This window comes from Megamonas sp., from assembly GCF_986095205.1.
In genome coordinates, this window is the sequence record NZ_CFQVBI010000018.1 from 1 (window position 1) to 97107 (window position 97107).

The 97107-nt window shown below is 32.3% G+C and carries 93 protein-coding genes, 1 tRNA gene and 1 other annotated feature; of the genes, 48 read left to right on the top strand and 46 right to left on the bottom strand.

Annotated elements, in window-relative coordinates; all coding sequences use genetic code 11:
• Positions 1-134 precede the first annotated feature (134 nt).
• The 28 genes from yqeK (at position 135) to AC5LAX_RS02975 (ending at position 24221) form a co-directional block, all read left to right on the top strand.
• Entirely contained in the window at positions 135-707 is a 573-nt protein-coding gene (yqeK, locus tag AC5LAX_RS02840; RefSeq protein ID WP_288909317.1) for a bis(5'-nucleosyl)-tetraphosphatase (symmetrical) YqeK, read from the top strand.
• A 1-nt stretch (position 708) separates the two neighbouring features.
• Complete coding sequence (locus tag AC5LAX_RS02845) at positions 709-1740, top strand: LCP family protein (RefSeq protein WP_117976144.1); 1032 nt, start codon at positions 709-711, stop codon at positions 1738-1740.
• A gap of 36 nt (positions 1741-1776) precedes the next feature.
• Positions 1777-2127, top strand: coding sequence for a ribosome silencing factor (gene rsfS, locus AC5LAX_RS02850; protein ID WP_015563262.1), 351 nt, complete (start codon positions 1777-1779; stop codon positions 2125-2127).
• 22 nt (positions 2128-2149) lie between these two features.
• The gene (locus tag AC5LAX_RS02855; RefSeq protein ID WP_008537366.1) at positions 2150-3025 is read left to right on the top strand and encodes a CvfB family protein; all 876 of its coding nucleotides are present in this window, start codon (positions 2150-2152) and stop codon (positions 3023-3025) included.
• Positions 3026-3089: 64 nt separating this feature from the next.
• Positions 3090-3881 carry an FAD binding domain-containing protein gene (locus AC5LAX_RS02860; protein ID WP_288909318.1) on the top strand — a complete coding sequence of 264 codons (792 nt, stop codon included), beginning with the start codon at positions 3090-3092 and terminating at the stop codon, positions 3879-3881.
• The gene (locus tag AC5LAX_RS02865; protein WP_008537364.1) at positions 3881-4354 is read left to right on the top strand and encodes a (2Fe-2S)-binding protein; all 474 of its coding nucleotides are present in this window, start codon (positions 3881-3883) and stop codon (positions 4352-4354) included. Before AC5LAX_RS02860 ends, AC5LAX_RS02865 begins: the two co-directional genes overlap by 1 nt.
• Positions 4351-6651, top strand: a complete 2301-nt coding sequence (locus tag AC5LAX_RS02870) for a xanthine dehydrogenase family protein molybdopterin-binding subunit (RefSeq protein WP_288909319.1) — start codon at positions 4351-4353, stop codon at positions 6649-6651. Before AC5LAX_RS02865 ends, AC5LAX_RS02870 begins: the two co-directional genes overlap by 4 nt.
• A 160-nt stretch (positions 6652-6811) precedes the next feature.
• On the top strand, positions 6812-7393 hold the full coding sequence (locus tag AC5LAX_RS02875; RefSeq protein WP_115151890.1) for a xanthine phosphoribosyltransferase: 582 nt from the start codon (positions 6812-6814) through the stop codon (positions 7391-7393).
• Positions 7394-7597: 204 nt separating this feature from the next.
• Positions 7598-8044: a CtsR family transcriptional regulator gene (locus AC5LAX_RS02880; RefSeq protein ID WP_008537359.1), complete on the top strand. Its 447-nt coding sequence runs from the start codon at positions 7598-7600 to the stop codon at positions 8042-8044.
• A gap of 36 nt (positions 8045-8080) precedes the next feature.
• Positions 8081-8635: a UvrB/UvrC motif-containing protein gene (locus tag AC5LAX_RS02885; protein WP_008537358.1), complete on the top strand. Its 555-nt coding sequence runs from the start codon at positions 8081-8083 to the stop codon at positions 8633-8635.
• Positions 8628-9698, top strand: coding sequence for a protein arginine kinase (locus tag AC5LAX_RS02890; RefSeq protein WP_018998721.1), 1071 nt, complete (start codon positions 8628-8630; stop codon positions 9696-9698). Before AC5LAX_RS02885 ends, AC5LAX_RS02890 begins: the two co-directional genes overlap by 8 nt.
• A gap of 25 nt (positions 9699-9723) precedes the next feature.
• Positions 9724-12270, top strand: coding sequence for an ATP-dependent Clp protease ATP-binding subunit (locus tag AC5LAX_RS02895; protein ID WP_288909320.1), 2547 nt, complete (start codon positions 9724-9726; stop codon positions 12268-12270).
• On the top strand, positions 12270-12419 hold the full coding sequence (locus tag AC5LAX_RS02900; protein ID WP_008537355.1) for a hypothetical protein: 150 nt from the start codon (positions 12270-12272) through the stop codon (positions 12417-12419). The genes AC5LAX_RS02895 and AC5LAX_RS02900 overlap by 1 nt, the downstream gene beginning before the upstream one ends.
• A 25-nt stretch (positions 12420-12444) precedes the next feature.
• Positions 12445-13818, top strand: a complete 1374-nt coding sequence (radA, locus tag AC5LAX_RS02905) for a DNA repair protein RadA (protein WP_008537354.1) — start codon at positions 12445-12447, stop codon at positions 13816-13818.
• A 10-nt stretch (positions 13819-13828) separates the two neighbouring features.
• Positions 13829-14296, top strand: a complete 468-nt coding sequence (locus tag AC5LAX_RS02910; protein WP_018998718.1) for a GNAT family N-acetyltransferase — start codon at positions 13829-13831, stop codon at positions 14294-14296.
• A 108-nt stretch (positions 14297-14404) separates the two neighbouring features.
• Complete coding sequence (locus AC5LAX_RS02915) at positions 14405-15538, top strand: PIN/TRAM domain-containing protein (protein WP_008537352.1); 1134 nt, start codon at positions 14405-14407, stop codon at positions 15536-15538.
• Between the two features lie 59 nt (positions 15539-15597).
• Positions 15598-16344: a 2-C-methyl-D-erythritol 4-phosphate cytidylyltransferase gene (gene ispD / locus AC5LAX_RS02920; protein ID WP_288909321.1), complete on the top strand. Its 747-nt coding sequence runs from the start codon at positions 15598-15600 to the stop codon at positions 16342-16344.
• Positions 16345-16377: 33 nt separating this feature from the next.
• Positions 16378-16860: a 2-C-methyl-D-erythritol 2,4-cyclodiphosphate synthase gene (ispF, locus tag AC5LAX_RS02925; protein WP_115151894.1), complete on the top strand. Its 483-nt coding sequence runs from the start codon at positions 16378-16380 to the stop codon at positions 16858-16860.
• Between the two features lie 111 nt (positions 16861-16971).
• A complete protein-coding gene (gene gltX, locus AC5LAX_RS02930; RefSeq protein ID WP_288909322.1) occupies positions 16972-18447 on the top strand; it encodes a glutamate--tRNA ligase in 1476 nt (491 codons plus the stop codon).
• Between the two features lie 81 nt (positions 18448-18528).
• The gene (gene cysE / locus AC5LAX_RS02935; RefSeq protein ID WP_204922100.1) at positions 18529-19254 is read left to right on the top strand and encodes a serine O-acetyltransferase; all 726 of its coding nucleotides are present in this window, start codon (positions 18529-18531) and stop codon (positions 19252-19254) included.
• A complete protein-coding gene (gene cysS / locus AC5LAX_RS02940; protein WP_117976136.1) occupies positions 19247-20671 on the top strand; it encodes a cysteine--tRNA ligase in 1425 nt (474 codons plus the stop codon). The genes cysE and cysS overlap by 8 nt, the downstream gene beginning before the upstream one ends.
• The gene (locus AC5LAX_RS02945) at positions 20671-21147 is read left to right on the top strand and encodes a Mini-ribonuclease 3 (protein WP_288909323.1); all 477 of its coding nucleotides are present in this window, start codon (positions 20671-20673) and stop codon (positions 21145-21147) included. Before cysS ends, AC5LAX_RS02945 begins: the two co-directional genes overlap by 1 nt.
• A gap of 113 nt (positions 21148-21260) precedes the next feature.
• Positions 21261-21335: transfer RNA gene (locus tag AC5LAX_RS02950), tRNA-Arg, on the top strand.
• A 70-nt stretch (positions 21336-21405) separates the two neighbouring features.
• A complete protein-coding gene (locus AC5LAX_RS02955) occupies positions 21406-21561 on the top strand; it encodes a hypothetical protein (protein ID WP_287762545.1) in 156 nt (51 codons plus the stop codon).
• A gap of 143 nt (positions 21562-21704) precedes the next feature.
• Entirely contained in the window at positions 21705-22112 is a 408-nt protein-coding gene (locus AC5LAX_RS02960) for an acyl-CoA thioesterase (protein ID WP_008537343.1), read from the top strand.
• Positions 22113-22133: 21 nt separating this feature from the next.
• Entirely contained in the window at positions 22134-22946 is an 813-nt protein-coding gene (murI, locus tag AC5LAX_RS02965) for a glutamate racemase (protein WP_288909324.1), read from the top strand.
• A gap of 19 nt (positions 22947-22965) precedes the next feature.
• A complete protein-coding gene (locus AC5LAX_RS02970) occupies positions 22966-23505 on the top strand; it encodes a hypothetical protein (protein ID WP_008537341.1) in 540 nt (179 codons plus the stop codon).
• 56 nt (positions 23506-23561) lie between these two features.
• Positions 23562-24221: a coenzyme F420-0:L-glutamate ligase gene (locus tag AC5LAX_RS02975; RefSeq protein WP_008537340.1), complete on the top strand. Its 660-nt coding sequence runs from the start codon at positions 23562-23564 to the stop codon at positions 24219-24221.
• Between the two features lie 53 nt (positions 24222-24274).
• Here AC5LAX_RS02975 and AC5LAX_RS02980 read toward each other — a convergent pair whose 3' ends face one another.
• From AC5LAX_RS02980 to AC5LAX_RS03005, 6 genes are all read right to left on the bottom strand, one after another.
• Positions 24275-24682: an RrF2 family transcriptional regulator gene (locus tag AC5LAX_RS02980; RefSeq protein ID WP_204921466.1), complete on the bottom strand. Its 408-nt coding sequence runs from the start codon at positions 24680-24682 to the stop codon at positions 24275-24277.
• 207 nt (positions 24683-24889) lie between these two features.
• The gene (locus tag AC5LAX_RS02985; RefSeq protein WP_018998707.1) at positions 24890-26353 is read right to left on the bottom strand and encodes a pyruvate carboxylase subunit B; all 1464 of its coding nucleotides are present in this window, start codon (positions 26351-26353) and stop codon (positions 24890-24892) included.
• 457 nt (positions 26354-26810) lie between these two features.
• Positions 26811-27392 (bottom strand): 3'-5' exonuclease family protein, encoded by a 582-nt coding sequence (locus AC5LAX_RS02990; RefSeq protein WP_008537336.1) that lies wholly within the window; start codon positions 27390-27392, stop codon positions 26811-26813.
• A 38-nt stretch (positions 27393-27430) separates the two neighbouring features.
• Entirely contained in the window at positions 27431-28615 is a 1185-nt protein-coding gene (locus AC5LAX_RS02995) for an MFS transporter (RefSeq protein ID WP_075555340.1), read from the bottom strand.
• A 38-nt stretch (positions 28616-28653) separates the two neighbouring features.
• On the bottom strand, positions 28654-29940 hold the full coding sequence (locus tag AC5LAX_RS03000) for an L-cysteine desulfidase family protein (RefSeq protein ID WP_288909325.1): 1287 nt from the start codon (positions 29938-29940) through the stop codon (positions 28654-28656).
• 123 nt (positions 29941-30063) lie between these two features.
• A complete protein-coding gene (locus AC5LAX_RS03005; RefSeq protein WP_288909326.1) occupies positions 30064-31455 on the bottom strand; it encodes a cation:dicarboxylate symporter family transporter in 1392 nt (463 codons plus the stop codon).
• 145 nt (positions 31456-31600) lie between these two features.
• Between AC5LAX_RS03005 and AC5LAX_RS03010 the strand changes: the two genes are divergently transcribed.
• The gene (locus AC5LAX_RS03010; RefSeq protein WP_039881294.1) at positions 31601-32626 is read left to right on the top strand and encodes a threonine aldolase family protein; all 1026 of its coding nucleotides are present in this window, start codon (positions 31601-31603) and stop codon (positions 32624-32626) included.
• Positions 32627-32678: 52 nt separating this feature from the next.
• Here the strand turns inward: AC5LAX_RS03010 and AC5LAX_RS03015 are convergent, their stop codons facing one another.
• From AC5LAX_RS03015 to hsdR, 7 genes are all read right to left on the bottom strand, one after another.
• Positions 32679-33701, bottom strand: a complete 1023-nt coding sequence (locus AC5LAX_RS03015) for a S66 peptidase family protein (RefSeq protein WP_288909327.1) — start codon at positions 33699-33701, stop codon at positions 32679-32681.
• Positions 33702-33722: 21 nt separating this feature from the next.
• Positions 33723-34583, bottom strand: a complete 861-nt coding sequence (locus tag AC5LAX_RS03020; protein WP_008537330.1) for an AraC family transcriptional regulator — start codon at positions 34581-34583, stop codon at positions 33723-33725.
• A 95-nt stretch (positions 34584-34678) separates the two neighbouring features.
• Positions 34679-35437 carry a DUF1829 domain-containing protein gene (locus AC5LAX_RS03025; RefSeq protein ID WP_288909328.1) on the bottom strand — a complete coding sequence of 253 codons (759 nt, stop codon included), beginning with the start codon at positions 35435-35437 and terminating at the stop codon, positions 34679-34681.
• A gap of 18 nt (positions 35438-35455) precedes the next feature.
• Positions 35456-35902 (bottom strand): DUF6978 family protein, encoded by a 447-nt coding sequence (locus AC5LAX_RS03030; protein WP_288909330.1) that lies wholly within the window; start codon positions 35900-35902, stop codon positions 35456-35458.
• A gap of 153 nt (positions 35903-36055) precedes the next feature.
• The gene (locus tag AC5LAX_RS03035) at positions 36056-37429 is read right to left on the bottom strand and encodes a restriction endonuclease subunit S (RefSeq protein WP_288909331.1); all 1374 of its coding nucleotides are present in this window, start codon (positions 37427-37429) and stop codon (positions 36056-36058) included.
• Position 37430: 1 nt separating this feature from the next.
• Positions 37431-38852 (bottom strand): class I SAM-dependent DNA methyltransferase, encoded by a 1422-nt coding sequence (locus AC5LAX_RS03040; RefSeq protein ID WP_288909332.1) that lies wholly within the window; start codon positions 38850-38852, stop codon positions 37431-37433.
• Positions 38849-42139 carry a type I restriction-modification system endonuclease gene (hsdR, locus tag AC5LAX_RS03045; RefSeq protein WP_288909333.1) on the bottom strand — a complete coding sequence of 1097 codons (3291 nt, stop codon included), beginning with the start codon at positions 42137-42139 and terminating at the stop codon, positions 38849-38851. The genes AC5LAX_RS03040 and hsdR overlap by 4 nt, the downstream gene beginning before the upstream one ends.
• 267 nt (positions 42140-42406) lie before the next feature.
• Here hsdR and AC5LAX_RS03050 point away from each other — a divergent pair, with 267 nt between their 5' ends.
• The 5 genes from AC5LAX_RS03050 to bioF all read left to right on the top strand — a co-directional run bounded on the left by AC5LAX_RS03050 (position 42407) and on the right by bioF (position 46333).
• Positions 42407-42613: a hypothetical protein gene (locus AC5LAX_RS03050; protein WP_018998695.1), complete on the top strand. Its 207-nt coding sequence runs from the start codon at positions 42407-42409 to the stop codon at positions 42611-42613.
• Between the two features lie 277 nt (positions 42614-42890).
• Positions 42891-43802, top strand: coding sequence for a DMT family transporter (locus tag AC5LAX_RS03055; RefSeq protein WP_288909334.1), 912 nt, complete (start codon positions 42891-42893; stop codon positions 43800-43802).
• A 114-nt stretch (positions 43803-43916) separates the two neighbouring features.
• Positions 43917-44396, top strand: a complete 480-nt coding sequence (locus AC5LAX_RS03060) for a hypothetical protein (RefSeq protein ID WP_008537322.1) — start codon at positions 43917-43919, stop codon at positions 44394-44396.
• 5 nt (positions 44397-44401) lie between these two features.
• Positions 44402-45160 carry a 6-carboxyhexanoate--CoA ligase gene (locus tag AC5LAX_RS03065; protein WP_288909335.1) on the top strand — a complete coding sequence of 253 codons (759 nt, stop codon included), beginning with the start codon at positions 44402-44404 and terminating at the stop codon, positions 45158-45160.
• A gap of 18 nt (positions 45161-45178) precedes the next feature.
• Positions 45179-46333 (top strand): 8-amino-7-oxononanoate synthase, encoded by a 1155-nt coding sequence (gene bioF / locus AC5LAX_RS03070; protein ID WP_288909336.1) that lies wholly within the window; start codon positions 45179-45181, stop codon positions 46331-46333.
• A 50-nt stretch (positions 46334-46383) separates the two neighbouring features.
• Here the strand turns inward: bioF and uvrA are convergent, their stop codons facing one another.
• Entirely contained in the window at positions 46384-49230 is a 2847-nt protein-coding gene (uvrA, locus tag AC5LAX_RS03075; RefSeq protein WP_075555331.1) for an excinuclease ABC subunit UvrA, read from the bottom strand.
• A gap of 222 nt (positions 49231-49452) precedes the next feature.
• The gene (gene gdhA / locus AC5LAX_RS03080) at positions 49453-50802 is read right to left on the bottom strand and encodes an NADP-specific glutamate dehydrogenase (protein WP_288909337.1); all 1350 of its coding nucleotides are present in this window, start codon (positions 50800-50802) and stop codon (positions 49453-49455) included.
• Between the two features lie 288 nt (positions 50803-51090).
• On the opposite strand from gdhA, the gene AC5LAX_RS03085 reads away from it, so the two are divergent.
• The 6 genes from AC5LAX_RS03085 (at position 51091) to AC5LAX_RS03110 (ending at position 58472) form a co-directional block, all read left to right on the top strand.
• Positions 51091-51858 carry a serine hydrolase gene (locus AC5LAX_RS03085; RefSeq protein ID WP_288909338.1) on the top strand — a complete coding sequence of 256 codons (768 nt, stop codon included), beginning with the start codon at positions 51091-51093 and terminating at the stop codon, positions 51856-51858.
• 33 nt (positions 51859-51891) lie between these two features.
• Positions 51892-53514, top strand: a complete 1623-nt coding sequence (locus AC5LAX_RS03090; protein ID WP_288909339.1) for a peptide ABC transporter substrate-binding protein — start codon at positions 51892-51894, stop codon at positions 53512-53514.
• Positions 53515-53669: 155 nt separating this feature from the next.
• Positions 53670-54623 (top strand): S66 peptidase family protein, encoded by a 954-nt coding sequence (locus AC5LAX_RS03095; protein ID WP_288909340.1) that lies wholly within the window; start codon positions 53670-53672, stop codon positions 54621-54623.
• Positions 54624-54670: 47 nt separating this feature from the next.
• Positions 54671-55801 carry an amidohydrolase gene (locus AC5LAX_RS03100; RefSeq protein ID WP_115151915.1) on the top strand — a complete coding sequence of 377 codons (1131 nt, stop codon included), beginning with the start codon at positions 54671-54673 and terminating at the stop codon, positions 55799-55801.
• A gap of 24 nt (positions 55802-55825) precedes the next feature.
• Entirely contained in the window at positions 55826-56926 is a 1101-nt protein-coding gene (locus AC5LAX_RS03105; protein ID WP_288909341.1) for a dipeptide epimerase, read from the top strand.
• Positions 56927-57056: 130 nt separating this feature from the next.
• Positions 57057-58472, top strand: a complete 1416-nt coding sequence (locus AC5LAX_RS03110; protein WP_117584674.1) for an aminopeptidase — start codon at positions 57057-57059, stop codon at positions 58470-58472.
• A 53-nt stretch (positions 58473-58525) separates the two neighbouring features.
• Here AC5LAX_RS03110 and AC5LAX_RS03115 read toward each other — a convergent pair whose 3' ends face one another.
• The 16 genes from AC5LAX_RS03115 to AC5LAX_RS03190 all read right to left on the bottom strand — a co-directional run bounded on the left by AC5LAX_RS03115 (position 58526) and on the right by AC5LAX_RS03190 (position 71434).
• Positions 58526-59794, bottom strand: coding sequence for a hypothetical protein (locus tag AC5LAX_RS03115; protein ID WP_115151919.1), 1269 nt, complete (start codon positions 59792-59794; stop codon positions 58526-58528).
• 29 nt (positions 59795-59823) lie between these two features.
• Positions 59824-60471 (bottom strand): hypothetical protein, encoded by a 648-nt coding sequence (locus AC5LAX_RS03120; RefSeq protein ID WP_018998668.1) that lies wholly within the window; start codon positions 60469-60471, stop codon positions 59824-59826.
• Between the two features lie 134 nt (positions 60472-60605).
• The gene (locus AC5LAX_RS03125; protein WP_115151920.1) at positions 60606-61151 is read right to left on the bottom strand and encodes a beta-class carbonic anhydrase; all 546 of its coding nucleotides are present in this window, start codon (positions 61149-61151) and stop codon (positions 60606-60608) included.
• A 44-nt stretch (positions 61152-61195) separates the two neighbouring features.
• Positions 61196-62080, bottom strand: coding sequence for an aldose 1-epimerase family protein (locus AC5LAX_RS03130; protein WP_288909342.1), 885 nt, complete (start codon positions 62078-62080; stop codon positions 61196-61198).
• 29 nt (positions 62081-62109) lie between these two features.
• Complete coding sequence (locus AC5LAX_RS03135) at positions 62110-62718, bottom strand: GerMN domain-containing protein (RefSeq protein ID WP_075555321.1); 609 nt, start codon at positions 62716-62718, stop codon at positions 62110-62112.
• A gap of 28 nt (positions 62719-62746) precedes the next feature.
• Positions 62747-63778: an N-acetylmuramoyl-L-alanine amidase family protein gene (locus AC5LAX_RS03140; protein WP_288909343.1), complete on the bottom strand. Its 1032-nt coding sequence runs from the start codon at positions 63776-63778 to the stop codon at positions 62747-62749.
• Positions 63779-63796: 18 nt separating this feature from the next.
• Positions 63797-64015: a DUF3006 domain-containing protein gene (locus AC5LAX_RS03145; protein ID WP_008537303.1), complete on the bottom strand. Its 219-nt coding sequence runs from the start codon at positions 64013-64015 to the stop codon at positions 63797-63799.
• A gap of 26 nt (positions 64016-64041) precedes the next feature.
• Complete coding sequence (locus AC5LAX_RS03150) at positions 64042-64908, bottom strand: ComEC/Rec2 family competence protein (protein WP_288909344.1); 867 nt, start codon at positions 64906-64908, stop codon at positions 64042-64044.
• A gap of 155 nt (positions 64909-65063) precedes the next feature.
• Entirely contained in the window at positions 65064-65438 is a 375-nt protein-coding gene (locus tag AC5LAX_RS03155) for a type II toxin-antitoxin system PemK/MazF family toxin (RefSeq protein WP_008537301.1), read from the bottom strand.
• A gap of 401 nt (positions 65439-65839) precedes the next feature.
• Positions 65840-67396 (bottom strand): NAD(P)H-hydrate dehydratase, encoded by a 1557-nt coding sequence (locus AC5LAX_RS03160; RefSeq protein ID WP_288909345.1) that lies wholly within the window; start codon positions 67394-67396, stop codon positions 65840-65842.
• Between the two features lie 7 nt (positions 67397-67403).
• A complete protein-coding gene (gene acpS, locus AC5LAX_RS03165) occupies positions 67404-67778 on the bottom strand; it encodes a holo-ACP synthase (RefSeq protein ID WP_022228383.1) in 375 nt (124 codons plus the stop codon).
• Positions 67779-67797: 19 nt separating this feature from the next.
• Positions 67798-68700 (bottom strand): metal ABC transporter substrate-binding protein, encoded by a 903-nt coding sequence (locus AC5LAX_RS03170; RefSeq protein ID WP_167624336.1) that lies wholly within the window; start codon positions 68698-68700, stop codon positions 67798-67800.
• Between the two features lie 126 nt (positions 68701-68826).
• A complete protein-coding gene (locus AC5LAX_RS03175; protein WP_288909346.1) occupies positions 68827-69774 on the bottom strand; it encodes a nitronate monooxygenase in 948 nt (315 codons plus the stop codon).
• Between the two features lie 84 nt (positions 69775-69858).
• Positions 69859-70104: a GIY-YIG nuclease family protein gene (locus tag AC5LAX_RS03180; RefSeq protein WP_022228385.1), complete on the bottom strand. Its 246-nt coding sequence runs from the start codon at positions 70102-70104 to the stop codon at positions 69859-69861.
• A complete protein-coding gene (locus AC5LAX_RS03185; RefSeq protein ID WP_015563179.1) occupies positions 70104-70703 on the bottom strand; it encodes a peptidylprolyl isomerase in 600 nt (199 codons plus the stop codon). The genes AC5LAX_RS03180 and AC5LAX_RS03185 overlap by 1 nt, the downstream gene beginning before the upstream one ends.
• 26 nt (positions 70704-70729) lie before the next feature.
• Positions 70730-71434, bottom strand: coding sequence for an MBL fold metallo-hydrolase (locus AC5LAX_RS03190; RefSeq protein ID WP_288909347.1), 705 nt, complete (start codon positions 71432-71434; stop codon positions 70730-70732).
• Positions 71435-71608: 174 nt separating this feature from the next.
• Here AC5LAX_RS03190 and aroC point away from each other — a divergent pair, with 174 nt between their 5' ends.
• From aroC to AC5LAX_RS03210, 4 genes are all read left to right on the top strand, one after another.
• Positions 71609-72754 carry a chorismate synthase gene (gene aroC / locus AC5LAX_RS03195; RefSeq protein WP_288909348.1) on the top strand — a complete coding sequence of 382 codons (1146 nt, stop codon included), beginning with the start codon at positions 71609-71611 and terminating at the stop codon, positions 72752-72754.
• Positions 72755-72761: 7 nt separating this feature from the next.
• Positions 72762-73280 carry a shikimate kinase gene (locus AC5LAX_RS03200; protein WP_115151930.1) on the top strand — a complete coding sequence of 173 codons (519 nt, stop codon included), beginning with the start codon at positions 72762-72764 and terminating at the stop codon, positions 73278-73280.
• Positions 73280-74362 (top strand): 3-dehydroquinate synthase, encoded by a 1083-nt coding sequence (gene aroB, locus AC5LAX_RS03205; protein ID WP_288909349.1) that lies wholly within the window; start codon positions 73280-73282, stop codon positions 74360-74362. The genes AC5LAX_RS03200 and aroB overlap by 1 nt, the downstream gene beginning before the upstream one ends.
• A gap of 285 nt (positions 74363-74647) precedes the next feature.
• The gene (locus tag AC5LAX_RS03210) at positions 74648-76054 is read left to right on the top strand and encodes a carbon starvation CstA family protein (protein WP_288909350.1); all 1407 of its coding nucleotides are present in this window, start codon (positions 74648-74650) and stop codon (positions 76052-76054) included.
• Between the two features lie 58 nt (positions 76055-76112).
• On the opposite strand, the gene ppk1 is transcribed toward AC5LAX_RS03210, so the two are convergent.
• The 15 genes from ppk1 to AC5LAX_RS03285 all read right to left on the bottom strand — a co-directional run bounded on the left by ppk1 (position 76113) and on the right by AC5LAX_RS03285 (position 92197).
• On the bottom strand, positions 76113-78194 hold the full coding sequence (gene ppk1 / locus AC5LAX_RS03215; RefSeq protein ID WP_278474750.1) for a polyphosphate kinase 1: 2082 nt from the start codon (positions 78192-78194) through the stop codon (positions 76113-76115).
• Positions 78187-79119, bottom strand: coding sequence for a Ppx/GppA phosphatase family protein (locus AC5LAX_RS03220; RefSeq protein WP_018998653.1), 933 nt, complete (start codon positions 79117-79119; stop codon positions 78187-78189). The genes ppk1 and AC5LAX_RS03220 overlap by 8 nt, the downstream gene beginning before the upstream one ends.
• Positions 79120-79401: 282 nt before the next feature.
• On the bottom strand, positions 79402-80634 hold the full coding sequence (locus tag AC5LAX_RS03225; RefSeq protein ID WP_278849447.1) for a tRNA nucleotidyltransferase/poly(A) polymerase-related protein: 1233 nt from the start codon (positions 80632-80634) through the stop codon (positions 79402-79404).
• 66 nt (positions 80635-80700) lie between these two features.
• Positions 80701-81615 (bottom strand): homoserine kinase, encoded by a 915-nt coding sequence (gene thrB, locus AC5LAX_RS03230; RefSeq protein ID WP_117976096.1) that lies wholly within the window; start codon positions 81613-81615, stop codon positions 80701-80703.
• 2 nt (positions 81616-81617) lie between these two features.
• Complete coding sequence (locus tag AC5LAX_RS03235; protein WP_288909351.1) at positions 81618-82913, bottom strand: homoserine dehydrogenase; 1296 nt, start codon at positions 82911-82913, stop codon at positions 81618-81620.
• 27 nt (positions 82914-82940) lie between these two features.
• Positions 82941-83387 (bottom strand): ACT domain-containing protein, encoded by a 447-nt coding sequence (locus AC5LAX_RS03240; protein WP_008537283.1) that lies wholly within the window; start codon positions 83385-83387, stop codon positions 82941-82943.
• A 105-nt stretch (positions 83388-83492) separates the two neighbouring features.
• Positions 83493-84092: a glycerol-3-phosphate 1-O-acyltransferase PlsY gene (gene plsY / locus AC5LAX_RS03245; RefSeq protein ID WP_117584691.1), complete on the bottom strand. Its 600-nt coding sequence runs from the start codon at positions 84090-84092 to the stop codon at positions 83493-83495.
• Positions 84092-85426 (bottom strand): ribosome biogenesis GTPase Der, encoded by a 1335-nt coding sequence (der, locus tag AC5LAX_RS03250; RefSeq protein ID WP_008537281.1) that lies wholly within the window; start codon positions 85424-85426, stop codon positions 84092-84094. The genes plsY and der overlap by 1 nt, the downstream gene beginning before the upstream one ends.
• Positions 85427-85485: 59 nt before the next feature.
• On the bottom strand, positions 85486-86859 hold the full coding sequence (locus AC5LAX_RS03255) for a DUF512 domain-containing protein (protein WP_115151939.1): 1374 nt from the start codon (positions 86857-86859) through the stop codon (positions 85486-85488).
• 107 nt (positions 86860-86966) lie between these two features.
• Positions 86967-88100 (bottom strand): 30S ribosomal protein S1, encoded by a 1134-nt coding sequence (gene rpsA, locus AC5LAX_RS03260; protein ID WP_204921885.1) that lies wholly within the window; start codon positions 88098-88100, stop codon positions 86967-86969.
• The gene (ispH, locus tag AC5LAX_RS03265; protein WP_117584694.1) at positions 88076-88912 is read right to left on the bottom strand and encodes a 4-hydroxy-3-methylbut-2-enyl diphosphate reductase; all 837 of its coding nucleotides are present in this window, start codon (positions 88910-88912) and stop codon (positions 88076-88078) included. The genes rpsA and ispH overlap by 25 nt, the downstream gene beginning before the upstream one ends.
• A gap of 69 nt (positions 88913-88981) precedes the next feature.
• Positions 88982-89563 (bottom strand): lysophospholipid acyltransferase family protein, encoded by a 582-nt coding sequence (locus AC5LAX_RS03270; RefSeq protein WP_008537275.1) that lies wholly within the window; start codon positions 89561-89563, stop codon positions 88982-88984.
• Positions 89564-89602: 39 nt separating this feature from the next.
• Entirely contained in the window at positions 89603-90268 is a 666-nt protein-coding gene (gene cmk, locus AC5LAX_RS03275; protein ID WP_117976092.1) for a (d)CMP kinase, read from the bottom strand.
• Positions 90269-90295: 27 nt separating this feature from the next.
• On the bottom strand, positions 90296-91597 hold the full coding sequence (gene aroA / locus AC5LAX_RS03280) for a 3-phosphoshikimate 1-carboxyvinyltransferase (protein WP_204965161.1): 1302 nt from the start codon (positions 91595-91597) through the stop codon (positions 90296-90298).
• 183 nt (positions 91598-91780) lie between these two features.
• Positions 91781-92197, bottom strand: coding sequence for a DUF6985 domain-containing protein (locus AC5LAX_RS03285; protein ID WP_288909352.1), 417 nt, complete (start codon positions 92195-92197; stop codon positions 91781-91783).
• A gap of 263 nt (positions 92198-92460) precedes the next feature.
• Positions 92461-92732: a binding site (T-box leader), on the top strand.
• A 115-nt stretch (positions 92733-92847) separates the two neighbouring features.
• Between AC5LAX_RS03285 and ilvC the strand changes: the two genes are divergently transcribed.
• From ilvC to AC5LAX_RS03305, 4 genes are all read left to right on the top strand, one after another.
• Positions 92848-93858 (top strand): ketol-acid reductoisomerase, encoded by a 1011-nt coding sequence (gene ilvC, locus AC5LAX_RS03290; RefSeq protein ID WP_008537271.1) that lies wholly within the window; start codon positions 92848-92850, stop codon positions 93856-93858.
• A 91-nt stretch (positions 93859-93949) separates the two neighbouring features.
• Positions 93950-95644 (top strand): biosynthetic-type acetolactate synthase large subunit, encoded by a 1695-nt coding sequence (ilvB, locus tag AC5LAX_RS03295; RefSeq protein ID WP_117584698.1) that lies wholly within the window; start codon positions 93950-93952, stop codon positions 95642-95644.
• A complete protein-coding gene (gene ilvN, locus AC5LAX_RS03300) occupies positions 95641-96138 on the top strand; it encodes an acetolactate synthase small subunit (RefSeq protein WP_018998641.1) in 498 nt (165 codons plus the stop codon). Before ilvB ends, ilvN begins: the two co-directional genes overlap by 4 nt.
• Before the next feature lie 100 nt (positions 96139-96238).
• On the top strand, positions 96239-97096 hold the full coding sequence (locus tag AC5LAX_RS03305; RefSeq protein WP_493263631.1) for an MBL fold metallo-hydrolase: 858 nt from the start codon (positions 96239-96241) through the stop codon (positions 97094-97096).
• Positions 97097-97107: the final 11 nt, after the last annotated feature.

The window sequence follows — 97107 nt, forward strand, 5'->3', positions numbered from 1 at the left end:
AAAGAACCGTGGGATGCACGGGGATAGCTTGCTTATGCTTACAACAAAAGTTGTATCGAACAAGAAGCCCCCACTTCTAAGCGATAGCGAAAGTGGTGGGAGTACATCACTCTAGGATAAAGAAGGAGTTTCTTGTGGATATTAATCAAATGCAAACTATTTTACAATCAAATTTGAAACCTAATCGTTATGCTCATTGTCTTGGGGTAATGGATACTGCCATTATTTTAGCAAAACGATTTGGCGTAGATGAAGAAAAAGCTGCTATTGCTGGCTTATTGCACGATTGTGCACGTGAGTTTGCAACCGAAGATTTAATTGCTGAATGTGAAAAACGTCATCTCTATATTACAGATATTGACCGTCAATTACCTATTTTAATGCATGCCCCACTTGGCACTGCTATTGCTAAAGAAAAATATGATGTTCATGATACTGCTATTTTAAAAGCTATCGCTTCTCATACTGTTGGCGGAGCTAATATGTCTAAACTCGACAAAATAGTTTATCTTGCCGATATGATAGAACCTCATCGTAAATTTGAAGGCTTAGATAAACTTCGCAAACAAGCCATGACACAAGACCTTGATACTGTTATGATAAGTGCTTTTGATCAATCCATATTATTTATTATGCGTAAAGGACATACTATTCACCCATATACAGTAGCTGCGCGTAATGAAATTCTCCTCCAACGAGAATTATAATATGCCCCCAAAAAAGATTAAAACTTCAACAAAAACTACGAATAGAAAAACGAAAAAGCCACTTATTAAACGTATACGATTTGGTCGTTTATTGCTTGTACTCATACTTTTATCTAGTATTGTATATGGCTCATATATTGTAATTTCTGAAATTTATTCTTGGGGTAGTTTTAAATATGCTCAATACCAAGAAGCACATCCTAGCAAACCACAAAAACCACCTATTCCACCGCAATTCACTGATAAACGCTTTGAAAATTACACTAATATTTTATTCATTGGTATAGATGATAAACCTGTTGAAGGTATTGCTGAATCTGGTCGTTATGCAGATGCTCTTATGCTTGTAAGTATGGATCATACTAATGGAGAGATACGTTTCTTATCTCTACCTAGAACAATCAAGACCTCTATAGATGGTCGCAAAGACCCAGAATATCTCAGCTTCACTTATTATTATGGTGGTGCACCTTTGACAGTTAATACTGTTTCCCAATTATTAAATATACCAATAACTCAATATGTAGCTTTAGACCGTAAAAGTATAGCTAAATTTGTAGATACTATTGGTGGAATTAATTTATATGTAGAAAATAATATGGATTATGAAGACCCTGTAAGTGGCACTTCTGTCCATCTCACTCAAGGATATCAACATTTAACTGGCGATATGTCTCAACAATATCTCATCTTCCGCAATGATGATTTAGGTGATATTGGTCGTATTCAACGTCAGCAAAAGTTTGCCAAAGCTTTATTTGAAAAAATGATGTCCTTGGAAACAATTCCTACATTGCCAACAATTCTTGATATTTGGGAAAATAATATTGATACTAATATTAACATTTTAGATATCTCTAATCTGATAAATTTATTAGATACTCTTAGCACTACAGAAATAAAAATTAAAATGCTTCCAGGTAATCTCACTCCAACTGGCGATTGGGTACCAGATAATGCCCGCGTGGAACAAGAAATAAATGATATGTTCCCTCCAGTTCCAGAAGATACCGCCAAGGACGCTGAAGAATAACCATAAATAAATTATTATAGAAAGGCAAGTGTTTATATGACCTTAACTTCTCAAGAAAAAAGCCAATTAATAGCAAAAGCTGCTAGCGATAAAAAAGCATTAGATATTATGATTATGAATATGCATGATTTAACTACTACTACTGATTATTTCATCGTATGTAGTGCTACTACAGCAACTCAAGTTCGTGCTATAGCTGACAATATTGAAGATGAAATGACTCAAGCTGGTGAAGAATTCTTGCATAAAGAAGGATATCAAAATGCTGAATGGATATTATTAGACTTTGGAAATTGCGTTGCTCATATCTTCACTGAAGAAGCTCGTCGTTTCTATGGTCTAGAAAGCTTATGGGGCGAAGCTCCTACTGTCGAATACGAAGATTAAATAACGAGGTTAAATAAATATATTGATAGAAAAACAACAAAAAAAATATCAACCAAGTACTGTAGTAACTATGAAAGTCGCACGTGTTGGTGAAATGGGCGCATTTTTAGATGCCCAAACAGGTAATACTAGTGATGATATTTTGTTGCATAAATTACAACAAACCTCTCCTGTAAAGCCTGGCGATAAAGTATCTGTGTTTTTATATAAAGACCCACATGGACGACTTACTGCCAGTATGAGAACTCCTAGAATGCGTGAAGGACAGATTGCTCGTTTAAAAGTAATCAATACTAGCCGTGATGGTGCATTTTTAGATGTCGGTGCTGAACGTGGTATCTTTATGCCATATGCTGGTATGCGAGGAAAATTACAAGTAGGCGAAGTCGTTTGGGCAAAATTATACACAGATAAATCTGGTCGATTAGCTATGACTATGAAAGTAGAAGATGAAATTCGTCGTGCTTCTCGTCCTGCTGACAATGTAAAAGTCGGCGATATGGTTTCTGGCTCTGTTTATAATTTTACAGAACAAGGTGCTTTTATCTTCACAGACGAACGCTTTATCGCTTTTTTAGATAAGCGTGAAATGACTACTAAACCACGTGTTGGACAGACTTTGACTACACGTATTACTTTTATTCGTGATGATGGTCGTATCAATGTTTCTATGCGACCAATCAAAGAAAAAGCTATTAATCTTGATGCTCAAATGCTTTATGATACACTTATGGCTCGAGGTGGCAAAATGCCTTATTGTGATGAAACCGCTTCTGAAGTTATTCGTGAACGCTTTGGTATCAGTAAATCTGCCTTTAAACGTGCATTAGGACATTTAATGAAGGAAGGCAAAGTAGAACAAAAAGATGGTTGGACTTGTTTAATATCACAAGAATAACCTACAAGCTATCTGACATATTTTGCCGGATAGCTTTTTTTGAGCAAGGAAAGGAGAGCATTTTGTGCTTACAATCAAAGAATTTCGCAAAGTATCCTCTATAGAAGAAGCTTATGAATTAAATCAAAAAAAGACTAATCGCATCATTGGCGGTATGTTATGGTTGAAAATGCAAACTGGTAATGTAAATATCGCTATCGATTTATCTGGTTTAAATTTAGATACTATCGAAGAAACTGATACAGAATTTAAAATCGGTGCTATGACAACATTACGCGATTTAGAACTTCATGCTGGTTTAAATCAATATACAAATAACAGCATGAAAGAAGCTATGCGTCATATTGTCGGTGTACAATTTAGAAATCTTGCTACTATTGGTGGTAGTATCTATGGTCGTTATGGATTTTCTGATGTATTGACTGTATTTATGGCTCTTGATGCTTATGTAGAACTTCATCATGCAGGTATCATTCCTATCAGTGAATTTGCTAAAATGCCTTATGATAATGATGTTTTAGTCAATATCATTGTGAAAAAAACTGCTTTAAATTGTGCATATTTATCACATAGACAGACAAAAACAGATTTTCCTGTATTAGCTGTTGCTGTATCTAAACTTCATGACAAATGGCAAGCTGTAATAGGTGCTACTCCTCATCGTGCAGTAATCATTGCTGATGAAGAAAATATCTTAGGTGAAAAAGTATCACCTGAAACTATTGAAGCATTTGCAAATTATGTAAAAGATAATGTAAAAACAGACTCTAATATTCGTGGTTCTGCACAATATCGCAAACATTTAGCATATGTTTTAGTCAAACGTGCTTTAGTATCTATAGGAGGAAATGCTTAATGATTTTAAATGTATGGCTCAATGGGAAAAAAATCAGTGAAGAAATTTCAGCTGATACATTATTGATAGATTTTGTCCGCAAACATGGCTGTAGTAGCGTAAAACGTGGTTGCGACACTTCAAACTGTGGGCTTTGTACTTTATTTGTTGAAGATAAACCTGTATTATCTTGCTCTATGCTCGCTGCTCGTGTTGATGGCAAGCATATAACTACACTTGAAGGACTCCAAGAAGAAGCTCGTGAATTTGGTGCTTTCATTGCCAATCAAGGTGCAGAACAATGCGGTTTTTGCAATCCAGGTTTCATCATGAATGCCATTGCTTTATTTAGAGAAAATCCTAATCCTTCCGATGAAGAAATTCTTGAATATTTAGCTGGTAATCTCTGCCGTTGTTCTGGTTATGAAGGTCAACTTCGTGGTATTCGTGCCTTTTTAGATTATAAAAATGGTAAAACGGAGGAACAAGCATGACTAATTTAGATAATTTAAAATATGTCAATCAACCTATTATGAAATCTGATGCTATGTCACTTGTTACAGGTAAACCTGTATATCTTGATGACGTTGCACCAAAAGATTGCTTGATTGTAAAAGTTTTACGCAGTCCTCATGCCAATGCTATCATTGAAAATATCAATACAACTATAGCTAATAAAGTTCCTGGTATCGAAGCTATTTTCACTTATCAAGATGTATCTCAAAAACGCTTCACTATGGCAGGTCAGACTTATCCTGAACCTAGCCCTTATGACCGTTTGATTTTAGATAAACATGTTCGCTATGTTGGTGACCCTGTAGCTATCGTTGCTGGGGAAAATGAACAAGCTGTAGATAAAGCTTTAAAATTAATCAAAGTTCAATATCAAGTTTTAGAACCATTATTAGATTTCCGTAAGTCTAAAGATAATAAAATTCTCGTTCATCCTGAAGATACATGGCGTTCTCTTGCTCCTGTCGGTGCAGATAATAAGCGCAATCTCTGTGCTTGTGGCTCTGAAGGTGAAGGCGATGTTGATGAAGTATTAAAAAATTGCGATATTGTAGTTGAAGGAACTTATCATACAAAAGCTTGTCAGCAAGCTATGATGGAACCATTCTGCACATACTGCTACATGGATACTTATAATCGCTTAAATATCATAAGCTCCACACAGATTGTATTCCATGTTCGCCGTATCGTAGCTCACGCTCTTGATATTTCTCAGTCAAAAATTCGTGTAACAAAGCCTCGTATCGGTGGCGGTTTTGGTGCAAAACAAACTGTAGTAGCTGAAGTTTTCCCTGCTTTTGTAACTTATAAAACAGGAAAACCTTCTAAAATGATTTTCACTCGTACAGAATGTCAAATAGCTTCTACACCTCGTCATGAAATGGAAGTTTCCGTGCGAATTGGTGCTACAAAAGAAGGTAAAATCCAAGCTATAGATGTATATACACTCTCTAATACTGGTGCTTATGGCGAACATGGTCCAACGACTGTTGGCTTATCTGGTCATAAATCCATTCCACTTTATCGTGGTTTAAAAGCATTTAAATTTGCTTATGATGTAGTATATACAAATGTAATGAGTGCTGGTGCTTATCGTGGCTATGGTGCAACTCAAGGTATCTTCGCTGTAGAAAGTGCTGTTAATGAACTTGCTAGCAAATTAAATATTGACCCTGTAAAACTTCGTGAAATGAACCTTGTCAAAGAAGGCGACGTTATGCCAGCTTATTATGGTGAAACTGCTACAAGCTGTACACTTGACCGCTGTGTAGCTCGCTGTAAAGAAATGATTGGCTGGGACGAAAAATATCCTGCTCGCGATATGGGCAATGGCAAAATCCGCAGTGTTGGTATGGCTATGGCAATGCAAGGCTCTGGTATCACATGTGTTGACGTTGGTTCTGCTACATTAAAATTAAATGATGAAGGAATTTACACTTTATCCATCAGTTCTGCTGATATGGGTACAGGCTGTGATACTATCTTAGCTCAAATAGCAGCAGAAGTATTGATGTGTCCATTAGAAAATATCTCTGTAATCGCAGCTGATACAGATGCAACACCTTATGATTCTGGTTCTTATGCATCTAGTACAACTTATGTAACTGGTAAAGCTGTAGAAAAAACTGCTCTTGGCTTAATCGCTAAAATCAAAGCATTTGGTGCTAATATGCTCAAATGTTCTATTGATGATGTTGATTTTGATGGTAAATCTGTAATCAATATGCATACAAATGAAAGCGTTTCTTTAAATGATATAGCTGTAAGTTCTATGTGCGGTGCAACTCAATCACTTCAACATACTGAATCAAATTCTATGCCATCATCTCCACCACCATTTATGGCTGGCATGGTAGAAATAGAACTTGATAAAGAAACAGGTCATGTAGAAATCCTTGATTACTGTGCTGTAGTTGACTGCGGTACTCCAATCAATCCAAATCTTGCACGTGTACAAACAGAAGGTGGTATCGTTCAAGGTATCGGCATGGCATTATATGAAGATGTAACTTACAATAAAAAAGGTGTTCTTGCTGAAAATTCCTTTATGCAATATAAAGTGCCATCTCGTCTTGATATGGGTAAACTTCGCGTGGAATTTGCTAACAGCTATGAACAATCTGGTCCATTTGGTGCAAAATCCATCGGTGAAATTGTTATCAATACACCTTCACCAGCATTAGCTCATGCGATTTACAATGCTACTGGTGTTTGGTTCAAAGAACTTCCTATCACTAGCGAAAAAATTGCTATGGCTTTATTAAATAAACAAAAATAAGTCATCCATATATAAAATTTTTGAGATTTAAATAGGTTAGATATAATCTAACCTATTTTTTCTTATATATCCATTAGAAAAATCTTGCAACAATCGCAAAAAATAGGTAAAATATAGTTTATATATTTATAGACGGAAAATTTTTAGGAGGAAAAGTCGCATGCGATTACTCGAAGAGAGAATACAAAAAGATGGTATCGTTAGAGAAGGAAATGTTTTAAAAGTTGATAGCTTTTTAAATCACCAAATGGATATCAAATTATTCCGTGAAATAGGTAAAGAATTTAAACGATTATTCGCTAATGAAGAAATTACAAAAATACTCACTATTGAAGCTTCTGGTATAGGTATTGCTTGCATTGTTGCTGAATTTTTTGATGTACCTGTAGTTTTCGCTAAAAAAAGTAAATCTAAAAATATTGCAGGTGCCGTATATACAAGTAAGGTAGAATCTTTCACTCATAATAAAGTTTATGATGTAATTGTTTCTAAAAAATTCTTAACTAAAGAAGATAAAGTATTATTAATTGATGACTTTTTAGCTAATGGAAATGCTTTAAAAGGTCTTATCGAAATCGTAAAATCCGCTGGTGCTGAACTTATTGGTGCTGGTATCGTCATTGAAAAAGGCTTCCAAAAAGGTGGCGCTGATTTACGCGCTCAAGGTGTTCATTTAGAATCTCTTGCTATTGTTGATTCTATGGACGATGTTACAGGTAAAATTAATTTTAGAGAACAATAATATATGTATTTATTATTAAAATAAAAGCATTTAATAATTAGATTTTTGCTCTAACTATTGAATGCTTTTATTTTATTATTAACGAAAATACTTTAAATCCCTTTATAGAGAAATTTTAGGCTAAAAATAAAAAACTTGCTTAAGTCAAAATGTCAAATTATAATATAATTAGTGATAAAAATTTTTAAAATAAAGGTGATTAATATGAGCAATATAGCTGACTTAATTGAAGATTATATCCTACGTCGTCTGGCGGCTGAGCATAATCGCAAAGTAGAATTAAAACGCTCAGATATTGCCGATGAAATATCTTGTGCTCCCTCACAGATAAGTTATGTACTAAGCACACGTTTTACTCAAGACAAAGGTTTCGTTGTCGAATCTCGTCGTGGTCTTGGTGGCTTTATTCGCATTGGTAGAGTTCCACTACAAGATTTAATTTACCAAGATATATTAGCTAAAATAGATGAAGATATCACTTTAGATGAAGTAAATAATATCATTCATTATTTATTTAAACGAGAATTAATCCAAAAACGTGAAGCAGCTTTGCTTTTGCAAACGCTCTCCACTGTATTTGACAAATTAGACGCCAAAGAACGCGTATCTTTTATCAAATCATTAATTATGACTTTGGCTAATTTTAGCTAGATTATTTATAAATAATTTACAAAGGAGGCATTTTTTATGTTATGTGATGAATGCCATAAACATGAAGCTAGTATTTATGTGACTGAAATTACCAGTCAAGGACAAATAGAACATCATCTTTGTGAATTTTGTGCTACAAAATTAGGCCTATTAGCTGAAAAACAAAATGTATTCTCTATAAATGATTTTTTATCTGGAATTTTCAATCATGAACCTAAAACCACTAAACATAGTGATACAAATAATTTAAAAAAACCTCTCATCTGCCCAAGTTGCCATATGAGTTATCAAGATTTTACTAGAACTGGCAAAATAGGTTGCAGTGATTGCTATAAAACTTTTGCCCTCGCTCTAGAACCTTTACTTCGTCGAATTCATGGCTCTAGTACCCATATCGGCAAAATTCCTAATCGCGCTGGTGGCACATTAAGTTTAAAACAAGAAATTTTAAATTTACGCAAACAGATAACTAAATATGTAGAAGCTGAAGAATATGAACAAGCTGCTGTTTTGCGCGACCGCATTAAAGTTTTAGAAAATCAATTACATGCTAAACAAAATTTAGATAAAGGAGTTGACCAAAATGCCTAAATTTACCACTCCTCAATTATCTTGGCTTACTACTTTAGGTAAAGAAGCAGATATTGTTTTAGCAAGCAGAGTTCGCCTCGCTCGTAATTTAAAAAATTTACCATTTCCTAATCGCGCTAATATCAATGATTTAGCTCAAATCAAAGAATTAATCATCCGCTTAATTCCAGCCATAGAAAGTGCTACAGGTCTAAAATTTGACTATTTGGAAATCGATAAATTAACTCATCTTGAACAACAAGTTTTAGTAGAAAAACATCTCATCAGTAAAAAGTTATTGACCAACCCAGAAAATAGATTATTGATTTTGAGCAATGATGCTTCTGTAGCTATCATGGTAAATGAAGATGACCATTTACGCATTCAATGTATGGCTTCAGGCTTAGATTTAAATACACCTTTAGCCAAAGCTTTTGCCATTGATGATGCCATTGAAGCTTATTTAAATATTGCCTTTGATGAAAAAATGGGCTATTTAACAGCTTGCCCTACTAACTTAGGCACAGGTCTTCGTGCTTCTGTCTTACTGCATTTACCTGCACTTGTGATGACTCAACAATTATCAAAAATTGTCAACATTTCACCACAATTAGGCTTGGCTATTCGCAATTTCTTTGGCGAAGATAATGCAGGTAATATTTTCCAAATAGATAATCAATTAACTCTAGGCTTTAAAGAACAAGAATTAATCGATAATCTCAATAGTACCGTAACTGAAATTATCTCTCATGAACGCGAAGCAAGAAAAGCTCTTTTAAATTATTCCCCTGATAAACTCGCTAATCGTGTATGGCGCTCTTTCGGTATTTTAAAATACGCTCGTTTTATCTCGGAAAATGAAATGCTTGATTTAGTAAGTAAAGTGCGCTTAGGCGTTGACCTTGATATCATTGATGAAACAAAACCAGAGCTTTTAAATATCTTATTGATTGCCAGTCAAAAAAATTATATTCAAAACTTACAACAAAATGAAAATATGACACCTCAAGAAATCGATAAACAACGTGCTCATATCATCAGAAAAATATTGCAAGAATTGGCCCCAGATATATCTATGAGCTGATTTTAATTAAAGAAAGGATTTATTTATGCAAGGACGTTTTACTCAATCTGCTATAAAAGTCTTAAAATTAGCTCAATATGAAGCAAAACATTTAAAACATGCTCATGTAGGCACTGAACATATCTTACTTGGTCTATTACATGAAGGTACTAATGTAGCTGCCAAAGCTCTTTCTTCTATAGGTATAGATTTATATACAGTAAGGCAAAGAGTTCATGAATTAGTGGAAAAAGAAGATTTTGACGATCTTGAAACTGAAGAAATAGGCTATTCTCCTGAAGCTAAAACTATCATGGAATATGCTGTCGAACAAGCACAAGCTTTAGGGCATGATTATATTGGCACTGAACACATTTTACTTGGTATCATCTATGATACTGAAAGTATAGCTTGTGAAATTCTCATCTCTTTAGGCGCTGATTTAGATATTATCCATGATGCTATCTTGGATTTATTAAATGAAGATACTTTAAACGATATGCCTAAATTAAATGTCTTTAATGAAAACAAAGCTCCTAAAAAAGATAATAATACCAAAGATAACAAGCTAAAAAATAATTCTGCTACACCTCTATTAGACAAATATGGTAGAGATTTGAATATATTGGCTCAAGAAGAAAAAATTGACCCTGTAATCGGTCGCAATCGTGAAATTGAACGTGTAATTCAAATTTTATCTCGCCGTACTAAAAACAATCCAATTCTCATTGGTGAGCCAGGTGTGGGGAAAACTGCTGTTACAGAAGGATTGGCTCAACGTTTAATCAATGGCAATATTCCTAAAGTCTTAGCTTCTAAACGCATTATTTCTTTAAATATGGCAAGCTTAGTTGCTGGCACTAAATATCGCGGTGATTTTGAAGACAGACTCAAAAAAATCATTGATGAAATCATTGAAAATAAAAATATTATTTTATTCATTGATGAAATGCATACTCTCGTAGGCGCAGGTGCTGCTGAAGGCTCTATGGACGCTGCTAATATTTTAAAACCAGCTCTATCTCGTGGAGAAATCCAGGTAATCGGTGCTACTACTTTAAAAGAGTACAAAAAATATATTGAGAAAGACTCTGCCCTTGAACGACGTTTTCAAACTATCATGGTGAATGAACCTAGCGCCGAAGATGCCATCAGCATTTTAAAAGGCATTCGCAATAAATATGAAGAATTTCACTGTGCCAAAATTACAGATGAAGCTATCAAAGCTGCTGTAAAAATATCTCAGCGCTATATCACAGATAGATTTTTACCAGATAAAGCCATTGATTTAATGGACGAAGCAGCTGCTAAGGTTCGCTTAAAAACAGTAAATATCCCTACAAATATTTCACAATTAGAACAAAAAATTCAAGATTTGAAAAAAGCTAAAGAAAAAGCTATTGATAATCAAGATTATGAATTAGCAGCTACTATCCGCGACCAAGAAATACAAATCAAAGAAGAATTAGCTACTGCTAAAGCAGCATGGGAAACACAAAATAATGCTCAAATAGCTGTAACTGAAGAAGATATTGCCGATGTCGCTACTCTTTGGACTGGTATCCCTGTAAAAAGATTAGTAGCTAAAGAAGCAGATAGACTTTTGCATATTGAAGATATAATTCATAAACGTGTAGTAGGTCAAAATGAAGGTGTAAACGCTGTAGCTAAAGCCATTCGCCGTGCTAGAGCAGGACTTAAAGACCCAAAACGTCCTATAGGTTCATTTTTATTTTTAGGCCCTACTGGTGTAGGTAAAACAGAATTAGCACGTTCATTGGCAGAAGCTATTTTCGGTGATGAATCCGCCATGATACGCTTTGATATGTCCGAATATATGGAAAAACATACAGTATCTCGTATGCTCGGTGCTCCTCCAGGTTATATCGGCTATGATGAAGGCGGTTTATTAACTGACGCTGTTCGTCGCAAACCGTATGCTGTTATTTTATTAGATGAAATCGAAAAAGCCCACCCAGATATTTTCAATATTCTTCTGCAAGTCTTAGATGATGGTCGCCTAACCGACAGCCAAGGCAGAACTGTTGATTTCAAAAACACAGTTATCATCATGACATCAAATGCAGGTGCTTTTAAACTGCAACCACAAAAGACAAATACCATGGGCTTTGCTGTCAATGAAGATAAACAGATTAAACAAAATGCCAAAAAAATCGTCATGGACGAAGTAAAAAGACAATTCAAGCCAGAATTTCTCAATCGTATTGATGAAATAATCATCTTTGAACCACTAACTGATAAAGAATTGACTCAAATCGTTACTTTATTATTAAATGATGTTCAAAAGCGATTAGCTGAAATGGATATTGAATTAATCATCAAAGATGAAGTAAAATCTTATCTCTTAAAACATGGCACTGATACAATCTATGGTGCTAGACCGCTAAAACGTGCAGTTCAACGCTATCTCCAAGACCCACTTGCTGAACAATTATTGCAAAAAAATATAAAATCCATGCAAAAAATAATTGTAGATTGTGTCGATGATAAATTGACTTTTAAAGTTGATGATGTATTGCCTACAGAAAATATCGAAAATCTAACAGATAATTTTGAGGTTACAAATAAATAATGAATAAAGTACAAAAAAATTTTTTAGCTGAAAAATCTTTGATAAAACGCATAAAAAATTTTACTTTAAATTTTTTAATCGCCATTGTTTGGCTAGTAAAATCCATGGCAAAATATCTCAAAAAATATTTACACATTAAATCCAAATAATAAAAAAATTACAAGGAAACTTATTATGGCTAAACGCAAAACCTTATATGTATGTCAAGAATGTGGCTATAGTGTTCCTAAATGGCTTGGCAAATGCCCAGGTTGTGGTCAGTGGAATACTTTAGTTGAAGAATTAGAAGAAGTTACTCCTTCTAATAATCGTGGTTTTAGCCTTAGTACAAATAAAACAAATAGTTCACCTAAACCCATAAAAGAAATTGCTACAGAAGATTTACCTAGATTTAGTGCTGGCTCTGTAGAAATGAACCGCGTTTTAGGTGGAGGTATAATTCCAGGGTCACTTGTCCTCATGGTCGGTGACCCTGGTGTTGGTAAATCCAGTTTGAATTTGCGTATTTGTGCTAATGTAGCTACTACCCATAAAGTTTTATATGTAACAGGTGAAGAAAGTGCTCGTCAAATTCGCATGCGAGCTGATAGATTAAATGCACTTCAAGATAATCTCTTTGTTCTAAGCGAAACAGATTTAGAACGCATTGAACGTCATGTACTTGAAACAAAGCCAGATTTATTAATCATCGATTCCATTCAAACTATTTTTCGCCCTGATGTCCAAAGTGCACCAGGTAGCGTCAGCCAAGTACGTGAATGTTCTGTAAGCTTACTTCGCATTGCCAAACAAAATAATATCTCCATCTTCATCATTGGTCATGTAACCAAAGACGGTACACTTGCAGGCCCTCGTGTACTTGAACATATCGTTGACACAGTACTTTATTTTGAAGGTGAACGCAATGCTGAATATCGCGTCTTACGTGCTGTAAAAAATCGCTTTGGTAATACTAATGAAATCGGTATTTTTGAAATGCGTGAAACTGGTCTTGTTGATGTTCCTGATGCTTCTAAAATGTTTTTATCTGAAGAAAATAGCAATGAATCTGGTACAGTAATCATACCTGCCCTTGAAGGAACTCGACCTCTTTTAGTAGAAATACAATCTCTAGTAGCTCCTACACCATACGTACCGCCACGCAGGACTTCTGACTCTATAGATATCAAAAAAATTCAATTATTATTAGCAGTCTTAGAAAAACGCGTGCATTTAAATATGGGTACTTGTGATGTATATGTAAAAGTAGCAGGTGGCATAAAAATAGATGACCCAGCTGTCGATTTAGCTCTTTGCTGTGCTATGGCTTCAAGTTTTCGCAATCAAAGTATCAAACCTCAAACTATTATCTTTGGTGAGGTCGGACTTTCTGGCGAAGTACGTTCTGTCAGTCAACCGGATATAAGAGTTCGCGAAGCTATTCGCATGGGCTTTACAAATATCATCTTACCTGCCAAAAACTTAGAACGCCTTGAACATTTTGCTTCAAATGTACAAATCCATGGTGTTCGTTATTTAAGTGAAGCCTTAAAAATTGCACTTAACTAGAGGTTTTATCATGAATATAATAATTCGTCCTATAAAAGAGAATGAAATTCCTTTATTAACCGATTTTTTATATGAAGCAATTTTTCTTGCAGATACTGACCAAATTCCACCTAGAACAATAATTCAAGAACCTAGTTTATGGCGTTATATAAATAATTTTGGTAAAGAAAAAGATGACTATTGTTTTATTGCTCAAGTTGATAATTATATAGTAGGTGCTGTATGGATACGCTGTATTCAAGGATTTGGTCATCTGAATGACAATATTCCTGAACTAGCTATGTCCATATACCCTCAATATCGAAATAAAGGTATTGGTACTTCTTTATTAAAAAACTTTTTAACTTTTTTACGGCAAAAAAATTATACTCAAATATCACTATCCGTGCAAAAGAATAATTATGCTGTAAATATGTACAAAAAATTAGGTTTTAAAATCGTTTCTCAAAATCAATCTGAATATATTATGAGTTTATGATTAAAAAATTATAATTTGATTATAATTTTGCAATCTTAATGGACTTTTGTTCATTATTTTAGTAGAATAAATTTATAACACATTCGTAAAGGGGGTTTAATTTCAACAGTGTTATTAAATAGAGTTTTAAAATTTTTTATAACAGTTTTTGCTGTTATCATTGGGGCAACCTTACTAGAGTTTGCTAGTCCTGTTTTAGCCTATATTATTAGTGCTGAATTTTTACAAATTAACCTCGATATTTTAGATATGACTATGATGAATGCTCTATCTATTCTCATCGGTGGTATTATTGGTGGTTCTATTGGATTTATTTCTTCTTCTTATTGTATAAACAAATTACGTATCTTCTCTATATGGGTAGAACGTCAGCTCAGTAAAATGCCAACACATGATGTTGTCGCTGGTGTTTTAGGTTTAGCTATCGGTCTTATTCTTGCTAATCTTTTAGGTGTCGCATTCTCTAGAATTCCTTTAATCGGTCCTTACATTCCAATCATTTTCAGTATTGTCTTTGGTTATTTAGGTTTATATATTACCATAAAGAAACGAAAAGATATTATTGCATTATTACCTTCTCGCATTAAAGAAGATGCTAATAAAAATGATAATAATTCATCTGTGGATAAAATAAAGACAGAATTAAACACTCCATCATATAAATTACTCGATACAAGTGTTATTATTGATGGTAGAATTGCTGATATCTGCAAAACAGGTTTTATTGAAGGTACTTTGTTAATCCCTGTTTTCGTATTGGAAGAATTACAATTCATCGCTGACTCTTCAGATTTACTCAAAAGAACACGCGGTAGACGCGGTCTGGATATCTTAAAACGCATTCAAACAGAATTTGATATGCTTGTAAAAATCGACCATCACGATTATGATGATGTTACAGGTGTTGATTCCAAATTAATCCGTTTAGGACAAGAAATCGGTGCTAAAATCATCACTAACGATTTTAATTTAAACAAAGTTGCTGATTTACAAGGCGTTCAAGTTCTCAATATTAACGAATTAGCTAATGCTATAAAACCAGTAGTTATTCCTGGTGAAACTATGGTAGTAACTGTAGTAAAAGATGGTAAAGAACAAGGGCAAGGTGTTGCTTATTTAGACGACGGTACAATGATTGTTGTTGAAGGTGGTCATAAACATCTCAATGAAACATTAGAAGTTGTTGTTACTTCTGTATTACAGACAGCAGCAGGACGCATGATTTTTGCCAAACCAAAATAAAAACTATGAAAAGACTATGGGGTTTATACTTCGTAGTCTTTTTTTAAGGAGGTATTCTTATGGTTTCTGTTATTTTTCCCGCAGCCGGTCAAGGAAAACGCATGGGACTTGGCTTCAACAAAATTTTCACTGAGCTTTCAGGTAAACCAATCTTAATTCAAACTCTACTTACTTTTTCTCGTTGTGATTGTGTTGATGAATTAATCATTGCTGTCGATATCAACGAGATGGAAATTATCCGCAAAGTCTTAAGTAAAATTCCTAAACTAAAACCTTACAAAATCGTAGCAGGTGGTTCTGAACGTCAATATTCTGTTTATAATGGCTTAATGGCAGTAGACCCTGCTTCTGATATCGTACTTGTTCATGATGCTGCTCGTCCTTTAATTTCTGAAACAGTAATCCAAAATGTAATCAATGAAGTCATGATATCTGGTTCAGCTGTTTGTGCCGTTCCTGTAAAAGATACTACATCTGAAATCAATGAAATGGGCTTTATCGAACGAGTACCAGATAGAAATAAATTATGGGCAATTCAAACACCACAAGGTTTTAAAAAAGAAATTTTAATTGAAGCTCATAAAAAAGCTCAAGAAGATAATTTCTTAGGTACTGATGAAGCTAGCCTTGTTCGTCGCACTAGCCATGCAGTAAAACTCGTTATGGGAGATTATAATAATATCAAAGTTACAACTCCTACAGATTTAGTCATTGCAGAAATGTTATTCGGACAAAAAGTAAAAAATCACGCTAAAATAAAAATCTCTTCATTATTTAATGAAGTCTTCACTAAGGTCTCAAAATAAAAATAATAAATAGAATAGAAAAGAGGTTTAATTATGTCTAGAGTTGGTATAGGCTATGATGTGCATAAATTAGTAACTGACCGCAAACTTATTTTAGGAGGCGTTGATATTCCTCATGAAAAAGGTCTACTTGGTCATTCTGATGCTGATGTATTACTTCATGCAATCTCTGATGCTCTACTTGGTGCTGCTGCTCTTGGTGATATCGGCAAACATTTTCCTGACACAGATGAAAGATTTAAAGGTATCTCCAGCTTAATATTATTAAAACATGTAGGAGAACTTTTACAAGCTAAAAATTATAAAATCAATAATATCGATGCTACGATTGTTGCTCAACGACCAAAATTATTGCCATTCATTCCTACTATGCAAAAAAATGTGGCTGAAACTTTGAATTTACCTATTGAAGATGTCAATATTAAAGCTACTACAGAAGAACGTTTGGGCTTTACAGGTAGTGAAGAAGGTATTTCATCTTATGCTGTTTGTAGCATTGATAAATTAAATTTATAAAAAATTAATTTATCCTTATTTCCCTGCTCAAGTGCTTGCCTTTGTATGGTATAATAGAATTTGCTAAATAAATTTCATAATTATCAATTCATATATTTGGAGGTATCACTAATGTCTGAACAAATCAGAGTTAGATTTGCACCAAGTCCTACTGGTCCATTCCATATTGGTGGGGCAAGAAGTGCATTATTCAACTGGTTATTAGCAAAAAAATACACTGATGGAAAATTTGTTTTACGTATTGAAGATACAGATAGAGTTCGCTCTACAAAAGAATCTGAAGAAAATATCAAAGCTGCTTTAAAATGGCTTGGTCTTGATTGGAATGAAGGTATTGATGTAGGTGGCGAATATGGTCCTTACCGCCAAACTGAACGTTTAGATATTTATAAAAAATTCACTGATAAATTATTAGCTGAAGGTAAAGCTTATTACTGCTATTGCACAGAAGAAGAAATCGAAGCTGAACGTCAAGCTCTTCGTGCACAAAATAAAATGCCTCTTTATGGTGGTCATTGCCGTAACCTTACACCTGAACAAATCGCAAAATACGAAGCTGAAGGTAGAAAACCTGTTATCCGTTTCCGCACTCCTTGCGACCAATCCGTAAATTTTGATGATATGGTTCGTGGAAAAATGAGCTTTGACTCCAACGGTATCGGTGATTTCGTTATCGTTAAAGCTGATGGTATCCCTGTATATAACTACGCAGTAGTAATCGATGATGCTCTAATGCATATCACTCATGTAATCCGTGCAGAAGAACATTTATCCAACACTCCTCGTCAAGTAGTTTTATATGAAGCACTTGGCTTCCCTGTACCAAAATTTGGTCACATTTCTCTTATCTTAGGTAAAGACCATACAAAAATGAGTAAACGTCACGGTGCAACTTCCGTTGAACAATATAAAAACCTTGGATATTTACCTGAAGCAATCGTTAACTTCTTAGCACTTTTAGGCTGGGCTCCTCAAAGTGAACAAGAAATCTTCTCCATTGATGAATTAATCAAAGAATTCTCTATGGACCATGTAGCTAAAAATCCAGCTGTATTCGATATCGACAAATTAAACTGGATCAATGCTCAATACATGAAAAAAATCCCTGCTTCTCAAATCACACAGATGGCTATTCCTCATCTCATCGAAAAAGGCTATATCTTTGATACTCCAGATGAACAAGAAATGGCTAGATTAAATCGCTTCACAGAAGTTATTCGCGATCATTTGAGTTTTGCTGCTCAATATGTAGATTTCGCTGACCTCTATTATAAAGATGATTTCACAGTAGAAGATGATGAATGCAAAGCTGTTCTTGAAGAAGAAACTGCAACTGAAGTTATCACTATGTTTAAAGATAAATTAGCTGAGCTTACAGAATTCACAGCTGAAAATATCCAACCAATTTTCAAACAAATCATGAAAGACTTCAAAGCTAATAAAGGTATAAAATTAGGCGGAAAATCCGTTTATATGCCTATTCGTATTGCTTTAACTGGTCAAATGCATGGCCCTGACCTTGCTGGTCTCGTAGAAGTTTTAGGCTATGAACGTGCAGCAAAACGCATTGAACGCACTTTAGCTTAAATCTAATTAAAATTTATAAAGAAATAATCCATATAACCCAGCTATTTTTTGGCTGGGTTATACGTTATAACGGTGAGCATTATGAACTTATTATCAACTTTAAAAAAAGATATTCGTGTTGTATTTGAGCGTGACCCTGCTGCCAAAAGTATATTTGAAGTTCTCTTATGTTATCCTGGTTTGCATGCTATTTGGCTTTACCGCTTAAGTCATTATTTCTACAAAAAAAATTGGGTAGTCATTCCTCGCTTAATCTCTCATTTAGGTAGATTTTTGACAGGAATTGAAATCCACCCTGGTGCCCAAATAGGTCCTGGTTTATTTATTGACCATGGTTCTGGCATTGTCATTGGCGAAACTACTATTATTGGTAAAAACGTTACCTTATACCAAGGAGTTACTTTAGGTGGTACAGGCAAAGAAAAAGGAAAACGCCACCCTACTATTGGTAACAATGTCGTAGTAGCTTGTGGTGCTAAAGTTTTAGGCTCATTTACTGTAGGCGACCATGCCAAAATTGGTGCTGGTTCTGTCGTTGTAAAACCAGTACCACCATATGCTACTGTTGTAGGTATCCCAGGTAGAGTCATTTTAATCAAAGGTGAAAAAACACAAGTTGAAGAAAAACCTATTTCTCCAAAAATGCGTGAATTAGCCGAAGAACTTGACGTCGATTTATCTCATGATAAATTACCAGATCCTGAATTAGATATGATTAAAACACTTTCTCATCGTATTTCTGATTTACAATTACAATTAGAAAAACTAAAAAAAGAATTGGAGGATTCCAAGAATAATCATGCTTAAAGTTTATAATACTCTAACTAAACAAAAAGAAGAATTTAAACCACTAAAAGAAGGACAAGTAAGCATTTACGTTTGTGGTGTTACACCATACAATCATCCTCATATTGGTAATGCTCGCCCTTTTGTTACTTGGGACGTAATCAAACGCTATTTCACTCATCTTGGCTACAAAGTAAAACATATCCAAAACTTTACTGATGTAGACGATAAAATCATTCGCACTGCTAACCAAGAAGGCGTAAAATGGAGCGATATTTCCACAAGATATATCAACTCTTATTTTGAAGTAATGGATAAACTTCATGTGAAACATGCTGATACTTATCCTAAAGTATCTCAAACTATTCCAGAAATCATTGACATGATATCTGTACTCATTGATAAAGGCTATGCTTATGAATTAAATGGCGATGTTTATTTCAGCGTAGAAAAATTCAAAGGTTATGGTAAATTAAGTGGCCGTAAACTCGAAGATATGATGGCTGGTGCTCGCATTGAAGTTAACGAAAGCAAACACAATCCTATGGACTTTGCTCTTTGGAAAGCAGCAAAACCAGGTGAACCTTTCTGGGAAAGTCCATGGGGCAACGGTCGTCCTGGTTGGCATATTGAATGTTCTACTATGTCTTTAAAATATCTTGGTAAAACATTTGATTTCCATGGTGGCGGCAGCGACTTAATCTTCCCTCATCATGAAAACGAAATTGCTCAATCTCAAGCTTATTGTGGTGATGACCATAGTTTTGCTCGCTATTGGCTACACAATGGATTTATCACAATCAATCAGGAAAAAATGAGTAAATCTCTCGGTAACTTCTTCACTGTAAAAGAAATCCTTGATAAATACCCAGCAGAAGTACTTCGTTTCTTCATCGTATCCACTCATTATCGTAGCCCACTTGATTTCAGTGATGCTCGTCTTGATGAAGCTACAACTAGCTTAAACCGTTTAAAAAATGCTCTTGATAATCTCAAAGAATTAGCTAAAAACACAACTGATGCTACATCTGGTGAAGAACTTATCGCTAAAGCAAAACAGTGCAAACAAAATTTCTTTGAAGCTATGGACGATGATTTCAACACAGCTCTTGCTATTGCAAATATGTTTGACCTTTCTAAAGAAATCAATATCTACTACAATGAAGTAACTTCCGGTAAAGTAGCTTGCAGTAAAGTAGCTGTTGATACTGCTCTTGATGTATTCAGTGAAATGGCTGATATCATTGGTATTTTAGAAGACGATGATAACTCCGCTGATGATGGACTTGTGGATAATCTCATGAATTTAATCATTGATATTCGTCAAAATGCTCGTAAAAATAAAGATTGGGCAACTGCTGATAAAATCCGTGACGAACTTAAAAATATCGGTATTACATTAGAAGATTCTCCTACTGGTGTTCGCTGGAAAAAATAATGAAATTCAAACAATATCAATATTTAAAACAACATCTTTTTGAATTTACAGCACCTGATGAATTAAAAAATCGTTATGAAGATATACCTACACGCAATCTATCTCCGCTTGTTTTAGCCTATGTAGGTGATGCTTATTATCATCTTTATATACGCACAAGATTACTCAATTTTGAACAATCTCGCGTACATCTTTTGAATGATTTCAGCATGAAATTAGTTTCAGCTACGCTTCAAGCACAAGCTTATAAAGCTATCAAAGATGATTTAACTGAAGATGAAACATATGTCTTCAAGCGTGGAAAAAATGCTAAATCACATGCTCCACGTGTAGCTTCAGTCCATGATTATCATATAAGTACAGGATTTGAAGCAGTTTTAGGTTATTTATATCTCAATAAAGATTTTATTCGCTTAGATGAACTTTGTGAAAAATCTTTTATTGCTGTAGCTCAAAATTTATCCCAACAGGAATAATAAATAAAAATAAAGGTACATTTCTTAATTGAAAGTACCTTTATTTTTTATAAATAGATATCATATCTTTATCATTGAAAAATTTTATTTTTTTAGTATAATATAGTTTATATGTGCCCATAGTCTAATGGATAGAACGTTGACCTCCGGAGTCAAAAATACAGGTTCGATTCCTGTTGGGCACACCAATTTCAAGTATCAGCACAGAAAAATCTGTGCTTTTTATTTTAATCTCATTAAATTAAGGAAGTGTTTCTGTTGGATATAAAATGCCCAGTCTGTCGTAGAAAACTTGGTCATGTAGTAAGACCAGAAGCCAAAGGTCGCTTTTTTTGCACTGCTTGTGATTTATGGGTTGCCTTCACTAAAAAAGATGCCAAAATTTCCTATCGCTTGCAACGACCTGGAAGATAAATTCCTCAAAATTAATCTTGAAAAGCACTTCAATTATTAGTATAATGAAGTTTGGCTATGAGGCATATACATATATTTATCTAACTCATAGTTTATTGTATCCGCCTTTTGGCGGTGTTTTATTTTATATTGGAGATGATTTTATGATTAGTACCTCTATCCATCGTGTTAATTTTTATGATACTGATGCTATGGCTGTCGTACATCATTCTAACTACATACGTTGGTTTGAAATTGGCCGTGTTAATTTCTTACGTGAAATCGGTATCACACTTGGCGAAATGATGGAAGATGGCTATGTTTTTCCTATCACCGAAGTGAAATGTAAATATATAGCTTCAGGTAAATTTGATGATGTTTTACGCATAGAAACTACACCTGTAGCTTTAACCAAAGTAAAAATGGAATTCAGCTATAAAATCTATCGCGATTGTGATAATACTTTATTAGTTGAAGGTTTCACTCAAAATGTATTCACAAGCAAAGCTACTGGTCATATAACTCGTTTGCCTGAAAAATACTATACAAAAATGCAAAATGCTTTAAAATAATAACAATAAGGAGCAACAGTAATGGATAGCAATTCACCTATAGGTGTTTTTGATTCTGGTCTTGGAGGCCTCACAGTATTAAAAGAACTAAGACGCCTTTTACCTCATGAAAATTTTATATTTGTCGGAGATTCAGCTCGTGCCCCATATGGTTCACGCACTCCTGAAGAAATCATTTCTTTTCTACAACAATTTATGGATTATTTCCAATCTCGTGGCGTAAAAATGGCAGTTTGTGCTTGCAATACTATGACATCTTATGGTTATCCTTTAATCAAAGACAAAACACCTTTTACTTTAGTTCCTATGAACCCAGCTATCATTCCTGCTGCAAAAGCTTCTGCAAATAAACATATCGGTGTTATCGCTACAGAAGCTACTATTAAAAAAGGTATGCACAGACAAGCTGCCGCGAACCTTGACTCACAAATAAAGGTTTTTGGTGTAGGTTGCCCAAAATTTGTACCATTGATTGAAACAGGTCATATTCATGATGATGCTATTGATGAAGCTGTACAAGAATATGTAGACAAATTTAAAACTAGCGATATTCATTCTTTGATTTTAGGTTGTACACATTATCCTATCATCAGTGAAGTTTTAACAAAACATTTTGGCAAAGATGTTGCTTTAATCAATCCAGCCTTAGAAACAGCTAAAGATGCTGCTACTATACTTACAAAAAATAATTTACTCAATACACAAGAACAATCTGGTTCTCTTGAATTACGCTTTTCTGCCAAACAGAATAATTCTGAAAAAATGGCTGAAATTATTTTAGGTAGTGATATTCCACCTATTACAGATGTAGATTTAACTACATTTGCAAAATAACACAATTGGGGGCATTGATGTGGATTTTATTATCACAATTATTCTATGGATTTTAATTATTTTATTCTTACTCAATGAAGTAATCATTCGTGTTGTTGGTGATGCTATTGTCAACATGAAAGCTAGCGAACATACACCATTTACTGTTGATGAAATCACTCAAGACAGTATTTCACTTAGCACTACTATCAATGTTGCCAATGAAGGTAAACAATGTGCTACAATCATGGACTGTTACGTTCGTCAACTTTTACCATATGAACAATTCGACGGTGTAAAAGTTGAAGCAAAAGCTGAATTAAAAGGCGTTCCTCGTGAAGATGATTATTTTGAAGCTGTATTAATTCAGAAAAAAGAAAGCATTGACATTGTTATTCGCGTTAAATTAATTGACCGCAAAAACAATGATATCAAACAAACACTTACTCATATGGTTGATTTACCACTTGATATCGTTTATCAGCATGCTGCACGTTACCCATGGAAAATCTCCAAAGAAACAATCGTGCTTACATCTGAAGAAATCGCTAAATTAGCAGATATCAAGCTTGCAGATTAATTTATAAGAACTTGCTAATATTTTAAATTTATAACTGTAAAAAAGGAAGGTAAATCATGTCTGAAGTTAAAATTATACCCATTCCGACTCGTATTCTAACAAAAAAAGATGATATTGTAGATACTATCGAAAAATATACAAAAGATAAAATTGGTCCTGATGATGTTATCACTGTAGCTGAAAGCGTTGTGGCTATCACTCAAGGATTATACATTCGTCCTGAAGACCTCAAAATCTCTCATATGGCTCAATTTTGTTGCCGTTTCATTCCAGATTATGGTAGTCTTGCAACTCCTCACGGCATGGAATCATTAATGATTAAAGAAGGTCATTTCCGTGTAGCTGCTGGCTTATTCATCGGCTTCTTAGCAAAATTAGTAGGTAAATCTGGTGTATTCTATCAAATCGCTGGCCGTCAAACAGCTCTTATTGATGATGTAACTGGCACAATGCCACCATTTGATAAATCTATCGTTTATGGCCCTGAAAACACAAAAGAAGTAGTTAATAATTTAAAATCTCGCCTTAACTGCTTTGGTGCTGTAATCGCTGATGTTAACGACTTAAAACGTTCTCGTATCGTAGATGTAACAGATGGCTGTAATGGTCAAATGGTTGCTAAATTACTTATCGATAATCCATTTGGTAACGCATCTCAAAAAACACCAATTGCTATAATTAAAAACTTTAAACAATACCAAGAACAAAATTCTTAATTCAATTATATATAGGCAAAATAAAAAGATGTTTTCAAAAGAAAACATCTTTTTTATTTATTGTCTATCAAAGTTTTTATAGTAATCTCTGAAAATTTTTCTTCAATTATATTTTGAAAATTAGTATAAAATTTTCTTATCGAACAATTATCAACAGCATCTCTACTGCAATAATTATCTTCTTCTAAACAACGATTTATATACATTGTTGGCTCCATCACTTTTACTATATCAAGTAAAGATATCTCTTCTGGCTTTCTCGCCAACAAAAAACCACCATATACACCCGAACGACGTTCTATCAACTCAGCAGCTACCAAGCTACGTGTTATTTTCAATACATATTTTTGAGGAATTTTCATCGTCATAGAGATATCTTTTGAAGATACTACTTCGCCATCTCTATTAGCTAATGCTAAAATAATTCTAATAGCATAGTCTGTTGTAATATTCAACTGCATCGCTTTCTATTTCTCCTTATATAACTCTATATAACTACTTCAAGTTAGTTTATCAGTAAAATATTTTATCTAAAAATTTAACTATAAATCAATATCTAAAAAGCTGTTTTTATTATATTTTAATTATATTTCAAGTCATTAAAAAAACTAATATAAAAAGACCCCACAAGAAGTGGAGCCTTTTCATATTTAAAATTAAAAGTAAAATTATTTAGCAGCAAAGAATTTTTTTGCAACTTCAGCATCGAGGTTGTAAAGTAAAACATCTTCGTCAGTTGGGTTAGCAATACCAAGTTCTTTAAGAGTTTTAACAGTACGTTTTTTGAAGAATTCTTCAGCAACAGCTGGGAAGAGAGCATAAGATAATACATCTTCTTCGCTAGCGTTAGGGAAGCCTTTAGCTGCAAGTTCTGCTTTGAATTTATCCATACCTGGTTCGAGAAGGTCTGCTGGACGGCAAGTAACCAAGTCTTCTTCTTTAATGCCGCATTTTTCAAGAACTTCTGGGTTAACAGGCTGTGGAGTACGACCGAATTCACCACGAGCAAGTTTTTTGAATTCGTCTGGAACCATTTTATAACGTTCGCCAGTCATAACGTTGAATGTAGCCATAGTACCTACAATCTGGCTAGAAGGAGTAACGAGTGGTGGGTAACCAAGGTCAGCACGAACGCGTGGCATTTCATCAAGAAGATCTTGATATTTATCAGCCATGCCCATTTCTTTTAACTGATTAACAAGGTTGGATAACATACCACCTGGAATCTGGAAGTCAAGAACGTTAGGGTTAACATCGAAGTAACCTTTTAAACCAAATTCGTCAATGATTTCTTTTTTAACACCGAGGAAGTGTTTAGCGATTGGAGTCATAGCCTGACGGTCAAGACCTGTATCATATTCAGTACCTTCAAGTGCAGCAACCATAGTTTCTGTACAAGGCTGAGAAGTATCCATAGCGAATGGAGAAAGTGCACAGTCAATTACATCTACACCAGCTTCGATAGCTTTCATGTAAGCCATGGAACCAAAACCGCTAGTATAGTGAGTGTGTAACTGAATAGGAAGTTTTGTGGATGCTTTTAATTCTTTAACGAGTTCATAAGCATCATATGGTTTTAATAAACCAGACATATCTTTAATGCAGATGGAATCAACGCCCATAGCATCAAGTTCTTTAGCTAATTTACCAAATTCAGCAATAGTGTGAGGACCGCCAACTGTGTAAACTAAGCAACCTTGAACTTCTACAGAATGTTCAACTTCAGCTTTAGCTTCTTTAGCAGCTTCTACAGCTGTTTTGAGGTTACGAGTATCATTGAGAGCATCAAAGATACGGAATACACCAATACCATGTTGAGCAGCTTTTTTAACGAAAGCACGAACAACATCATCTGGATATTGGTAGTAACCTAAAAGGTTCTGACCACGAAGCAACATCTGAATAGGAGTTTTAAGATGAGCTTTTAATGTGTCAAGACGTTCCCATGGATCTTCATCAAGGAAACGAAGGCAGCTATCAAATGTAGCTCCGCCCCAAGCTTCTAAAGATTTGTAGCCAATAGCATCGAGAGCTTCGAGCTGTGGAAGCATCTGGGAAAGACGCATACGTGTAGCAAGCAAGGACTGATGGCCATCGCGTAATACTGTTTCAGTAATTTTTACTTTTGCCATAATAAAATAAACACTCCTTCATATATATGCAATTGACAATTCACATATCTATGTGATTTTAAGACATAATGACACTACCTATATTAATTTATAACATAGGATTTAAATATCTATCTTAGAGGTTGTTGCCCCAACCTTTTATATTCATACGCTCTTAAATTAAGAGCATTATGTTATACCAAAGTCATACAACACATATAATATTAATTATATCTATTATATCATATTTTAAGTTTTTATAAAGTATTCTCACAAATAAATCTTTCATACTTATTACTTATGAAATACCCAAAAATTAACCTATGTACAATATAAAAAATAGAACATAACATTCTATTTACAGTATAGGTATTAATAAAACTATTGTCAATGACTTTATGTGATTTTTTTAACATATTTAATGTTATCATAAATTTTATTTATGATAATGAGATTTTATACAGCTTCTAATAAATAATTAATTACTTTTTTGCTTTTCTACTATATCTTTTAGCCACTTGGGCATATCTAATCCATAAATGCATACAAAACAATAAACGGTAATATATGTGTCAATCAAACTATCATGAGCTTTTCCTAAATTTGGACATCTATAATACTGCGCGCAAGATTTCAGGCTAGGCATATTATTATCATTGCTATAAACTCGTGAAAAAGATTTTTGTAAATCATAGATAATAGTATTTTTACCTACAAAAATTTTATCTTTTTTCATAAAGCGCAAATCATTTTCAATGCCATAGCCAATGACCATATCTGCATGTTTAAATAAATTTTTTATTGTTGCTTGATGAGCATTTATCGTAAAACAATCTTTTACCATTTCTGGTGTTATATGGTGTATAGCTTCTGTATCTTTCCACGATTTACATTTTCGTGGCTTTATATACTCATTGAATACCACACCTTTATATAAATCCACAATACTAAATTGCAAAATTTCATCATATCTAGTATTGCCACCAGTCATTTCTAAATCAAAAAATAATATAGAGGGATTTGTTTCTACTGATGCAATATATTCTTGTTTAAAAAACAAATTTTACACATCCTAAATCTCTAAAAATTATACTTTTACTATTCCTTCTTTTTATATAAGATTATTGCCAAAATTAAACCTATAGTCAAAATAACAGTTTCAAATACTACTATACCGCTCCAACCATAATTACTTAAAAAAGTACCACCAATTGTACCAAATGTACTAGCGCCAATATAGTAAAATAGCATATACATCGCAGAAACTTGCGCTTTATCATTTTGACAACTCTGCGGTGCCCACGCACAAGCATTTGAATGCACACCAAAAAAGCCATAAGTAAATATAGCAAGACCTATTATCTTCACGATTAAAGGCATAAATAAAGTCAATAAAATACCAACTAATTGAATAATAACAGAAATCACGATTATTATTCCATGACCATAATGGTCAGATAATGTTCCCATAACGGCTGAACTTACTGAACCTACTAAATAAAGCACAAAGATAAAACCAATTATAGTTTGGCTCAAATTATAAGGTTCTGCCATCAATACATAAGAAATAAAATTATACGTACATACAAAACAGCCCATTACACAAAAAGCTATTAAATATATCATAATTATTTTCTTATTTTGCAATAAACTCAAAAAATCTTTCCATTGTATTTTAATTTTACCATGTTCGATTTTTTTATTTAAAGATGGTGGCAAGAAAATCCACATCATGATTGCACTCAATAAATATAATATACCGGCAATCATCAAGCCCATTCTCCATGAAGCTACATCGGTTAAGGTACTGATTAAAATACGACCAACTAGACCGCCAAGAGGCGTTGCTGCTACATAAACACCAATAGCAGCACCGATTATTTTAGGATTGAATTCCTCATTTATATAAGCTACAGCTAAAGAAGGAAAACCTGCCAATAAAATTCCCTGTACAAAACGCAAAGCCAAAATCAATGCAAATTCTTCTGTAATTGACATCAACAATATCAATATAGAAGAAATCCCCAAAGCAATTACCATGACTTTTTTACGTTCCAAATGTTTGGAAATACTAGCTATCAACAACATTGAAAAAGCCATGCCGATTGTGCCAAAAGACATGGATAAGCTTGCTTGTGTCGGCGTCAAATTAAAATCTTGTGCCAAAATAGGTATAACTGGTTGCAAACAATACTCTGCCCCAAATGCTGCCAAACTACCAAAAAACATCATGATTAATGCACAGGTATATTCTCTAGTACCTTTATCTATTAATCTTGCCATCTTCAAGACCTCTTTTATTTATTTTTCATTAAATTAATTCACGGACAAACTTTATCAATCATGATATTCAACACTTCAATATCTGTTGATTTCATTCCTTCTCGACCAATATATCCTACCGCTCTAATAGTTTTTTCTAAATCATCTTTTATAATACCTTCATCAGCTTGAAATACATCATCATGCATACTCATTGTATGTGCTAAAAGTGCCGCATCTAAAGCTGAAGAAATTTTCGCTGCACAAGAAGGTTTTGCTCCATCACAGATAATACCACTTGTATTAGCTAAAGTATTAATGATAGTATTAGCAATCTGAGTGAAATTACCACCCAACATATAAGTGATAGCTGCACCACAAGCATAACCTGCACTTACTGCCCCACAAAAAGCAGATAATTTTCCTATATATTTCTTTTGATGAATAGCCAATAAATTACTTACAAGCAAAGCTCTATATAATTTTTCCTGAGAAATCTTATACTCATCTGCATACACTACTAAAGGAATTGCCACAGTCATTCCCTGATTGCCACTTCCTGAATTGATTACTACAGGTAATGAACAACCACTCATACGAGCATCAGAACCAGCTGCTGCCATAGCTCTTGCTCGAACAGGTAAACAATCGCCATATAAAGCTAATAAATTAAGCCCTACATTAGCACCAAAATTATTTTTTATACCTTCTCTCGCAATAGCCATATTACAATTTATCTGTCTTGATAATATATCTTGTACATCTTCTAAATTTACAGTATCAGCAAATTCAATAATATCTTTTACATTTAATAAAGCTCTATCCGCTTCGATTTTATCAGCTTGATTATCTATTTTTTTTACTTTATCATATAATACTTCATCATCTTTTACTATTCTTATGATATTAGTATGATAATCAGATACAATGACTTGAGCTTTATGTTCATCTGCTACTACTGTTATATCTATATATAGATTATCTGTATTTTCCACTAAATCGCAACTACAGATTTTAGCTTTTAATAACTGTCTTAATTTTACTCTATCTTCATCAGTTACAGACTCTAAAACTTCCAATTGCATATCAGCATTACCACCGATAATACCGAGTAATGCCGCAGTATCAATACCTTTTAAATCACCAGAATTAGGAACTGTTACACCTTTTACATTTTTAATAATATTACCACTGCATTTTACTATTATTTTTTGCGGAAAGGCTCCCAAAACTTCTCGAGCTTTAGCACCCGCATAAGCTATAGCAATAGGTTCAGTACATCCCAAAGCTGGCACTAATTCCTCTTTTAAAATATTTATATAATTATCGTATATTTTCTGCTCCATTGTATTACGCCAACCTTTCTAGTAAAATTTATATCCCATATAAAAAAAATATCGCAAAATAAACAAAAAGGCAATATATTACAAGAAATTTATAATATATCACCTCTTTGACAAATTCACATACTAATTTTTCTTTATTTCATTATATATATTTTCATCTAAATTACCTAATCTTTTATCAATAATCAAAGCATTCGTTACTGATCCAGATACATTCAACATAGTTCTAGCCATATCAATCAATGGGTCTATAGCCAAAATTGGACCAATCAAACTAAAAGAAGACGCCATGCCCACGCCAGATAAACCTACAGATGCTGCCATTGTCGCAGTTCCCGGAATACCTGCTATACCAAGTGAACCTAATGTTACTACGATTATCGTCATGACGATCATGCTAAAATCCATAACTGTTCCTGTCAAATGGCATACATAGACAATTAATAGTGAAGGAAAAATTCCTGCACAACCTTGCATACCTGCCGTTGTACCAAAACCAGCTACAAAACTTGCTGTCGCTTGATTTACGCCTAATTTTTGCGTCAAAGTTTCAATCGTAATAGGCAAGCACCCTACACTAGAACGAGAAGTAAAGGCTAAAATAAGCAGGGCTAATGATTTTTTCATGTATACAATAGGATTTATGCCATTTACACTCAATGCTATTAATTGAATAATAAACTGTGCAATAATCGCTAAATACAATACAAAAATAAAATGTACTACACTTAAAATACTATCTAAGCCTTTTTGCGCAATAGTATTAGCTAATAGTGCAATTACTGCCCATGGCATATAATCTAAAATCAAAAGCGCCATATTCATCAAAGCTTTATGCAAACCATTGACTAATTTACGCATAAATTCCTCAACTTTTGGCTCATCCGCTTTTATCCACCAAATAGCTCTACCTAAAAAAGCTCCAAAAATAACCATGCCAATGATATTATTTTTTACCATAGCATCAACTAAATTTCCTGGTATCACCCCTCTAAGTGTAGTCGCAACAGAAACAATCTCTTTCGCCTTTGCTTCTGTTGCCACATTTGTCAAAGCATCACCACCAACATTGAAGAAAATACCAAACGCTATACCTACTATAGAAGCTACAGCTACCATAGACATTGTAACTAAAATAGTTTTCTTCACTAAACGGCTCATTTTTTGCTCAGATTTCATATTCACAATGACATGAGCAATAGAAACTATTACAAGTGGTACTACTATCATTTTGATTAAATCAATATAACCATTGCCAAATAATTGTAACCAATTCGTTGTTTCTTTAATAAAAGTAATCTTCATTGGATCATTAGGAAAGCCTGCCATATACTGCATGAGTATACCTAAAATACAGCCAAGACCCATACCAATTAATACCACTAAAGAAAAATCCATTTTACGTTTGCGATAGAGATAATGAATAATACCAAAGAAAATACATAATAAAACCAAAAATCCTACCGTATATATATCACTTATCATCAAAAATGATTGCCAAAAATCGCCATTCATAACCATACCACCTTTCATACTATTTCTATATGATTTATTATAATAACATATAATATGGAAAATTGACAATAACTTTAAATATTCATTTTTTTATTTCTTTACGATATAATATAGATTATCTAATTTTATATAAAAGGGTGATATGATGTTATATTTTGACAGCGATTATTTAGAAGGAGCCCATTCCTCCATTTTAGAAAAACTTGTAACTACTAACTTTGAACAAACTCCTGGTTATGGCAATGATACATATTGCGAATCTGCTCGCGAAAAAATCCGTCAAGCTTGCAACTGTCCTGAAGCACAAGTTCATTTTCTCGTTGGCGGTACACAGACAAATGCTACTGTAATCGATGGTCTATTAAAATCATATGAAGGCGTCATTGGCGTAGATAGCGCTCATATAGAACTTCATGAAGCTGGTGCTATTGAATTTGGTGGACATAAAGTCATCACTTTACCACAAGAAGAAGGTAAACTCAAAGCTAGTGAAGTAGAAAAATATCTCACTAAATTTTATGGTGATGAAAGTTTTGAACATATGACTATTCCTGGAGCTGTATATATCTCCCACCCTACTGAATGGGGTACTTTATATACTAAACAAGAATTAGCCGATTTATCTGCTATCTGCCACAAATACAATCTACCATTATTTTTAGACGGTGCTAGACTCGGTTATGGTCTTGCTTCTTTAAACACTGATGTTACTATGCAAGATATAGCTAAATATTGTGATGTATTTTATATTGGTGGTACAAAAGTTGGTGCATTATTCGGCGAAGCAGTAGTAATCACAAAACCAAATTTAATACCTCATTTCTTCACTATCATCAAACAACATGGCGCATTACTTGCTAAAGGTAGACTACTCGGTATTCAATTTGATACATTATTTACTGATAATCTCTATCTAAAAATCGCTAAAAATGCCATTGAAAAAGCTGAACAATTAAAAGCTATCTTCAAAGAAAAAAATTATAAATTCTTCTTAGAAACAGATACTAATCAACAATTCATCATTTTAGAAGATACTAAATTAAAAGAACTCCGCCAAAAAATCAGCTGTAGCTTCTGGGAAAAATATGACGATACACATACAGTAGTGCGTTTTGCCACTAGCTGGGCAACACCACAATCATCTATTGATACATTAAAAGAAATTTTATAAAAATCTTCATAAAAAAGTAGTTTGATATTATATTTATCAAACTACTCTTTTTTTATTTTACATAACTTTCATTAAAAATTATTTGTGGATTAGCTGTATTTGCATCAAGTGTTATTTCTACATTCAAAGGCAAAAATCCATTTATCGCTCCATGACCTACTGGCATATCATAGACTACAGGAATATTGGCTTTATCCGCATATTGCTTGATTACCTGCATTACAGAATAATCAAATTGTGTCGGCTCTGTTGGTTCACATCTTCGCATATTACCAATGATTAATCCCTTCACTTGCTTTAACACTCCACTTTGCCATAATTGATGAAAACATCTATCTATTACATAGGAGTCCTCGCCGACTTCTTCAATGAATAAAATACAATTTTCACCATTTGGCTGATATTCACTGCCAGATAAGGAAGCTAATACAGATAGATTACCGCCAATGATTTTACCTTTAGCATAACCTTCTTTTAATACTTTCAAACTATGATTATTTGGCAAAACAAATTCATTATTCATACCCAAACTTTCATTTGCCAAACCCAATTTTAATTGATTATCTGTATAATTATAGCCATTGTCATTAATATCTATAACCATAGCCCCATGCACTGGCACTAAATCTGCTTTTTTTATCAATGCCATATGCAATGCCGTTATATCACTATAGCCAATCACCATTTTAGGGTGCTGTTTTATCATTTCATAATTCAATAAATCAAGTATTCGACCACTACCATAACCGCCACGAAGACAAAGTATCGCATCGACTTCATCATCAGCAAAAAAATTATTTAAATCATCAGCTCTCATTTGGTCGCTACCTGCTAAATATCCTGATTGCTGATATAAATTCGGTGATAATTTCACATTATAGCCCCAATTTTGCAATTTATTGATAGCGTCAGCTATATTCATATCTTCAATACCTGAAGCAGGTGCTACTATACCTATACAATCGCCTTGTTTTAGTGCATTTCCCTTCAAACTTTCAGCAAAAACAAATTCACTATGCAAACATAGACCGATGATAAAACATATACTCAAAAAATATTTAAAATAATTTTTCATCACTTCACCTCCAACCAACTATCAATCTTGCTCAACAATATGTTTACGCACCTTCATAGGTGTATCGCCAAAATGCTTTTTAAACAAAGTCCTAAATAATTTATAATTATTAAAACCATGTCTTGATAAAATCATAGACAAACTATCTTTTGTATTGATTAAATCTCGATAAACATAAGCTAATTTCACTTGATTTTGATACTCAATAAAAGTAACACCCATATGCTTTTTAAAAAATCTACAAAAATAATTCGTCTGAAAATGTACTAATTTTGCTATATCCTCTAAAGCTATATTTTGCTTATAATTCTCTTGCAAATATTTCAAAATTATATTCAATCTAGCTAAATCTTTTTTCCTTTGACCTACATTGACATTCATCATTTTCACACTAAAATGAGTCTTCAATTCAAATAACAACGAAAACAATAAACTATTAAACTTCAATAAAAATCCATCTTCCTTTGCGTCATAAACCCTTTTCATTTCCAATAATATAGATTTTACCTTATTTAAACATTCCTGTTTTCTTGGTGTATTTTTACTGTCATTGAGTACAAATATAATCTCTTGTATATCTGGTACAAACTGCTCTAAAAAATCTATAGGAATTTGCAACAAAATAATCGTATTTGTTTCCATCAATTTCATAGAATGAATAGCATTTGCATTGACTAAAACACAATCACCATCATGAAGCAAAAACGATTTATTTTCTATAGTCGCCAATCTCTCGCCCTTGATTAGATAAATAAACTCTATGGATTGATGCCAATGATTAGGTATATAATTACATTTTTCCACCAAAGTACAAAAACGCACCTTCGTTATCTCCGAAAAATCTATATGCTCATAGGCAATATTCTTATTCATATTCTCCATAATTACCTCTTATTATTTTATTTAGTACACTTATTTTAACATAAAAAGAGTTATCTACTAAATCTAGTAAATAACTCTTTAACAACTTATTAATATCAAGCAGATAGCAACTCTATATTGCTATTTTTATTTCTTTCACTCCAACGAATTACTTTTGTTTCATAATTAATAAAAGCTTCTTCAATTCCTTTACCTATAGAATTTTGATCATTTAAAATAACAATTAATTGACTATTATTTCCTCTAACTAATTTGGTATCATTCCACGCAAAAAGAATATTACTCATTGCTGTTTTATTAGGATTGTTAACAGCTTGACATAATCGTTCTGGTTTGGTTTTACTTCTCTGTATCAGAAAATCATAGTTATGTGAAAACCCTGATTTACCCATAAATTGAACATTATCTGTACAATAAATTTCTTTTTCCGCAAAAAATTCTTGCACATCATCTAAAAATAAAGATGAAACTCTTGTTTTAGATAACGAAAACATATCATCTATTCTAAGCATAGCCTGAATAAATAAATGCTTTTTTTGAGGAAAATTATTTATTGGTACTTTTGCTATTAATTCATCACCATCTAATTGAACACCATATTGATACAATATTCTTTGAAGTTGAATTTTACGATTTTTCGTCAACGTGATACCGTGCATTTTTAAATTATTAATAGTCATACTATCATCAGTAAATAAAATTTGATTATCTTCTTGTTTTACATAAAGTTGCAAATAATCATTTGCATTATCTAAATATGGAGTAGTAATCTCATAATACTCTCCTATTTTTTCAAAAGTAATTTCACTCTTTAACCAATCAGTATAATCATTTATTAATTTTTGAATATCCAAGATTACACCTCCCCATAATTATATTAACTCTACTTGATAAATTACATTAGGTTTTTCAATCACATTAAACTTTATCAAAAATGAAATTGTATTCTTTTCAAAATCCTCACTATTTATATCATCAGCAGGAAAAGCCCATTTTAATCCATATTTTTCACTATATATATGCCAATGATTTCCTGTTATTAATTCACCATCTGGATTAGGATGTCTATTTGATGGATTTATATGTAATTCTAACAATACAATCCCATTCTTCATAACACGAGCACCTATATTATATTTCAAACGATTTATTTTCCCTCTAAATATATTAATAACAAAAATATCTTCTTTTGTTTCTCCTTCAACATTAAATTCTATTGATTTTCCTGCTGAGGGAAATTGTACTTGTTCTACTAACGTATTTTTTAACATTTTCAATAATTTTTCTGCTTCTTCTTGAGTGATTTTTATAGAAGCCACATCTATTACCTTCTTTTATTATATAATAAAAATTTATTTTTCTCTAATATATAACCTATCATATCTAAAATAATTTTATTTTTAATTATAATTTTCATTATAACAGATAAATAAAAAAAGACTATCTCTTTTTTTGAGATAGTCTTTCTTAAATTATTTTTCAGCTAAAATCTCTTTTAATAGATTTTCAGCACTTTCTTCATCAGGGTTATTTGTGCCTAACTCACCACGAAAAGCTTTAGCTAGTATTGCTTTTTTCAGTAATTCTATTTTCTCTAATTGCTGTTCTAAATTTTTTATTTTATTATACTTAGCCAATAAATTATCTAAAATATTAACAATTTCCTGTTGTTCTTCAATAGTAGGCACTTTCATTTTATAATTTTCTAAAAAAGTTTTTGGTACACGTTGTTGACCTACAGCTCCTGTCATTTCTCCTTTGGCTTCATCCCTAAAAGTTTTTTGTCTTACAAAATAATGTAAATACTTGTTATTCAATTTATTTTCATCACATCTTAATACATAAAACTCAGTCGAACCAAAGCCTATATCATTTTCTAATTTATCTACTATTGCAGATTTTCCATTTTCCATACAAGGCGTTATTTTCGCAAAAAGTACATCACCTTCACAAAAATTTGTATATCCTTTTTTTACTTCGCCTAGCTTTCGCAATTCCTTTTTTACTATTTTCCCCCAAATATCCGATACACATGGCATAGGAATAAATGATACTATCATATCATCATCAAATTCTTTTGTATTAATCTTTTTAGGATTTATTTTACAAAAATCCATTAATATACCATTTTCCCAACTAGATAAATCAATATTATTTTCTTTTCTCCATTTTACTGTTAATTCACCAGTAAAAGCTTTATGCAGTATTGCCATTTTATTTTGTTCCCATTGAGCTAAAGTATTTTCTATTAATTCCTTTGCTCTATCCAATTTAGCAAATAAAGACTCTATTATATTTACTATTCTTTGCTGTTCATTTATTGGGGATAATGGTACTTCATATAATTGAACTAACTTAGGTTTTGCTCTTGTTAAAGAACCACCTACACCCGATACATTTTCACATAATCTATTTCTAAAATATTCTGATGTAAAATAATATCTTAAAAAACTTTTATTTAATATTTCATTTCTTATGACAATCCATTCTGATGAACATATTTGTCCAAAGTTCGTATGCTGATAAACTTGCCATACTCTATTTATTCTAGGATTTATTTTACATAATAAAATATCATTTTTTTTAACAATATATTTATTAGATCCTATATCCTTACCTATTAATATTTCTGGATATTTATTATCAAAACTTGGTACACTATACAACTCAAACATTTTTTCCATAGCATTTTTAGGATTTAATGTTTCTGATTTATATTTATTTATACTTTCTAATCTTACCCAACACCAATTATTTGGTATTTTATATGGTTGTTCTTCTTTTGGTACTAAGGCATTTTGCAATTTTTCTTCTATGGTTAACTCTATTTGTTTTTTCTTTGCCATTTTAAGCCTCACCATTTTCTAAGGATTTTAATTCATTTACAACTTCACTAAGCAAGGCTTGTGCTTCGGATAAGTCTGCAATCATTTCTTCTGTGCAATCAATAGGATTTGGCAAGTCTTCATAATCTAAGATACTATCATCTTTTATCAAGCCTAAATCAAGGCTATTGCCTTTTTCGGCAATTTGTTCTCTTGTAAATACAGAAAATCTTTCATCTTGTATTTTATGTCTATCTTCTGCTGTATAAGCTTTGATAAAATCGGCAAAATCACTTTTTTTGAGTGGATTTGTTTTACCAAAAGAAGGCATATTCGTTCTTAAATCATAGAACCACACTTCTTTTGTATTATCTTTATCAGTTTTGCCACGTGTGAAAAATAATACATTCGTTTTTACACCTTGAGCATAGAAAATCCCTGTAGGTAATCGCAAAATTGTATGCAGATTGCATTTATCCATTAAATCAGCACGGATTTTTTCGCCATCACCGTCAGCAAATAATACATTATCTGGAAGTACAACACCTGCTCTAGCTTTGCCATTGGCTTTTAAACTACGATAAATATGTTGCAAGAAATTCAACTGTTTATTACTCGTAGGATAAGTGAAGTCATCACGTGTTGCACGTTCACCACCTTTTTTCGTACCAAAAGGAGGATTGGCAAGCACTACATCAAAATCTTTTAATGCTTTTCCTTGATTGGATAATGTATCAGCAAGCATGATATCGCCATCAATATCGTGAAGCATTGCATTCATCAAAGCTAATCTATGTGTATCATGTACTAATTCGCAACCTGTAAAAGCTTCTTTGTATTGAAAATCACTTTGTTCTTCATCTAAATCATCATAATCATCAGTTTGAGATTTTACATAATTATTTGCAGAAATCATAAAGCCAAAAGTTCCGCAAGCTGGATCATTACAACGTTCGCCTGCCTGTGGTGCTACAAGCTCTACAATCACATCAATAAGTACACGAGGGGTAAAATATTGCCCTGCTCCAGATTTTTTCTCATTGGCATTTTTTTCGAGCAAACCTTCATAAAGATTGCCTAAGCCTTCTTCTTTAGCACTGTACCAATCAAGTTCATCTATAGTTTTAATTATTTTTTCTAAATTCTTTGGTTCTTCAATGTTGGTCGCTGAACCTTGATAAATCTCTCTAATTCTGCCTGTAGTATTAGTGCCTAATTTATCTAATAATTCTTTATAGAAATTTTTTAATTCAATACCGCTTTTATTTACTAAATTATCCCAGCGATATACTTCAGGAATATTTGCTTCTACACCTGTTTCTTTTGCCATTTTCAAAAATAAAATATAGGTGAGTTCTGTTACATATTGATGATAAGTTATACCGTCATCTCTTAGTACATTACATAAATTCCAAAGTTTTGCTACTATCTCTTGTGTGTTCAAGCTATTTTTCCTCCATCTTCATATAAATATTGGTTTAATTCTACTATAATTTCTGCTAAATGTCCGCCAAATTTTTTATCAATAGTTTTAAAACCACCTTTTTTTACAAATCTTGTATCTGTATCAAAGGTTTCTTTATTAATTACAGACTCATGCAATAAATATTTCTCTATGCTTTTCAAGAAAGTTTCTTCACTTACAGAAAAATAATGATTTGCTTTCAATTTTTCCATAGCCTTTTTTATACGTTCTTCATGACTAATTCTAGCACTGCCAAGCATACATTGACGAATTATGCTGATGATATCTGCTGTTATCTCTTGATTAGTCATTTGATTTAAAGCTGTATTTAAATGTGTTTGACTAAAACCTTTACTATCTAGTTTTAAGCATAATCTTTTTAAATCTTCACGTTTTAAATCGCTAGGTTTTGTACAGATTAATTTCAAAGCCATTATTTCATTCATATTATCTTTTAAATATTGAGTGAAGCTTTCTATATAATCTTGTGGTTTTTGCGTATTTCCATAATCTCTAGTATGAGATACTACTTCATCTTCACCCTCATAAATAATGCGAGTCTTGCCATGACAAGCATCTTTTTCTTGTAAAAAAGTAAAATAGCTTTCATGCTCTTGTATATAAGAGCTAATTTTTTCTACTGGCAAAGCTCTCAATTCGTCAATAAAATCAGTTGTTGATTTACCTGTCATTGTTTTGAAATCTTTTTTCTTTTTATCGCTCATAGATTGCTGTTTACGATTTAATTTACCGACTAATTGCTCTAATTGATTTTGTTTATACTTCAGTTCATCTGCTGTATATATGCCATTATCTTCTTTTATTTTATTGATGATATCTCCTATGCTGATATTAGGATTTACTACGACAGGTTTCATAGTATTTACACTGTCTAAAGCTTCATATACACCTACAGGATCATAAATCTCAAAACAAGTCTTATCAATTTGCGGACATAGACGAGTTGCCCTGCCTAACATCTGTTCAAATAAAATACGAGATTTCACTCTACGTAAAAATACTAGAGTATCTATCTTCGGCACATCAACACCTGTAGTCAATAAATCTACAGTAACAACAATGGAAGGATCTTTTTCATTTTTAAAACGACGTATATATTCTAAAATACGGTCTTTATTTCCTTGACCTGCACTAGCAGTGATTTTGATAATTGTATCACTAGGAATATTATAATCAGGGCAAATTTCTTTTAAGATTTTTACGATTAAATCTGCATGATTATCGTCAACAGCGAAAATTAATATTTTTCCCTGCTTATCTTCATCTTTTTGATTATTTTTTCGACTGATACTCTCTATGATTTCGATTAAGACTTTGCGGTTAAAATCTTCGGTGATTACTTCACGATTAAATTTATCCACTTCGATATGAACTTCATCTTCTAAGCAAGCTACATTTGTTACCTCTTTTGTAGCTGTATCATAAAGTAACATATTATCGCCTTTATGATAGACTATACCTTCATTGTATAATCTTGTACGAATATTGTGCGGTACATCATGGTCTACTAGAAATCTATCATTAACAGCTTCACGATAAGAATAAGTAAATACTGGTTCGCCGAAAATTTCTGTAGTATGCAGTGCTGGTGTAGCTGTAAGCCCTATTTTGACAGCATCAAAATATTCAATGACATAGCGATATTTACTGATATAATCCTGTTGATTATTATACAAAAGTTCTTCTTCGCTCATTTGTCTATCCAAGATATAACCTCTATGAGCTTCGTCTACAATGATTAAATCAAAATCGCTAACAGACGGCATTTTATTATATTTTTCACCATCTTCATCATTTTGATACAACAATCTTTTAACCATACTTTGTACAGTTGCTATCTGTATTTTAGTTTCTCTATCTATCTGTTTATTATTTAACCCTTTTATATTATAGATTTCATCTAAAGTCATCAATTCTTCAAGCTTTACTTCACGAAAAGTTTCATAAGCTTGCTCGCCTAGACTTGTTCTATCCACTAAAAATAATATGCGATGAAATCTCTTTGTTTTTAAAAATAGATATATCATGCCTAAAATAGTGCGAGTCTTTCCTGTACCTGTAGCCATAGCTAATAAAATATTTTTCTTGCCTGCTACTATAGCATCAACAGTTGCTTTTATCGCATTTACTTGGTAATATCTCAAATTCAAACCTTGCTTATCTACTAAAAAGCCTTGATTATAATTTGTTAATTCACTATTTACTTTTTCTATGTCTAATTGCAATAATTCTTGCAATCCTTCTGGAGATTTAAAACCTCTCAAAGCCACAGGATAATTTAAACTACTGCGTAAATCTCTAAACCAAATACCCGAAGCTGTTTCTATCTGTTTTAAATACGGTCTACCATTTGTCGCAAATACAAAAGGAACTTTATAATCACCATATTGACCAATTAAATATTTTTCATCAATTATAATTTGACTAGCATATTCTTTAGCTTGATAATCCATTACAGATAAAATATCTTTATCTATACTTTTAGCTTCTACTACTGCTACAAGTTTCAAACCAATAAATAACGCATAATCTACATGACCTGTAGTTTTTTTATCTGTCATTGTAGGCCATTCAGCTATTGCCATATTTACATTTTTCTGTGGTCTTGAGCCTTTACTATAGCGAATATTTCTTGTATCTACTTGCCACCCAGCTTCTCTTAGTTGTGCATCAATGATATATCTTGTCTGTTCTTCTGTTAATTTTAATCTATCTGTTGCTGATTTTATTAAATTCAAACGTTTATCTCTTTTAATAACTTTTGCTTTAGAAGCTGTTTGCAATGCAGATTGTGTTAATTGCTGTAATTCGTTTTCTTCAATATTTGTATAATAAATATCTTCTTTTTTAGGCAAAACAAATGGTTTATGTTCATATTTATAATCTCCATAAGTTTGCATAAACCACTCACTAAGCACATAGGCAAATTCTAATAAAAGAGCACAAGGCTTTTCATAATTTTCATGAACAGCTTTATTTCTTGCTTTACGCAAAGCATGTAAAATATTTTTAAGTTGTTCATCAATATAACCTTCACGAATTAAAATATTTATACGATTTACTGCTTTATCTTCTGTCGGTTTTTTTATATTATCATATTCAAAAATTAAATTTACAACAGTTTCCCCTATCATACCTAATTTAATTAGACAAGAATTAGGATCTGTATATAAATATTTTTCTGCTAAATCACCTAAATTTGCTAATACTGGAAATTTTTCTTTTAAAAAATCAAAATTACTCATAATCTATCACCATAAATTATTTTTTATACTTATAATATTTATTATAATATTAAATTCTATCTTTTTACGCAAATAATACACTTATTTTTACATATTAAAAAATTTTTTGAAAATAGCTATATTTAGCAACAATTTTAAGATATAAACTTTCTTCAAATTCATTGACTCTTGATTATAAAGCGTTATAATAATAACCGAAATAAATTTTCACGAAAAAAATTATACAACATTTTATATATATTTTTTAAAATCAGGAGGAATTTCATTATGAAAACTGTTCTTATTATTCGTGCTTTATTAGTAGCTATTGCAAGTTTCATTCTTTCCCTTTATATAAATAATCCAACAATTACTGCTTTAACTTTAGGCATTATTTATTTAGGCTTCTTAGCAAATCTCATCACTTATAGACTTATCACTAAAAGAGATGACGAAGAAGAAGCTTCTTATCACAGCGCACATAGTTTACAATAATATTAATAATATATTGTAGGCTATTATTATACCTCTGACATAAATACACTTATGTCTTCAAATCAAAACCTATATATTAATTTTAATTTGTTTTTTGTGTATAATTTTAATGGAGTTTATTATTGATTTAACTATCTTTAATAAGCTCTTTTTTTATTTCTCTATTTATTTTATTAATTTAATTCTTTAAAGCCAATCTATTGTTAGCCGATTATTGACATAGTATAATCTAAAAATATGAAAATTTATTTATTCTATTTTTAGGAGCGTTACTTTTATGACATTAAAACAATGGATTCAAATTTTTCCCATTTTGTCAGGCATAATGTGGGGTTCAGCTGGCATATTTGTTCGAAAACTAAGTGAATTAGGATTAAATAGCGTCTCTATAGTGGAAACTCGCATTGTTGTTGCTATTATTATTATCATTGCCGGTTTATTATATTTGGATAAATCTCTATTAAAAATAAAATTAAAAGATTTATGGATTTTCCTTTGTGCGGGCATTTTCAGTATGTTAGGTCTAAATCTTTGTTACAATTTTGCTATCAATGAATTAACTCTATCTTTATCCGCTGTTTTATTGAGCCTTGCCCCTATATTTGTACTTATTTTAGCTGATATTCTATTTAAAGAAAAACTCACTTCACAAAAAACTATCTGTGCAATCTTGGCTTTAATCGGCTGTATTTTTTCCAGCGGAGTCCTAGAAGAAGCCGGTGCTATGAAATGGACTACTATCGGAATTATCATTGGCACTTTAGGTGCATTTTTTTATGGCACTTATAGCATTTTTTCAAAAATCGCCATGCTCAAAGGTTATCATTCTTTTACCGTTACAGTTTATAGCTTAATGGCTGTTGGCATAGCTTTATTGCCTTTTACGGATTGGTTAAAAGTTTGGGAAATCATTCAAATTGACCCAGCGCCTATGAGCGGATTTTTATTATTACATTCTTTGCTTACTTCTGTATTGCCATATATTTGCTTTACTGTAGCTTTAAATTATGTCGAAGCTGGCAAAGTTGCCATTTTAGCCTCTGGTGAACCTATAGCTGCTATGCTCTTTGGTATCTTCTTTTATCAAGAAATACCTACTATCTTATCTTTAATCGGTCTATTCACTGTTTTATTTGCCCTAGGATTATTGACCATTCCTTTTACAAAACTAAAAAAAATCTTTAATTAAATAAAACTAATCTACAGATATATTTTTCTTATGAAATCTATATCTGTTTTTTTATTTGACAAATATCTCATCTTTCTTTAAAATGTTAACTAAAATTATAGAAAGGTTGACAATATGAGATATAAAACTTCTACACTTTGTGAAATTGCTATTTTAGTTGCCATGATTTCTATATTAGGCTCAATCAAAATTCCTAATATCATTCCTGGCATTGAATTCCAATTATCAGCTCCACTAGCTGTAGCTATTTGTAGTGTCTTTGGTTTTAAAAAATATATCATCAGTGGCATTTTATCTAGTGTAATCTGTTTAGCTTTAGGTACACAAAATATATTAAATGTAGCTATTGCCATGCAATTTCGTCTAATCGTTGGTCTACTTTTATATTTAGCTCAAAACCATCTTTATATGATAATTTTCGCTGGCCCTATCGCTTCACTCATCGCTAGATTTAGTCTATTTTTCTTTTTAGGCAATCTAGGAGCTTTGACATTTTCCATGATTTTATTTACTATTCCTGGACTTATCTTCACTGCTATAGCTTCCCCTATTTTAGTAAATATCTTAAAGAAAATAATTCATAAAAGGAGATAATATTTATGCTCTATAGTATTCGTATGCGTTCAGCTCAAGGTGGAGCCCATGAACATGGTGGTCATCATATTTCCGGTGCTGAACGTTTGATTACAACACAAGATTTGACTACAATCACAGAAAAATTAATTCAACGAGCTTTAACTCATGAAAAAGGCAGAGCAGATTTTATCCGCCTTACTATTGAAGAAGTCAAACCCAAAGATATCATAACTATTCCCATGCTTAAGATGGAAACGTATACAGCTATTGATGTAAATGATGGACATAAAAATGCTTGTGAATTTCTAGCAAATGCAGGAATTTCCAAAATAGCCATAGATAATGCTATGTCATCTTTATTATCACTACAAGAAAATATGATGCGTGGTGCTATTTTAATTGATGCCACTACTGGAAAACGCTTGGATAATACAGGCATGAGAGGAATTCGCGTCAGTCGCATGGATTTTAAAGATACATTACAAGCAAAAAAACATTTTGATGAATTAGGCTATACAGACAATCATGTACAAGAAGCTCTCGTTTTAGCTAGTAAAGTTTTATCCGCACCAAATGTCGTAGGAGAATTATGTTGGTCTGATGATCCTAATTATATTATCGGTTATGTATCTGCCAATAATATTTATCACCGCATTACTAAAATGAAACCACTACATAGCAGTCAAGGTGGTCGAGTATTTTTTGTAAAAACACCTGTAGATATCACAGCTTTGCAAAATTATCTTGAAAGACAACCCGTACTTGTAGATATTAATTTATAAATTGAAATGGAGTTTATCATGCAAGATAATTTAAATAAATATTTAACTGAAATAGAATTTTTACATCAACAGCAATTATATCGAAAACCTATAACTTATATTCCCATTTCTGCCACTAAAGTTCTAAAAGATAATGAAGAATTTTTGATGATGGCTTCTAATAATTATTTAGGGCTTACACATCACCCACAAGTGAAAAAAGCTGCTATTGATACTATCGAAAAATACGGTACAGGATCTGGTGGCTCACGCTTAATATCTGGCTCTCATATTTTATTTGCCAAATTAGAACAAGCACTTGCTGAGTTTAAATCTACAGAAAAAGCATTGGTCTTTAATACTGGCTATATGGCTAATGTTGGCACTATCAATGCATTGACTAATAATAATGATTACATCATCAGCGACGAATTAAATCACGCAAGTATAATTGATGGCTGTCGACTCAGCAAAGCTAAAACTTTAATTTATCGTCATAAAAATATGGCAGATTTAGAAAATATATTAAAAAATTTGCCATATTCTCATACGAAATTAATCGTTACTGATAGCGTATTTAGTATGGACGGCGATATCGCTCCTTTAGATGAAATAGCTTATTTAGCACATAAATACAATGCTTTAACTATGGTTGATGATGCTCATGCTACAGGAGTTTTGGGCAAAGGTCATGGCAGTGTAGAACATTTTCACCTACAAGGAAAAATTGATATTCAGTTAGGCACTTTAAGCAAAGCCCTCTCTTCTGAAGGTGGCTTTGTCGCTGGCAAAAAAATTCTTATTGAATATCTCATCAATAAGGCTCGCAGTTACATTTTTTCTACAGCATTGACACCAGCAGATATAGCAAGTAGCCTTGAAGCATTATCCCTAATCGCTAACGATAATAGATTAGTAGATAAATTATACGATAATATTTCCTATGTACAAGATTTATTCCGACAAAATAATATAGATATAAACTTAACGACTCCTATCGTGCCTATTATTGTGCATAGCAATGAAAAAGCTCTGCAAATAGCTCAAAAACTCTATGAAAAACATATTATTTTATCTGCTATCCGTCCACCGACAGTCCCACAAAATCAAAGTCGATTGCGTCTTGCTATATCAGCTAGTCATACACAAGAAGATTTAAATTTTGTTATCACTGAATTAATTAAATTACTTTAATATAAAAAGACCTTGATAATACATAAATTATATTATCAAGGTCTTTATTTTTATGCATCTCGTTTATTTAATCTTTTTCCTTCTTCAAGTAAAGGTTTTAAAAATTGCCCTGTGTATGAAGCTTTCACTTTCGTTATATCTTCTGGTGTTCCTTTAGCTACAATAGTACCACCGCGATTGCCACCTTCAGGACCTAAATCAATCAAATAATCTGCTGTTTTAATCACATCAAGATTATGTTCAATGACAACTACAGTATCTCCACCATCAACTAATCGCTGTAATACATCTAAAAGTTGATGAATATCTGCTGTATGCAGTCCTGTTGTCGGTTCATCTAAAATATAAAGAGTTTTGCCTGTACTTCTTCTAGCTAATTCAGAAGCTAATTTTACACGCTGTGCTTCACCGCCAGATAATGTCGTCGCTGGCTGTCCCAATTGAATATAACCAAGTCCTACATCTTGTAATACTTTCATATAGCGATAAATTTTAGGTATATTTTCAAAAAATACACAGCCTTCATCAACTGTCATATTGAGTACATCAGATATTGTTTTTCCTTTATATTTTACTTCTAAAGTTTCACGATTATATCTCGCTCCCTTACAAACTTCACATGGAACATATACATCTGGTAAAAAGTGCATTTCGATTTTTATAATGCCATCACCATGACAAGCTTCACAACGTCCACCTTTGACGTTGAAACTAAAACGACCAGGTTTATATCCTCTTATCTTCGCTTCATTAGTTTGACTGAATAATTCACGAATGCTATCAAATACACCTGTATATGTCGCAGGATTAGAGCGAGGTGTTCTACCTATTGGCGATTGGTCAATATTGATGATTTTGTCTATATTTTCAATGCCTTTTATCTCTTTATGTTTACCTGGTTTTCCTTTTATTGTATATAATTTACTTGCTAAACCTTTATACAATATTTCATTTACCAAAGTAGATTTTCCAGAACCAGAAACACCTGTTACTACAGTAAATACACCTAATGGAAATTTTACATTTATATTTTTTAAATTATTTTCTTTAGCGCCGACAACTTCGATAAAATTGCCATTGCCTTTTCTTCGCTCTTTTGGTACTGGTATATATTTTCTACGACTTAAATATTGCCCTGTTATTGAATTTAAATTTTGCTTGATTTCTTCAACAGTTCCTTGAGCTACTACTTCACCGCCACCAGCTCCTGCTTTTGGCCCTATATCAATAATACAATCTGCTGCATACATAGTATCTTCATCATGTTCTACCACAATCAAAGTATTTCCTAAATCACGAAGATGTTTTAATGTAGCTAATAATCTATTATTATCTCTTTGATGAAGTCCTATACTAGGTTCATCTAAAATATATAATACACCGACTAAACCTGAACCAATCTGTGTAGCTAAGCGAATACGCTGAGCTTCCCCACCAGATAAAGTGCCTGCTGCTCTAGATAATGTTAAATATTCTAACCCTACATCTAGTAAAAAGCCTAATCTAGCATGAAGTTCTTTCATGATCTGTTTAGCAATGATTTCTTCACGCTCAGTGAATTTTAGATTTTTGAAAAATTCACTAGCTTCAGCGATAGTCATATCTGTTACTTGTTTTATATTTTTATCGCCAATAGTGATGGACAATACTTCTGGTTTTAACCTTGCCCCTTTACATTTTGGACATGGTGTAGTGCTCATATATGCTTCATATGATTCTCGCATTATATCTGAATTAGTTTCTTTATAACGACGCTCAAGCATAGGCATTACACCTTCAAATGGTGAAAAATACTCTTTATATTCATCATACATATTCACATATGAATAATTAAATCTTTCTTCACCTGAACCATTTATCAAATACTCTTGAATGTTTTTATCGATTTCATTCCATGGAGTATTTAAAGTATAACCATATTTTTTTAATACAGCTTCAATCTGTACCATAGCATAAGAAGCTGGATTTTTAGATAATGGTGCAAATAAACCTTCTGCTGGGCTTAAATTTTTATTAGGCATTACTAAATCTATATCAAATTGTTGATGACTGCCAAGTCCACTACATTCAGGACAAGCCCCATATGGACTATTAAATGAAAACATACGCGGAGCAATCTCTGGCAGACTGATACCACAATCTATACAAGCAAAATTTTGACTAAACATCAATAATTCACCATCAACTACTTGTACATAGACAATTCCTTCACCTATATCTAAAGCAGTTTCAAGTGAATCTGCTAAACGTTGTTCAATGCCTTCACGCACAATCAAGCGGTCGATTACAACTTCAATCGTATGTTTTTTATTTTTTTCTAGATTGATTTCTTCATTAATATCTATAACTTCGCCATCAATGCGTACACGCACATAACCCTCTTTGCGAATTTGTTCCAATACTTTTTTATGTTCGCCTTTTTTCCCACGAATGATTTGTGCCATGATCAATAATTTACTGCGTTCTGGCAAACTCATGATATTATCTACCATTTGGTCTACTGTCTGCTGAGTGATAGGTTTACCACATTTTGGACAATGAGGTTTTCCCACTCTAGCAAATAATAAACGCAAATAATCGTAAATCTCGGTAACTGTTCCCACTGTAGAACGAGGATTATGACTTGTTGTCTTTTGGTCAATAGATATAGCTGGAGATAGTCCTTCTATATAATCGACATCTGGTTTATCCATCTGCCCCAAAAATTGTCTAGCATATGCAGATAAAGACTCTACATAACGACGTTGACCTTCGGCATATATCGTATCAAAAGCTAATGAAGATTTTCCACTGCCACTCAATCCTGTTACTACTACTAATTTATCACGAGGAATTTTTACATCTATATTTTTTAAATTATGAGCTCTTGCTCCTTTTACTGTTATAAAATCAGACAAAATATATCCTCCTTATTTATATTATTATCAAATTTAAAATCATTTATAAATCCTAGTTTTATACTATTAATTATATCATATTAATAATAATTATTAAATAAGAATTTATTTTTGATATTTGCAAACTTTTATTGATTAACGATAGCTTTATAAAATAAAAAAAGTGCAGAAAATAAATTTCTGCACTTTTATATTATTTTAATCTACATTTTAAATCACTTATTAATAAGCATAACCCTGAGCAAGCATAGCATCTGCTACTTTTAAGAAACCAGCAATGTTCGCACCTACTACGAGGTTACCTTCAAAGCCATATTCTTTTGCAGTTGTTGCTGCATTTTTATAGATATTTACCATGATTGCATGTAATTTTGCATCTACTTCTTCAAATGTCCAGCTTAAACGTTCGCTGTTCTGGCTCATTTCAAGACCGGAAGTAGCAACACCGCCAGCATTTGCAGCTTTTGCAGGAGCAAAGAGAACTTTATTATCTAAGAAATAGTTGATTGCATCAATAGTGGAAGGCATATTTGCACCTTCACCAACAACTTTACAGCCGTTAGCTACAAGAGCTTTTGCGGATTCAAGATCAATTTCATTTTGAGTTGCACAAGGAAGAGCAATATCGCATTTAACAGTCCAAATACCTTTGCATCCTTCATAATACTGTGCACCTTCAACAAGATTTGCATATTCTTTAATACGTTTGCGTTCAACTTCTTTAAGCTGTTTTACAACATCAAGTTTGATACCAGCTTCATCTACTACATAACCATTGGAATCGCTCATAGCAATAACTTTTGCCCCTAATTCCATAGCTTTTTCAGCAGCATAAATAGCAACGTTACCAGAACCAGATACTACAACTTCTTTACCAGCAAAAGATGTATTACTATCTTTTAACATTTCTTCAACGAAATAGCATAAACCATAACCAGTTGCTTCAGTTCTTACTAAAGAACCACCGAAGGATAAACCTTTACCAGTTAATACACCAGTGAATTCGTTGCGAAGACGTTTGTATTGACCAAATAAGTAACCAACTTCACGAGCACCAACGCCGATATCACCAGCAGGAACGTCAGTATCTGCACCGATATGTTTTGCAAGTTCAGTCATGAAGCTTTGGCAGAAACGCATGATTTCCATATCAGATTTACCTTTTGGATCGAAATCACTACCGCCTTTACCGCCACCCATAGGAAGAGTAGTCAAAGAATTTTTCAATACTTGTTCAAAACCTAAGAATTTAATTACAGAAGCGCATACGGAAGGATGTAAACGAAGACCACCTTTGTATGGTCCAATAGCAGAGTTAAATTGTACTCTATAGCCACGATTTACTTGTACGTTACCATTATCATCAACCCATGTTACACGGAAAGTAATCATACGTTCAGGCTCAACCATGCGTTCAATAATATTAGCTTTTTCATAAGCAGGATTTTTTTCAATTGCAGGTGTAATAGATTCTAAAACTTCATAAACTGCTTGTTGGAATTCTGCTTCGTTTGGATTTTTAGCTACTACTTTGTCGTAAACTTTCTGTAAATATGCGTTTTTTAAACTCATGATTAAACCACAACTCCTTGATAGAAATATCTTTATTCACAAATCATAAAAAAAAAAATAAAATAGGTATATAAATTTTACTTATATACCTTTTCTGTATTTAACGTAAATCATTATAGCACGTCATTTTTATTTTGCATAGATATTTTTTACAAATTTACAATTAAATACTGTATACAGTATTTCCAAACTCCATTATAGCAGGTATTTATCACGTATTTTGGCTCTTGTGTACAGTATGATATAATAGATAATAATTTAATTATTATACAGAAAAGATGTGTTATCATGAATAAATTACAAAATTATCTAAATGATTATGTACAAAAATTAGATGGAGATTGGTCTTATTTAATCTGCAATCTGAAAAATCCCCAAGAAACAATTGGCTTAAATGAAAATCACCTTCATAAATCAGCTAGTATGATTAAAGTTCTTATTTTAGCTACATTATGCGCTAGTGATTTAGATTTTAATGAAAAAATCTCTATTGATTATGTACCACATGTTGAAGGTGGTGGCGCATTACAAGAAATGGATAGCGATACAAAAGTCAGCATCAAAGCTCTTGCTAGTCTAATGATTGTCCTTAGTGATAATTTAGCTACAAATATTCTCATAAAAAAATTAGGTATGCATAATATTCAAGCTTATGCTGATAAATTAAATTTAAAAAAGACAAAAATTCAACGTTATATGATGGATTTTGAAGCAAGTAAGCAAGGTAGAGAAAATTATTTAACTGTAAATGATTACCATAAATTACTTTGTCATATCTATGATAATCGTCATTTAGCAAGATTTAATATCGCATGGCAAATCTTAGCTCGCCAACAATTTAGAGACCGCATTCCTTATTATTGGGATGAGGATATCATATTCCATCATAAAACAGGTATGCTTGATTTTGTCGAACATGATGGTGGTATTTTAGAAGCAGATTTTGGCACTTATAGTATTATTATTTTTGCTTCTAATTTAAAATCAAATGCTATCGGTGGTCGTGAAATGGGAAAACTAGGGCAATATATTTATAATTATCTAGCACAAAAATAAATTTGATTATTTAATTATTAAAGGACTGATTATATGTTTAAAATTATTTCACCTAAATTAATTTTAATTTCTATATTCATAGTATATAGTTTCCTCATCAGTGGTTGTAGTGATGAAGCTATGACTGATGATACTGTTCGCTATGCTTTAGAAAGCGAACCGTCTACTTTAGACCCTGCTAAAAGTACAGCTCTCGCTGAATCAAATGTAGAGCTCGCTTTATTTGAAGGTTTGACTCGTTTAGATGAACATGAACAACCTCAACCAGCAGCAGCTAAAAGTTGGGATATTTCCCCAGATGGCACAGAATACACATTCCATTTGCGTGATAATCTTCTCTGGAATGATGGTACACCTCTTACTGCTCATGATTTTGAATATGCATGGAAACGTGTACTTGACCCTCAAACAGCTTCTGAAAATGCTTATATGATGTATCCATTAAATAATGGTGAAGCCTTTTTCAAACAAGAAGTATCGGCTGACCAAGTAGGTGTAAAAGCTTTAGATGATAAAACTTTATATGTAAAATTAAAAGCACCTATCACATATTTTTTAAATTTAACTGCCTTTCATGCTTATTATCCCGTACCACGTCATATTGTTGAAAAAGACCCTGAAATCTGGGCAGCTAATGATAAAATTGTTTCTAATGGCCCTTTCATTTTAACTCATTGGATACATTCTAATCAATTACAATTTGTCAAAAATGATAAATATTGGGATAAAGATAAAGTTAAACTTGAAAATATGCAATGGCCTATCAGTGAATCTCAATCCACTCGTGTTTCTATGGTAGAAAGTGGTCAAGCTAATATCACTGTAGAACCGCCAATCTCTGAACAAGAACGCTTGACTAAAGAAGGCTTATTCAAAATGAGTCCTTATTTAGGTTCTTATTATTATAGTTTCAATACACAAAAAGCTCCATTTGATAATCCTCTAGTGCGTAAAGCTTTTTCTATGGCTGTAGATAGAGAAAAACTTGTCAACAATGTAATTAAAGGTGGCAAAGAACCAGCTTATGCTTGGGTTCCGCCAGGGCTTACTAATCCTATAACTAAACAAGATTTTCGCCGTGAAGGTGGCAATCTCGTAGAATACAATCCACAAAAAGCAAGAGAATTACTCAGTGAAGCCGGATATCCAAATGGCGAAGGTCTGCCTCCTATAACTATTTTATATAATACAAATGAAATGCATAAAGCTGTAGCTGAAGTAATCCAAGCTATGTGGAAAGAAAATTTAAACGTCAATGTAGAACTTTTAAATCAAGAATCAAAAGTGTATTTAGACGCTAGAAATACAGGAAATTTCCAAGTAGCTCGTGCTTCATGGATTGGAGATTATGCCGACCCTATGACTTTTATGGACGTATATCTTGATGAAAATAACGATGGTCAATATCACAATCCACTTTATAATGATTTAGTTCGTAAAGCTCAAAATACAAATAATCAAGAAATTCGCATGCAAGCAATGCATGAAGCTGAAAAAATCTTGATGGACGATGCTGTTGTATTACCGATTTATTACACTACTCAACCTTATATAGCTCAACCTTATGTAAAAAATTATCGCTGGTCAATATTAGGCACTATCGATTTTAAAGAAGCATATATCGAAAATTCCCATGAAAAAGCTTCCGAAAAATAAATCTTATAAGTAAAACCATTATATATTTAAATATAATGGTTTTTTCTTTTATATTTTCAATAAAGTCAAAACATTTAATTGACTCATACTTATTCAAATGCTATTCTAATAATTAGATTTATTAATAATATTTATGAATAAAGGAGGCTTCCTTTATGATGAAGACTCGCCACAAAGGCAAAATTCTTGGCATTGGTAGTTGTATTGGCATCATAGCGCCAGCTACTGCTTGTGCAGATTTTGATTATACTCCTGGCATTGAACTTTTACATCAATGGGGTTATAAAACAAAAATCTCCAAAACTTTAAAAACAAATGAAGGTTATCTCGCAGGTTCTGATAAATTGCGAGCAAGTGAACTCAATAAATTTTTTGCTGATGATGAAGTTGATGCTATCTTATGTTTTGGTGGTGGCTATGGTTGTACACGTATTCTTGATTTATTAGATTACGATTTAATCCGCAAACACCCAAAATTATTAATAGGTTTTAGCGATGTTACAGCTCTTCATACTGCTATTGGACAAAATAGCCGACTTGTTACTATTCATGGACCTATGCTCAAAACTTTATCACGAAAACCTACACAATATACGATTTCTTCTTTTTGTCGTGGTCTTCGCATGTCTGTTCCACTCGGTGCTTTTCCACTACCTAAAAAACATGATTTAGAATCATTTTATCCAGGTAGAGCATTTGGTAAGTTAATCGGTGGCAATCTAAGCGTTATCACTTCTCTTTGCGGTACTCCTTATGAATTAAAAGGGGAAAATAGTATTTTATTCTTAGAAGATATCGGTGAAGATGCTTATGCTATCGACCGCATGCTTCGTCAACTTTGGCAAAACGGTTTACTAAAAGACATCAAAGGTTTAATCTTCGGCAATTTTTCTCACTGCCAACCAAATAAACAAGAACCTTATGAATTTACTGTTAAAGAAGTTTTAGAGCAGTATGCTAATTTAACCAAAGTTCCTACTGTTTATAATTTCCCAGCAGGGCATGAACGCACAAATGCATTTTTGCCATTAGGTGTAAATGCTACTATTAATATTACTGAGGATAATATTAATTTCTTTATCAGTGAATCGCACTGCAAATTACGTTAATTCTATTAATTTCATCAATTAATTTTATTTTTAGAAAGATTTTATTTATGTACAAACAAGATTTAAAACAATTAGTCTGTCAAGAAATTGATAAACTCGAACCCGTCTTATCCAAACTTGCTGATTATCTTCATCAACATCCTGAAATCAGTATGCAAGAAATAAAAGCGGTAAATTATCTCAAAAAACTTTTAGAAGAATTTCAATTTATATTCACGCCTATTCTCAAAGACACATTTTCTACTGCTTTTATTGCTACTAAAGGAAATGGAGATAAAAAAATCGGCTTTTTAGCTGAATATGATGCCCTTCCTGATATTGGCCATGGCTGTGGTCATAATCTCATTTCTTTGATGAGTCTAGGGGCTGGATTAGCTTTCAATGCTGTAACAGATAAAATTGCTCAAACAGTAATCTTCGGCTGTCCTGCTGAAGAAACTATTGGTGCTAAATTAAACATTGCCGATAATGGTTATTTTAATGATTTACAAGCATGTTTAATCATTCACCCTGATGATAAAACAACTATCGGTGGCACATCATTTGCTACTCACCCTTTAGAAATAACATTTCTAGGCAAAGAAGCTCATGTAGCTGACCCTGTATATCACGGTATCAATGCTTTAGATGCACTTGTAGATTTTTATCAAGAATTTAAAAAGCTTAAGCAAAGCTTTACTAAACCTAATATCATTGGCACAATTATCACAGATGGTGGCATAGCTCCTAATATCATTCCAGCTAAAGCTACACTAAGAGCTACTATTCGCAGTCTTGATACAGATTATTTAGAAGAAGTCATGCTTCCACAAATAAAAAAATTAGCACAAAAAATAGCGCTAAAACATCAAACACAGTTAAAAATGTATCACTATGAGCCACTTTATAAAAACTTGCGCAGTGATAAACTATTAAATCAATATTATCAAGAAAATTTCTCTCTACTTGGCGAAAAATATACTCTACTTCCTAATGATTTTGCTGATGGCTCTACTGATGTAGGCAATGTCAGTCATGTTACTAGAACTTGTCAACCTACTATTTGCATTGGCAATAATTTATTTGTTCACACTTTAGAATTTGCTAATGCCAGTGGTTCTGAATATGCGAAAAAACAAGCATTAATCGGTGCTAAAGCTATGGCAATGACTGCTATTGATGTGCTATTTGAAAAATAATCATATTTTGAGGTCTTATTCATTATGAAAATCATAAAAATTCAAATCGGTAAAGTCAAAATTCCCTTAAAAAAACCTTTTATAACAGCCCTGCGCCGTGTTGACTTTGCCGAAGATATCATCATAAAAATAATCACTGATACAGGCAATATAGGTTTTGGCAATGCTCCGCCAACTGCTGTCATCACAGGAGATAGTCAAGCGTCTGTAGTCTCTGCCATTCATGATATCATTGCACCTAAATTAATTGGCTTAGATATTTGCGAATTAGAAACTATCTGCAATCAAATTGATAAAGCAATGCTTCATAATTCTTCTGCTAAAGCTGCTATAGATATTGCCATTTATGATTTATTCGCTCAAATGTGCAATTTGCCATTATATAAATTATTAGGTGGCTATCGTACAGATATAAAATCTGATTTAACAATTAGCTTACGCGAACCTGAAATCATGGCTCAAGATGCGCTTGAAGCCGTAAATAATGGTTATACTGACTTAAAAATCAAAGTTGGCAACGACTCAGCTTTAGATTTTAAACGCATTGTTGCTATTAGAAATGCTGTAGGCAATGAAATAAACATTCGCCTAGATGCTAATCAAGGTTGGAAACCTAAAGAAGCTGTTCGCCTAATTCGCCAATTTGAAGATAAAAATTTAAATATTGAACTCATTGAACAACCTGTAATCGCTCATGATACTGTAGGTCTAAAATTTGTAACAGATAATGTAGACACTCCTATCATGGCTGATGAATCAGCTTTTGGCACATATGAAGTATTTGAACTTCTCGCTAAAAGAGCTTGCGATTTAATCAATATCAAACTCATGAAAGCTGGCGGTATCCACAATGCTTTAAAAATCGCTGACATGGCAAAAATTTGTGGCGTTGAATGTATGATGGGCTGTATGCTTGAGTCCAAAGTAGGCATTACAGCATCTGCTAGTCTAGCTGGTGGTAAATCCATCATCACTAAAGCAGATTTAGATGCAGCTGATTTACTTGCCACAGACCCTATAGTTGGTGGTATATCCTATAAACAAAATCATATCATTTTAAATGAAAACAATGGTCTTGGCATAACAGATATCAAAGATTGGGAATTTATCACTGAAATAAAATAAAGGCTAGAAAATTCTAGCCTTTTTTTGTATCTTCATAAAAAATCTCAATTAATAATTAAATTTTAATTTAATCTTTGCTATAATAAAATTATTATGCATATAATAATTATCATTTAAGAGGTGTTTATATATGGCTAAAGAAAAAAAAGATAAAAAAGCATTAAAAAATGCTAAAAAAGATATTTGGAATAATTATTCCGCTTCTGAAAAAAAAGCATTAGAAAAACTTTGCTTAAACTATCGTCATTTTTTAAGTAAATGCAAAACAGAACGTGAATGTGTAAAAGAAATCATTTTCCAAGCTCAAAGAGCTGGTTATAGAGATTTAAAAGATATCATCACTAATAAAGAAACACTTCAAGCTGGTGATAAAGTTTATTCCGTATGTATGAATAAATCTGTTGTATTATTCAATATCGGTTCTGAACCTATGGAAAATGGTATGAATATTCTAGGTGCTCATATCGATAGTCCTCGCCTTGATATCAAACAAAATCCACTTTATGAAGATGGTGGACTTGCTTATATGGATACACATTATTATGGTGGTATCAAAAAATATCAATGGGTTACTGTTCCACTTGCTATCCATGGCGTTGTAGCCAAAAAAGATGGAACTATTGTTGATATCAATATCGGTGAAGATGATAATGACCCTGTATTTTGCGTAACAGATTTATTAATTCATTTAGCACAAGAACAAATGCAAAAAAATGCTGCTAAAGTCATTGAAGGTGAAAACCTCGATATCTTAGTTGGCTCTATTCCTCTTGATGGCGCTGAAAAAGATGCTGTAAAAGCAAATGTTTTAAAAATCGTTGGCAAAAAATACGGTATCGAAGAAGAAGATTTCCTCTCTGCTGAACTTGAAGTAGTTCCTGCTGGTCGCGCTAGAGAAGCTGGTTTTGACCGTAGTATGATCATCTCTTATGGTCAAGATGATAGAGTTTGCGCTTATACTTCTTTAGTAGCTATGCTTGAAACTAAAAATATGACTCGCACAGCTTGTTGTCTTCTCGTAGATAAAGAAGAAATCGGTTCTGTAGGTGCTACTGGTATGCAATCTCGCTTCTTTGAAAACGCTGTAGCTGAAGTTTTGAATTTACTCGGTCAATATAGCGATTTAACATTAAGACGTTGTCTTGCTAATTGCAAAATGTTATCTTCTGATGTAACTTCTGCATATGATGCTTTGTATAAAGGTTCTTTTGATATGAAAAATATCGCTTACCTTGGTCATGGCATGGCATTTAATAAATTCACAGGAGCTCGTGGAAAATCTGGCTCTAATGATGCTAATGCTGAATATCTCGGCAATATCCGTGCCATCATGGAAAAAAATAATGTAGCTATTCAATTTTCTGAACTTGGTCGTGTAGACTTAGGCGGTGGCGGAACAATCGCTTATATCATGGCTCTTTATGGTATGCAAGTAATAGATAGCGGTGTTGCTGTATTGAATATGCACTCCCCATGGGAAATCACTAGCAAAATCGATGTTTATGAAACTAAAAAAGGATATAGCGCTTTCTTAAAAGACGCTTAAAATAAAAATGCCTTCTAAAGCTAAAAACTTTAAGAAGGCATTTTTTATTATTTTTATACAACAGCTACTAAGGCATAAAACAACATAATATAATTTATACTCAAAGCATAAGGCAAAATTTTCTTGATAACTAAATTAGTATCCACATCTACATATTGCATCAAAGCTATATTTTGCACATCTAAAGGGTCCATCATTTTTCTCAAATTGTTCAACGATAATAATGCCATACCTAATACCATAGGGTTCATAGATGTTGAAGATATTATCACAGCACTTAGACCTGCCCCCATACCTTGCAAGTTGAAAGGCCCTTTGTATAAAACAAGTGGTGATAATATCGTGAAAAATAATAGACATTGCGTTGGCGATTTTGGCATTAAATGCAATAATAACGGTGCCATTAAATCTACAACTTCTGGAGTCTTCACAGCATGCATAAAAATTCCCACACTTGATAATAAAATAATAACTCTCGTAGATTTATAAATACTAACTTTCAATAATTCCAACATATCCATAAATGGCTGTTTGGAGCCCATAGCTAAAAAGCCATAAGATAAAGCTAAAATTAAACCTGTTTCAATATTTAATTTAAAACCAAAAACAGCTATAAACGGTATGAAAATAGTACATAGTCCCTGCCAATTTACTTTTATATTTTTCTGCTCATAATCTATGCTTTCAATATCTTTAACATATTTACTGTTCAAGAAAATATAAAAAACTAAAGCTATAACACCAACAACTGCCATGATATAATAAAAATCTTTTACTTTATCAATATTCCATGACAATAAATTAGCGTACAAAATATGATATCCAGGATTTAAACAACTACCTATCGCACTAGATAATAACAACAACACGACTGAACCTTGCTTATTAAATCCTATTTTTAACAAAATAGGCATAAATATAATCGCAATCAAAATTATCGAACTAAAATTTGTTATTATACTAGAAACGATTATTGTCAAAATAGCTACTACCCATAAGATACCTTTTAAATTATTTTGCAAATACTTTAAACATAAATGATTTATACTCTCATCTAATTTAAATTCTACAATAAATATTGCTAGCATCACACTTAAAATATAAATAAACATCGGCTCAGCTAAAGTCGTAGCTCCTTTTACAATAACATAATCAGCAATGCTATATTCACTGCCTGTTATGGGAGTGCCAGCTAATATCGCTGTAACTATACCAAAAGCTGGCAAAGCACGTACAAATTCTACTTTTTTTGTTATTATTAAACCTACTGTCAACAAAAATATTAAAAAAACTAAAATGGCTAATAATCCATAATCTTCCATGACACTATCACCCACTTTATATTTTATTTTTATTCATTAGCTTTATTTAGTTCATTTACTTTGGCAATAGTTTCTGGTGATACTACAATCTTGCAAGCACCAGCTTCCACTTCCATCAAATCGCCAGCTTGATACAATAAACCTATTGAACCATCATGACAAATAAAATAATTATGACTTACATATGGTATTCTTTTTGATAAATTAACACCATTATCCAAACCATCAACTGCATAAGCTTGGCTGTTATTCAAAGCATCTTGCAATTGTTCTAAATTGATATTTAGATATCTACTCATAGGTACACGTTCACCAGTATGTTTATCATATGTGATAGTATAACCTTCTAATTCCATACTATTAGAGAATTTCTTTTTCTTATTCACATAAAACATCAAAGAAATAATATTATCATCTTCATATTTTTCATAATAAGTCATATCAACTTTGCTATATACATGTTTTTCTATCTTTTCTTTTAAATCTTCAAGTTGTGCTTCAATATCTTCATTTATTTTGTCTTCAATTTTTTTATCCTCTATATCTACTACTGGATAAGCTAAACTATATGTTTGTTTTTTATCTCCCATATATTCACTAGACACTTGAGCTGTAGATATCGAGGGCAAAAAACTAAGTAACGTACAAATTATACATATTTTGATTATATTATTCATAAAAAAACCTCCATTAGCTATTAATATCCACAAATTATTATTAATTATATCATAAATATTTAAGACTATCACAAAATAAAAACAGAGTATAACTTTTCTTTCGATAAGCTATACTCTGTTTTATTTATCTATCCTTAATAACCATTTACTACCACATCAACTTTTCCTGTATCTGGATTAATGATTAAACCATGTACGGGGATATCATTAGGAATTAATGGATTTTCATGTATACTTGCTACGCTTTTTTCCACATTATCCTTAGGATTATGAAATGTATCAATCCATTGGGATAATTCATCTTTTATTTTATCAATAGCTTTTCCATCAATACCACGTTTTATCATAGTATCAATCAATTCTTCTGAAGTAGCTGTTGCCATACCACAACCATAATGACCAATAACCATAATTTCCTTGATATCAAATTGATAAATGCAAACTAACAAACTACGAATTACATCATCAAATTTACTAGTTATTGTATTGCCTGCTGTTTTTATCATTTTGACTTCACCGCGACAAATACCAAGTGCTGGCTCTAACAATTCAACCAAGCGCGTATCCATACAACTAACAATAGCTAGATGTTTTTGTGGATATTTACTCCAAGTATTCACTTCTTGTGTATGTTCAAGATAAGCTTGATTTGCCTGTAAAACTTCATCTAAAAGCGTCATATATCTTCTTATCCAAGCTCCTTTTTTATTTATTAATCTATAAATTATCCAATAGTAATAGTATAAGAAGCATCAAATTGCTTACTTGGTGCTAAATGCAATATACCTTTTTTATTGGAAAAATCTGTTTTTTGAGTGCTATCAGCTAAACCATACCATGGTTCAATGCATAAAAATGGTGCTTTCACTGGTTTTGTCCAAATACCGAGATATGGAAAACCTTTGAAATTAACTTTTACAAAATGATTATTTGCTGTATTAGTTAATTTCACTTCTTCAGAAAATAATTTTTTTAATACTAAAGCATCTTCAATAAATAAATCATGGTTTAAACGCAATACTTTGCCATAAACAAGTTTTACTGGAGCTACTCCGCCATCAAATACTCCTGCAGAATTTATATGATAAGAAGTCAATGGATTAGCTTCTGTCTGTTCAAACTCGAGTTCATGTTCATCAAAAGAGCCTTCAACGCCGATTGGACAATTAAATGCAGGGTGAGCACCAATGGAAAAATACATATCTTCTTTTGTATCAAGATTTTCTACTTTCCATGAAACTTTTACTTCTGCAAAATTAATAGTATAGGTAACTGTCAATTTAAACTTAAATGGATACATTCTCAATGTATCTTCATCATAAGTCAATGTGTATTCCAAAGAATTTTCTGTTTGTCCGCTAAACTCAAATTCTTTATCACGAGCAAAACCATGACCTGGCATACGATAAACAGTTCCATCATATTCATATTGACCATTTTTTAATTTACCAACAATAGGAAATAAGATTGGCGCATGTCTTTGCCAGTAATTAGGGTCAGCCTGCCAAATATATTCAATACCTGTATCTTTAGCTACAAGGCTATGAATTTCAGCACCATGAGTATCTACAGTGAGGCGTAAAATATCATTTTCTAACGTTTTTAACATGAAAAAAACACCTTCTTATGTTTTATTTTTTATAACAAATCTCCCATGCGTTCTTGAGGTACTGTTAAATCTAAATGATTATCTAATGCTTCTAATACTTTTCCTTCAACAGTAAAGCGAACAGCTTTTATATCTTTGAATTCTGTTAAAGAATTTACAATAGAGCCAATCAACATTAATTCCCCAGTAGAACCACCTGTGAAATTTGTTTTAAATGCTTTATTAAAATCAACAGTGGCAATATTATTATTTACTTTAACTGATAAAACTTGTGTATCTTTTGGCATGATATAGATACCTTCTTTATCAGAAATAGGTCCATCTATTAATGCTTGTACAACAGCTTTGTATTTATCTTCACGATTTAAATTTATCTGTCTTTGTGTTGGAATTAATTTTTCACCATTAGCATCAGGGAAATAAATTGTAACACCAGATACTTTCTTTTCGTTTGCCTGTTCCATATCACTTGCACTAGTGCTAGAAGAACTTACTTCTTTATTTACATTTTCCTGTACAGAGCTAGAAGAACTTTTTTCTAAATTTGTACCTTGTTCTGTACAACCAGAAGTAATTGTTAAAATAGATATTGCTAAAACTGCTAATAAACCTTTTATAGATTTTATTTTTACTCTCATTATTTTTTCGCCTCTCAAATTATATTAATTAATTGCTAAAATATTCGTTGATACCTTCTGCTATAGCTTTTGCCATTGTTGTTTGCCATTCATCATCACTTAATAAAGCTTCTTCATCATAATTAGTGATAAAAGCTGTTTCAATGAGTACAGCTGGCATATAAGAATGTTTTACTACATAAAAATTACAAGTGGAAATGCCTCTATCACGCAAGCCATTAGCTTCAATCATTTTTTCTTGAATATTTTGTGCTAATCTTTGTCCTTGATAGCTAGAACCATAATAAAATGTCTGTGTGCCATTTGCAGCAGGATTTACAAAAGCATTGCAATGAATACTAACAAATATATCTGAATTTACTCTATTTCCTACATCAACACGTGCTTGTAATTCATTTCTTGCAGAAGCATTTGGACCATAAACATCAACATCACTATCTCTAGTCATAACCACTTTAGCTCCTGATTGATTTAAAATAGAAGCTACTTTTTGAGATATAGCAAAAGCTCCCTCTTTTTCTGTATATCCATTAGGTCCTACAGCTCCAGAATCAGAACCGCCATGACCTGGATCAATAGTAATTATTTTATTTTTTACATTACTCAAAGCTACATCACTAGCTACAGGAGTATTTACTACACTATTAAAAATGTCGATTGCTATACCTTTTTTGCCTAAACTATATATTTTATAATTATTATTTACTTCTTCTTGTAAATATATTTTTCCTTGAACTGTATCCTTTTTTTCTTGTAAAAATACTTTTTTAGCGATATTTCCATCTAACTTTTCTTGTCTAGATATATGATCTATTCGAGCATCTTCTATATTAAAAATCAATTGATATTTATTATTAGGATTTTCCTGAATAGAAAAGTTTTTTACTTCTCTATTAGTATTTATTTCTATATGAAGATACGTATCTCCTTGCTCTGAAGTCATAAGATTATGAGAAATTTTTTCTACACTTATATTACTTTTAGCCAAAGAAACATTTGGTATAACCATGAGCAATAAAACAACTGAACATAAAATTACCTTTTTTAATAAATTATACACTCTTACTACCTCTTTAATTTATTTATTATCATTTTTTAAGGACTTTAATAAATCTTCTATTTCTGCTACAGCTTTTTTTGTAGCTACTTCATCATATTTAATATCTATAGATAAATAATCTCCTTCCTTTAAATTTTCATCTAATAAATTCTTAGGGAAAACAACTTTTTGTTCATCTTCCCCTACTAATAATACAACTTTATCTTCTTCAAATCTATCAATAACAGCACTTATCATATCTTTGCCTCTATTTTATTTATATTTTATTTTTCTGTAGTAATTTTATAATCTTTACTACCATCACTTGTTATAGTAATAGAACCATCTTTATCTGTTTCATATACTTTCATGCCTAATTTTTTATAACGCTCCATAGTTTGTTTATGCGGATGCCCATATTCATTACCAGCACCTAAAGAAATCAATACAGTTTTAGCACCTACTTGTTTTAGAAAAGCTTCACTTGAAGATGTTCTACTGCCATGATGAGGAGATTTTAATACTAATGAAGCAAGCTCACTACCATATGTTTTCACCATATTTTCCTCAGCTTCTTTTTCAGCATCTCCTGTGAACATCATTGTAAAATCATTGTATTTTAATTGACCAACTAAAGAATTATTATTTAAATCATCTCCAGATTTTAACATTTGTTTTGTAGGGCTAAAAACTTTGAATTTTACGCCACTACCAAAATCTAATTCATCATTTGCTGATAATTGTTGATATTTTATTTTTTTCTCTTTTATATTTTTTAAATAAGTCTTATAAGTTTGTGTTGTCGTAGGATCTCCATTATCATAAACCTCTTTGACTTCAAAATTCTTAAATACTGCATAAGCTCCACCCAAATGGTCTGCATGCGGGTGAGTTATGATTAATTTATCAATAGTTGTAATATTTCTTTCCTTTAATAATTTAACTAAATTATCACGCTCATCAATATCACCTGTATCAATCATGATAGTTTGTTCTTTTGTCTGTATAAGCGTTGCATCACCTTGACCGATATCTAACATCTCTACTTTTAAAGCTTCGTCTTTATTTGCTGACTGTGTAGCATTATCTTTTCCACAACCCCATAAAAATAAACTGCACAAAATCATCAATAAGGCAACAATCTTTTTCATCCTATCAACCTTTCACTAATTAAAAATTTAATTTGATATTAAGTTATATAGCAAAAGTGCTCCCTAAAATCATCAGGAGCACTCCGCATACATCAACTATTATATAAAATTTTTTATGTATAGACAATTCGTTTTACTTTTTTAATCAATTTGTTTTAGAACTTAACTAGCCCTAAACTAATCATCAATGCCTTGTTTACTTCCTGCATAAAATTTTTATCCAGCGTGGTAACTTTCTTACTCAATCGAGATTTATCAATAGTACGCAATTGTTCTAACAATACCATAGAATCTCGTTCTAAATTGCAGTATTTTGCAGGCAAATCAACATGTGTAGGCATATGTGTCTTACCTAATTTGGCAGTAATTGCAGCTACTATAATAGTTGGACTATATTTATTACCAATATCATTTTGTACAATGAGTACTGGTCGTAGTCCACCTTGCTCTGAACCAATTACTGGGCTTAAATTAGCATAATATATATCGCCACGCTTTACAATCTCATTTCTTCTCAGCGGATACACCATTACAAGAAATTTATTAAATAATAAATTGCGCTCTTGCCTCAGGCTTTCAACTCCTTTTCTAAATAAAATATGACTAACGCGACTTTGTAGCCATTTATATTTAATATGTCTCCTCCAACATATTAAGAAATTGCTAATATCATTGATTTTTATAAAAATTACTTCTAGTATAACAAACTGTCTTGACTTAAGCTTCTTGCTTATTTAAAAATCCTATATTTTCCTATCAACTAAGCTCATTATAACATATTTTTAATAAGCATACATCTTTTTTACTATTTGTTTGCAAAATAGTTTTACAAAATTAAGCTAAATTTTTGTTATAAGGGCAATAAATTTTACTATATGTCCAAAATAGTGAACTATTGCCCTTTATTACAAATATTATCTCAATTAATACCTTATTTATTGTCTATTTGTTTACGAGCTTTAGACAGATTTAATAAAATATCTCCTGCTATTAAACCAGCTTGTCCATTTTCTCCAGCTAAATCACCAGCAAGTCCATGTAAATAAACGCCTACTGGAGCTGACATTTTTCCAGCTAATTTTTCAGCTACAATACCTGCTATTGTACCAGCTAAAACATCACCACTACCAGCTGTTGCCATACCTGCATTGCCAACTGTAGTTACAAATATATTTCCGTCTGGATAAACAACAAGTGTTTTTTCACTTTTCAACACAAATATTGCATTAAAATATTCTGCTGCTTTTCTAGCTATTTCCCAAAGATTATCTTTTAAATCTGAAATAGTGATATGCAATAGGTTTGCCATTTCTCCCAAATGAGGTGTGAGTATTGGCATTTGTTTTATTTTCTTTAATTCATCAGGTGCTTGGCTAAAAGCAAAAATAGCATCAGCATCTAATACTAAAGGTTTATCTAAATCAATAGCTAATTTTCTTACCATTTGACATGTTTCATCATTTCTACCAAGTCCAGGGCCCATTAAAACTACATCAAAATCTTTAGCTATATCTTTTATATTTTCCATAGCACTATCGCCTAACACGCCAGGCAATATTTCTGGCAATGGTTTTACCATGACTTCTGTATTTTTCATGGATAAAATATCATATAAACTTTCAGCAGAAATAAGTGTAGATATGCCAGCACCTATTTTTAATACAGCTTGGCTAGATAAACAAGCAGCGCCTGTATAACCTGTTGAACCTGCCAAAGTTAAAACTTTTCCACAAGAACCTTTATATACATCATCTGCTCTTGAAGCTAAATGTGCTTTTACAAAAGCTTCATCTATAGCTTCTTGTTTTATATCTTCTTTAGTCAATAAATCATTTGGTATGCCAATGGTTTTTACGATTATATTACCCGTATGTTTGCAACCAGGATACATAATCAAACCAATTTTTGGTAAACCAAAAGTAATTGTAGTAGTGGCAAAAATAGCATCACTTTCCACTACTCCTGTATTAGCATTAACACCACTTGGCATATCTATTGATAAAACAGGTCTATTCGAAGTATTTACTATTTGGATACATTTTTTAATGTTTTCTCGTAATTGTCCATGAATACCTGTACCTAGCAAAGCATCAATAATACAATCAGAAAAAGTTATTGATATTTGCAAACGATTCCAATCACGTTCAGAAACAATATGGTATATTTCAGCTTTCATATTCACTAAAACATTGTAATTAATTTTAGCAGATGGTGTAAAATGTTCTGTATTTCCTAAAATAAAAATCTTAACTTTTGCACCATTATTCATTAAATGTCTAGCTGCTACAAAGCCATCTCCGCCATTATTACCACAACCAGCTAAAATGCAATAGCTCTGTCTAGCTACAGCTATATCTTTGCATAAATTCATAGCTTCTTTTGCTATTTCATGCCCTGCATTTTCCATTAAAGCTATTTCTGGTATACCAAACTGATTAATAGCTTCATTATCAATTTGTCTCATTTGTTCAGCAGATGCAATTTTCATATTATCATTATCCCTCCAAAATAGCTTGAGCTACCGCATATTCTTTGCAATGACTCAAGGAGATAAAAATATTATATATCTTTCTTTTTGTAGCTATATATGCAAAATATCCATAAAGTTTTACATGTGGTGCTCCATCATCATCTGGTAATATCTCAATATCAGTCCATAATCCTCCACCAGATATACCTGTACCCAACGCTTTTACTACAGCTTCTTTAGCTGCAAATCTAGCTGCATAAGAAGAAACTGCCATTTGTTTTCTAGAATTACAATATTCCTGTTCTTTTTTTGTAAAAATGCGCTCGATAAATTTTTCATTGGTTAAGGATTTTTCTATTCTTGATATTTCTATGATATCAACACCTGTACCCTTTATCATTCATACTTCACCCTTTATTTTATTTTAATGCCTCTTGTAATGTAAGTGCATTTTGTTTCATAGCCTTGATATAAGCATCAAGATCATTTTCTCCTGTTACTACAGGATCTAAGGTATAAACTTTAGCTCCTGTTTCATTGGCAATCGTTTTGGCTGCTGTTGATGAATATTGTGGTTCTGCAAATAAAGCCTTTGCCTGTAAATCATTTACTTGTGCAATAATTTCATCTAATTCACTAGGTGTTGGCGCTGTTCCTGGTTCACGTTCAATTACACCAACAATATTTAAATTAAATTCTTTAGCAAAATAAGGAAATGCTTCATGGAATGTAACAATATCTTTATGTGGTAAATTATCAATCTGATTATGCATATCTTGCTTTAAATCTTCCAATTTAGCAATATATTCTTTAGCATTTTTTTGATAAGCATCTGCATGTTCAGGATCCAATTTACTCAATTCATCAGCAATTGTCTGTACTTGTGTCATGCAATTAGATACACTAACCCAAACATGTGGATTTTCTCCATGTTCATCTGCTAATAATTCGATGCCTTTAGCAGCTTCAACAACTTTTAAATTTTTCTGATTATCAATTACATCTTGTAAAAAAGATTCCATACCAGCTCCATTAGCTATGAACACATCTGCATTTTCTAACTTTTTCATATCAGCTGGTGTCATTTGATAATCATGTAAACAACCTGTTTGTGGTTTAGTCATATTTTCTACAACTACCCCATCAATTCCTTTTGTAACATTCAAAGTTTCTATATAAATTGGATAAAAAGATGTAACAATTTTTATTTTATCCTCTGAATTTGCTTTATCCTCTTGACTTGTAGTTGTCTTTTCACTACCACAAGCTGTAAACACCATCATTGTCATCAAACTCAAAACCACTAATAATAATTTTTTCAAAATAAAAACTCCTTTAAGATTTTATTTTTCCTCAATCATCACCAATATATATACAAAATTATATAAAATGTGGCGATACTACCAAGGATAAAATCCTTGATATACTCGCCACTAAATTAATTTATATCAAAGTTTAATAGTTGCTGCAGCAGATAATGTTTCGCGAGCTTGTTTCATGATATCTTCAATAATTGTAGCTACAGGTTCTACTTTTTGTAAAACAGTCAAAGATTGACCAGCCTGCATCATACCATTTACTACATCACCTTCAACAGCTGCTAATTTATTTGTACCTGTTGCCATGCGAATAAGTTCTTCTTTAGAAGTTTTACCTTCATTTTCTTTTTGTACAAATTCTGTAGAGAATTTATTTTTTATACCACGTACAGCACCACCAAGAGTAAAACCTGTAACAATAGTATCTGTATCTACAGCTTCAATTAATTTTTGTTTCATATTTTCATGAACAGAACATTCTTCTGCTACTAAGAAACGAGTACCCATCTGTACACCGCCAGCACCCATGAGCATAGCTGCTGCTAAGCCACGACCATCGCCGAAGCCACCAGCCATAACAACTGGAATATCTTTTATCTCTGGAATTACTTGTGTCATAAGAGCCATTGTAGTCAATACGCCAATATGACCGCCAGCTTCCATACCTTCTGCTACCATAGCATCAGCACCAGCAGCTGCTACACGTTTTGCAAGTTTTACATTTGGAATTACAGGAATTACTTTTATACCTGCTTCTTTTAATTTTGCAAAATATGGAACTGGATTTCCTGCACCTAAAGTAACAAAAGCAGGTTTTTCTTCGCAGATAACATCTACGATTTCATCTTTATTTGGTGCCATGAGCATTACATTTACACCAAATGGTTTATCTGTTAATTGTTTTGCTTTGCGGATTTCTTCGCGAACATATTCTGTAGTTCTACCACCACAAGAAATAATACCTGCACCACCAGCATTAGAAACAGCTGCTGCAAGTTTTGCATCAGAAATCCAAGCCATACCGCCTTGAATAATTGGATATTTTATACCTAAAACTTCAGTAATAGACTTTGCCATTATAATCCTCCTAAATGAAAAATCTTTTTGCTCAATTTTAATTCAAATCTTATTTTAGTATATCATAAAATCCATACTAAATCATTAGGGATTAATTATAAATAATAATTTTTGCTTGCGTGATAATTTTTTTATTTGAGCTTCACGCTTCATAGCTTCACTTTTTGTGGCAAAAACTTCATAATAAACTAATTTAACCGGCAAACGCCCACGTGTATAGCGAGCACCTTTGCCGGCATTGTGTTTTTCTAGACGCTTTTTTAAATCATTTGTCCAACCTGTATATAAAGTACCATCACTGCATTGTACCATATACGTATAACAATTCATTATTCAGCATCTTTGATTTCTATTTTATTAATAACTACATCTTCGATAGGTTTATCCATAAAATCAGTCTGTACATGACCAATAGCTTCCACTACGTCCATGCCTTTTATTACTTTACCAAAAACAGCATGATGACCATCAAGCCATGGAGTTTTATCTAAAGTGATGAAGAACTGTGAGCCACCTGTATTAGGGCCAGCATTTGCCATGGATAATACGCCAGGGCCGTCATGTCTTAAATCTTTGTGGAATTCATCTTTAATTGTGTAACCAGGGCCACCTGTACCATTGCCATTAGGGTCTCCACCTTGAATCATGAAACCATCAATTACACGATGGAAAATTAAACCATCATAAAAATTATGTTCTGCTAAATCGATAAAATTACCTGTTGTGATTGGTGCTTTATCTTCGAATAATTCAATTTCAAAAGTACCCATATTTGTTTCAAATACTGCAATACGATTTTTACTCATTGATTGAACTTCCTTTCCTATTTGTTCATTAGAATTTATTTGTTGCTCTGCAATACCATTACTTGTAAATAAAGATAAAGTAAATACAGATGCTAATAAACATAAAAATATAAATTTTTTCATCTCGTCTATTCTCCATCATACTTATTTTATTTAGTGATAAAATGACTCTCTCCAGGAGCTTTAGGGCACCAAATAGAGTTCATTTTCTCTTTATTAGGAAAATCTTCTGGTATTATCCAATCTTTTTCACCTACATTGTGCATAGTAATTAAATTTTTAACTTCTGTAACTTTACAAAACTCAGTTACACCTAAATCTAAAAATTCTTCTAATCTACTATCTACAGGGAAAAATGCTATATCCATTTTTAAACCAGATAAACGCATAATTTGCTTTACAAATCCATTTTTAGCAAATGCATTATTTTCTTTTGTATCACCTTTCCAATGCCACCAATTAAAATCACCTGCATGGAAAATCTTCCAATCATTTTTTTCTACAAAAAAAGAAATACCTTCATCAGTAGAACTAAATGAGCGTACATGTATATTTTTATCATCATAAGTCATATATTCATCTAAAATAATAGTCTTCTCTTTAGGCAATACATCAGTTACTACATCATAGCTGATAAAATATTTCGTTACCTTATCTTTAAACTCACTTATTTTAGGATTAAAATGGTCATAATGAACATGAGATACAAAAAAATAAACTTCTTTTTTTTCTTGAATAATTTTGTCCACTATATTTTTTTCATCTTGATAATAATCAAAAATTATTGCGCAATCGCCTATTTCTAAAATGAAACCGCTATTTAATAAATAAGTTACTTTTACTTTGTCATACATCAGACTCACCTCAAAAAGGCATAATATACATTCATTTTCACAAATTTTAGCAATAGTGTCAAGACCTGTTTATTTTTGTCAACAAAATAATATTTTTCTAGCATGATTTTCTATTTTTAGTTATAATATCTATTGATAACTTGTAAACATGAAAAATATAAGGGGTTGAACATAATGTTTAGATTTTTAACTGCTGGCGAATCTCATGGACAATGCTTAACAGCATTAGTTGAAGGAATTCCCGCTGGTCTTAAAATAAATCTTGATGAAATAAATAGACAAATGGCACGCCGTCAAAAAGGCTATGGTCGTGGTGGTCGTATGTCTATAGAAACAGATAAAGTAGATATCTTATCTGGTGTACGTTTTGGCGAAACAATGGGCGACCCTATTACTTTGCGTGTAGTGAATAAAGACTGGGAAAACTGGACTGACCGCATGTCTGTGATGGGTACACCTACATGGACTAAAGTTACAGCTGCTCGCCCAGGTCATGCAGATTATGTTGGTATCAAAAAATATAATCGTGAAGATATCCGCGACATTTTAGAACGCTCTAGTGCTAGGGAAACAGCTGCACGCGTAGCTGCTGGAGCTGTTGCTCGTCAATTTTTAGAAGCTTGTAGTATAAAAATCGTATCTCATGTAATCAATATCGGTGGTGTAAAAGCTAATACAGATAATATTGATTATGCTAATTTACAACCTAATGATAGCGATTTAAACTGCAACGATGCTCAAGCAGAAGCTAAAATGCGCGAAGCAATTCGCGATGCTGGTCAAGCAGGTGATACTTTAGGCGGAACTTTTGAAGTTGTAGTCCAAAATATGCCAATCGGCGTAGGCAGTCATATTCAATGGGATAAACGCCTCGATATGCAACTTGCTGGAGCTATGATGTCCATTCAAGCTATCAAAGGCGTTGAAATCGGCGATGGTTTTGATTATGCAAATCACCCAGGCAGTCAATTACATGATGAAATGTTCTACAATGAAGATAAAACAGTTTATCGTAAAACAAATCATGCAGGTGGTATTGAAGGTGGTATGAGTAATGGCGAGCCTATTATTGTTCGTGCTTGTATGAAACCTATTCCTACACTTATGACACCACTTCACTCCATTGATATTGAAAGTAAACAAGAAGTTTTAGCTTGTAAAGAACGCAGTGATGTTTGTGCTGTTCAAGCAGCTTCCGTAGTTGGCGAAGCTATGGTTGCACTTGCTATCACTAAAGCTATGATTGACAAATTCGGCAGTGATTGCATGGTTGATGTCCTTCAAAATTTACAAGCTTATAACGAAAGAATAAAAGGATAGGATTAAAATGAAATCTAATATTGTACTTATAGGATTTATGGGCAGTGGAAAATCTATTACAGGTAAATTATTAGCTTATCGTTTAGGTTATAGTTTTGTAGATACAGATACAGCTATCGAACAAGAATACAAAACAAAAATAAAAGATATGTTTGCTAAAGAAGGCGAAGCAGTATTTCGCCAACGTGAAACAGCTACTATCCAAAAATTAGCACAAAAAAGTCATCAAGTAATTTCTACAGGCGGTGGCGTTGCTACTAAAGAAACTGATATGCAAGAGCTTCGCAAAAATGGTATCGTTATAGCGCTGACAGCTATGCCACATACTATTTTAAAACGCACTGGAAATGATAAACGTCCTCTACTTGCCAAAAAAAGTAATGAAGAACGTTTAAAAACTATTATTGAACTTATGGCTAAACGTGCTCCATTTTACAAAAAAGCTGATTTAATCATAAAAACAGATGATACAACACCACTGCAAAATGTCGAAATCATTATGAAATACTTAAAGGGTGTGAAATAATGCGCATTGTTTCCGTAAATCTCAATGAAAAATCTTATAATATCTATATTGGTCATAATCTAGAAACAACTATCATTGATTTTTTTAAAGCACAAAAATATTCTCAAAAAGCTTTAATCATCACTGATACAAATATTGCTCCACTATACGCAGACAGTGTCAAAGATTTACTCACTAAAGCTGGTTTTAATGCCAAAATTGCCATCATTCCAGCTGGTGAACAATCTAAATCTTTACCTGTTGCAGAAACACTGTATACACAAGCAATTGAACATGGTCTTGACCGCAAATCTCCTATCATTGCTCTAGGTGGTGGTGTCGTTGGTGATTTAGCTGGTTTTATTGCCGCTACCTTCATGCGTGGTGTGCCTTTCATCCAAATGCCAACTAGCTTACTTGCACAAGTTGACTCTAGTGTTGGTGGCAAAGTCGCTGTAAATCATGCTCTAGGCAAAAATCTCATTGGTGCTTTTTATCAGCCACAAGCCGTTTTCATGGATTTAGAAATGATGAAAACTTTACCTACTAGGGAGATTTCCACAGGCTTAGGCGAAGTCATTAAATATGGCTTTATCTATGACCATGATTTTTATACTTATTTAACCGAGCACCAACAAGAAATTCTTCAATTGAAGCCAGAAGCCTTAATTCATATCATTGCACGCTCTTGTGAAATAAAAGCAGATGTAGTATCTAAAGATGAATGTGAAGCTGGTCTTCGTGCCATCTTAAACTTTGGTCATACTTTAGGTCATGCTATTGAAAAAGAAACTAATTATGCCGTTTATAATCATGGAGAAGCAGTAGCTATCGGCATGGTTGGCGCTAGTAAATTAAGTTTTAAATTAGGCTTAATATCTCAAGATGTAGTTGATAAAATGTGTCAATTACTTGCAAATATGAACTTGCCACTTAAAGCTAAAAATTGTAATGCTCAAAAAATTTATCAAGATATTTTCCATGACAAAAAAACTGTTAACGGTAAAGTTAATTGGGTTTTATTAGAAGATATCGGCAAAGTATGTATAAAAAAAGATGTTCCTGAAAAATTAGTCAAGGAAACTATTTTAGAAATACTGTAAAAACTTTATAAATAATGCTTTAACAAAACGAGTATTTTTTTCAAATTTGAATGAAATACTCGTTTTAATTTTAAATTCTAATTTAAATTTTTAAAAAATTGTAAAAATACTTGACAAAGTTACACAAAAGTATTATAAATTTATTTGTACAATAAATAATATTAATATTTTAATAAATGAATGCAAGTTATTTTTTTAACAAAGTATTGATTTATTTAGTTTATTAAGCATAGTTCCGGAGCTATCTTAAAATTTTATAAATTCCTAAAGAAGGTGTATTCTCATATGATTACTTTTTTTATTAGTTTAATCGCTCTTATTGTAGGTTTCATGATTTATGGTCGTTTTGTAGAAAAAGTTTTTGCTCCTTCACAAAAACCTACTCCTGCCATAACCCATAACGACGGTGTAGATTACATACCACTTCCAACATGGAAAGTTTTTATGATTCAATTATTAAACATTGCAGGTCTTGGTCCAATTTTTGGTGCCATTGCAGGTGCTCTCTGGGGTCCAGTTGTTTATTTTTGGATTGTAATTGGGACTATTTTCTCTGGTGCCGTTCACGATTATCTCTCTGGTATGATTTCCCTTCGTCATAATGGTGAAAGTATTTCAGAAATCGTAGGTATCTATCTTGGCGATACTATGAAAACTGTAATGCGTATTTTCTCCGTTATCCTTTTAGTCTTAGTAGGTACTGTATTTATGACAGGTCCTGCATTACTTCTTGCCAAACTCACTCCTGATTCTTTAGATGTTACTTTTTGGTTAGTAGTTGTACTCATTTATTATTTCTTAGCTACTTTATTACCTATCGATAAAATCATTGGTAAAATTTATCCACTTTTTGGTGCTTGCCTAATTATCATGGCAGTTGGTGTTTCTAGTGGTATTATCCTCGGTGGCTGGCAAATGCCAGAAATGACACTTCAAAATCTTCATCCAAAAGATTTACCTATTTGGCCATTAATGTTTATCACTGTTGCTTGCGGTGCTACATCTGGTTTCCATGCTACACAATCTCCACTTATGGCTCGTTGCATGAAAGAAGAAAAAAATGGTCGCGTTGTTTTCTATGGTGCTATGGTAGCTGAAGGTATTATCGCTCTTATCTGGGCATCTGCTGGTATCGCTTTCTATGAAACAACTGGTGGATTAGCTGCTGCTATCGCTAGTGCAGGTCCTGGTGGCGTTGTTTATGATGTATCCTTTGGTACATTAGGTACTGTCGGTGGTATTTTAGCTATGATTGGTGTTATCGCTTGTCCTATCACTTCTGGTGATACTGCATTCAGAAGCGCTCGTTATACACTTTCTGATTGGTTCAAAATCGATCAAGTTTCTTATACAAAACGTTTAGCTTTATCTATTCCACTTCTTGGTATCGGTGGCATCTTATCTCAAATGAATTTTGATATCATTTGGCGTTATTTCTCTTGGGCAAACCAAACATTAGCTATGATTGCTCTTTGGGCAGGTGCAATGTATCTTTGGAAACAAAATAAAGGTGGTTGGCAACATTATATCGCTGTAATTCCTGCCATTTTTATGACTATGGTTACTTTCACTTATATCCTCCAAGCTCCTGAAGGTTTTGGTTTACCAACTAGCATTACTTATCCTGCTGGTGTCATCATCACTATCTTTTGGGCTATAGTTTATTTCAAATCTACTATTTTCAAAAAATAAAATTGAAATATAAAAAACCTCCACTATTGTTTTTCAATAGTGGAGGTTTTATTTTAGCTTAAAGTTTTATTTTTCGTCCAACTTTATATTCATGACGCAAATAATTTTGGCAATCGATCAATTCATCGCCTTCTTTTATTTCAGGCTTTTTATATGTTCCATCGCTACATAAAATTCTAGCTTTAAGATTATCTTTCCACATTATGCGTAAAGTATCATAAATGCTATTTTTTATTTTTTGGTCATAAATTGGTGCAGCTATTTCTACACGATTTTCTGTATTTCTAGTCATCCAGTCAGCAGAAGCTATATACATTTTCATATTTTCGCCTGTACCGAAGCAGAAAATACGAGAATGCTCTAAAAATCTACCTACTACACTTATAACTTCAATATTATCTGTTTTTCCTTCTATTCCTGGTAAAATACAGCAAATACCACGAATAATCATTTTTATCTTAACGCCAGCTTGAGAAGCTTCTTTTAATGCATCTATTAACTGTCTATCTGTCAAAGAATTCATTTTTAAGAAAATGCTTGTTTCTTCTCCAGCTTTAGCTTTTTCAATTTCTTCTTTAATTAAATCTAATAAAGTATTTTTTAGACTAACAGGTGCTACTAATAGATTTTTATATTCTCCATAGAGATTATCAATACCCATATTCTGGAAAAATTCTACAGCATCTTTACCTATGTCTTCATTGCTAGTTATCAAAGAAATATCTGTATATAAAGAAGATGTAGAAGCATTATAGTTACCTGTACCTATTTGTGTAAAGTATTTTATGCCTGTTTTATCTTGTTTCATAACTAAGCAAATTTTGGAATGAACTTTATAACCTTCCATACCATAAATAACTTTACAGCCAGCATCTTGTAAAAATTCTGCCCAGTTTATATTATTTTCTTCATCAAAACGAGCTCTAAGTTCCATCAAAACAGTTACATCTTTACCCATTTTAGCTGCCATTGATAAATAATTCATCAATTGAGCTCTATGACTTCCTACACGGTATAAAGTAATCTTTATAGCAAATACTTTTTCGTCTGTTACAGCTTCTTTAATGAATTTCAAGAAAATATCAAAGCTTTGATATGGATATTGTAACATTACATCATTATTTGCCACATAATCCATCACACTAGCATTTTCAGGAACACAACAAATATGAGATGGTTCAAATGGTGGATACATCAAGCTATTTTTCTGTTCTTCATTAAATTTACTACCTAAGCTGAAAATATAAGATTTATTGATAGGAGATTTATAGATAAAAATTTGTTTTGATGTGATTTTAAATTGTTCTGTGGCATATTTCATCATTGTTGAATCTATATTGCCTTCTATCTCTAAACGAACAGGCGCAAGTCTTTGTCTTTTCAATAAAACTTCACGTGCATGTTCTAAGAAATCCTCTCCTAAATCTAATCGCTCATCATCTAAACTAATATCTGCACTTCTAGTAACAGATAAAATTGCTGTATTTTCTACTTCATAGCCATCAAAAATTTTATCAGCATATGTAGCTATGATATCTTCTGTCATCACATAGCGAATTTTAGATTTATTTGGTATATATACGATTTTAGGTAAATTGCTAGGTACTGGAATAATTCCAAAAACCTTTTTCTTTTTGCGTGTTAAAATTATACCTACATATAACGCTTTATTTAATAAATGAGGAAATGGATGTCTTACATTTATAATTTGTGGAGATAAGAATGGGCTAATTTGATTGTCAAAATATGCTTTAACATAAGATTTATCTTTTTGATTTAAAGATTTTACTTTTTTACGTTCGATGCCGTATGTTTTAAGCTGTTTTTCTACAGTTGCAAAAATTTTATCAGCTTTTTGATTTAATTGTTTTGTAGCTACAAAGATTTTATCTAACTGCTGACTTGGTGTCATAAAACTTTTATTATCAAAACCATTTGTATCCACAGAAGCCATTTCACATAGACTGCCCACGCGTACTCGATAAAATTCATCTAAGTTACTAGCATAAATTGCTATAAATTTTAGTCTTTCATATAGAGGCACATTTTCATCTATAGCTTCTTCTAATACTCTATCATCAAAACGAAGCCATGATAATTCTCTATTTTGTGTATATGATGTATCTATCTTTTTATGCATTCTGTTCTCCCTCTTTAGTTAATACTTGCTTATATAAATATCCTTCACGTACACCTGCACGACTTACATAAATGCTTTGTACATTAAAATATTTAACAATAGTATTTAAGATTATCATACCTGGCATAATTGTACGCACACGTTCAGGTACGACTTTTAATAATATTTCTAAAGTTTCACGAGGTACTAATTTTTTATTTTCACGATTTTCTAGTTTTTTAACCATCCAATTTAAATTGTCAGCAATGACAAAACGATTATTTTTACTTAAATCATAAAAATAACTATTTAATCTATCTACATTACGAATAGTTCCACCTACACCGCAAACATATGGACAATCGCCCCATTGGTCTACATCGTAACGAACTATCATTTCTCTTACGCATTCTTCAATTTTTTTGCGTTCTTTTTTTGTTGGGAATAAATGTTTTACAAATTTTGTATACATGCTTAAAGAACCGATTGGTAAGCTTATAGAATTTTGTATTTGCATATTATTATACATAACTAATTCTGTACTACCGCCACCAATATCTACTAATAAACCACTTTTTAAATCAATAGTTCTAGCTGCACCAACAAAATCATATTCAGCTTCTTGAGCACCACTTAATAAATTAATAGCTAATCCTGTTCTATCTTCAATTTCACTAACTGCTGCTTGGCTATTAGAAATATTTCTTAAAGATGCAGTAGCAAAAACATGTAAATTATTTACACCTAAATCTTTAGCTAATAAATTAAAACTATCCAAGATATAGCAAGCTCTATTGATACCGTCTGCTACCATCATACCATCTTGAATAAATGATGCTAATTCTGCCATTTCTTTTTTATTTAAAAGTACTCTTGGTTTACCACCTTCTACTTTATAAATAACAAGACGCATTGTATTTGAACCAATATCTACAATACCATACATCTAAATCCCTCCTACTCTGTTTTAAGTATAATATTTTTTTATGCTAAATTCTATATATCCCCTCGTTTTTCCTTCACTATTTTACAAAAATATTACAAAATACAATCTTTTTACTAAAATAGACAAAAATAATAGCATTCTTCGTTTCACAACTTAGAATGCTGTATTTATAAATTTTATTTATTATCTACTTCAATAATAGATTAATTTCACCTTTAATAATATTATAGTATAAAAATAAGAAAATTAAATATGAGAAATGTTAAATCTTTGTAAAATTTTCTAAGCTTCTACTTCTATATTCTGCTTAAATAATTTAATTTGCTCATTTCTTATCCAATCACCAATAGCTTTGCCTTTTAAATTCGCTGGACAATTTTTCATAGATACACTATGAATTTTTTGGAGATAACTATGATAATCTGCTAAATAATAGGGTAATGATTTACTATCTGCCAAAATCACACAATTAAAACCAGCAAAACCTAAAGGATTTTTCTCTACCGTCAATAAAAAATCGACAATTTTTCCTACTTTTCCTAGTCTAGCTGCTCGCATATGTTCTTTGATGACAAATAATCCACCTTGCAACCATTTTTTAGGAAGCGTCATGCGTTTATTCCATGCTTTTAATACTGCTAAACCTTTTTCTTCATGTCCATAATGATGAGGTAACATTTCTTTTGGCGTTACACCTTTGCCCAAATCATGCACAAGACCTGCAAAACGCACTGCGACATCATCAGTCATATCAGCAACTAAATCCACAATCTCCATAGTATGCTCAAACGCATCACCTTCTGGATGAAATGCTACAGGTTGAGTTTTCCCTATCAATGCATAAATTTCAGGAAATAAGATTTCCAATAAATCCGCTTTCACTAGACTGCGGAAAAATATTGATGGTTTCTTTGTTTTTAATGCACGTTGTAATTCATTAAAAATGCGTTCTTGTGGCTCTGATTTTATTTCCTCTCTACATGCTCGCATCAAATTTACAGTATCTTCATTGATTTTAAAATTCAATTCACAAGCCTGACGCGCAGCTCGAAGCGCTCTTACAGGGTCCTCTTTAAAATGATGTGATACTGCTTTGATATATCTTTTTTCAATATCTTCTCGTCCTTTATATGGATCAATTATTTTTCCATCACGTACACGGTAAGCTATGCTATTCATAGTCGTATCTCTACGATATAAATCTTCTTCAATCGTTACTTTTTCATCATAATTTACAATAAAGCCTGTATATCCTATACCTGTTTTTCTCTCTTTACGGGCAAAAGCTACTTCACATTCTTTGTCTTCAATTTTTACTAAATACACAGGAAAAGATTTTCCTACTTTTTTTGCCTTTGAAAAATTTTGCTTAAAATCATCTTCTTTTACATGACAAATGACAAAATCTTTGTCCTTAGGAATAACACCTCGTATTTTATCACGTACCCATCCACCTACAATATATAAAGTGCCACCTAAATCATCTATCTTCTGTGAAAATTCTATTTCATTCATAATTTTAAATCACCTACTTATAAAAAAACCCAGTTAGATATAATATCTACTGGGTTTTATTTTAATTTATGCTATTACCATAGCACCTTTATTATCAATATCTAATACTAAGTATTTAGAGCTAATATTATGTTTTGCAAAAGCCTCAACCATTGCTTTACCGATTTCTTCACCATTTTCTATCGTATAAGCAATAAGTGTTGGGCCTGCTCCACTTATAGTTGTACCAAGTGCACCTTTAGAATTTGCTGCTGCAAATACATCATACATACCAGGAATTAAATCTGCTCTATATGGTTGATGTAATTTATCTGCAAAAGCACCTTTTAAAGCTTCTATTTTTCCTTGACAAATAGCTGCAATAATCATAGCTGTATGACCAATGTTAAAAATAGCATCTTTTAATGGCACTTCTTGTTTTAAAGCTGCTCTAGCTTTTTTAGTTGGTAAATAAAAGTCAGGTATAGCCACTACCATTTTTAAATCAAAATTTGGCATAAAAGATACATATTCTAATTTATAATCAGTTTTTGTGCTGACTGTTATTCCGCCAAATAAAGCAGGTGCTACATTATCAGGGTGTCCTTCAATCTCAGTAGCTAACTCAAATATATCCTGTATAGAAAATCTATTATTCAAAAATACATTAGCTGCAAATAATCCCGCTACTATAGCAGTTGCACTACTGCCAAGACCACGTGATAGTGGCACATTATTTGTCATTTTTATATGTGCCCCTTGATATTTTTTCTCCAAGTGAGCTTTAACTAATAACTTTTCTATAGAGCGCCATACCATATTTCTTTCATCACATGGTATATTTGTTGCTCCATCTCCATAAATTTCTATACATAAATTTTTTTCTTCTAAGAGTTTTAATTCCAATTCATTATAAATACTACAGGCAATACCCATAACATCAAAACCAGGACCACAATTTGCTGTAGTTCCTGGAACTCTTACCTTGACAAAATCACTCATAATTAAGCCTCCTGAGACATTACTACTCGGATAATATTAGAAATTTCATGTACTACATCTAAATTATTTAAACGAACTTTGAGGTCTTCAATTTGATTATTATTTACATTATGAGTAATTGCTACTATTTCAGAAAATTCCCCTACTCTGCGTTTTTGAATTACAGAATATAAACTTACATTGCTTTCACCAAAAGCTGTAGCAATCGCACCTAATACACCAGGTTTATCTTCAACTAATAAGCGAATATAATATCCTGATAAAACTTTATCTGGTGGGCATAATTTCTTTTCTTCATAACAAGTACAACGTATTTTACCAAAACGGTCTTTACCCATATCACGTGCTACATCAATAATATCTGCTAAAACGGCTGAAGCAGTTGGTCTTTCACCTGCTCCTTTACCATAAAACATAGTATCGCCAACAGCGTTACCATGAATAAATATAGCATTAAACACATTGCGAACAGAAGCCAATGGATGATCCTTATCAATAAATGTCGGATGAACGCGAACATCTATACCATCTTCTGTATGTTTAGCTATAGCCAATAATTTTATAATATAGCCTAATTCTTTAGCGTAAGTTATATCTTCTGGTGTAATGTTAGTAATACCTTCTACTTTTACATCTTCTAAACTTACGCGTGTATTAAATGCAATAGAAGATAAAATTGCTGCTTTTCTAGCGGCATCTAAACCAGCGACATCTGCCGTAGGATCTGCTTCTGCATAGCCTTTAGCTTGAGCTCTTGCTAATGCAGTATCATAATCCATACCTTGCTCTGTCATCTTAGTTAACATGTAATTAGTTGTACCATTTACAATACCAATTAATTCTATGATTTTATTCGCAGTTAAACATTGTTTTAATGGAGTGATAATCGGTATGCCACCTGCTACACTTGCTTCAAACATAAAATCTACATCATGTTTTTCAGCTGCATCAAACATATCTTTACCAAACTGTGCTAAAACATCTTTATTTGCTGTAACTACATGTTTGCCATTTTCCATAGCTTTTAACATATATTCACGTGCTGGATGTATACCACCTAATAATTCTACAACAATATCAATGCTTTCATCGTTTAAGATATCATCAATATTATCTGTAAAAACAACATCTCCATTAAAATCACGTTTTTTGTTTAAATTGCGAACTAAAACTTTGCTCACTTCGATATCATTGCCAATTTTTGCTCTGATATCATGATAATTTTCTTGTAAAACTTTTAAAACACCTGTACCTACTGTGCCACAACCTAATAAACCTAATTTTATCTTCTTTGCCATAAATATCCCTCTCTCAAGACTAGACTTTTAAACTTGACCAATAACCTCTAAACGTCTTACGCCGTTCACAAGACGCAATTTATCGAGCAATGCTTCAAGGTCAATATTCATATTTTTAGTTTCAATAGAAATTGTTGCTACTGCTACTCCTTGAAGAGGAATACCTTGGTTAATAGTCAATACGTTTCCTTTATCTTCAGAAATCATATTTAACACATTAGAAAGTACTCCCTGTTTATTATCAAGAACAAAAGAAACAGAAACAATTTTATTGATACTTGCTTCATAAAATGGTAAAACAAAGTCTTTATATTTATAATAAGCACTACGGCTTAAACCCATTTTAGAAACGGCATCATTTATAGTCATATTATCATGACGACGTAACATTTCTTTTACCTTGATTGTTTTTTTGATTGCAGAAGGTAAAATATCTTCTTTTACTAAATAGTATCCTGAATCTTTTTTTGTCATTATTAAGTCCTCCGTACTTTTACAATGGATAATATTCTTTTTATAGCAGACATTATATCATTTTATCACCATAATAGCAAAGGGTATTATTAAGTTTTAGATAAATTATCTATGACCTGCTTTTATTTTATTTTCATTTCCATTTAAAAGACGTACTATATTTGTTTTATGGCGGTAAATAACAAATATAGCTGCTACTATACCGAAAATGACAAACTCCATAGGCATATCAAAAACATAGGCTAAGATTGGTACAAAAGCTGCTGCAACGATTGAAGCAAGTGATACATATTTACTAATCATTACAATTATAAGCCAAATAAAAAAGACACAAACAGATACTTTTGGCATCAACATAATCAATACACCAAGTCCTGTTGCTACACCTTTTCCACCTTTTAATTTTAAAAATATGGAGGCAGAATGACCTACTATTGCTAATATACCACCTAAAATCATAGCCATAGAGCTACCAACTAAAGTCATACCTAGATACACGCCTAATAAGCCTTTTATTAAATCAGCTAAAAATATGACAAATCCAGGAAATTTTCCTAAAGTACGCCAAGCATTAGTAGCACCAATATTTTTACTACCATGTTCACGTAAATCTACATGCCAAATTCCTTTTCCTAAAACCAAGCCACTTGGAATAGAACCAATGACATAACTACAGATTATTACTATAAGAAAATTAAATTCCATTATTCATCATCTTCCTCTTTTCTTCCACGAACTACTAATTTAAGAGGAGTTCCTTCAAAACCAAAACTTTCTCTTAGTTTGTTTTCTAAGAAACGCAAATAGGAAAAATGCATCAATTCTGGGTCATTAACAAATACCAAGAATTTTGGTGGTTTAATATCAGCTTGAGTCATAAAGTAAATTTTTAATTGTTTACCTTTATGAGATGGTGGTGGATTGATAGAAACAGCATCCATTACTAATTGATTTAATACGCTTGTCTGTACACGCATAGCTTGTTGTTCAGCTACATATTTTACAAGGTCAACTACGCGATGTACACGCTGTTTTGTAAGTGCAGAAGTGTATAAAACTGGTGCATATTGTAAAAATCCAAGTTCATCACGAATATCTTCAGTAAAACGCAAAGAAGTTTTATCATCTTTTTCAATTAAATCCCATTTATTGACAACAATTATACAGCCTTTACCAGATTCATGAGCATAACCTGCAATTTTTTTGTCTTGTTCTGTTACACCTTCAGGAGCAGAAATTACCATTAAAACTACATCTGCTCTATCTACAGCACGAAGAGAACGCATTACGCTATAACGCTCGATAGGCATATCAATTTTACCTTTACGTCTCATACCAGCAGTATCAATCAAAGTAAAATGTGTATTGCCATCATCAAATTTTGTATCGATAGCATCACGAGTAGTTCCTGCTACATCACTTACGATTACACGTTCTTGACCTAATAGGGCATTTACTAAAGAAGATTTACCTACATTTGGTCTACCAATAACGGCAATGCGAATTTCATCATGTTCGATATCATCTTCTAAATCTTTAGGGAAATTAGCTACTATTTCATCTAATAAATCGCCTACATTCAAAGCATTTGCAGCAGAAATACCGATTGGCTCGCCAAGTCCTAAATTATAAAATTCATATACATCTAAATGCTGTTTTGGACTGTCAATTTTATTTACAGCGACAATAACAGGTTTTCTTGTATTTCTTAAGATATGACCTATTTCTTCATCATCATGAGTCATTCCTGTACGACCATCAACCATAAATACAATTACATCAGCTTCTTCAATTGCTAGACGTGCTTGTTGACGCATGGAAGCTAAAATTTTACCTTCACCGTCATTTTCAAGTTCAATCCCGCCAGTATCAATCATTGTGAATTGATGATTTAACCATTCAGCGTCCATATAAATTCTATCTCTAGTAACACCTGGAAAATCTTCAACAATGGATACTCTCTTTTTACCTATTTGATTAAAAAACGTAGATTTACCTACATTAGGGCGTCCTACAATAGCTACTATTGGTTTACTCAAATTCTTCACCTCATCAATAATATTATTTTGCAAAACTCATTTATTATATACTGTCATCATTATTTTGTATAGCTAGCATTTGATTGCCATGTATAAATAGCTTTGCTTCGTTCACATTTTATATTATGCCAATCAGCTAACAAATTCTTTAACATAATAGCATCGCTGGCAACTTTAACTTCTTCATCAGGAAAAGCTTTTTTGATATCCTCTAAAGTATAATCATCTAAGAAAATATCTTCACCTTCACGAAGTGCACAGCTTGGAATAATAATACCATCTCTATTAGCTTTATTCTGCTTTAGATTTTTTATAATATCTTGACCTGTCAATAATCCTGTAACAGTTACCTCATGACCAAAAAATTCATTTTCTAAAGCTAATACATTAGCATTTAAATTATCTATATTCAATTCATCAACTAAATTTTTAATCACTTTTCCTGCTGATTTTCCACAGATAATATCTAAATTTAAAGGTTTTTGATAATTATTGGAATTAATCTCTGTTTCTTTCCATTGTTCAATGAAATTACGTGTAAGACCTATACCATTATCAAGCTGTGGAAAACCATCATATTCTTCAGCTTTTGGCAATGGTTCACCAGCTAACAGATAAAATTCATCACTTAAATAAATAAAATTTTTACCTGTTTGTTTGCGCATTTTTTCTTGCCAATGACGTACTTGTTCGATGACTTTTTTAGCGCCTTGTGCATCAAATGTTTTAAGTGGATAACAATTTTCTCTAAATTTAGTAAGACCTACTGGTACAATACCTAAAGTTTTTGCATATGGCTGCATACTGATGATATCTTGAATTGTTCTATCTAATTCCGCGCCATCATTTAACCCTGGACATAATACCACTTGTGTATGATATTCCACATCAGCCTCATTTAATTTAGCCAATTGTTCCATAATTAATTCACCACGTTTTGTTCTGAGCATTTCTCCACGAAGTTTTGGATTAGTTGTATGCACAGAAATATACAATGGTGATAAATGTAATCTGTGTATTCTCTCTAAATCACGAGGTCCCATATTCGTCATGGTAACAAAATTCCCATAAAGGAAAGATAAACGATAATCGTCATCTTTTATATATAAGGAATCGCGCATATTAGGAGCTACTTGATCCACAAAACAAAAATAACAATTATTAGCACATTGGCGAATTTTACCGAATACAGCTGATTCAAATTCTGCCCCAAGCTCTTCATCTATATCTTTTTCAAAAGCAATTATTTCTTGCTCTCCATTTTCATGTTCTATTAACATTTCAATTTCTTCATCTGCTAAAGCAAAACTTAAATCAATAATATCTGTCAATTCTTGTTCATTTATAGATATTATTTTATCACCAGGTACTAATTCTAATTCTTCAGCTAAACTTCCTTGATGTATAGCTGATATGATACCGCCTTTAGCCAATCAAATCACCTCTTTTATCTTATTTTTATGTTAATTATACAATTTATCAAGTCAGAAAAAAAGAGTGATGATTTCCACCACTCTTTTTGCATTTAAATATTAAATAATTATTCGTTTACTTCGTCGCCGATTGTAACAGCTGTGTTATCTTGTTTTGCTAAGAAATCTTGATATTCAGCTTTTTCAGCGTCTTGTTGCACTTTTGTAATGCTAAGAGCAACTTTTTTATTATCCATATCTACATGAATAACTTTTACAGTAACTTCATCGCCAACATTTACAGCTTCAGAAGCTTTTGTAATGTGTTTTGGAGAAAGTTCACGCATACGAATTAAACCATCAAAACCAGGTTCAATTTCCATAAATGCACCAAAATCTGTTAATTTTACGATTTTGCCTTTTACATAAGAACCTACTGGATATTTTTCTGCTTTATCGAACCAAGGATCACGAACAGTATCTTTAATGCTTAAAGAAATACGTTTTGTTTCTGGGTCAAAAGCTTTTACTAAAACTTCTACTTCTTGACCAACGGATAATACGTCTGCTGGATTTTTGATATGATCCCAAGAAAGATCAGAGATATGTGCAAGTCCATCAACACCACCGATATCAATAAATGCACCATAATCTACTAAACGTTTTACAACACCTGTACGTTTTTCACCTTCAACAATGCTTGCTAAAGCTTCTTCACGTTTTTGTTCACGTTGTGCTTCAAGAACGCTACGACGAGAAAGAACGAGGCGTTGTTTTTTAGGGTCTGCTTCCATAATTTCAACTTCAACTTTTTGACCTACAAATTCATTTAAATCTTTGACAAAATGAAGTGCAATCTGAGAAGCAGGAATAAATCCACGAAGACCAAAAGCAGTAGTGAGTAAACCACCTTTTACAACCTGAAGAATTTCTACTTCAATGATTTGTTTTTCTTCTTTAACTTTTTCTACTTTTTCCCATGCAACTAAACGGTCTGCACGAGTTTTGGAAAGAATTAATCCATTTTCTCCGCCTAAAGCAACTACATATACGTTAATTTTGTCGCCAACTTTAACTACATCTGTAGCAGCTTCTGGTTCTGGATAAGCCAATTCTTTTTTGGCGATAGGAATTTCTGTTTTATAACCGATATCAACATACGCTTCATCACGGTTAACTAAAACCACAGTACCTTCTATAACTTCATGTGGATTAAATTCCTTCATAGATTCTTCTGCTAATAAGCTTGCCATGTCTTGCACTTTTCATATACCTCCTTGATAATCCAGTCAGGTGTAGATGCACCTGCTGTAATACCAATTTTTTTAATATTATTGAACCAATCATCATGTAATTCATCAACCGTTTCTATATGATGTGTTACACAATGCTCGGTGCATAATTGCGCTAATCGAGTTGTATTAGCACTATTGCGACCACCAACAACAATCATCATATCTACTTCTTTAGATAATTTTATCGCAGCAGACTGACGTTTATCTGTGGCTGTGCAAATTGTTCTTAAAATCCTGATATCATAAGATTTAGTTAATAAAATATTAACAATCTCACTAAAGGCTTTTGCTGAAAATGTTGTTTGCGCTACAATACCCAATTTAGATACAAAAGCTATATTTTCAGCTTCTTCTTGTGAACCAATAACTAATGAATTTTTACCAGCCCACTCTTTAATACTTTTTACCTCAGGATGATTTTTTTCGCCTATAATAATAACTTTGAAGCCTTCATCAGCTAGCGCTTTGGCTGACATTTGAGCTTTCTTAACATGTGGACAAGTAGCATCTGCAAGCTCTAGCCCTTTTGCTTTTATCGCATCATATATGCTTGGACCTACACCATGAGAGCGAATTATTATTTTCCCATTCTCCATTTCATCAACTGATTCTACTATTCCGATACCTTCATCAGCTAATGATTTTACCATTTGCGGATTATGAATTATTGGTCCTAAAGTGCAAACTTTTTTTGATAAATCAATATTATCTTTAGCAGTTTTTATTGCTCTTTTTACACCATAACAAAATCCATAATCGTCAGCTAAAATTACTTCCAAAATTTATCACCATCAAAAATTATATTACTAAGCTTACCATATAGTATACCATACTATGCTATCTTTATTCTACTTTATTTTTAGCATTGACGCAATTTCTTGCATTATTTTTTCAGTAAATTCTTGTAAATTTTCTTTATCCACTTTTTCTGCTTCAAAAGTCATAGGTTTTCCATAAATTAAAGTTATTTTTCTAAACGGTCTTAATTTAAATGTTCCTTGTATTGCTACAGGAATAACTGTTGCTTTTGATTTTGCAGCAATGAGTGCTACCCCTGGTGCCCCCTTGTGTAATTTTCCATCTTTACTTCTAGTACCTTCAGGAAACATACATATACACTCTTTTGCTTCTAACATCTGCAATGCTGTTTTTATTGCAGCTCTATCTGAAGCACCTCTTTTTACAGGAAAAGTATGCACATTTTCTAAAATATTTTTCAATATCGGCACTTTAAACAACTCTTCTTTAGCCATATAAGCCAAATGACGAGGTATGAATGTTCCTACCAGTGGAGGATCCCAGTTGCTTAAATGATTAGCAGCTAAAATTACAGCTCCTTCTTTAGGTATATTTTCTTTTCCTTTGACTGTTGTAGGAAAAATAACAGAATAAATAAATGTAAATATTATTCTAAGTAATCCATATAACATAATTAAAAATCCTCAAACTATAAATTCACAAAAATAGCCTTAAGCATTAGCTAGTCTTATAATCTCTTGTAAAACTTCATCAATAGTCATTTTTGTTGTATCTAATAAAATAGCATCGTCTGCTTTTTTTAATGGAGAAACTTCTCTTTGCATATCAGCTTCATCTCTAGCTATAATATCTTTTTTTATTTCTTCTACATCTACATCATAGCCTTTTTCTTTCATTTCTTTAGCTCTGCGATTTGCTCTTTCATCAGCAGAAGCTGTTAAATAAATTTTTAAATCAGCATTAGGAAGTACACATGTTCCAATATCTCTACCATCCATCAATACAGAACCATCTTGTGCCATTTTACGTTGAAGCTCTACCATTTTTTGACGAACTTCACTAATTGCTGCTACTTGTGATACTAAAGCTGTTACTTCTGGTGTTCTAATCGCTGTACTTACATCTTGTTCATTTACAAAAATGAGCATATTTCCATTATCATTATACGCCAATCGTATATTAATATCTTCAATTACAGATAAAACTTGTGCTGTATTTACAGGCACTTGATATTTTTGCAATACAAGCCAAGCTACACCTCTATACATCGCACCAGTATCAATATAAATATAATTTAATTTTTTAGCTGCCATTTTCGCTATGGTAGATTTACCTGCTCCCGCTGGACCATCAATAGCAATTACAGATTTCTTCATCATTCTCACCTATATAAAATTTGTAAATTATTCAAAACGAGTTAATATCTCATAAAAAGTTGGATAGGAAATATTTACACATTCGCTATTTTCAATTTCAATACCTACACCGCTAGCTCCTAATATTGCAAGTGCCATGGCAATTCTATGATCATCATGAGAATTACATACAGCTTTTTGTAAATTATTTCTTTGACCGCCAGTGATTATTAAGCCATCTTGAGTTCCTTTTATGCATGGACAAACTTTGTTAAATTCATCGGTGATAACTTGCAATCTATCTGTTTCTTTTACACGTAATTCGCCAGCACCTGTGATAATAGTTTCACCTTCTGCAAACATACTAGCTACAGTAATAATAGGAATTTCATCAATGAGTCTAGGCATGATATCTGCACCAAAGCTTGTACCATGTAATTTAGCATAACGCACACGAATATCAGCAATAGGTTCTACTTCATCGCGAACATTTAAAAGTTCAATATTAGCTCCCATAGCTTTTAATACATCAATAATTCCTGTACGTGTTTCATTTATACCTACATCTTTTAAAACAATATCGCTATCTTCGATAATTGAACCAGCTACAAGCCAAAAAGCAGCTGAAGAAATATCACCTGGTACATGAATTTCTTTTGGAGCTGTCATTTTTTCCACTTTACTAATTGTTATGCTTGTACCAGATTTTTCTAATTTTACACCAAAACCTTCAAGCATACGTTCTGTATGATCTCTAGAAGTATATGGCTCAGTTACTGTAGTTTTGCCTTCAGCATTCATGCCAGCGAGTAAAATAGCAGATTTCACCTGCGCACTAGCCATTGGCATTTGATAATCAATACCTTGTAAACTTTCTTTTGCAGGGATTACAGTTATAGGCAATAATTTATTTTCTTTTCTTCCTACAATATTAGCCCCCATTTGGCTCAATGGGTTAATTACCCTTCCCATAGGACGACGACTAAGTGAAGCATCACCTGTAAAAGTAGTTAAAAATTTTTGACCTGCCAATATTCCCATCATTAAACGAAGTGTTGTGCCTGAATTTCCAGCATCAATTATACTTTGCGGTTCTTGAAGTCCATGAAAACCATTACCTTTTACAATCAAAGTATTTTCATCTAATTCTTTAACTTTTACACCTAAAGCTCTCATACAATTTACAGTAGACATACAATCTGCTGCATGTAAAAAATTAGTGATTTTTACTTCACTATCACAAAGACCAGCAAACATTACACTACGATGTGATACTGATTTATCTCCAGGTATTAAAATTTCTCCTTTTAATCCTGTTTTTATCGGTTGAATTTCTTTTAAAGCCCCCATAACTTCAAACCTTTCTTTAACAAATTTAATTATTTTAAGCATAATTATAACACTATAGCACGATAATTGTAAAAATTTTTATATTTACATCTTTATTACTAAAATTATTACTTAGATAAAATATTTATCATAAAAATTTTAAAATCTATAGTTAAATTTATGCTTTTAATCATTAAATTTTTCTCATACATTTTTTATATAATCTAAATAATCAACACCTGCATAAATTACTTTATTATCTCTTATAACAAAACCAACTTCTGTACCCCAATCGCCTTCACCTTCGACAGCATAAGCTATTTCTTCATCATCATTTATCATATCCACATATAAAGCCTCAAACCAACAATAATTCAAGATTTCACGAACATCACTTATCTTTGGTAATGTAAATTCATCTTTTACATTTTCCCAAAGTTGTGTGCAAATTTCATCTATCATACCATCTGTGAGATTATTAAAAGACTCTACACATTTTTCAGCACATTCTTTTAACTTATCGTCATTTATATAAATACTTAATTTATGCTTATGTTCATCATCTTGAAAAAATTTACTTTGAAAACTGCCTTCACCATTTTCATTTGACCAATAAATCATAAAATAATTTCTCCTCAAATTTTTAAATTAATAAATTTACATATTGCTTTATTAATTTCATTCTACCATATTTAAAATACCTTAATATAAATAACTACTAAAATTCATTCAATATTAATTACAATTTTACAATTTACAAACAACCTTAATAATCATGCTTTTAGTTAAATAGAAAAAGTTAATAAATAAAAAACACTTGACAAATTTAACAGAATAGTTTAATGTATACATATCGTAAAGTTGTAAACATGAAATCAAATATAATAAATCCTATGAACAGACAAGTAACTTATAGCAAAAAGCTACAGAGAGCTGATGGTTGGTGCAAATCAGTGTGATGTTATAGTGAACATCATCTGGGAGGATTTTGACTGAAAAGTAATTATACTTAGTAAGTCAAAACGGCTTTTCCTCGTTATTGGAAAATACATTTGTATATTCTAGTTATCAATTAATTATTATAAATGTATTCTGAGTGTTGCTATTATTAGCAAAATTTGGGTGGTACCACGGATTTAAAAAGTTCGTCCCTTAGAAATATATTTCATATATATTTTTAAGAGATGAACTTTTTTATTATATTAATGCATGTTTGCATAAATTTATAAAGTATTTTTTAATACAAAAGATACAAAAGGAGATTTTTTATTATGGCAAAAATTTATTATCAAGAAGATTGTAATCTTAACTTATTAAAAGGTAAAAAAATTGCTGTCATCGGCTATGGTAGTCAGGGTCATGCACATGCGTTAAATTTAAAAGAATCTGGTTTAGATGTTGTTGTAGGTCTTTACAAAGGAAGTAAATCCTGGGCTAAAGCAGAAGCTCAAGGTTTTGATGTTTTCACAGCTGCTGAAGCTGCTGCTCAAGCAGATGTTATCATGGTTCTTATCAATGATGAAAAACAAGCAAAAATGTATAAAGAATCTATCGAACCTAATTTAACAGCTGGTAAAATGCTCATGTTCGCTCATGGTTTTGCTATTCATTTCAATCAAATCGTTCCACCAAAAGATGTTGACGTTACTATGATTGCACCAAAAGCTCCTGGTCATACAGTTAGAAGCGAATATTTAAGAGGTCGTGGAACTCCATGTCTTGTTGCTGTATATCAAGATGCTACAGGCAACGCTTTAGATTTAGCTCTTGCTTATGCAAATGGACTTGGTTGCTCTAGAGCAGGTGTTCTTGAAACAACTTTCAAAACTGAAACAGAAACTGACCTCTTTGGTGAACAAGCTGTTCTTTGCGGCGGTGTTTGCGCTTTAATGCAAGCTGGTTTTGAAACATTAGTTGAAGCAGGTTATGACCCACGTAATGCATATTTTGAATGTATTCATGAAATGAAACTTATCGTTGACCTTATCTATGAAAGCGGTTTTGCTGGTATGCGTTATTCTATCTCCAACACTGCTGAATATGGTGATTATATCACTGGTCCAAAAATCATTACAGAAGATACTAAAAAAGCTATGAAGAAAATTCTTTCCGATATTCAAGATGGTACTTTTGCTAAAGATTGGCTCATGGATAACCAAACTGGTTGTGCTCATTTCCTTGCTATGCGTAAACGTGCAGCTGAACATGAATGCGAAAAAGTTGGTGCTGAACTTCGTAAACTTTATAGCTGGAATGATTCCGATAAACTTATCAACAATTAATAGCGGCGATATATAAAGCAAAAAGAGATGCTGCAAAGCATCTCTTTTTTTATCAAAATATTTGATTACATATATAAAGGAGGAAAAATTCATGCGAATAAACGGCGCTCAAGCAATTATTGAATGTTTGAAAAAAGAAAATGTAAATCTTGTTTTTGGTTACCCTGGCGGTGCTGTTTTGACATTATATGATGCTTTATATCAAAATAAATTTCCTCATATTCTAACCAAACATGAACAAGGTGCTATTCATGCTGCTGACGGTTATGCTCGTTCTAGTGGAAAAGTTGGAGTATGTTTTGCTACATCTGGTCCAGGTGCTGCCAATTTAATCACAGGTATTGCGACAGCTAATATAGACTCTATTCCTATCGTTTGTATTACAGGACAGGTTGCTACTCATTTAATTGGTAAAGATTCTTTCCAAGAAGCCGATGTATGTGGTATTACAGCACCTGTAACTAAACATAATTACTTAATAAAAAAAGTTAGCGATTTACCACGAGTATTTAAAGAAGCATTCCATATTGCTTCTACTGGTAGACCTGGCCCTGTTGTCATTGATATTGCTAAAGATGTATTTGAAGCTGAAATAGATTTTGAATATCCTACAGAAGTTAATCTTCGTGGATATAAATTACAAAAAGATGGCAATACAGACGATATTGATACTTTAATCGAAGCTGTAAAAACTGCTGAAAAACCTGTTTTATTTGTCGGCGGTGGCGTTATTTCTTCAAATACTTCTGCGTATATCAAACAATTAACTGAAATAACTGGCATTCCTGTTGTTGAAAGCCTTATGGGTAGAGGCTCTATTCCATGCGACCAATTAGAATCCTTAGGCATGGTAGGTATGCATGGTACTTATACAGCAAATATGGCAGTAATGGAATGTGATTTATTAATTGCTTTAGGCGCTCGTTTTGATGACCGTGTTACTGGTAAAGTTTCTGAATTTGCCCCTAATGCCAAAATCGCTCATTTTGATATTGATAGTGCGGAAATAAACAAAAATGTACATGTAGATTATCCTGTTGTCGGTGATTTACGTTGGTCTTTACCTTTGTTCACAGCTAAACTTTCTATCATTGGCGCACAATTAAAAGATCAATATAAACCTTGGCGTGATTACATCTTTGAAATGAAACATTTCAATCCTTTATTATATCGTGATGATGAAAATTTAATCATGCCTGAAAATATTATCACTAATATCAGTAAAATTTGTGATGAAAACACTATTGTAGTAACAGATGTTGGTCAACATCAAATGTGGGCAGCACAATATTACAATTTACAAAAATCTCGCAAATTTATCACTTCTGGTGGACTTGGTACTATGGGATTTGGTCTTCCTGCTGCAATTGGCGCTAAACTTGCAAATCCTGATAAAAAAGTAGTTTTATTTACTGGTGATGGTAGTATCATGATGAATTGTCAAGAATTTGCTACTGTTGCTGATTATAATTTAGATATAAAAGTAGTAGTACTCAATAACCATATGCTTGGCATGGTTGCTCAATGGCAACGTATGTTCTACAATCATCATTATTCCCATTCCGTATTGAGAGGTAAAACTGATTTAGTAAAATTAGCTCAAGCTATGGGTGTAAATGGTTATCGCATTGATAATAAAACTACATTCAATGAACAATTAGCTAATTACATCAATAGTGATGGTGCTTGTCTTATTGATATATTAATTCCTGATGAAGAAAATGTATTCCCTATGGTTCCCGCTGGTGGACGACTTGATCAAATGGTATTGGAGGCAGAACAATGAAATATCAATTAACACTATTAGCTGAAGATACTCCTGGAGTATTGAGCCATATTGTTTCCCTTATCAGCAGACGTTCATTTAATATCAATACCTTATCTGTAGGCTATACAGAAGAAGAACATGTTACTAGAATGAGCTTTGTCTTGACTGCTGATAGTGAAAATGAAGTAGAACAAGTTATGAAGCAAATCAATAAACTCATTAATGTAATCAAAATCGTTAATTTGACTCATATTGATTCTATCAACCGCGAACTTGTGATGATAAAAGTAAAAGCTGACCCTATAACTAGAAATGATATTGTAAATATAGTAAATATCTTCCGTGCAAAAATAGTTGATATCAATCGCGAAACACTCGTTATTGAATTAACTGGCGACCATACAAAAATTGATGCCCTTTGTGAAATGCTTGCAGATTATGAAGTAATCGAAGTAGCTAGAACTGGTACACTCACTATGTCACGTGGTCCTATTCCTGTAAAAAATATGTAATATATAAAATAAAGACATTCTTTTTTATAAATTTTAATTTAAAATTTGATATAGAAGAGAATGTCTTTTTATTTTCATTAAATTTAAAGAGGTGATTTCTGTGATATTAAATGTTTTAGTAGATAATAATACTTTTATTGATAAATATTTTTTAGGTGAACCTGCACTTAGTTATTTCATTGAATTAAATAATAAAAAAATTCTTTTTGATACAGGATATTCAGACATTTTTTTAACTAACGCAAATAAAATGAATATTTCTTTAGCTAACTTAGATTATATTGTTTTATCTCATGGCCATAGCGACCATACTGGTGGGCTAAAAAGTCTTTTACATAAATATAATCTAGAAAAGACAAAATTAATAGCCCATCCTCAAATTCTTTATCCTAAACGAAAAAATAATATAGATATTGGAATATCTATGTCTTTTGATGAATTATCACATAAATTAGAACCTATACTTACAAAAGAGCCGTATTGGATTGATGATAGTCTTGTATTTTTAAGTGAAATTCCCACTAAATTTCCATTCGAACGCATAAAAGTAGGCGAAGTTTTTAAAGATAATCAATGGCAAGATGATTTAAATTTTGATGATAGTGCTATGGTTTATAAAGGCAAAGACGGATTAGTTATCATAACAGCTTGTTCTCATAGTGGAATTTGTAATATCATCGAATATAGTAAATCTTTATTTCCTAATACAAAAATTCACAGTATTATTGGCGGTTTTCATCTATTAAAAGTCGATGATAAATTAAGAAAAACTATTGATTATTTAAAAGAGCAAGCTATCGATATTATTTATCCTGCCCATTGTACTTGCCTTCAAGCAAAAATTCAAATGGCTAAGTATATGAATATTCAAGAAGTTGGCGTTAATGTGATGTACTCCCACCACTTTCGCTATCGCTTAGAAGTGGGGGCTTCTTGTTCGATACAACTTTTGTTGTAAGCATAAGCAAG

What these genes read in the sequence shown, in the direction of transcription:
- AC5LAX_RS02960 (WP_008537343.1), top strand. Translation starts at nt 21,705, where the DNA reads ATGATTAGTACCTCTATCCATCGTGTTAATTTTTATGATACTGATGCT.
- AC5LAX_RS03190 (WP_288909347.1), bottom strand. Translation starts at nt 71,434, where the DNA reads ATGTATGACAAAGTAAAAGTAACTTATTTATTAAATAGCGGTTTCATT.
- AC5LAX_RS02985 (WP_018998707.1), bottom strand. Translation starts at nt 26,353, where the DNA reads ATGGCAAAAGTAAAAATTACTGAAACAGTATTACGCGATGGCCATCAG.
- AC5LAX_RS03175 (WP_288909346.1), bottom strand. Translation starts at nt 69,774, where the DNA reads ATGGCAAAGTCTATTACTGAAGTTTTAGGTATAAAATATCCAATTATT.
- ilvN (WP_018998641.1), top strand. Translation starts at nt 95,641, where the DNA reads ATGAAATATCAATTAACACTATTAGCTGAAGATACTCCTGGAGTATTG.
- AC5LAX_RS02875 (WP_115151890.1), top strand. Translation starts at nt 6,812, where the DNA reads ATGCGATTACTCGAAGAGAGAATACAAAAAGATGGTATCGTTAGAGAA.
- AC5LAX_RS02890 (WP_018998721.1), top strand. Translation starts at nt 8,628, where the DNA reads ATGCCTAAATTTACCACTCCTCAATTATCTTGGCTTACTACTTTAGGT.
- aroB (WP_288909349.1), top strand. Translation starts at nt 73,280, where the DNA reads ATGCGCATTGTTTCCGTAAATCTCAATGAAAAATCTTATAATATCTAT.
- AC5LAX_RS03115 (WP_115151919.1), bottom strand. Translation starts at nt 59,794, where the DNA reads ATGGAAGATTATGGATTATTAGCCATTTTAGTTTTTTTAATATTTTTG.
- AC5LAX_RS02870 (WP_288909319.1), top strand. Translation starts at nt 4,351, where the DNA reads ATGACTAATTTAGATAATTTAAAATATGTCAATCAACCTATTATGAAA.
- AC5LAX_RS03055 (WP_288909334.1), top strand. Translation starts at nt 42,891, where the DNA reads ATGACATTAAAACAATGGATTCAAATTTTTCCCATTTTGTCAGGCATA.
- AC5LAX_RS02975 (WP_008537340.1), top strand. Translation starts at nt 23,562, where the DNA reads ATGTCTGAAGTTAAAATTATACCCATTCCGACTCGTATTCTAACAAAA.
- AC5LAX_RS03095 (WP_288909340.1), top strand. Translation starts at nt 53,670, where the DNA reads ATGATGAAGACTCGCCACAAAGGCAAAATTCTTGGCATTGGTAGTTGT.
- gltX (WP_288909322.1), top strand. Translation starts at nt 16,972, where the DNA reads ATGTCTGAACAAATCAGAGTTAGATTTGCACCAAGTCCTACTGGTCCA.
- thrB (WP_117976096.1), bottom strand. Translation starts at nt 81,615, where the DNA reads ATGAGTGATTTTGTCAAGGTAAGAGTTCCAGGAACTACAGCAAATTGT.
- bioF (WP_288909336.1), top strand. Translation starts at nt 45,179, where the DNA reads ATGCAAGATAATTTAAATAAATATTTAACTGAAATAGAATTTTTACAT.
- AC5LAX_RS03235 (WP_288909351.1), bottom strand. Translation starts at nt 82,913, where the DNA reads ATGGCAAAGAAGATAAAATTAGGTTTATTAGGTTGTGGCACAGTAGGT.
- AC5LAX_RS03085 (WP_288909338.1), top strand. Translation starts at nt 51,091, where the DNA reads ATGAATAAATTACAAAATTATCTAAATGATTATGTACAAAAATTAGAT.
- AC5LAX_RS03090 (WP_288909339.1), top strand. Translation starts at nt 51,892, where the DNA reads ATGTTTAAAATTATTTCACCTAAATTAATTTTAATTTCTATATTCATA.
- AC5LAX_RS02980 (WP_204921466.1), bottom strand. Translation starts at nt 24,682, where the DNA reads ATGCAGTTGAATATTACAACAGACTATGCTATTAGAATTATTTTAGCA.
- AC5LAX_RS03100 (WP_115151915.1), top strand. Translation starts at nt 54,671, where the DNA reads ATGTACAAACAAGATTTAAAACAATTAGTCTGTCAAGAAATTGATAAA.
- AC5LAX_RS03180 (WP_022228385.1), bottom strand. Translation starts at nt 70,104, where the DNA reads ATGAATTGTTATACGTATATGGTACAATGCAGTGATGGTACTTTATAT.
- AC5LAX_RS02885 (WP_008537358.1), top strand. Translation starts at nt 8,081, where the DNA reads ATGTTATGTGATGAATGCCATAAACATGAAGCTAGTATTTATGTGACT.
- AC5LAX_RS02865 (WP_008537364.1), top strand. Translation starts at nt 3,881, where the DNA reads ATGATTTTAAATGTATGGCTCAATGGGAAAAAAATCAGTGAAGAAATT.
- AC5LAX_RS03000 (WP_288909325.1), bottom strand. Translation starts at nt 29,940, where the DNA reads ATGGAGCAGAAAATATACGATAATTATATAAATATTTTAAAAGAGGAA.
- AC5LAX_RS02895 (WP_288909320.1), top strand. Translation starts at nt 9,724, where the DNA reads ATGCAAGGACGTTTTACTCAATCTGCTATAAAAGTCTTAAAATTAGCT.
- AC5LAX_RS03285 (WP_288909352.1), bottom strand. Translation starts at nt 92,197, where the DNA reads ATGATTTATTGGTCAAATGAAAATGGTGAAGGCAGTTTTCAAAGTAAA.
- murI (WP_288909324.1), top strand. Translation starts at nt 22,134, where the DNA reads ATGGATAGCAATTCACCTATAGGTGTTTTTGATTCTGGTCTTGGAGGC.
- ilvB (WP_117584698.1), top strand. Translation starts at nt 93,950, where the DNA reads ATGCGAATAAACGGCGCTCAAGCAATTATTGAATGTTTGAAAAAAGAA.
- AC5LAX_RS03035 (WP_288909331.1), bottom strand. Translation starts at nt 37,429, where the DNA reads ATGGCAAAGAAAAAACAAATAGAGTTAACCATAGAAGAAAAATTGCAA.
- AC5LAX_RS03005 (WP_288909326.1), bottom strand. Translation starts at nt 31,455, where the DNA reads ATGAATGGCGATTTTTGGCAATCATTTTTGATGATAAGTGATATATAT.
- AC5LAX_RS03060 (WP_008537322.1), top strand. Translation starts at nt 43,917, where the DNA reads ATGAGATATAAAACTTCTACACTTTGTGAAATTGCTATTTTAGTTGCC.
- ppk1 (WP_278474750.1), bottom strand. Translation starts at nt 78,194, where the DNA reads ATGCATAAAAAGATAGATACATCATATACACAAAATAGAGAATTATCA.
- AC5LAX_RS02880 (WP_008537359.1), top strand. Translation starts at nt 7,598, where the DNA reads ATGAGCAATATAGCTGACTTAATTGAAGATTATATCCTACGTCGTCTG.
- AC5LAX_RS03010 (WP_039881294.1), top strand. Translation starts at nt 31,601, where the DNA reads ATGTTATATTTTGACAGCGATTATTTAGAAGGAGCCCATTCCTCCATT.
- AC5LAX_RS03015 (WP_288909327.1), bottom strand. Translation starts at nt 33,701, where the DNA reads ATGAAAAATTATTTTAAATATTTTTTGAGTATATGTTTTATCATCGGT.
- AC5LAX_RS03270 (WP_008537275.1), bottom strand. Translation starts at nt 89,563, where the DNA reads ATGTTATATGGATTACTTAGAATAATATTTACATTTATTTATTCTGTT.
- AC5LAX_RS03200 (WP_115151930.1), top strand. Translation starts at nt 72,762, where the DNA reads ATGAAATCTAATATTGTACTTATAGGATTTATGGGCAGTGGAAAATCT.
- plsY (WP_117584691.1), bottom strand. Translation starts at nt 84,092, where the DNA reads ATGGAATTTAATTTTCTTATAGTAATAATCTGTAGTTATGTCATTGGT.
- AC5LAX_RS03120 (WP_018998668.1), bottom strand. Translation starts at nt 60,471, where the DNA reads ATGAATAATATAATCAAAATATGTATAATTTGTACGTTACTTAGTTTT.
- AC5LAX_RS02995 (WP_075555340.1), bottom strand. Translation starts at nt 28,615, where the DNA reads ATGGCAAGATTAATAGATAAAGGTACTAGAGAATATACCTGTGCATTA.
- AC5LAX_RS02910 (WP_018998718.1), top strand. Translation starts at nt 13,829, where the DNA reads ATGAATATAATAATTCGTCCTATAAAAGAGAATGAAATTCCTTTATTA.
- AC5LAX_RS03185 (WP_015563179.1), bottom strand. Translation starts at nt 70,703, where the DNA reads ATGAAAAAATTTATATTTTTATGTTTATTAGCATCTGTATTTACTTTA.
- AC5LAX_RS03065 (WP_288909335.1), top strand. Translation starts at nt 44,402, where the DNA reads ATGCTCTATAGTATTCGTATGCGTTCAGCTCAAGGTGGAGCCCATGAA.
- AC5LAX_RS03145 (WP_008537303.1), bottom strand. Translation starts at nt 64,015, where the DNA reads ATGATAAGTGCTGTTATTGATAGATTTGAAGAAGATAAAGTTGTATTA.
- AC5LAX_RS03105 (WP_288909341.1), top strand. Translation starts at nt 55,826, where the DNA reads ATGAAAATCATAAAAATTCAAATCGGTAAAGTCAAAATTCCCTTAAAA.
- AC5LAX_RS02945 (WP_288909323.1), top strand. Translation starts at nt 20,671, where the DNA reads ATGAAATTCAAACAATATCAATATTTAAAACAACATCTTTTTGAATTT.
- AC5LAX_RS03150 (WP_288909344.1), bottom strand. Translation starts at nt 64,908, where the DNA reads ATGAAAAAGATTGTTGCCTTATTGATGATTTTGTGCAGTTTATTTTTA.
- aroC (WP_288909348.1), top strand. Translation starts at nt 71,609, where the DNA reads ATGTTTAGATTTTTAACTGCTGGCGAATCTCATGGACAATGCTTAACA.
- AC5LAX_RS02900 (WP_008537355.1), top strand. Translation starts at nt 12,270, where the DNA reads ATGAATAAAGTACAAAAAAATTTTTTAGCTGAAAAATCTTTGATAAAA.
- ispD (WP_288909321.1), top strand. Translation starts at nt 15,598, where the DNA reads ATGGTTTCTGTTATTTTTCCCGCAGCCGGTCAAGGAAAACGCATGGGA.
- AC5LAX_RS03240 (WP_008537283.1), bottom strand. Translation starts at nt 83,387, where the DNA reads ATGACAAAAAAAGATTCAGGATACTATTTAGTAAAAGAAGATATTTTA.
- AC5LAX_RS03050 (WP_018998695.1), top strand. Translation starts at nt 42,407, where the DNA reads ATGAAAACTGTTCTTATTATTCGTGCTTTATTAGTAGCTATTGCAAGT.
- cysS (WP_117976136.1), top strand. Translation starts at nt 19,247, where the DNA reads ATGCTTAAAGTTTATAATACTCTAACTAAACAAAAAGAAGAATTTAAA.
- cmk (WP_117976092.1), bottom strand. Translation starts at nt 90,268, where the DNA reads ATGAAGAAATCTGTAATTGCTATTGATGGTCCAGCGGGAGCAGGTAAA.
- AC5LAX_RS03220 (WP_018998653.1), bottom strand. Translation starts at nt 79,119, where the DNA reads ATGTATGGTATTGTAGATATTGGTTCAAATACAATGCGTCTTGTTATT.
- AC5LAX_RS03135 (WP_075555321.1), bottom strand. Translation starts at nt 62,718, where the DNA reads ATGAGAGTAAAAATAAAATCTATAAAAGGTTTATTAGCAGTTTTAGCA.
- acpS (WP_022228383.1), bottom strand. Translation starts at nt 67,778, where the DNA reads ATGATAAAGGGTACAGGTGTTGATATCATAGAAATATCAAGAATAGAA.
- cysE (WP_204922100.1), top strand. Translation starts at nt 18,529, where the DNA reads ATGAACTTATTATCAACTTTAAAAAAAGATATTCGTGTTGTATTTGAG.
- AC5LAX_RS03210 (WP_288909350.1), top strand. Translation starts at nt 74,648, where the DNA reads ATGATTACTTTTTTTATTAGTTTAATCGCTCTTATTGTAGGTTTCATG.
- AC5LAX_RS03225 (WP_278849447.1), bottom strand. Translation starts at nt 80,634, where the DNA reads ATGAATGAAATAGAATTTTCACAGAAGATAGATGATTTAGGTGGCACT.
- AC5LAX_RS03130 (WP_288909342.1), bottom strand. Translation starts at nt 62,080, where the DNA reads ATGTTAAAAACGTTAGAAAATGATATTTTACGCCTCACTGTAGATACT.
- ilvC (WP_008537271.1), top strand. Translation starts at nt 92,848, where the DNA reads ATGGCAAAAATTTATTATCAAGAAGATTGTAATCTTAACTTATTAAAA.
- gdhA (WP_288909337.1), bottom strand. Translation starts at nt 50,802, where the DNA reads ATGAGTTTAAAAAACGCATATTTACAGAAAGTTTACGACAAAGTAGTA.
- AC5LAX_RS03020 (WP_008537330.1), bottom strand. Translation starts at nt 34,583, where the DNA reads ATGGAGAATATGAATAAGAATATTGCCTATGAGCATATAGATTTTTCG.
- radA (WP_008537354.1), top strand. Translation starts at nt 12,445, where the DNA reads ATGGCTAAACGCAAAACCTTATATGTATGTCAAGAATGTGGCTATAGT.
- ispF (WP_115151894.1), top strand. Translation starts at nt 16,378, where the DNA reads ATGTCTAGAGTTGGTATAGGCTATGATGTGCATAAATTAGTAACTGAC.
- AC5LAX_RS03155 (WP_008537301.1), bottom strand. Translation starts at nt 65,438, where the DNA reads ATGGTGTATCCGCTGAGAAGAAATGAGATTGTAAAGCGTGGCGATATA.
- AC5LAX_RS03110 (WP_117584674.1), top strand. Translation starts at nt 57,057, where the DNA reads ATGGCTAAAGAAAAAAAAGATAAAAAAGCATTAAAAAATGCTAAAAAA.
- aroA (WP_204965161.1), bottom strand. Translation starts at nt 91,597, where the DNA reads ATGGGGGCTTTAAAAGAAATTCAACCGATAAAAACAGGATTAAAAGGA.
- AC5LAX_RS02845 (WP_117976144.1), top strand. Translation starts at nt 709, where the DNA reads ATGCCCCCAAAAAAGATTAAAACTTCAACAAAAACTACGAATAGAAAA.
- hsdR (WP_288909333.1), bottom strand. Translation starts at nt 42,139, where the DNA reads ATGAGTAATTTTGATTTTTTAAAAGAAAAATTTCCAGTATTAGCAAAT.
- AC5LAX_RS03125 (WP_115151920.1), bottom strand. Translation starts at nt 61,151, where the DNA reads ATGACGCTTTTAGATGAAGTTTTACAGGCAAATCAAGCTTATCTTGAA.
- AC5LAX_RS03160 (WP_288909345.1), bottom strand. Translation starts at nt 67,396, where the DNA reads ATGAAAATTGCATCTGCTGAACAAATGAGACAAATTGATAATGAAGCT.
- rsfS (WP_015563262.1), top strand. Translation starts at nt 1,777, where the DNA reads ATGACCTTAACTTCTCAAGAAAAAAGCCAATTAATAGCAAAAGCTGCT.